The sequence below is a fragment of the Cupriavidus sp. Met-2 genome, assembly GCF_049843575.1.
GTDB classification, from domain to species: domain Bacteria; phylum Pseudomonadota; class Gammaproteobacteria; order Burkholderiales; family Burkholderiaceae; genus Cupriavidus; species Cupriavidus metallidurans.
Genome location: NZ_JBBHZL010000002.1, coordinates 396,691 through 512,033, shown reverse-complemented (window position 1 = coordinate 512,033; position 115,343 = coordinate 396,691). Strand labels below are relative to the sequence as shown.

General features: G+C 63.6%; 89 protein-coding genes, 8 tRNA genes and 1 other RNA gene (2 of these 98 only partly in view). 72 read left to right on the top strand and 26 right to left on the bottom strand.

The window, feature by feature from the left end:
* The 15 genes from WD006_RS07550 to WD006_RS07480 all read left to right on the top strand — a co-directional run.
* Positions 1 to 1,697: the 3' portion of a transglycosylase SLT domain-containing protein gene (locus tag WD006_RS07550; protein WP_029307464.1), read on the top strand. It extends 16 nt beyond the left edge of the window; 1,697 of the gene's 1,713 nt are visible here — the last part of the coding sequence; the start codon falls outside the window, past its left edge; it ends in the stop codon at positions 1,695 to 1,697.
* Between the two features lie 170 nt (positions 1,698 to 1,867).
* Positions 1,868 to 2,827, top strand: a complete 960-nt coding sequence (locus WD006_RS07545) for a glycerophosphodiester phosphodiesterase family protein (protein WP_425648176.1) — start codon at positions 1,868 to 1,870, stop codon at positions 2,825 to 2,827.
* Between the two features lie 82 nt (positions 2,828 to 2,909).
* On the top strand, positions 2,910 to 4,799 hold the full coding sequence (locus WD006_RS07540; protein ID WP_029307466.1) for a propionate--CoA ligase: 1,890 nt from the start codon (positions 2,910 to 2,912) through the stop codon (positions 4,797 to 4,799).
* 148 nt (positions 4,800 to 4,947) lie between these two features.
* Positions 4,948 to 7,323 carry a bifunctional salicylyl-CoA 5-hydroxylase/oxidoreductase gene (locus tag WD006_RS07535; protein ID WP_029307467.1) on the top strand — a complete coding sequence of 792 codons (2,376 nt, stop codon included), beginning with the start codon at positions 4,948 to 4,950 and terminating at the stop codon, positions 7,321 to 7,323.
* A gap of 2 nt (positions 7,324 to 7,325) precedes the next feature.
* Positions 7,326 to 8,120 (top strand): SDR family NAD(P)-dependent oxidoreductase, encoded by a 795-nt coding sequence (locus WD006_RS07530; protein ID WP_035832587.1) that lies wholly within the window; start codon positions 7,326 to 7,328, stop codon positions 8,118 to 8,120.
* 30 nt (positions 8,121 to 8,150) lie between these two features.
* Positions 8,151 to 9,002 (top strand): enoyl-CoA hydratase family protein, encoded by an 852-nt coding sequence (locus WD006_RS07525; RefSeq protein WP_017514508.1) that lies wholly within the window; start codon positions 8,151 to 8,153, stop codon positions 9,000 to 9,002.
* Positions 9,003 to 9,011: 9 nt separating this feature from the next.
* Positions 9,012 to 10,178: an acyl-CoA dehydrogenase family protein gene (locus tag WD006_RS07520; RefSeq protein ID WP_029307469.1), complete on the top strand. Its 1,167-nt coding sequence runs from the start codon at positions 9,012 to 9,014 to the stop codon at positions 10,176 to 10,178.
* 21 nt (positions 10,179 to 10,199) lie between these two features.
* Positions 10,200 to 11,861 (top strand): AMP-binding protein, encoded by a 1,662-nt coding sequence (locus WD006_RS07515; RefSeq protein WP_029307470.1) that lies wholly within the window; start codon positions 10,200 to 10,202, stop codon positions 11,859 to 11,861.
* A gap of 2 nt (positions 11,862 to 11,863) precedes the next feature.
* Positions 11,864 to 12,283: an acyl-CoA thioesterase gene (locus WD006_RS07510; protein WP_029307471.1), complete on the top strand. Its 420-nt coding sequence runs from the start codon at positions 11,864 to 11,866 to the stop codon at positions 12,281 to 12,283.
* Positions 12,284 to 12,318: 35 nt separating this feature from the next.
* Positions 12,319 to 12,732 carry a RidA family protein gene (locus WD006_RS07505; protein ID WP_011516903.1) on the top strand — a complete coding sequence of 138 codons (414 nt, stop codon included), beginning with the start codon at positions 12,319 to 12,321 and terminating at the stop codon, positions 12,730 to 12,732.
* Positions 12,733 to 13,052: 320 nt separating this feature from the next.
* A complete protein-coding gene (gene carA, locus WD006_RS07500; RefSeq protein ID WP_375199028.1) occupies positions 13,053 to 14,201 on the top strand; it encodes a glutamine-hydrolyzing carbamoyl-phosphate synthase small subunit in 1,149 nt (382 codons plus the stop codon).
* A 34-nt stretch (positions 14,202 to 14,235) separates the two neighbouring features.
* Entirely contained in the window at positions 14,236 to 14,907 is a 672-nt protein-coding gene (leuE, locus tag WD006_RS07495; RefSeq protein WP_029307472.1) for a leucine efflux protein LeuE, read from the top strand.
* A 70-nt stretch (positions 14,908 to 14,977) separates the two neighbouring features.
* Entirely contained in the window at positions 14,978 to 18,226 is a 3,249-nt protein-coding gene (gene carB / locus WD006_RS07490) for a carbamoyl-phosphate synthase large subunit (RefSeq protein WP_011516900.1), read from the top strand.
* Positions 18,227 to 18,463: 237 nt separating this feature from the next.
* Positions 18,464 to 18,940 (top strand): transcription elongation factor GreA, encoded by a 477-nt coding sequence (gene greA, locus WD006_RS07485; protein ID WP_029307473.1) that lies wholly within the window; start codon positions 18,464 to 18,466, stop codon positions 18,938 to 18,940.
* A gap of 15 nt (positions 18,941 to 18,955) precedes the next feature.
* Positions 18,956 to 19,447, top strand: coding sequence for a DUF4149 domain-containing protein (locus WD006_RS07480; RefSeq protein WP_017513923.1), 492 nt, complete (start codon positions 18,956 to 18,958; stop codon positions 19,445 to 19,447).
* A gap of 65 nt (positions 19,448 to 19,512) precedes the next feature.
* On the opposite strand, the gene WD006_RS07475 is transcribed toward WD006_RS07480, so the two are convergent.
* Positions 19,513 to 20,022, bottom strand: a complete 510-nt coding sequence (locus WD006_RS07475) for a YhbY family RNA-binding protein (protein WP_011516897.1) — start codon at positions 20,020 to 20,022, stop codon at positions 19,513 to 19,515.
* Between the two features lie 156 nt (positions 20,023 to 20,178).
* Between WD006_RS07475 and WD006_RS07470 the strand changes: the two genes are divergently transcribed.
* The 11 genes from WD006_RS07470 (at position 20,179) to phoR (ending at position 32,396) form a co-directional block, all read left to right on the top strand.
* Positions 20,179 to 20,844: an RlmE family RNA methyltransferase gene (locus WD006_RS07470; RefSeq protein ID WP_011516896.1), complete on the top strand. Its 666-nt coding sequence runs from the start codon at positions 20,179 to 20,181 to the stop codon at positions 20,842 to 20,844.
* Positions 20,845 to 21,045: 201 nt separating this feature from the next.
* The gene (ftsH, locus tag WD006_RS07465; protein ID WP_029307474.1) at positions 21,046 to 22,947 is read left to right on the top strand and encodes an ATP-dependent zinc metalloprotease FtsH; all 1,902 of its coding nucleotides are present in this window, start codon (positions 21,046 to 21,048) and stop codon (positions 22,945 to 22,947) included.
* Between the two features lie 112 nt (positions 22,948 to 23,059).
* Entirely contained in the window at positions 23,060 to 23,929 is an 870-nt protein-coding gene (folP, locus tag WD006_RS07460) for a dihydropteroate synthase (protein WP_011516894.1), read from the top strand.
* Between the two features lie 5 nt (positions 23,930 to 23,934).
* Positions 23,935 to 25,278, top strand: coding sequence for a phosphoglucosamine mutase (gene glmM, locus WD006_RS07455; RefSeq protein WP_011516893.1), 1,344 nt, complete (start codon positions 23,935 to 23,937; stop codon positions 25,276 to 25,278).
* Between the two features lie 303 nt (positions 25,279 to 25,581).
* Positions 25,582 to 26,613, top strand: coding sequence for a phosphate ABC transporter substrate-binding protein PstS (gene pstS, locus WD006_RS07450; RefSeq protein ID WP_029307475.1), 1,032 nt, complete (start codon positions 25,582 to 25,584; stop codon positions 26,611 to 26,613).
* 113 nt (positions 26,614 to 26,726) lie between these two features.
* The gene (gene pstC, locus WD006_RS07445) at positions 26,727 to 27,692 is read left to right on the top strand and encodes a phosphate ABC transporter permease PstC (RefSeq protein ID WP_011516891.1); all 966 of its coding nucleotides are present in this window, start codon (positions 26,727 to 26,729) and stop codon (positions 27,690 to 27,692) included.
* Entirely contained in the window at positions 27,689 to 28,591 is a 903-nt protein-coding gene (gene pstA / locus WD006_RS07440) for a phosphate ABC transporter permease PstA (RefSeq protein ID WP_011516890.1), read from the top strand. Before pstC ends, pstA begins: the two co-directional genes overlap by 4 nt.
* Positions 28,592 to 28,612: 21 nt before the next feature.
* Entirely contained in the window at positions 28,613 to 29,401 is a 789-nt protein-coding gene (pstB, locus tag WD006_RS07435; protein ID WP_008641660.1) for a phosphate ABC transporter ATP-binding protein PstB, read from the top strand.
* A 70-nt stretch (positions 29,402 to 29,471) separates the two neighbouring features.
* Positions 29,472 to 30,176, top strand: a complete 705-nt coding sequence (phoU, locus tag WD006_RS07430; RefSeq protein WP_008641661.1) for a phosphate signaling complex protein PhoU — start codon at positions 29,472 to 29,474, stop codon at positions 30,174 to 30,176.
* Positions 30,177 to 30,212: 36 nt separating this feature from the next.
* Positions 30,213 to 30,920 carry a phosphate regulon transcriptional regulator PhoB gene (phoB, locus tag WD006_RS07425; RefSeq protein WP_008641662.1) on the top strand — a complete coding sequence of 236 codons (708 nt, stop codon included), beginning with the start codon at positions 30,213 to 30,215 and terminating at the stop codon, positions 30,918 to 30,920.
* Positions 30,921 to 31,043: 123 nt separating this feature from the next.
* A complete protein-coding gene (gene phoR, locus WD006_RS07420) occupies positions 31,044 to 32,396 on the top strand; it encodes a phosphate regulon sensor histidine kinase PhoR (protein WP_011516889.1) in 1,353 nt (450 codons plus the stop codon).
* Positions 32,397 to 32,484: 88 nt separating this feature from the next.
* Here the strand turns inward: phoR and ppk1 are convergent, their stop codons facing one another.
* Positions 32,485 to 34,605, bottom strand: a complete 2,121-nt coding sequence (gene ppk1, locus WD006_RS07415; protein WP_080710372.1) for a polyphosphate kinase 1 — start codon at positions 34,603 to 34,605, stop codon at positions 32,485 to 32,487.
* 110 nt (positions 34,606 to 34,715) lie between these two features.
* Here ppk1 and ppx point away from each other — a divergent pair, with 110 nt between their 5' ends.
* Complete coding sequence (gene ppx / locus WD006_RS07410; RefSeq protein ID WP_011516887.1) at positions 34,716 to 36,248, top strand: exopolyphosphatase; 1,533 nt, start codon at positions 34,716 to 34,718, stop codon at positions 36,246 to 36,248.
* A 122-nt stretch (positions 36,249 to 36,370) separates the two neighbouring features.
* Here the strand turns inward: ppx and WD006_RS07405 are convergent, their stop codons facing one another.
* From WD006_RS07405 to WD006_RS07385, 5 genes are all read right to left on the bottom strand, one after another.
* Complete coding sequence (locus tag WD006_RS07405; protein WP_011516886.1) at positions 36,371 to 37,222, bottom strand: GNAT family N-acetyltransferase; 852 nt, start codon at positions 37,220 to 37,222, stop codon at positions 36,371 to 36,373.
* A 246-nt stretch (positions 37,223 to 37,468) separates the two neighbouring features.
* Positions 37,469 to 37,945, bottom strand: a complete 477-nt coding sequence (locus tag WD006_RS07400) for a SixA phosphatase family protein (RefSeq protein ID WP_011516885.1) — start codon at positions 37,943 to 37,945, stop codon at positions 37,469 to 37,471.
* Positions 37,946 to 38,107: 162 nt separating this feature from the next.
* Positions 38,108 to 38,329, bottom strand: a complete 222-nt coding sequence (gene infA, locus WD006_RS07395; RefSeq protein ID WP_008641674.1) for a translation initiation factor IF-1 — start codon at positions 38,327 to 38,329, stop codon at positions 38,108 to 38,110.
* Between the two features lie 429 nt (positions 38,330 to 38,758).
* A complete protein-coding gene (locus WD006_RS07390) occupies positions 38,759 to 38,911 on the bottom strand; it encodes a hypothetical protein (protein WP_011516884.1) in 153 nt (50 codons plus the stop codon).
* 203 nt (positions 38,912 to 39,114) lie between these two features.
* Positions 39,115 to 39,191, bottom strand: a tRNA-Pro gene (locus tag WD006_RS07385).
* A 445-nt stretch (positions 39,192 to 39,636) separates the two neighbouring features.
* Here WD006_RS07385 and WD006_RS07380 point away from each other — a divergent pair.
* A complete protein-coding gene (locus WD006_RS07380) occupies positions 39,637 to 40,887 on the top strand; it encodes a GGDEF domain-containing protein (RefSeq protein ID WP_035832597.1) in 1,251 nt (416 codons plus the stop codon).
* A 74-nt stretch (positions 40,888 to 40,961) separates the two neighbouring features.
* Positions 40,962 to 41,038: transfer RNA gene (locus WD006_RS07375), tRNA-Arg, on the top strand.
* A 235-nt stretch (positions 41,039 to 41,273) separates the two neighbouring features.
* Here the strand turns inward: WD006_RS07375 and WD006_RS07370 are convergent.
* The 7 genes from WD006_RS07370 to WD006_RS07340 all read right to left on the bottom strand — a co-directional run bounded on the left by WD006_RS07370 (position 41,274) and on the right by WD006_RS07340 (position 55,700).
* Complete coding sequence (locus WD006_RS07370; protein WP_035832599.1) at positions 41,274 to 43,460, bottom strand: c-type cytochrome; 2,187 nt, start codon at positions 43,458 to 43,460, stop codon at positions 41,274 to 41,276.
* 293 nt (positions 43,461 to 43,753) lie between these two features.
* The gene (locus tag WD006_RS07365; RefSeq protein ID WP_051723049.1) at positions 43,754 to 46,150 is read right to left on the bottom strand and encodes an ATP-binding protein; all 2,397 of its coding nucleotides are present in this window, start codon (positions 46,148 to 46,150) and stop codon (positions 43,754 to 43,756) included.
* Between the two features lie 69 nt (positions 46,151 to 46,219).
* Positions 46,220 to 46,861 (bottom strand): response regulator transcription factor, encoded by a 642-nt coding sequence (locus WD006_RS07360; protein WP_029307536.1) that lies wholly within the window; start codon positions 46,859 to 46,861, stop codon positions 46,220 to 46,222.
* Between the two features lie 66 nt (positions 46,862 to 46,927).
* Entirely contained in the window at positions 46,928 to 49,150 is a 2,223-nt protein-coding gene (locus WD006_RS07355) for a penicillin-binding protein 1A (RefSeq protein ID WP_063834247.1), read from the bottom strand.
* Positions 49,151 to 49,376: 226 nt separating this feature from the next.
* Positions 49,377 to 51,074, bottom strand: a complete 1,698-nt coding sequence (locus WD006_RS07350; RefSeq protein WP_231108890.1) for a peptidoglycan D,D-transpeptidase FtsI family protein — start codon at positions 51,072 to 51,074, stop codon at positions 49,377 to 49,379.
* 623 nt (positions 51,075 to 51,697) lie between these two features.
* Entirely contained in the window at positions 51,698 to 53,587 is a 1,890-nt protein-coding gene (locus WD006_RS07345) for a flagellin (protein WP_029307539.1), read from the bottom strand.
* A 139-nt stretch (positions 53,588 to 53,726) separates the two neighbouring features.
* Positions 53,727 to 55,700, bottom strand: a complete 1,974-nt coding sequence (locus tag WD006_RS07340) for an alkyl/aryl-sulfatase (RefSeq protein ID WP_011516855.1) — start codon at positions 55,698 to 55,700, stop codon at positions 53,727 to 53,729.
* 104 nt (positions 55,701 to 55,804) lie between these two features.
* Between WD006_RS07340 and WD006_RS07335 the strand changes: the two genes are divergently transcribed.
* Entirely contained in the window at positions 55,805 to 56,695 is an 891-nt protein-coding gene (locus tag WD006_RS07335; RefSeq protein ID WP_017513954.1) for a LysR family transcriptional regulator, read from the top strand.
* Positions 56,696 to 56,756: 61 nt separating this feature from the next.
* Here the strand turns inward: WD006_RS07335 and fabI are convergent, their stop codons facing one another.
* The gene (gene fabI / locus WD006_RS07330; RefSeq protein ID WP_008641690.1) at positions 56,757 to 57,539 is read right to left on the bottom strand and encodes an enoyl-ACP reductase FabI; all 783 of its coding nucleotides are present in this window, start codon (positions 57,537 to 57,539) and stop codon (positions 56,757 to 56,759) included.
* A gap of 209 nt (positions 57,540 to 57,748) precedes the next feature.
* On the opposite strand from fabI, the gene WD006_RS07325 reads away from it, so the two are divergent.
* The 5 genes from WD006_RS07325 to WD006_RS07305 all read left to right on the top strand — a co-directional run bounded on the left by WD006_RS07325 (position 57,749) and on the right by WD006_RS07305 (position 64,514).
* Positions 57,749 to 59,635 carry an extracellular solute-binding protein gene (locus tag WD006_RS07325; protein ID WP_029307540.1) on the top strand — a complete coding sequence of 629 codons (1,887 nt, stop codon included), beginning with the start codon at positions 57,749 to 57,751 and terminating at the stop codon, positions 59,633 to 59,635.
* 18 nt (positions 59,636 to 59,653) lie between these two features.
* Positions 59,654 to 60,703 carry a microcin C ABC transporter permease YejB gene (locus tag WD006_RS07320; protein ID WP_011516852.1) on the top strand — a complete coding sequence of 350 codons (1,050 nt, stop codon included), beginning with the start codon at positions 59,654 to 59,656 and terminating at the stop codon, positions 60,701 to 60,703.
* Entirely contained in the window at positions 60,700 to 61,830 is a 1,131-nt protein-coding gene (locus WD006_RS07315; RefSeq protein ID WP_011516851.1) for an ABC transporter permease, read from the top strand. Before WD006_RS07320 ends, WD006_RS07315 begins: the two co-directional genes overlap by 4 nt.
* Positions 61,827 to 63,476, top strand: coding sequence for an ABC transporter ATP-binding protein (locus tag WD006_RS07310; RefSeq protein WP_011516850.1), 1,650 nt, complete (start codon positions 61,827 to 61,829; stop codon positions 63,474 to 63,476). Before WD006_RS07315 ends, WD006_RS07310 begins: the two co-directional genes overlap by 4 nt.
* Positions 63,477 to 63,833: 357 nt before the next feature.
* Positions 63,834 to 64,514, top strand: a complete 681-nt coding sequence (locus WD006_RS07305) for a C40 family peptidase (RefSeq protein WP_008641698.1) — start codon at positions 63,834 to 63,836, stop codon at positions 64,512 to 64,514.
* 133 nt (positions 64,515 to 64,647) lie between these two features.
* Here the strand turns inward: WD006_RS07305 and WD006_RS07300 are convergent, their stop codons facing one another.
* Entirely contained in the window at positions 64,648 to 65,598 is a 951-nt protein-coding gene (locus WD006_RS07300) for a patatin-like phospholipase family protein (protein ID WP_029307542.1), read from the bottom strand.
* A gap of 195 nt (positions 65,599 to 65,793) precedes the next feature.
* On the opposite strand from WD006_RS07300, the gene gltX reads away from it, so the two are divergent.
* The 7 genes from gltX to WD006_RS07265 all read left to right on the top strand — a co-directional run bounded on the left by gltX (position 65,794) and on the right by WD006_RS07265 (position 68,255).
* Complete coding sequence (gltX, locus tag WD006_RS07295; RefSeq protein WP_029307543.1) at positions 65,794 to 67,191, top strand: glutamate--tRNA ligase; 1,398 nt, start codon at positions 65,794 to 65,796, stop codon at positions 67,189 to 67,191.
* A 208-nt stretch (positions 67,192 to 67,399) separates the two neighbouring features.
* A tRNA-Ala gene (locus WD006_RS07290) sits at positions 67,400 to 67,475 on the top strand.
* A 7-nt stretch (positions 67,476 to 67,482) separates the two neighbouring features.
* A tRNA-Glu gene (locus WD006_RS07285) sits at positions 67,483 to 67,558 on the top strand.
* Positions 67,559 to 67,624: 66 nt separating this feature from the next.
* Positions 67,625 to 67,701: transfer RNA gene (locus WD006_RS07280), tRNA-Asp, on the top strand.
* Between the two features lie 150 nt (positions 67,702 to 67,851).
* A tRNA-Ala gene (locus WD006_RS07275) sits at positions 67,852 to 67,927 on the top strand.
* A gap of 109 nt (positions 67,928 to 68,036) precedes the next feature.
* A tRNA-Glu gene (locus WD006_RS07270) sits at positions 68,037 to 68,112 on the top strand.
* 66 nt (positions 68,113 to 68,178) lie between these two features.
* Positions 68,179 to 68,255 (top strand) — tRNA-Asp (locus WD006_RS07265).
* Between the two features lie 202 nt (positions 68,256 to 68,457).
* Here WD006_RS07265 and WD006_RS07260 read toward each other — a convergent pair.
* The 6 genes from WD006_RS07260 to trxA all read right to left on the bottom strand — a co-directional run bounded on the left by WD006_RS07260 (position 68,458) and on the right by trxA (position 74,990).
* Complete coding sequence (locus tag WD006_RS07260; RefSeq protein WP_029307544.1) at positions 68,458 to 69,807, bottom strand: MATE family efflux transporter; 1,350 nt, start codon at positions 69,805 to 69,807, stop codon at positions 68,458 to 68,460.
* Between the two features lie 75 nt (positions 69,808 to 69,882).
* Positions 69,883 to 71,667, bottom strand: coding sequence for an ArnT family glycosyltransferase (locus WD006_RS07255; protein WP_029307545.1), 1,785 nt, complete (start codon positions 71,665 to 71,667; stop codon positions 69,883 to 69,885).
* 154 nt (positions 71,668 to 71,821) lie between these two features.
* Complete coding sequence (locus WD006_RS07250) at positions 71,822 to 72,082, bottom strand: type B 50S ribosomal protein L31 (protein WP_008647952.1); 261 nt, start codon at positions 72,080 to 72,082, stop codon at positions 71,822 to 71,824.
* Between the two features lie 167 nt (positions 72,083 to 72,249).
* The gene (locus WD006_RS07245) at positions 72,250 to 73,140 is read right to left on the bottom strand and encodes a M90 family metallopeptidase (protein WP_029307546.1); all 891 of its coding nucleotides are present in this window, start codon (positions 73,138 to 73,140) and stop codon (positions 72,250 to 72,252) included.
* 79 nt (positions 73,141 to 73,219) lie between these two features.
* Complete coding sequence (rho, locus tag WD006_RS07240; protein WP_008647942.1) at positions 73,220 to 74,482, bottom strand: transcription termination factor Rho; 1,263 nt, start codon at positions 74,480 to 74,482, stop codon at positions 73,220 to 73,222.
* A 181-nt stretch (positions 74,483 to 74,663) separates the two neighbouring features.
* The gene (gene trxA / locus WD006_RS07235) at positions 74,664 to 74,990 is read right to left on the bottom strand and encodes a thioredoxin TrxA (protein ID WP_008647939.1); all 327 of its coding nucleotides are present in this window, start codon (positions 74,988 to 74,990) and stop codon (positions 74,664 to 74,666) included.
* Positions 74,991 to 75,452: 462 nt separating this feature from the next.
* On the opposite strand from trxA, the gene WD006_RS07230 reads away from it, so the two are divergent.
* From WD006_RS07230 to WD006_RS07220, 3 genes are all read left to right on the top strand, one after another.
* Positions 75,453 to 75,728 carry a hypothetical protein gene (locus WD006_RS07230; protein WP_011516844.1) on the top strand — a complete coding sequence of 92 codons (276 nt, stop codon included), beginning with the start codon at positions 75,453 to 75,455 and terminating at the stop codon, positions 75,726 to 75,728.
* A gap of 66 nt (positions 75,729 to 75,794) precedes the next feature.
* Positions 75,795 to 78,725, top strand: a complete 2,931-nt coding sequence (locus WD006_RS07225; protein WP_029307547.1) for a PD-(D/E)XK nuclease family protein — start codon at positions 75,795 to 75,797, stop codon at positions 78,723 to 78,725.
* On the top strand, positions 78,722 to 82,285 hold the full coding sequence (locus tag WD006_RS07220) for a UvrD-helicase domain-containing protein (protein ID WP_029307548.1): 3,564 nt from the start codon (positions 78,722 to 78,724) through the stop codon (positions 82,283 to 82,285). Before WD006_RS07225 ends, WD006_RS07220 begins: the two co-directional genes overlap by 4 nt.
* Positions 82,286 to 82,412: 127 nt before the next feature.
* Here WD006_RS07220 and ffs read toward each other — a convergent pair.
* Positions 82,413 to 82,511: signal recognition particle sRNA small type (ffs, locus tag WD006_RS07215), an RNA gene on the bottom strand.
* Between the two features lie 164 nt (positions 82,512 to 82,675).
* On the opposite strand from ffs, the gene WD006_RS07210 reads away from it, so the two are divergent.
* The 11 genes from WD006_RS07210 to WD006_RS07160 all read left to right on the top strand — a co-directional run bounded on the left by WD006_RS07210 (position 82,676) and on the right by WD006_RS07160 (position 95,935).
* Entirely contained in the window at positions 82,676 to 85,174 is a 2,499-nt protein-coding gene (locus WD006_RS07210; RefSeq protein WP_011516841.1) for an adenosylcobalamin-dependent ribonucleoside-diphosphate reductase, read from the top strand.
* Positions 85,175 to 85,270: 96 nt separating this feature from the next.
* Positions 85,271 to 87,646 (top strand): DNA polymerase III subunit gamma/tau, encoded by a 2,376-nt coding sequence (locus WD006_RS07205; RefSeq protein WP_029307549.1) that lies wholly within the window; start codon positions 85,271 to 85,273, stop codon positions 87,644 to 87,646.
* 80 nt (positions 87,647 to 87,726) lie between these two features.
* Positions 87,727 to 88,053: a YbaB/EbfC family nucleoid-associated protein gene (locus WD006_RS07200; RefSeq protein ID WP_008647477.1), complete on the top strand. Its 327-nt coding sequence runs from the start codon at positions 87,727 to 87,729 to the stop codon at positions 88,051 to 88,053.
* Positions 88,054 to 88,081: 28 nt separating this feature from the next.
* The gene (gene recR, locus WD006_RS07195; protein WP_008647479.1) at positions 88,082 to 88,696 is read left to right on the top strand and encodes a recombination mediator RecR; all 615 of its coding nucleotides are present in this window, start codon (positions 88,082 to 88,084) and stop codon (positions 88,694 to 88,696) included.
* A gap of 6 nt (positions 88,697 to 88,702) precedes the next feature.
* On the top strand, positions 88,703 to 89,608 hold the full coding sequence (locus tag WD006_RS07190) for a LysR family transcriptional regulator (RefSeq protein WP_029307550.1): 906 nt from the start codon (positions 88,703 to 88,705) through the stop codon (positions 89,606 to 89,608).
* A 165-nt stretch (positions 89,609 to 89,773) separates the two neighbouring features.
* On the top strand, positions 89,774 to 90,970 hold the full coding sequence (locus WD006_RS07185; protein ID WP_029307551.1) for a CaiB/BaiF CoA transferase family protein: 1,197 nt from the start codon (positions 89,774 to 89,776) through the stop codon (positions 90,968 to 90,970).
* An 8-nt stretch (positions 90,971 to 90,978) separates the two neighbouring features.
* Positions 90,979 to 91,947, top strand: a complete 969-nt coding sequence (locus WD006_RS07180; protein ID WP_029307552.1) for a hydroxymethylglutaryl-CoA lyase — start codon at positions 90,979 to 90,981, stop codon at positions 91,945 to 91,947.
* A gap of 58 nt (positions 91,948 to 92,005) precedes the next feature.
* A complete protein-coding gene (locus WD006_RS07175; protein WP_011516836.1) occupies positions 92,006 to 92,986 on the top strand; it encodes a Bug family tripartite tricarboxylate transporter substrate binding protein in 981 nt (326 codons plus the stop codon).
* 171 nt (positions 92,987 to 93,157) lie between these two features.
* Complete coding sequence (locus tag WD006_RS07170; RefSeq protein WP_029307553.1) at positions 93,158 to 94,201, top strand: ABC transporter substrate-binding protein; 1,044 nt, start codon at positions 93,158 to 93,160, stop codon at positions 94,199 to 94,201.
* Positions 94,202 to 94,303: 102 nt separating this feature from the next.
* On the top strand, positions 94,304 to 95,116 hold the full coding sequence (locus WD006_RS07165) for an ABC transporter ATP-binding protein (protein WP_011516834.1): 813 nt from the start codon (positions 94,304 to 94,306) through the stop codon (positions 95,114 to 95,116).
* A 27-nt stretch (positions 95,117 to 95,143) separates the two neighbouring features.
* A complete protein-coding gene (locus WD006_RS07160; RefSeq protein WP_029307554.1) occupies positions 95,144 to 95,935 on the top strand; it encodes an ABC transporter permease in 792 nt (263 codons plus the stop codon).
* A 68-nt stretch (positions 95,936 to 96,003) separates the two neighbouring features.
* Here WD006_RS07160 and WD006_RS07155 read toward each other — a convergent pair whose 3' ends face one another.
* Positions 96,004 to 96,978 carry an NADPH:quinone oxidoreductase family protein gene (locus WD006_RS07155; protein WP_029307555.1) on the bottom strand — a complete coding sequence of 325 codons (975 nt, stop codon included), beginning with the start codon at positions 96,976 to 96,978 and terminating at the stop codon, positions 96,004 to 96,006.
* 178 nt (positions 96,979 to 97,156) lie between these two features.
* On the opposite strand from WD006_RS07155, the gene surE reads away from it, so the two are divergent.
* The 5 genes from surE to WD006_RS07130 all read left to right on the top strand — a co-directional run bounded on the left by surE (position 97,157) and on the right by WD006_RS07130 (position 101,802).
* The gene (surE, locus tag WD006_RS07150; protein ID WP_011516831.1) at positions 97,157 to 97,909 is read left to right on the top strand and encodes a 5'/3'-nucleotidase SurE; all 753 of its coding nucleotides are present in this window, start codon (positions 97,157 to 97,159) and stop codon (positions 97,907 to 97,909) included.
* An 88-nt stretch (positions 97,910 to 97,997) separates the two neighbouring features.
* The gene (locus WD006_RS07145; RefSeq protein ID WP_024570123.1) at positions 97,998 to 98,906 is read left to right on the top strand and encodes a protein-L-isoaspartate(D-aspartate) O-methyltransferase; all 909 of its coding nucleotides are present in this window, start codon (positions 97,998 to 98,000) and stop codon (positions 98,904 to 98,906) included.
* Positions 98,907 to 98,914: 8 nt separating this feature from the next.
* A complete protein-coding gene (locus WD006_RS07140; protein WP_029307556.1) occupies positions 98,915 to 99,802 on the top strand; it encodes a peptidoglycan DD-metalloendopeptidase family protein in 888 nt (295 codons plus the stop codon).
* Between the two features lie 6 nt (positions 99,803 to 99,808).
* Positions 99,809 to 100,969: an RNA polymerase sigma factor RpoS gene (rpoS, locus tag WD006_RS07135; RefSeq protein WP_011516828.1), complete on the top strand. Its 1,161-nt coding sequence runs from the start codon at positions 99,809 to 99,811 to the stop codon at positions 100,967 to 100,969.
* Positions 100,966 to 101,802, top strand: coding sequence for a 3'-5' exonuclease (locus WD006_RS07130; protein ID WP_029307557.1), 837 nt, complete (start codon positions 100,966 to 100,968; stop codon positions 101,800 to 101,802). The genes rpoS and WD006_RS07130 overlap by 4 nt, the downstream gene beginning before the upstream one ends.
* A gap of 1 nt (position 101,803) precedes the next feature.
* Here WD006_RS07130 and WD006_RS07125 read toward each other — a convergent pair whose 3' ends face one another.
* Positions 101,804 to 102,658 carry an endonuclease/exonuclease/phosphatase family protein gene (locus tag WD006_RS07125; protein ID WP_029307558.1) on the bottom strand — a complete coding sequence of 285 codons (855 nt, stop codon included), beginning with the start codon at positions 102,656 to 102,658 and terminating at the stop codon, positions 101,804 to 101,806.
* A 15-nt stretch (positions 102,659 to 102,673) separates the two neighbouring features.
* On the opposite strand from WD006_RS07125, the gene rlmD reads away from it, so the two are divergent.
* Positions 102,674 to 104,149 carry a 23S rRNA (uracil(1939)-C(5))-methyltransferase RlmD gene (rlmD, locus tag WD006_RS07120; RefSeq protein ID WP_080711392.1) on the top strand — a complete coding sequence of 492 codons (1,476 nt, stop codon included), beginning with the start codon at positions 102,674 to 102,676 and terminating at the stop codon, positions 104,147 to 104,149.
* Between the two features lie 65 nt (positions 104,150 to 104,214).
* Here the strand turns inward: rlmD and WD006_RS07115 are convergent, their stop codons facing one another.
* Positions 104,215 to 104,922, bottom strand: coding sequence for a Bax inhibitor-1/YccA family protein (locus WD006_RS07115; protein ID WP_011516824.1), 708 nt, complete (start codon positions 104,920 to 104,922; stop codon positions 104,215 to 104,217).
* 340 nt (positions 104,923 to 105,262) lie between these two features.
* Here WD006_RS07115 and ndk point away from each other — a divergent pair, with 340 nt between their 5' ends.
* From ndk to hfq, 10 genes are all read left to right on the top strand, one after another.
* A complete protein-coding gene (gene ndk / locus WD006_RS07110) occupies positions 105,263 to 105,688 on the top strand; it encodes a nucleoside-diphosphate kinase (protein ID WP_011516823.1) in 426 nt (141 codons plus the stop codon).
* Between the two features lie 49 nt (positions 105,689 to 105,737).
* The gene (gene rlmN, locus WD006_RS07105) at positions 105,738 to 106,892 is read left to right on the top strand and encodes a 23S rRNA (adenine(2503)-C(2))-methyltransferase RlmN (protein ID WP_029307560.1); all 1,155 of its coding nucleotides are present in this window, start codon (positions 105,738 to 105,740) and stop codon (positions 106,890 to 106,892) included.
* A complete protein-coding gene (gene pilW / locus WD006_RS07100; RefSeq protein ID WP_011516821.1) occupies positions 106,889 to 107,665 on the top strand; it encodes a type IV pilus biogenesis/stability protein PilW in 777 nt (258 codons plus the stop codon). Before rlmN ends, pilW begins: the two co-directional genes overlap by 4 nt.
* Positions 107,658 to 108,713: a RodZ domain-containing protein gene (locus WD006_RS07095; RefSeq protein ID WP_029307561.1), complete on the top strand. Its 1,056-nt coding sequence runs from the start codon at positions 107,658 to 107,660 to the stop codon at positions 108,711 to 108,713. Before pilW ends, WD006_RS07095 begins: the two co-directional genes overlap by 8 nt.
* Before the next feature lie 48 nt (positions 108,714 to 108,761).
* Positions 108,762 to 110,054 carry a flavodoxin-dependent (E)-4-hydroxy-3-methylbut-2-enyl-diphosphate synthase gene (gene ispG, locus WD006_RS07090; RefSeq protein ID WP_011516819.1) on the top strand — a complete coding sequence of 431 codons (1,293 nt, stop codon included), beginning with the start codon at positions 108,762 to 108,764 and terminating at the stop codon, positions 110,052 to 110,054.
* Between the two features lie 54 nt (positions 110,055 to 110,108).
* On the top strand, positions 110,109 to 111,452 hold the full coding sequence (hisS, locus tag WD006_RS07085; protein ID WP_011516818.1) for a histidine--tRNA ligase: 1,344 nt from the start codon (positions 110,109 to 110,111) through the stop codon (positions 111,450 to 111,452).
* Between the two features lie 83 nt (positions 111,453 to 111,535).
* A complete protein-coding gene (locus WD006_RS07080) occupies positions 111,536 to 112,168 on the top strand; it encodes a YfgM family protein (protein ID WP_029307562.1) in 633 nt (210 codons plus the stop codon).
* A gap of 33 nt (positions 112,169 to 112,201) precedes the next feature.
* A complete protein-coding gene (gene bamB, locus WD006_RS07075; RefSeq protein ID WP_029307563.1) occupies positions 112,202 to 113,353 on the top strand; it encodes an outer membrane protein assembly factor BamB in 1,152 nt (383 codons plus the stop codon).
* Between the two features lie 231 nt (positions 113,354 to 113,584).
* Complete coding sequence (gene der, locus WD006_RS07070; RefSeq protein WP_011516815.1) at positions 113,585 to 114,928, top strand: ribosome biogenesis GTPase Der; 1,344 nt, start codon at positions 113,585 to 113,587, stop codon at positions 114,926 to 114,928.
* 209 nt (positions 114,929 to 115,137) lie between these two features.
* Positions 115,138 to 115,343, top strand: partial view of an RNA chaperone Hfq gene (hfq, locus tag WD006_RS07065; RefSeq protein ID WP_011516814.1) — the 5' portion only. It continues 34 nt past the right edge of the window; the window shows 206 of its 240 coding nt (coding positions 1–206); it begins with the start codon at positions 115,138 to 115,140; its stop codon lies off the right edge, out of view.

Sequence of the window (115,343 nt, the reverse complement as noted above, 5' to 3'; positions counted from 1 at the left end):
TTCTGGCGGTAGTTGCGTGTGCCACGCTGCTTGCAGCCTGCGCCAGCACACCCACACCGCCCGCCGGCGAATTGTCCGGCACGCCGACCGCCCTGGAATCCGGTCCGAAGAAGGACCCGCTCAATACCCTCAACAGCACCGGCCGCGCCGGCACGTTATCCCGTTCCACCGTCGTGAATGTCGACCAGTCCAGCGTGGACTGGCTGCGCGGGCCGTCCAGCGATATCTGGGACCGCATCCGCAAGGGTTTCGCGATGCCTGACCTGGAAGGCACGCTGGTCGATGATCGCACGCAGTGGTACGCGGCCCGCCCTGACTATATGGAACGGATGGTGGGGCGGTCGAGCCGCTACCTCTACCACATCGTCGAGGAGCTCGAACGGCGCAAGATGCCGACCGAGCTGGCCCTGCTGCCGTTCGTGGAGAGCGCATTCAATCCCCAGGCGGAATCCACGGCCAAGGCGGCCGGCATGTGGCAGTTCATCCCGAGCACGGGCAAGACGTACAACCTCAAGCAGAACATGTTCCGCGACGAGCGGCGCGACGTGCTGGCATCGACCGACGCGGCCCTCGACTATCTGCAGCGGCTCTACGACATGTTCGGCGACTGGCAATTGGCGCTGGCCGCCTACAACTGGGGCGAAGGCGCCGTGTCGCGAGCCATCGCGCGTAATCAGGCCCGGGGGCTGCCCACGGACTACGCCAGCCTGACCATGCCGACCGAGACGCGCTATTACGTGCCGAAGCTCCAGGCGGTGAAGAACATCATCGCCAACCCGGCCGCGTACGGCGTCAGGCTGCCTGAGATCCCCGATCATCCGTACTTCGTGACGGTCACGACCTCGCGGGATATCGATGTGGCGCTGGCGGCCAAGCTGGCCAACATGCCGCTGGACGAGTTCAAGGCGCTCAATCCGTCGTTCAACCGGCCAGTGATCCTGGGTGCGGCCAATCCGCAGATCCTGCTGCCGTTCGAGAACGCCGAGCGCTTCCAGTACAACCTCAATACCTATCGTGGCGGGTTGTCGAGCTGGACGGCGGTGACCGTGGATAGCCGTGAACGTGTGGAGTCGCTGGCCGCGCGGCTCAACGTGGATGTGGACACGCTGCGCGAGATCAACCGGATTCCCAAGGGGATGCGCCTGAAAGCCGGTTCGACCGTCATGATTCCGCGTACCGAGCGCCACGACCAGGACATCAGCGCATCGCTGGTCGATACGGCCATGCTGGCCGTGGAGCCAGACGTGCCTGACGCCAAGCGCGTCGTGGTGCGGGCGGGGCGCAAGGATACGGTGTCCACGGTGGCGCGTCGCTATGGCGTGTCGGTCAAGCAGGTGCAGTCGTGGAACAAGCTCTCCGGCAGCAAGCTTGTTGCCGGCCAGAGTCTGGTGCTGATGCTGCGTCCGAACTCCGCCGCCGCCATGCGGGCGGAGCGCGCCGGGGACGAAGACGACACGCCAGCCAAGGCCGCGCCGCGTGGCAAGTCGGGTGGCAAGACACAGGCCGTGGCAAAGTCGGAGAAATCCGATAAGGTCGAGAAGTCGTCGCGATCGGCCAAGGCCGAACCCCGCAAGCGGGTGGTGGTGGAGGCCTCGCCGCACAGTTCCACGAGCAAGTCGTCGGGCAAGTCCGCCACGCGCGAAAGCAAGTCGTCGCCGACGCCAGCGACCAAATCCAAGTCGAGCCGCGCGCAGTAGCATCTGCGCGCGGCCACCTCCTGACGCCGCGAAATTCTGGCAACCCGGTTCCACGCTAGACGCTGGGCCGGGGACGCGCCGTGCCTCCGTCATGCAAATTGATGGGCATCAAGAACGTAGTCGGCGAAGGGTGGCAAAAGGGCAGTCTGCTCCACCACTGGAACTGCCCGATGTCCTTCCCCAAAACCGTCTGTTGCCTGCCGATTCTCTTGGCGTGCCTTGGCGCGTCATGCGAGCGCGCGCAGGACGATGACGAACCCGATTACCCTCTGCCCAAGCTCGTGGCGCATCGCGGTGGCACGGCGGATCGCCCGGAAAACACGCTTGTGGCGATCGAGTCGGCATTGCGCCAACGTGCCGACATGATCTGGCTGTCGGTGCAAACGAGCCTCGATGGCGTGCCGGTACTGTACCGTCCGAGCGACCTGTCCTCGCTGACCAATGGATCGGGCAAGGTGGCCGATTTCAGCGCCGCCACGCTGGCGACGCTTAATGCCGGATGGTCCTTCGCCGAAACGGGATCGGATGGCGTGAAGCGTTACCCCTATCGCGACAGTCCGGTTGGCATTCCCACGCTGCAGCAGGCATTGCGTGCCATCCCGGCCAACGTGCCGATCATTCTCGACATGAAGTCGATGCCCGCGTCGGCACAGACGGCCGCGGTGGCTGCCGTGCTGGATGCCGAAAGCGCCTGGAGCCGCGTGCTGATCTACTCGACCGAGGCCGATTACCAGAATACGTTCGCAGCCTGGCCACGCGCGCGGCTGGCCGAGGCGCGTGATGTGACCCGGCGTCGACTGGTATCCGCAACGCTTGGCCAGCGCTGCGATGCGCCGTCCGTTTCAGGTGTGTGGGCGGGATTCGAGATGCGACGCAACGTGGACGTGGTTGAGACCTTCACGCTCGGAGAGGGGCATTCGCCGGTCCAGGCGGTGCTCTGGACCAAAGCCTCTGTCCATTGCTACCGGTCGAAAGTCTCGGCCAACCTCGTGGCATTCGGCGTGAATGATCAGGCTGACTATTGCGAGGCAAAGCGTTTGGGGCTGGATGCTGTCATGGTAGATTCTCCAGAAAAGATGGTCGGCATCCGAACGCAAGTGGAAACGAACCCCGCGTCGTGCAACCAGTAGGGCAGTCGGCAGGTTTCCGCCGGTCGAACTGTCCCAGCCACCAACACCGCATTGATCATCCATATAGCGGAGGAGACATACCATGACGGCAAGCCGCGCACTGCACGCGCGCTCCCTTTCCGACCCGGCAGGATTCTGGGCCGAACAAGCCGCACGTATCGATTGGGAGACCCCCTTCGAACGCGTGCTCGACGACAGTCGCCCACCTTTCGCCCGCTGGTTCGTCGGCGGGCGCACCAACATCTGCCATAACGCCATCGACCGGCACTTGGCCGCGCGTGCCGACCAGCGGGCGCTGGTCTATGTCTCGACCGAGATCGATACCGAACGCACCTACACTTACCGCGAGTTGCATGACGAAGTCACGCGCATGGCGGCGACGCTGCAGGGGCTGGGCGTGCAGCGCGGCGACCGGGTGCTGATCTACATGCCGATGATTCCGGAGGCGATGTTCGCGATGCTGGCCTGCATGCGCATCGGCGCCGTGCATTCGGTGGTGTTCGGTGGGTTTGCCTCGGTCAGCCTGGCGGCCCGTATCGACGACGCCAAGCCACGAGTGATCGTGAGCGCCGATGCCGGTTCGCGCGCGGGCAAGGTGGTGCCGTACAAGCCGCTGCTTGATGAGGCGATCCGGCTGGCTGGCCATCATCCCGAAAAGGTGCTGCTGGTGGACCGCAAGCTGGCAGAGATGCCGCTGGTCAGCGGCCGCGACCAGGACTACGCGGCCTGGCGCGACAAGGTGGCCGGACAAGCGGTGCCATGCGTCTGGATGGAATCGAGCGAGCCATCCTACGTGCTCTACACGTCGGGCACCACGGGCAAGCCAAAGGGCGTGCAGCGAGACACCGGTGGCTACGCGGTGGCACTGGCCACGTCGATGGAGAACATCTTCTGTGGCAAGCCGGGCGACACGATGTTCACCGCGTCCGATATCGGATGGGTGGTGGGCCATAGCTACATCGTCTACGGGCCGCTGCTGGCCGGCATGACCACGGTCATGTACGAGGGCACGCCGATTCGTCCTGATGGCGCGATCCTGTGGAAGATCGTCGAGCAGTACGGCGTCAACATCATGTTCAGCGCGCCTACGGCGATCCGTGTACTCAAGAAGCAGGACCCGGCGCTGCTCAAGCGTCACGACCTGTCCAGCCTGCGGCTGTTGTTCCTGGCGGGCGAGCCACTGGACGAACCTACCGCGCGCTGGATTCAGGACGGCATCGGCAAGCCCGTGGTCGACAACTACTGGCAGACCGAATCGGGCTGGCCGATCATCGCGATCCAGCGCGGCGTGGAAGCGCTGCCACCCAAACTGGGATCTCCCGGGGTGCCGGCCTACGGTTACGACCTGCGCATCGTCGATGAGGTCACCGGCGAGGAGTGTCCGCCAAACACCAAGGGCGTGGTGGCGATCGACTATCCGCTGCCACCGGGCTGCATGTCGACGGTCTGGGGCGACGACGACCGCTTCATTCGCACGTACTGGTCGGCGGTGCCGAATCGTCAGTGCTATTCCACATTCGACTGGGGTATCCGCGACGAGGATGGCTACGTCTTCATCCTCGGCCGCACCGACGATGTGATCAACGTGGCAGGCCACCGACTGGGCACCCGAGAGATCGAGGAAAGCCTGTCGTCGCACCCGGGCGTGGCCGAGGTGGCCGTGGTCGGCGTGCAGGATGCGCTGAAGGGCCAGGTCGCCATGGGCTTCTGCATTGCGCGTGACGCCGGGCGCACGGCAACTGAAGCGGACCGTATGGCATTCGAGGGGGAGTTGATGAAGACGGTGGAGCAGCAGCTCGGCGCGGTGGCGCGGCCGGCGCGCGTGTTCTTCGTCAATGCGCTGCCCAAGACACGCTCGGGCAAATTGCTGCGCCGCGCCATTCAGGCGGTGGCGGAAGGCCGTGATCCGGGTGACCTGACCACGATCGAGGACCCGACGGCGCTGGAGCAGGTGAAGGAGTCGCTGGCCTGACGCAGGCATAGAAGGGCAGGGAGCCCGGCACTTGCGGGCTCCCTGAAAAACCCCTTGCCAGATTTCGGCATGCCGCCTAATATTTTAAGCATAAAATATTTAACCCTGATGTAGAGCCGTCGACTGACGGCTTGCAGGAGGCGATCAGATGCGCGTGCTATGTATTGGTGGCGGCCCGGCGGGCTTGTACTTCGGCTTGCTGATGAAGCTGCAGAATCCGTCCCACGAGGTGATCGTGGTCGAACGCAACCGGCCATATGACACCTTCGGCTGGGGGGTGGTGTTCTCTGATGCGACGCTCGAGAACCTGAAGCAGGCCGATCCGGTCAGCGCGGCCGAGATCAACGCGGCATTCAATCACTGGGACGACATCGACATTCATATCGGTGGGCGCACCATCCGATCCGGTGGGCACGGATTCATCGGCATCGGCCGCAAGCGCCTGCTCAACATCCTGCAGGCACGCTGTGAGGCGCTCGGCGTGAAGCTGGTGTTCGAGACCGATGTCAGCGACGACCAGGCGCTGGCGCGGCAGTACAACGCGGATCTCGTGATTGCTTCGGACGGCCTTAACAGCCGCATCCGCACACGCTATGCCGAGAGCTTCCAACCAGATATCGACACGCGCCAGTGCCGCTTTGTCTGGCTCGGCACGCACAAGCTGTTCGACGCTTTCACGTTCGCATTCGAGAAGACCGAGCATGGCTGGTTCCAGGCGCACGCCTATCGCTTCGACGACAACACGTCGACGTTCATCGTTGAGGCGCCTGAGCCGGTCTGGAAGGCCGCCGGCATTGAACAGATGAGCCAGGAGGAGGGCGTGGCCTACTGCGAGAAGCTGTTCGCCAAGTACCTTGACGGCAACAAGCTCATCAGCAACGCCGCGCATCTGCGTGGCTCGGCGATCTGGATTCGCTTCCCGCGGGTGATCTGCCATCACTGGGTGCACTGGAACACCCTGGACGATGGCCGCCGCGTGCCGGTGGTGTTGATGGGGGACGCGGCGCATACCGCGCACTTCTCGATCGGATCGGGGACCAAGCTGGCGCTGGAAGATGCGATAGATCTGGCGGAGGCGATCGGCGAGCATCGCGCCGCCGGTGTCGACGGCTTGCCGGAAGCGCTGGCCCGCTACGAGGCCACGCGCAGCGTGGAAGTGCTCAAGATCCAGAACGCGGCGCGCAATTCGACCGAATGGTTCGAGAACGTCGAGCGCTATGCTGGCATGGCGCCCGAGCAGTTCGCTTATTCGTTGCTGACGCGCTCGCAGCGGATCTCGCACGAGAATCTGCGCGTGCGCGATGCGCAATACGTCGACAACTTCGAGCAATGGCTGGCCGCGCAGGCCGGCGTGCCACAAGAGACGCTGAAGCTGCGCGCGGCTGCGGGCGATGCTGCCTTGCCGCCGATGTTCACGCCATTCACGGTGCGCGGCGTCACCCTGAAGAACCGTGTGGTGGTGAGCCCGATGGCGATGTACTCGTCGGTCGATGGCGTGCCGGGCGATTTCCACTTGGTGCATCTCGGTTCCCGCGCCCTCGGTGGCGCCGGCATGGTTGTGGCCGAGATGACCTGTGTGTCGCCCGACGCGCGCATCACGCCGGGTTGCCCGGGTTTGTGGAACGACGCGCAGCGCGATGCGTGGAAGCGCATCGTCGACTTCGTGCACGCCAACGGCGATACGAAGATCGCCATGCAGCTTGGCCATGCCGGGCGCAAGGGCTCAACCCAGCTTGGCTGGGAGAAGATGGACTACCCGCTGGCGGACGGAAACTGGCCGTTGATCTCAGCGTCGGCGCTGCCGTACATGCCCGGCGTGTCGCAGGTGCCACGCGAAATGACGCAGGAAGACATGGATCGGGTGCGTGACGACTTCGTGGCCAACGCGAAGCGCGCGGCGGAAGCCGGCTTCGACTGGCTTGAGTTGCACTGCGCCCACGGCTATCTGCTTTCGAGTTTCATCTCGCCGTTGACCAACACGCGTACCGACGCGTACGGCGGCTTGCTCGCCAACCGTCTGCGCTATCCGCTGGAAGTGTTTGCAGCCGTGCGGGCCGTGTGGCCGCAGGACAAGCCTATGTCGGTGCGGATCTCGGCGCACGATTGGGTCGAGGGCGGTATCACGGCCGATGATGCGGTCGAGATCGCACGCGCCTTCAAGGCGGCCGGCGCGGACATGATTGACTGTTCATCAGGCCAGGTCAGCCCGGATCAGGCGCCGGTCTACGGCCGGATGTACCAGACACCGTTTGCCGACCGCATCCGCAATGAGGCGGGCATCCCGACCATCGCCGTGGGCGCGATCTTCGAGGCCGATCATGTCGACAGCATCGTCGCGGCTGGCCGGGCCGATCTTTGCGCGATTGCGCGTCCTCATCTGGCCGATCCGGCGTGGACGCTGCACGAGGCGGCCAGGCTGGGCTATCGCGATGTCACGTGGCCGAAGCAGTACGTGTCTGGCAAACGGCAACTGGAAACCAACCTCGCCCGCGCCGCATCGTACGCGCAGCAGCCGGGAAAATGACCATGGGCAATGCATTGCAAGGGCGTCACGCCCTGGTGACTGGCGGTGGGCGTGGCATCGGTGCCGCCATCGCGCGCCGGCTGCTGGCCGATGGCGCCAGCGTCACGCTGCTGGGTCGCGAGCAGGCAGCGCTTGATGCGACCGTTCACGCGCTGCAATCGTGCGTGACCGAAGGGGCGGCGCTGGGCGCGGTCAGCGCGGACATCACGGATGCCGATTGGGTGAGCGGGGCCTTCGCCGGTGCCACTGAAGCACGCGGGCCGATCACGCTGCTGGTCAATAACGCCGGTCAGGCGCACAGCGCGCCCTTTGGCAAGACCGATCTCGCGCTCTGGCAGCGGATGCTGGAGGTCAACCTGACCGGCACCTTTATCTGCACGCAGGCGGCGCTGCCGGCGATGCTCGAGGCGGGCTGGGGGCGCATCGTGAATGTCGCCAGCACGGCCGGCCTGATCGGGTACGGCTACGTCAGCGCCTATTGCGCGGCGAAGCACGGCGTGATCGGCCTGACCCGCTCGCTGGCGCTGGAACTGGCGACCAAGGGCGTGACGGTCAACGCGGTGTGCCCGGGCTATACCGAAACCGACATCGTGCGCGACGCGGTGGCCAATATCGTCGGCAAGACGGGGCGCTCGGAAGAACAGGCGCGCGCGGAACTGGCCGCGCGTAACCCGCAGCGGCGTCTGGTACGGCCCGATGAAGTGGCTGATGCGGTGGCCTGGCTGTGCCAGCCCTCGGCGTCCGCGATCACGGGGCAAGCCGTGCCGGTGGCCGGCGGCGAGGTGATGGCGGGCTGAACGATCAAACAGAGTGGAGTGAGACAACACATGAGCGATATTGCACTGGACATGCGCCACCACAAGCGCGCCTTTGCGGACTATCAACCGAAGCATTTCCTGTGGTCCGTCTCGGCGGACGGCAAGGTCGGCACGATCACGCTGAACCGGCCGGAGCGCAAGAATCCGCTGACGTTCGATTCCTACGCCGAGCTGCGTGATCTGTTCCGTAGTCTGTGCTACGCCACCGACATCAAGACCGTGGTGGTGACCGGCGCGGGCGGGAATTTCTGCTCTGGCGGCGATGTACACGAGATCATTGGCCCGCTGACGCGCATGACCATGCCGGAGCTGCTCGACTTCACGCGCATGACCGGCGACTTGATCAAGGCCATGCGCGCCTGCCCGCAGCCGATCATCAGCGCGATCGACGGCATCTGCGCCGGCGCCGGCGCGATGATCGCGCTGGCCTCCGATATGCGTCTGGGTACCGCGCTGGCGAAGACCGCTTTCCTGTTCGTGCGCGTTGGTCTGGCCGGCGCCGATATGGGCGCATGTTCGCTGCTGCCCCGCGTGATTGGGCAGGGGAGAGCGAGCGAGCTGCTTTACACCGGCCGCTCGATGAGCGCCGAGGAAGGGCTGCAATGGGGCTTCTTCAACGCGCTGCACGCTTCCGAAACGCTGCTGGCCGAGGCGCAGTCGCTGGCCACGCAGATCGCCGCGGGTCCGACTTTCGCGCATGGCGTTACCAAGAAGCTGCTCCATCAGGAGTGGAATATGGGGCTCGACGAAGCGATCGAGGCCGAAGCGGAGGCACAGGCCATCTGCATGCAGACTCGCGACTTCCGGCGAGCCTATGACGCGTTCGTCGCGAAGCAGAAGCCGGTGTTCGAAGGCGATTGAGGGGCTGGCATGAGCGACAAGACCTACCTTGAACTACCGTTCTTCGACGATGCGCACCGTTCGCTCGAGCGCGATCTGGATGCCTGGTGCGGCGAGAACCTGCGCGACGTCGATCACCACGATGCCGACGCGGCGTGCCGCACGCTGGTGCGCCAGCTTGGGCAGGCGGGATGGCTCCGCTACTGCGTGCCGGCGGCGTTCGGCGGCGCGCTGCCCGCGCTCGATTCGCGCGCGCTTTGCCTGCTGCGCGAGACACTGGCGCGCCACGACGGCCTGGCTGATTTTGCCTTTGCGATGCAGGGCCTTGGCTCGGGCGCGATCACGCTGGCGGGTAGCGACGCGGTGCGCGAGCGCTATCTTCCGCGCGTGGCGAAGGGCGAGGCCATTGCGGCATTCGCGCTGTCCGAGCCCGAGGCGGGTTCCGACGTGGCAGCGATGCAATGCAGCGCGAAGCTATCCGATGACGGCACGCACTACGTGCTGAACGGCGCCAAGACGTGGATATCGAACGGCGGCATCGCCGACTTCTATTGCGTGTTCGCACGCACCGGGGAGGCAGCCGGCGCGCGCGGCATCACCGCGTTCGTGGTGGATGCCAATACACCGGGCCTGTCTATCGCGGAGCGCATCGACGTGATCGCGCCCCATCCTCTGGCAACACTACGTTTCGATGACTGCCGCGTACCCGTTGGCAACCGTCTGGGAGAGCCGGGGCAGGGCTTCAAGGTGGCGATGATGACACTCGACATCTTCCGGGCCTCGGTGGCCGCCGCCGCACTTGGCTTCGGTCGCGCGGCGCTGGACGATGCGCTGGCACGCGCCACGTCGCGCCCGATGTTCGGCGGCGTGCTGGCGGATCTGCAACTCACGCAGGCGGCGATCGGTGACATGGCTACGGCCATTGATGCCGCCGCGCTGCTGACTTATCGCGCCGCTTGGCTGCGCGATGTGAGGCAGCAGCGCACGACGCGCGAGGCGGCGATGGCCAAGATGGTCGCCACCGAGAACGCGCAGCAGGTCATCGACCGGGCCGTGCAGATGTTCGGCGGCCTCGGCGTCAAGGTTGGCACGCGTGTGGAAAGCCTCTACCGCGAGATTCGCTCGCTGCGGATCTACGAAGGCGCCACTGAAGTGCAGAAGCTGATCATTGCGCGCGAGACGCTGGCAGCCCGATAGAACACGAGACAGGAGACAAGTATGGCCGCCCCCCAACCAGCCACCGCTCATGTTGATACCTTCGCACGGGACAGGTTGCCGCCGCCGCAGACGTGGCCGGTGTTCCAGTTCAATGACGACACGCGCTACCCCGATCGCCTCAATGCGGCAGTGGAGCTTGTGGACCGACACGTGGCGGCCGGCAACGGTGGCCGCGTGGCGGTGCGCCATGAGCGCGCGGGCCGTATCGAGACCGTGACCTATGCCGAGCTGGCGGCGCTTGTGGATCGCATCGCGCATGTGTTGGTCGAGGACATGGGGCTGGTGCCGGGCAATCGCGTGCTGCTGCGCGGCCCGAACAACCTGATGATGGCGGCGAGCTGGCTTGCCACGCTCAAGGCAGGACTGATCGCCGTGCCGACGATGCCGCTGCTGCGCGCCAAGGAGCTCAAGCAGATCATCGACAAGGCGCAGGTGACGGCTGCACTCTGCGATGCACGTCTGCGCGACGAGCTGGACGCGAACCGGCGTGCCGATGGCGAGTACTTTTGTCCGACGCTCGAACGCGTGCGCTACTTCCACGGCGAGGGTGCCGATGCGCTCGAAACCGCGATGGCGGGCAAGCCCGACAGTTTCACCGCGTGCAACACGGCCGCTGATGACATTTGCCTGATCGCGTTCACGAGTGGCACCACGGGGCAACCCAAGGGCACGATGCACTTCCACCGCGATGTGCTGGCGATGTGCGACCTGTTCCCGCGCCACGTGCTCAAGCCCACGCCGGACGACGTCTTCTGTGGCACGCCGCCAATCGCATTCACATTCGGGCTGGGCGGCATGCTCTGCTTCCCGCTGCGCATTGGCGCCAGTACCGCGCTGTCGGAAAGGCTTACGCCGGAGCTGCTGCTCAAGCTGATCCAGGACCATCGCGCGACGATCGTCTTCACCGCGCCGACGTTCTATCGGCAGATGGCGGCGCTGGTAAAGAACTTCGATCTGTCGAGCCTGAGGAAGAGCGTGTCCGCTGGCGAGGCGCTGCCCGATGCCACGCGGCAGGCCTGGAAGGCGGCCACTGGCATCGAGATGACCGACGGCCTCGGCGGCACGGAGATGATGCATATCTTCGTTTCCAGTGCTGGCGCGGACGTGCGTCCGGGCGCGGTGGGTCGCGTGGTACCGGGGTACGAAGCCTGCATCGTCGACGAAAACATGCAGCCGGTGCCGCCGGGCACGGTGGGCAAGCTCGCGGTGCGCGGGCCCACGGGCTGCCGCTATCTGGACGATCCCCGCCAGGAGGCATATGTGCGCGACGGGTGGAATCTGCCCGGCGACACATTCATGGCCGACGCCGATGGCTACTACTTCTATCAGGCGCGTTCGGACGACATGATCATCTCGGCTGGGTACAACATCGCCGGGCCCGAGGTCGAGGGATCGCTGATGCGGCATGAGTGGGTGGCCGAATGCGGGGTGGTCGGCGCGCCAGACGCGGAGCGTGGCCAGGTCGTGACGGCGTACGTGGTACTGCGTCCCGGCGTGGAGCCCTCCGACGCCACGCGGGCGGCGCTGCAAGACTATGTCAAGCGCGAGATCGCCCCATACAAGTATCCGCGTCGCATCGAGTTCGTGGCGGCGCTGCCGCGTACCGAGACGGGCAAGCTGCAGCGCTTCCGCCTGCGGCAGATGGCGGCAGAGGGCGCATAGCCATGAACGACGTGTTCACCAATCAGGTGCGTGTGCGTTTCAAGCATTGCGATACCGCCGGCATCGTCTTCTACCCGCGCTATTTCGAGATGCTGAACGATTTTATCGAGGACTGGTTCGCCGAGGCGCTCGACTGGCCGTTCGATGCGATGCATCTGACCGGTCATGCGGGGGTGCCGACGGCCGAACTGCAGTGCCGCTTCGAGGCGCCAAGCCGGCTTGGCGAACTGCTCACACGAGAACTGCGCGTGTCCCATATCGGCCGAAGCAGCTTCTCGGTCGAGGTCCGCCTGGCGGGGCCGGATGGCGGCACGCGTATGCACATCTCTCAGCGGCTCGTCTGCGTCGACACACGGACGATGACCGCGCAGGCCCTGCCTGACCCCGTACGACATGCAATGGGACGCTTCCTGGCGACCTGACGGATAACTCTGAACTCTGGATTGGAATCGACATCATGCTGAAGACATTGCAGCCGCCCGACTGGGCACCTCCGAAGGGATACGCCAACGGCATGCTCGCCGAGATGCAGGTGGGCAGCCGCCTGATCTTTGTCGGCGGGCAGATCGGCTGGAACGGCCAGTGCGAGTTCGAAACCGACGATTTCGGGCTGCAGGTGGCGCAGGCATTGCGCAATATTGTCGCCGTGCTGGAACAGGGCGGGGCGCGGCCCGAGCACATCGCGCGCATGACCTGGTATGTGAAGGACAAGGCCGAGTACGTGGGTGCCTACAAGGCGATCGGGCAGCACTATCGCGACATCATCGGCCGCCACTTTCCTGCGATGACCGCGGTAGAGGTGGCGGACCTCGTCGAGCCGCGCGCGAAGGTGGAAATCGAGGTCACCGCCGTGGTACCAGCCACGGCATGAGCGGCGTGCCGGGCGGTCGTGAATGATGGGCCGCCTGGCAGCCATGGCAAACGCAAGTCCTTGAAAACTTGAGAAATTGGGTGCGGCGGGATATAATTCGAAAGTTTCGCTTTCAGAACCCTTCACCCTAGCGCCTACCGTATTCCACCTTCCGCCGCCCCCATATTCGCGAGGGCTTTTCGTGCACCACGCAGACATTGTGCGAAGTGACGAAAGAGCCTCCGCCGGGAGTCTCGCCATGCACATGGCTGAGGGCTCGCCCACGGGGCACGAGGCGTTGAGCAGGTCGGTCACGGGGTGAATCCAGCAGGAGCCTACCCGTGTTACCGTCTTTTCCGTCCGCCATCCTCGCGCTTGCAGACGGCACGGTCTTTCGTGGCTATTCCATCGGCGCTTCCGGCCATACGATCGGCGAAGTGGTGTTCAACACCGCTATCACCGGTTATCAGGAAATCCTCACCGACCCGAGCTATTCCCGGCAGATCGTCACGCTGACGTATCCGCATATCGGCAATTACGGCGTCAACCCTGAGGATGTAGAAGCCACGAAAGTCCATGCCGCCGGCCTGATCATCAAAGATCTGCCGATTCTGGCCTCGAACTTCCGCAAGGAACATACCCTTGCCCACTACCTGAAGCAGGAAAAGGTCGTGGCGATCGCGGGCATCGACACCCGCAAGCTGACCCGTATCCTGCGCGAGAAGGGCGCCCAGAACGGCTGCATCCTGGCTGGCGAGGACAATGTCCAGAAGGCCATCGACCTGGCGCGCTCGTTCCCGGGCCTGGCAGGCATGGACCTGGCCAAGGTCGTCTCCGTCAAGGAGCCGTATGAGTGGACCCAGACCGAGTGGAAGCTCGGCGAAGGCTACAGCAAGCAGGACAAGCCGCAGTTCCACGTGGTCGCTTTCGACTTCGGCGTCAAGTTCAACATCCTGCGCATGCTGGCCGAACGCGGCTGCAAGGTGACCGTGCTGCCGGCGCAAGCCAGCGCGGCAGATGCCCTGGCGCTGAATCCGGACGGTATCTTCCTGTCGAACGGCCCTGGCGACCCGGAGCCGTGCGACTACGCGATCGCCGCCACGCGCGAGTTCATCGCCCGCGGTATCCCGACCTTCGGCATCTGCCTGGGCCACCAGATCATGGCCCTGGCCGTCGGTGCCAAGACGCTCAAGATGAGCACGGGCCACCATGGCGCCAACCATCCGGTCAAGGACCATGATGATGGTCGTGTGGTGATTACGTCGCAGAACCACGGCTTCGCAGTCGATGCATCGACGCTGCCGGCCAACGCCCGCGTCACGCACACGTCTCTGTTCGACGGCACGCTGCAAGGCTTCGCGCTGACGGACAAGCCGGCTTTCTGCTTCCAGGGTCACCCGGAAGCGTCGCCGGGCCCGCACGACATCGCGTACCTGTTCGACCGCTTCACCAAGCTGATGCAGGACGCCCGCGCCAAGGCCGCTGCCTGAGATCGAGAAACGAGAGCCTGAACGGGAAACGCCCATGAACGCCTTCATGCATGCCAACCTCGGCATCACTGATTTCTGGACCTTTGTGCTCGGTACGATCTTCATCGTGCTGCTGCCGGGGCCGAATTCGATGTATGTGCTGTCGGTGGCCGCGCAGCGCGGTGTACGCGCCGGCTACAAGGGGGCATGCGGCGTTTTCCTCGGCGATGCGATCCTGATGGTGCTGTCGGCCGCTGGCGTGGCATCGCTGCTGAAGGCCAGCCCGGGGCTGTTCCACGTGGTCAAGTACGTGGGTGCGGCATACCTGGCCTGGATCGGCTTCCAGATGCTGCGTGGCGCGGTGCGTAACTGGTCGGCGCAAGCCGATGTCGCCACGAACGCGGTTGCGTCGTTGGATCGCGCGTCGAACCCGTTCAGCAAGGCGCTGTTCATCAGCCTGCTGAACCCGAAGGCCATCCTGTTCTTCATCTCGTTCTTCATCCAGTTCGTGGACCCGCAGTTCGCCGTTCCGGCGCTGTCGTTCGTGGCGCTGGGCCTGGTCTGCCAGATCTGCAGCTTCGCCTACCTGACCACGATCATCTTCGTGGGCGCAAGGCTGGCCGATGCGTTCCGCCGCCGCCGACGCCTGTCCGCAGGTATGTCGAGCGGGGTCGGGGCGATGTTCATCGGCTTCGGCGCCAAGCTGGCCACGGCCACACTGGGCTGACGGCCTACAACCTGATTACCGGCCCGGCCCGCGCCCAACCGCGCGAGCCGGCCAACAAAGAGAGCGTGCAATGCCAAAGCGCACAGATATCAAGAGCATCCTAATCATCGGCGCGGGCCCGATCATCATCGGTCAGGCGTGCGAATTCGACTACTCCGGCGCGCAGGCCTGCAAGGCGCTGCGTGAAGAGGGCTTCAAGGTCATCCTGGTCAACTCGAACCCGGCGACCATCATGACGGACCCGAACACGGCCGACGTGACCTACATCGAACCCATCACCTGGGAAGTGGTCGAGCGCATCATCGAGAAGGAGCGCCCGGACGCGATCCTGCCGACCATGGGTGGCCAGACCGCGCTGAACTGCGCGCTGGACCTGCACCGCCATGGCGTGCTGGACAAGTACAAGGTCGAGCTGATCGGCGCGTCGCCGGAAGCCATCGACAAGGCCGAGGACCGCCAGAAGTTCAAGGACGCGATGACCAAGATCGGTCTCGGTTCGGCCAAGTCTGGCATCGCCCACTCGATGGACGAGGCCGTGGCCGTGCAATCGCGCATCGCCCAGGAAACCGGCACCGCCGGCTACCCGATCGTGATCCGCCCGTCGTTCACGCTGGGCGGCACCGGCGGCGGTATCGCCTACAACCGCGAAGAGTTCGAGGAAATCTGCAAGCGTGGCCTGGACCTGTCGCCGACGCGCGAGCTGCTGATCGAAGAATCCCTGCTGGGCTGGAAGGAATACGAGATGGAAGTTGTTCGCGACAAGGCGGACAACTGCATCATCATCTGCTCGATCGAAAACCTGGACCCGATGGGCATCCACACCGGTGACTCGATCACTGTGGCCCCGGCCCAGACGCTGACCGACAAGGAATACCAGATCCTGCGTAACGCCTCGCTGGCCGTGCTGCGCGAGATCGGCGTGGACACCGGCGGTTCGAACGTGCAGTTCTCGATCAATCCGACGGATGGCCGGATGATCGTGATCGAGATGAACCCGCGCGTGTCGCGTTCGTCGGCCCTGGCCTCGAAGGCCACCGGCTTCCCGATTGCGAAGGTTGCCGCCAAGCTGGCCGTCGGCTACACGCTCGACGAACTCAAGAACGAAATCACCGGCGGCCAGACCCCGGCCTCGTTCGAACCGTCGATCGACTACGTGGTCACCAAGGTGCCGCGTTTCGCGTTCGAAAAATTCCCGGCCGCCGACAGCCACCTGACCACCCAGATGAAGTCGGTGGGCGAGGTGATGGCCATGGGCCGTACGTTCCAGGAATCGTTCCAGAAGGCACTGCGTGGTCTGGAAGTGGGCGTGGACGGCCTGGACGAAAAGTCGACCGATCGCGACGAAGTGATCGAGGAAATCGGCGAAGCCGGCCCGGACCGCATCTGGTACGTGGGCGACGCATTCCGCCTCGGCATGTCGCTGGAGGAAGTGCAGAGCGAGACCGATATCGATCCGTGGTTCCTGGCCCAGATCGAAGACATCGTGAAGACCGAAGGCCTGGTGCGTAATCGCACGCTGGAAAGCCTGTCGACCGCCGAACTGCGTCACCTGAAGCAGAAGGGCTTCTCGGATCGCCGCCTGGCCAAGCTGCTGAAGACCGACGCGAAGGCCGTGCGTCTGGCGCGTGTGGCGCAGAATGTGCGCCCGGTCTACAAGCGCGTGGACACCTGCGCGGCCGAGTTCGCCACGAACACCGCGTACATGTACGGCACCTACGAGGCCGAGCATGGCGAGTGCGAGGCCGACCCGACCAGCAACAAGAAGATCATGGTGCTGGGCGGTGGCCCGAACCGGATCGGTCAGGGTATCGAGTTCGACTACTGCTGCGTGCACGCCGCGCTGGCGCTGCGCGAAGACGGGTACGAGACCATCATGGTCAACTGCAACCCCGAAACCGTGTCGACCGACTACGACACCTCTGACCGCCTGTACTTCGAGCCGCTGACACTGGAAGACGTGCTGGAAATCGTCGACAAGGAAAAGCCGGTTGGCGTGATCGTCCAGTACGGCGGCCAGACCCCGCTGAAGCTGGCGCTGGATCTGGAGGCCAACGGCGTACCCATCATCGGTACGAGCCCGGACATGATCGATGCCGCGGAAGACCGCGAGCGTTTCCAGAAGCTGCTGCAGGACCTGGGCCTGCGCCAGCCGCCGAACCGTACCGCGCGCGCTGAAGACGAGGCACTGCGCCTGGCCGAGGAAATCGGTTATCCGCTGGTGGTGCGTCCGTCGTACGTGCTGGGTGGCCGCGCGATGGAAATCGTGCACGAGCCGCGCGACCTCGAGCGCTACATGCGCGAGGCCGTGAAGGTGTCGAACGACTCGCCGGTGCTGCTGGACCGCTTCCTGAACGACGCCATCGAGTGCGACGTCGACGCCCTGTGCGACGGCACTCGCGTGTTCATCGGCGGCGTGATGGAGCACATCGAACAGGCTGGCGTCCACTCGGGCGACTCGGCCTGCTCGCTGCCACCGTACTCGCTGTCGCAGGCAACCGTCGACGAACTGAAGCGCCAGACCGCCGCGATGGCCAAGGCGCTGAACGTGGTGGGTCTGATGAACGTGCAGTTCGCGATCCAGCAGCGGAATGGCGAGGATATCGTCTACGTGCTGGAAGTGAATCCGCGCGCGTCGCGTACGGTGCCGTACGTGTCGAAGGCCACCGGCCTGTCGCTGGCCAAGATCGCCGCGCGTTGCATGGCCGGTCAGTCGCTCGATTCGCAAGGTATCGGCGAAGAGGTGGTGCCGCCGTACTACAGCGTCAAGGAAGCCGTGTTCCCGTTCAACAAGTTCCCGGGCGTGGATCCGGTCCTCGGACCTGAAATGCGTTCGACTGGCGAAGTGATGGGCGTGGGCAAGGTGTTCGGCGAAGCGCTGTTCAAGAGCCAGCTGGCCGCGGGGTCGCGCCTGCCCGAGAAGGGCACCGTGCTGATCACCGTCAAGGACAGCGACAAGCCTCGCGCCGTGACCGTGGCCCGCATGCTGCACGACCTCGGTTACCCGATCGTCGCCACGCGTGGCACGGCATCGGCCATTGAAGCTGCCGGCATCCCGGTCCGGGTTGTCAACAAGGTGAAGGACGGCCGTCCGCACATCGTGGACATGATCAAGAACGGTGAACTGGCGCTGGTCTTCACGACGGTCGACGAAACGCGCACGGCCATCGCCGATTCGCGTTCGATCCGTATCGCCGCGCTGGCCGCCCGCGTGCCGTACTACACCACCATCGCCGGCGCCAACGCCGCGGTGGAAGGCCTCAAGCACATGCAGAACCTGGAGGTCTACGACCTGCAGGGCCTGCACAAGCAGCTGGCCTGATATGCCTGATGCTGCGGTGCGGGGAATGTGATCCCGTACCGCAGTAGTCCGCCCGTCGGGTTGATACCGGCGGCGGTTCTGGCCTACACTACGTCGAATTCGCCGATTGCACCGGCCTTGCTGGCCGCTGTGTGATCCCATCTGAAAGCCGCGGTTGAGCGGAAGTGCTGCCTGGCAGGTGACTGCCGGCGCATGGTTCCAGCTCCGCTGCGGCTCATTTTTTTGTTGAACAAGACAATGAGCACCATTCCGATTACCAAGCGTGGCGCCGAACTCCTGAAGGAAGAGCTGCAGCGCCTCAAGGCCGTCGAGCGTCCTGCGGTGATCAACGCCATTTCCGAGGCGCGTGCCCAGGGCGACCTGTCGGAAAATGCCGAATACGACGCCGCCAAGGAAAAGCAGGCGTTTATCGAAGGCCGCATCCTGGAAGTGGAAGCGAAGCTTTCCGCCGCCCAGGTGATCGATCCCACCCAGCTGGACATGGACGGTCGCATCGTTTTCGGCGCCACCGTGGATCTGGAAGAACTGGAATCCGGTAACCCCGTGAGCTACCAGATCGTCGGTGACGACGAGGCGGATCTCGATACCGGCAAGATCTCCGTGAGCTCGCCGATCGCTCGCGCGCTGATCGGCAAGTTCGAAGGCGACGTAGCAGTCGTGCTGGCCCCGGGCGGCGAGCGCGAGTACGAAGTCATCACGGTTCGCTACATCTGACGGCGCGGGACAGGCGTGTTCTCCTCGTCTTACTCGAATCTGCCGCCATTGCCGCATCGTCTGTTCCTGCTGCTGACCGTGATCTGGGCCGGCAGCCTGTGGACGATCGGCTATCTGGTGGCACCGACGCTGTTCTCGGTGCTGCCGAGCCGCGAAACGGCCGGCATGATCGCCGGGCATCTGTTCCGCTATGAGGCGATCCTCGGCATGACCGTGGGCGTGCTTCAGCTTGTACTCTGCAATGTGCTGATCCGCCGTGGCGCCGAGCGTTATCGCTCGCTGCGCTGGATCGTCCTGGCCATGCTGGTATGCGTGCTGGCCGGCTATTTCGGTGTGCAGCCGTTCATGGAAGGACTCAAGGTCAAGGCTCAGGCGCTAAATCTGGGCGTGTCCGAATCACCGTACAAGGCCGAATTCGGCATGTTGCACGGGGTGTCCAGCGTGATCTATCTGGTTCAGAGTGTGCTGGCACTCGTGCTGGTGTGGCGGGCTAGCGCGCCACGCTGAGCAAAGGTGTGAAAAAAGGCGGCCTCGGCCGCCTTTTTGGTGGAACTGGCCGATTCGGCCACTGGTCAACCCAGTGCTTTCTTCTTCTGGCTGGCCGGGCGGGCGCGGGAACGCTTGACGTTACCACCCTGGGTCACACGTTCGTTGCCCAGTACGGTGACTGCCGTGCTCTTAGGGCGGCGTTGACCGGAGGTGCTCGGCTTGCGGACCACGACGGTACGTGGCGCGGCGCCTGTGCCGGTAGCACGGCGACGCGCTGCGGCGCCCAGTTCCTCCGGCTGGTTCTCCTTCAGGAGGGCAGGGCCCGGACGCCAGATCACGAGCAACTTGCCGATGTGCTGGATCGGCGCGGCGCTGAGTTCGTCACAAATGGCGTCGTAAATGGCGATGCGTGCGTCGCGTTCGTCACCGAGGACGCGAATCTTGATCAGATCGTGAGCCGCCAGGCTCCGGTCGATCTCGGCCAGGACCGCAGGGGTCAGGCCTTCCGCACCGATCATGACCACGGGATTGAGGCTGTGGGCGCGCGAGCGCAGGTCGGAGCGTTGGGCGGAAATCAGTTGTAGGGCTGGCATGAGAGGGCAAATAGCGATTTGGCGCGTATTATCCGCCAAAATATCGCCGGCAGGCGGTAAAGATCTCCAAATCGGGAGAAAAAGCTCCGCACGGTCGTTCGACTTGCGGTGCCAATCCCGCCAAACCGGTAAGTAGCAAGTAGGCAAGTCTCATCAATGGCCAAGAACAAATTCAATCAGTCGTGGCTGCACGACCACATCAACGATCCGTACGTAAAGATGGCCCAGCGCGAGGGCTATCGCGCCCGCGCGGCCTACAAGCTCAAAGAGATCGACGATCAGGACAAGCTGATCCAGCCGGGCCAGGTCATCGTGGATCTGGGCGCCGCGCCGGGCAGCTGGAGCCAGTACGCCCGGAACAAGCTGGCCGCGTCGCCCCGCGCGAAAGACGGCCGGATCGACGGCGCCGTGGTGGCGATCGACATCCTGCCGATGGAGCCGGTGGCCGACGTAACCTTTATCCAGGGCGACTTCCGGGAAGAAGAAGTGTTCCGTCAGCTCGAACAGGTGGTGCTGGATGCGTCTGGCGGCTCCCGAATCGACCTTGTTATCTCCGATATGGCCCCCAACTTGTCTGGCGTGGCCTCGGCCGATGCCGCGCGGATCGAGTATCTGTGCGATCTGGCGCTGGACTTTGCCCAGGCCCACCTGAAGCCGGAAGGTTCCTTGCTGGTCAAGTGCTTTCACGGCTCGGGCTACAGCCAGATCGTGGAAAAGTTCAAGCGGCAGTTCAAGGTCGTCGCGAGCCGCAAGCCCAAGGCGTCGCGCGACAAGTCTTCGGAAACATTTATTCTTGGGCGCTACCTGAAGTCGGTGGACTGACGCGGGCCCAAAACATGCCGCAGGCGCTCCCAGTGCTCCCAAACGGGGGCAGGGTACGCCCGGGCGGCGCGCGACTTGCCCTGAATGGGCCGTATCAGGCACTATCAGGTCCATAGATTCAGATTTCCCTGCGGGGGCGGGGGCTGCATTACAATGCAATGCAGCTACCCGTTGGCAAGGCAATTGGAAAGGAGTTCGGCCTTGAATAACAACCTGTTTCAAAAGGCGGCAATCTGGCTCGTAATCGCGCTGGTATTGTTCACCGTCTTCAAGCAGTTCGACAAACCGCGTGCCCAGGACAGTGTCACCTATTCGCAGTTCATGGATGACGCCAAGAACGGCAAGGTGTCGCGTGTCGACGTGCAGGGCCGCAACCTCGTGGTTTCGCCCAAGGAAGGCTCCAAGTACACGATCATTTCGCCGGGCGATATCTGGATGGTCGGCGACCTGATGAAGTATGGCGTCCAGGTGACCGGCAAGGCTGACGATGAGCCCAACGTGCTGGTCCAGGCGCTGTACTACCTCGGACCGACGCTCCTGATCATCGTTTTCTGGTTCTACATGATGCGGCAGATGCAGGGCGGGGGGAAAGGCGGAGCCTTCTCCTTCGGTAAATCCCGCGCGCGCCTGATCGACGAGAACCAGAACGCCGTTACCTTCGCTGACGTCGCGGGTTGCGACGAGTCGAAGGAGGAAGTGGTCGAACTGGTCGACTTCCTGAAGGACCCGCAGAAATTCCAGAAGCTGGGCGGACGTATTCCGCGCGGCGTGCTGCTGGTCGGGCCTCCGGGTACCGGCAAGACGCTGCTGGCGCGTGCCATCGCCGGTGAGGCCAAGGTGCCGTTCTTCAGCATCTCGGGTTCGGACTTTGTGGAAATGTTCGTCGGCGTGGGTGCGGCTCGTGTGCGCGACATGTTCGAGAACGCCAAGAAGCAGGCCCCCTGCATCGTGTTTATCGACGAAATCGACGCGGTTGGCCGCCATCGTGGCGCCGGCATGGGCGGCGGTAACGACGAGCGCGAGCAGACCCTGAACCAGATGCTGGTCGAGATGGATGGCTTCGAGGCCAACTCTGGCGTGATCGTGATCGCCGCGACCAACCGTGCCGACGTGCTGGACAAGGCACTGCTGCGTCCGGGCCGTTTCGACCGTCAGGTCTATGTGGGCCTGCCGGACATCCGCGGCCGCGAGCAGATCCTGAAGGTCCATATGCGTAAGGTGCCGATCGGCAACGACGTGGACGCATCGATCATCGCTCGTGGTACGCCTGGCTTCTCGGGTGCGGACTTGGCCAACTTGGTCAACGAGGCTGCGCTGTTCGCCGCCCGCCGCAGCAAGCGCGTGGTGGACATGCAGGACTTCGAGGACGCCAAGGACAAGATTTATATGGGTCCGGAGCGCAAGTCGACGGTCATGCGCGAGGAAGAGCGCAAGGCCACGGCTTACCACGAGTCTGGCCATGCCGTGGTTGCCAAGCTGCTGCCGAAGGCCGATCCGGTCCACAAGGTCACGATCATGCCGCGTGGTTGGGCGCTGGGCGTAACCTGGCAGTTGCCGGAGCATGACAAGTACTCAAAGTACAAGGACAACATGCTCGAGGAAATTGCCATCCTGTTCGGCGGCCGCGCTGCCGAAGAGGTGTTCCTCAATGCCATGAGCACCGGTGCTTCGAACGACTTCGAGCGTGCCACCAAGATCGCCCGCGATATGGTGACCCGCTTTGGCATGAGCGATTCGCTCGGCGCGATGGTCTACGTGGACACAGAGCAGGACGGCATGTTCGGCAAGCTGTCGTCGAAGACCGTGTCCGAAGCGACGCAGCAGAAGGTTGACGCAGAGATCCGCCGCATCATTGACGATCAATACGCGCTGGCCAAGCGCTTGCTCGAAGAGAACCGCGATAAGGTCGAAGCGATGACCAACGCGCTGATGGAGTGGGAAACGATCGACGCCGAACAGGTGAACGACATCATGGCGGGCCGTCCGCCGCGTCCGCCGCGTGGCGCGCAGGGTCCGAACAGCGGTGGCAATACGCCTGCTGGCGGCTCCCCGGTGGCACCGACCAATGCACCCGCAACGGCACGTGCCGACGAAACGGTTTGATACGGATGTGACATGAGGTGACACGCAGAGGCCAGCTCGCAAGGGCTGGTTTCTGATAGCCTCTCAGGCCGGTGCCTTGCGCGCCGGCTTTTTTGTTTTCAGGACGCGAATCTTGTCGACTGAGTTCTTCCAGTGCGGGCGCTATCGTTTTTCCCGCCGCCGCCGCCCACTCGTGATGGGTATTCTCAATGTGACCCCTGATTCGTTCTCAGATGGCGGGCAGCACGCCACCCGTGACGCCGCGCTGCGCCATGCGGAGCAATTGATTGCGGAGGGTGTCGACATCATCGATATCGGTGGGGAGTCCAGCCGACCTGGGTCGGCCGCGCTGCCGCTCGATCAGGAACTAGATCGCGTGATGCCGATCGTCGAGTCGCTGGCCGATTGCGGTAAGCCGCTTTCGATCGACACCTACAAGCCGGAGGTTATGCGTGCAGCGCTGGCGGGCGGAGCAGATCTGATCAATGATATCTGGGGCTTCCGAATGCCGGGTGCGGTTGAGGCAGTTGCCGCAGGGCAGTTCGGACTATGTGTCATGCATATGCAGCGTGATCCCCAGACGATGCAGGAAGATCCGCACTACACCGATGTGGTTGCCGAGGTGGCATCTTTCCTGGAAGAACGGGTGTCAACCCTGCGTGCGGCGGGCATCGACACGGCACGTATTTCCCTTGATCCAGGTTTTGGATTTGGCAAGACTCCAGATCATAATCTGAGGTTGCTCGGACAATTACCTAGCCTTGCTGTTGATGGCCTGCCGATCCTGGTGGGCCTGTCGCGCAAATCGACGCTGGGTGCAATCATCGGTGGCAAACCTCCACAGGCGCGCGTAGCTGCCAGTGTGGCGGCAGCCGTGTGCGCAGCCGAGCGCGGCGCATATATCGTCCGGGTACATGATGTTGAACAAACAGTGGACGCCCTCAAGGTGTGGTGGGCCGTCCGCCAAGAATCAGTTGCCCCCGATGGGCAACACGGAGAATGAGAAACATGACACGCAAGTATTTCGGGACAGACGGCGTGCGGGGTCGGGTCGGCGATGCGCCGATCACGCCGGATTTTGTGATGCGACTTGGCCATGCGGCCGGCAAGGTGCTGGCGCTGGGGCAGAAGACTTCGCAGGGCAAGCCCACCGTCCTGATCGGCAAGGACACGCGGATCTCGGGTTATATGCTGGAAGCGGCACTCGAGGCCGGCTTTACAGCGGCGGGCGTCAACGTGCTGCTGACTGGCCCGTTGCCCACGCCGGGCATTGCCTATCTCACGCGAACGCTCCGGTTGGCGGCGGGCGTGGTGATTTCCGCAAGCCACAACCCGTACTACGACAACGGTATCAAATTCTTTTCGGCATCGGGTGACAAGCTGCCCGATGACGTGGAATCGCAGATCGAGGCGATGGTCGAAGAGCCGATGACCTGCGTGCACTCGGATGAACTCGGCCGCGCCCGCCGGATCGACGACGCTGCGGGTCGCTACATCGAGTTCTGCAAGAGCACGTTCCCGTATGAGCATGACCTGCATGGTCTGAAGATCGTAGTCGATTGCGCTAATGGTGCCGCTTATCACATTGCCCCGCATGTGTTCCACGAGTTGGGCGCCGAGGTGATCTCGATCGGCAACCAGCCCAATGGCCGCAACATCAACGCCGGATATGGTGCCACCGCCCCCGAGAAGCTGATCGAAGCAGTGAAGGCTAACGGCGCGGATCTCGGCCTGGCATTCGACGGCGATGCCGACCGCCTGCAGGTGGTGGACGCCGATGGCCGGTTGTACAACGGCGATGAGTTGCTCTATCTGATCGTGCGCGATCGTCAGGCGTCTGGCCAGCGGGTAGAAGGCGCGGTCGGCACGCTGATGACGAACATGGCGGTCGAACTGGCGCTCAAGCGCCTTGGCGTGTCGTTCGTGCGCGCCAAGGTTGGCGACCGTTACGTGCTCGAGGAACTCAATCGGCACCACTGGCAACTCGGTGGCGAGGGCTCCGGGCATCTGCTGTGCCTGGACCGGCATACCACGGGCGATGGCATCGTGTCCGCGCTGCAGGTGCTGGCCGCGCTACGCCGCAGTGGCAAGACTCTGCCGCAACTGCTGGATGGCGTGAGCCTGTTCCCGCAGACGCTTATCAATGTGCGCGTCGAGAAGGGTTTTGACTGGCAGAACCACGCTGGACTCAAGGCTGTCCGGGACCGCGTGGAGCCCGAGCTGGAAGGACGGGGACGGGTGCTGATCCGCGCCTCGGGAACGGAGCCCGTGGTCCGTGTGATGGTGGAGGCCGAGCAGGTGGAAACCGCTGAGCGTGCCGCGCAGGAGCTTGCCGCCGCATTGCGCGCCTGAGCGTTCTTCTGGGCAGCCCAACGCTGTCGGAAGGCCACGGCACTGTGTCGTGGCCTTTTCTTTTTCGCAAATAAAGCAATTAACCGCCATCATCCGCGACCATCGATAGAGAAATTGCTATCAATATCGGGGTGGTGATTGGCGCACAAATGTATGCCGGCGCATTGACAAGCCCTTGAATATCGGGGCCTTCAGGTGGCGTTTGAAGAAGATTTGGCGATGTCATGGAACTGTCATATGGAGAGCATACAGTTCGCCTTGTCAAAAATTTGTCATTCCCAACCCATGTTCTCTGGAGGACATATGAAGCTGGTCAAGACTGCCGTAGCAGGCATCGTGTCGATTGTGGTGGCGGGTACTGCGTTCGCGGCGGAAATTACCGGTGCTGGCGCTTCCTTCCCGGCGCCTGTGTATTCCAAGTGGGCTGATGCCTACCAAAAAGCAACGGGCAACAAGGTCAACTATCAATCTATCGGCTCGTCGGGTGGTATCAAGCAGATTGGCGCCAAGACCGTCGATTTCGGCGCTTCGGACGCTCCGCTGAAGGACGACGAGCTGGCAAAGGGCAACCTGATCCAGTTCCCGACCGTGATCGGTGGCGTGGTGCCGGTGATTAACCTGCAAGGCGTGAAGCCGGGCGAGCTCATCATCACGGGTGACGTGCTGGCCAACATCTACCTGGGCAAGATCAAGAAGTGGGACGATCCCGCGATCAAGGCCCTGAACCCGAAGGCCCACCTGCCGAGCCAGGACATCCTGCCGGTGCGTCGTGCCGACGGCTCGGGCACGACGTTCATCTTTACGAACTACCTCTCGAAGGTCAGTCCTGACTGGAAGAACTCGGTGGGCGAAGGCACCACGGTGAACTGGCCGGGCGGTGGCACGGGCGGCAAGGGTAACGAAGGCGTGGCCGCCTTCGTGCAGCGTCTGAATGGCGCCATCGGCTACGTCGAGTATGCCTATGCCAAGCAGAACAAGATGACGTACCTGACGATGAAGAACTCGGCAGGCGAGATCGTCAAGCCTAGCGACGAAGCCTTCAAGGCGGCCGCTGCCGGCGCTGACTGGAGCAAGTCGTTCTACCAGATCCTGACGAACGAGCCGGGCAAGACTGCATGGCCGATCGCTGGCGCCACCTTCATCCTGCTGCACAAGACGCAGGATAAGGCGGCACAGGGCCAGGAAGTCATGAAGTTCTTCGACTGGGCCTACAAGAGCGGTGGCACGATGGCTGCTGAACTGGATTACGTACCGCTGCCGGAATCGGTCGTGAACCAGATTCGCTCGACCTGGAAGAGCAGCGTCAAGGACGGTTCGGGTAAGGCACTGTACTAATCCCGAAGTCTGTCCGGTCACGTAGTCCGGGGTCGCGCCCCGGCGTTGCGTGACGGGTGCCGCGGCGGCTGATATGCCGCCGCGGCTCCGATTCACCCATCGATCTTTTCATCATGGCGACCTCGTCCGATCTTCCCGTCGTCCGGCCTCCCAGCCGTCTTGGCGACATCCTGTTCGGCGGCCTGACCCGCGGCGCCGCCATCGTGACGCTGTTGCTGCTTGGCGGCATCATCGTGTCTCTGGCCATCAGCGCCTGGCCCTCGATCAGCAAGTTCGGCATTTCGTTCCTCTGGAACTCGGAATGGGATCCGCCCGCCGATGTCTATGGCGCGCTTGTTCCCGTCTATGGCACGATCGTCACGTCGCTGATCGCGCTCATCATCGCCGTGCCGGTCAGCTTCGGCATCGCACTGTTTCTTACCGAGCTGTCGCCCGCCTGGTTGCGCCGGCCGCTCGGCACCGCCATTGAGCTGCTCGCCGCAGTGCCGTCGATCGTCTACGGCATGTGGGGTCTGCTCGTGTTCTCGCCGATCTTCGGCGAGTACTTCCAGAAGCCGCTGGCCAACACCATCGGTCAGGTACCCGTGATCGGCAAGCTGTTCCAGGGCGCTCCGCTCGGCATCGGTCTGCTCTGCGCGGGTGTGATTCTGGCGATCATGATCATCCCGTACATCGCCTCGGTGATGCGCGACGTGTTCGAAGTCACCCCGGTGCTGCTGAAGGAATCGGCCTACGGCATTGGCTGCACTACCTGGGAAGTGATGTGGCGCGTGGTGCTGCCCTATACGCGTGCCGGCGTCATCGGTGGCGTCATGCTTGGCCTGGGCCGCGCGCTGGGCGAAACGATGGCGGTCACGTTCGTGATCGGCAACACCAATATCCTCGACAACGTGTCGCTGTTTTCGCCGGGCAACAGCATTACCTCGGCGCTGGCGAACGAGTTCGCCGAAGCCGGTGCTGGCCTGCATACCGCCGCGCTGATGGAACTGGGCCTGATCCTGTTCTTCATTACGTTCGTGGTGCTCGCACTGTCCAAGCTCCTGCTGCTGCGTCTGGCCAAGAATGAGGGTGGAAAATGAACCAAGCCAGTCAAGCCGTGTCAACTTCGTCCATCCCCGCCGTACGTCCTGACTCGGACGCCGTGCGCACGCGCCTGCAGGGCTCGCGCCGACGCATGAACATGTACGCGCTGACCGCGTCGCTGGCCGCGATGGGTTTCGGCCTGTTCTGGCTGGCATGGATTCTCTGGACCACCATCTCGCTGGGCGTCGGTGGTCTGTCGCTCGACCTGTTCACGCAGATGACGCCGGCCCCGAACACCGCCGGCGGCGGTCTGGCCAACGCCATCTTCGGCAGCTTCGTGCTGGTGGGCATGGCCACGCTGGTCGGCACGCCGCTGGGTATCCTGGCCGGCATCTACCTGGCCGAATATGGCAAGAAGTCGCCGCTGGCCAGTTTGATCCGCTTCATCAACGACATCCTGCTGTCGGCCCCGTCGATCGTGATCGGCCTGTTCGTCTATGCCATCGTGGTGACCCGCATGGGCCATTTCTCGGGCTGGGCCGGTGTCTGCGCGCTGGCACTGCTGCAGGTGCCGATCGTGGTCCGTACCACCGAGAACATGCTGAACCTGGTGCCGAACGCACTGCGTGAAGCAGCCGTTGCGCTTGGCACGCCCAAGTGGAAGATGGTGATGTCGATCACGATCAAGTCGTCGTACGCGGGCATCGTGACCGGCGTGCTGCTGGCCGTGGCCCGTATCGCTGGCGAAACCGCGCCGCTACTGTTCACCGCGCTGTCCAACCAGTTCTGGAGCGCCGACCTGAACAAGCCGATGGCCAACCTGCCGGTGACGATCTTCCGCTTTGCCATGAGCCCGTTCACCGAATGGCAGCAACTGGCATGGGCCGGCGTGTTCCTGATTACGATTGGTGTGCTTGCGCTGAACATCATCGCGCGCATGCTTTTCAAGAAGTAACAATACAAGCGAGACATCAGCATGACCTCTACCGTCATCGATATTCCCGATACCGTGCGCGCCAAGATCGACGTTCGGAACCTGAACTTCTATTACAACCAGTTCCACGCGCTCAAGAACATCAACATGTCGATCCCGGATCGGAAGGTGACCGCCTTCATCGGTCCGTCCGGTTGCGGCAAGTCGACGCTGCTGCGTACGTTCAATAAGATGTACGCGCTGTACCCCGAGCAACGCGCCGAGGGCGAGATCAGCATGGATGGCGAGAATCTGCTGACGAGCAAGCAGGACATTTCGCTGCTGCGCGCCAAGGTCGGCATGGTGTTCCAGAAGCCGACGCCGTTCCCGATGTCGATCTACGACAATATCGCCTTTGGCGTGCGCTTATTCGAGAAGTTATCGCGCTCGGAGATGGATGATCGCGTCGAGTGGGCGCTCTCCAAGGCAGCGCTCTGGAACGAGGCCAAGGACAAGCTGCACCAGTCCGGATATGGCCTGTCCGGTGGCCAGCAGCAACGTCTGTGCATTGCGCGTGGTATTGCGATCCGCCCGGAGGTGCTGCTGCTGGACGAGCCGTGCTCGGCGCTGGACCCGATTTCGACGGGCCGCATCGAAGAACTGATCGCCGAGCTCAAGGACGAGTACACGGTCGTGATCGTGACGCACAACATGCAGCAGGCTGCACGCTGCTCGGACTACACCGCCTACATGTACCTGGGCGAGCTGATCGAGTTCGGCGAGACCGAGAAGATCTTCATCAAGCCGCATCGCAAGGAAACCGAAGACTACATTACCGGCCGCTTCGGTTGATCGAAGCCGGACTGAATTGCAGGACTCGAACATCCACGCTTAGCATACGATTAGCGGCCAGGAGAACACCATGACTGATAAGCACCTGTCGACCCAGTTCGACGCAGACCTCAACGCGATCAACACCAAATTGCTGCAGATGGGTGGTCTGGTCGAGTCCCAGATCGAGCTCGCCATGCGCGCGCTGGCCGACTTCGACGGCGATCTCGCTGATCAGGTCATCACCCGCGAGCAGCAGCTCAACGCGCTCGAAGTCGAGATCGATGCCGATTGCGGCAACATCATCGCGCGCCGCCAGCCCACCGCGCGTGACCTGCGTCTGGTGATGGCGATCTCGAAGACGATCACCAATCTCGAGCGCGCGGGTGACGAGGCCGAGAAGATCGCCAAGCGGACCAAGCACATCATGGAAGATGCCGCGGCCCACACGATCAACTACGCCGAGGTGAAGCTGTCCGGCGAGATGGCCATCACGCTGCTGCGCCAGGCACTGGATGCCTTCGCGCGGCTGGATACCGTGGCCGCCGCGCGCATCGTGAAGGACGACAAGGCCATCGACGAGGAATTCCGGGCCTTCGTGCGCAAGTTGATCACCTACATGATGGAAGACCCGCGCACGATCTCGGTGGCGCTGGATTTCCTGTTCATCGCCAAGGCCGTCGAGCGTATCGGTGACCACGCGAAGAATATTGCAGAGTTCATCATCTACATCGTAAAGGGCACGGACGTGCGTCATGCCTCGCGCGAGGACATGGAGCGCGAAGCGCTAAGCTGATAACGCGCCCGGACTGAGTTTGCGGAGAACAATTACATGCCAAGCAGTATTCTCGTTGTCGAAGACGAACCGGCAATCGCCGAGTTGATTGCCGTCAATCTGCAGCACGCCGGGCACTATCCCATCCGCGCATACAACGCCGAGCAGGCGCTATCGCTGATGAGTGACGTGCTGCCGGATCTCGTGCTGCTGGACTGGATGCTCCCGGGCAAATCGGGTGCCACCTTCGCCAAGGAGCTGCGCAACAACGATCGCACCAAGCAGATCCCGATCATCATGCTCACTGCGCGCAGCGAGGAGCAGGACAAGGTGATGGGCCTGGAAGCTGGCGCGGACGACTATGTGACCAAGCCTTTTTCGCCCAAGGAACTGCTGGCCCGGATCAAGGCGGTATTGCGCCGCCGTGCGCCGCAGCTGACCGACGACGTGGTGGCGATCAACGGCCTGCGTCTTGACCCGGCCACGCACCGCGTTACCGGCCAGGATGATGGTGGTCCGATCAAGCTGGATCTGGGACCGACGGAGTTCCGTTTGCTGCACTTCTTGATGACGCATCCGGAGCGTGTGCATAGTCGTTCACAGTTGCTGGATCAGGTTTGGGGCGACCACGTTTTCGTGGAAGAACGGACCGTGGACGTACACATCAAGCGCCTGCGCGCCGCGCTGACCCCGGGTGGATACAGCAACATGATCGAAACCGTGCGCGGCAGCGGCTATCGCCTGGCGCGATCGCCAAGCCACTGAGCGTAACCGGCCGGCGGCGGTGCGACGAGGGCCCCGTCCGGTCGAACAGGACCATGCCGGCCACGGCTGTTTCGTGGCAAACTCCGTCGCAATGCGACCGCCGCTCGAACTTCCTACCCTCGCATGAATGTCATCTGGGCCCGTTCCGTGGCCATTCTCGTCAGCCTGACGGTCGTCGCCACCGGACTGTACGTCTTTGCCGGCCCTGTCTCCGGTCTGCTGTTCCTCTGCATTGCGCTGTTTCTGCTGCTCGGCTACTACCTGTTCCAGATCAACCGGCTCTGGAAGGTGCTTGATGCGCCCGCATACGGCGAGATTCCCAGCGCACTGGGTCTGTGGGGCGAGGTCTACTATCGCCTGCACCGCCTGGTGAAGCGCTGGCGCACCCAGGTGTTGCAGGTGGAGCAGCAGCACACCCGCTTTATCCAGGCCATCCAGGCATCACCCTATGGCGTGCTGATGCTCGACGACGCCGACCAGATTGAATGGTGCAACGACGTGGCCGAGCAGCATTTCGGCCTTAACGCGAAGCGCGACGTGCGTCAGCGCATCACGCACCTGATTCGGCGCCCGGAGTTCGTGCACTACCTGACGCGCGAACGCTATGACGAGCCCCTGATCATGCGCGATATGGGCGAACACAAACGCAGCAGTACCTCGGTACAGATTCTTCCCTACGGCGAGAATCGCAAGCTCGTGCTGACGCAGGACATCACCAAGGTCGAGAACACCGAGGCGATGCGGCGGGACTTCGTCGCCAATGTCTCCCACGAGTTGAAGACGCCGCTGACCGTGCTGACCGGATTCCTCGAGACCGTTCGCGACCTGCCGGTGTCGGAGGAAGATCGCAAGCGCTACATCGATATGATGCTGGTGCAGTCGATGCGGATGCAGCATATCGTGGAGGATCTTCTGGCGCTGGCCAAGCTGGAATCGGATGTCCAGCCGCCGACGCTCGACCCAGTGGACGTCGGCGGGCTCGCCGCACACCTCGTACATGATGCCGAGGCGTTGTCCCAAGGGCGCCACGACATCCATGCGGAGATCGATACTGCCGTGGTGCTGCGCGGCTCGGAAGGCGAGCTGCTGTCGGCGCTTGGCAATCTGGTGTCGAATGCGGTGCGCTATACCCCGGACGGCGGGCGCATTGCCATCCGTATGACGTACACGGACGGACATTCGGTGTTCTCAGTGAGCGATACGGGGCTGGGGATTGCGCCCGAGCATATCCCGCGCCTGACCGAGCGCTTCTATCGCGTTGATCGCAGCCGCTCACGGGATACCGGCGGCACGGGGCTGGGCTTGGCTATCGTCAAGCACGTCCTGTCGCGTCACCACGCGGATCTGCGAGTGACCAGTGAAGTGGGGCGGGGCAGCACGTTCCGCATCGTGTTCCCGGTGGATCGCAGCGGGTATGAACCTGAATCGGCACAGCCGATGCCGCAACTGGGCGATGCCCCGCGCCACGCCGCCTGACATCAACCGCGCGCTGCTTCAGCGAATCCAATACAAAAAGGCCGCTTCCTATCGGAGAAGCGGCCTTTTTGCTTGCAAGGTGCGCCGTTCAGGTACCGAACCGCGCCAGCAACTCCACCTGGCTTACGCGCTGCTCCTTGGCGCGCGATGGCTTGCGCACATACTCGCCGTCCGATTGCATGATCCACGCCGAGGCGTTGTCGCGCAGATGCACCTGCAGGCCTTCCTTGATCACGCGTGCCTTGAGCGTGCGATCCAGTATCGGGAAGGCCACCTCCACGCGGCGGAACAGGTTGCGGTCCATCCAGTCAGCGCTCGACAGATACAGCACGTCATCACCACCGGCATGGAAGTAGTAGACGCGATGGTGTTCGAGGAAGCGGCCAACAATCGAACGTACCGAAATGTTCTCGGACATCCCTGGCACTCCTGGGCGAAGCGCGCAAACGCCGCGCACGATCAGGTCGATCTTCACGCCGGAACGCGATGCCTTGTACAGCTCTTCGATGATCGTCGGCTCCAGCAGCGCGTTCATCTTCGCGATGATGCGCGCCCGCTTGCCCGCGCGTGCGTTGCGGGCCTCGGCACGGATGTGCTCGACGAGATTGCTGTGCATCGTGAACGGCGACTGCCACAGGTGATTCAGGCGGATCGTACCGGCGGTGCCCGTCAGAAGCTGGAACACGTGATGCGCGTCCTCGCAGATCTTTTCCTCGGCCGTCAGCAGCCCGAAGTCGGTGTACAGCCGGGCCGTGCGCGGATGGTAGTTGCCGGTGCCAAGGTGGACGTAGCGGCGCAGCATGAAGTGCTTCGCTTTGGGCGTGGCCGGCTCGCGGCGCACGATCAGCAGCATCTTGGCATGGCACTTGTGGCCGACCACGCCATACACGACGTGGGCGCCAACCGATTCCAGCCGTTCGGCCCAGTTGATGTTGGTTTCCTCGTCGAACCGCGCCAGCAGTTCCACCACCACCGTCACTTCCTTGCCATTGCGGGCGGCGGTCATGAGCGCTTCCATCACCGCAGATTCGTTTCCGGTCCGGTAGACAGTCTGCTTGATCGCCACGACGTTTGGGTCGTTGGCGGCAAGCTGCAGCAGGTCGAGCACAGACGAGAAGCTCTCGTACGGATGATGCAGCAGCACATCGCGCTGACGGATCACGTCGAACATGTTGGAACCCGCTGGAAGTGCCTTGACCGCTGCCGGGACATGGGGCGGGTACTTGAGGGTAGGGCGGTCCACCATGTCGGGAATCTGCATCAACCGCGCAAGGTTTACCGGACCGCTCACGCGGTACAGATCCTGTTCGGTCAGGCCAGACTCGAGCAGCAGCCGGCGCGTCAGCGCGGGCGGCGTGTCGGACGACACTTCGAGGCGGACCATATCGCCGAAGTGACGTGTCGGCAGTTCGCCCTGGAGGGCTTCGCGCAGATCGGTAATGTCGTCTTCGGACACGAACAGGTCCGAATTACGCGTTACGCGGAACTGATAGCAGCCTTCTACCTCGATTGCGGGGAACAGCTCATGCACAAATGCCTGCATGAACGACGACAGCATCACGAACCCGTACGGGTATCCCGAAAGCTGCTCGGGCATGCGCACCACGCGCGGCAGCGCGCGCGGGGCCTGCACGATGGCGAGATCGGCATCACGTCCGAACGCGTCCTTGCCGGACAGTTCGATCACGAAATTCAAGCTCTTGTTGAGCACGCGCGGGAACGGGTGGGCAGGGTCGAGCGCGATGGGCGTGAGCACCGGGCCCAGCTCGCGCACGAAGAAATCGCGCGCCCAGGCGCGCTGCTGCTCGGTCCAGGTGCTGGTCAGGTGGAAGAACACACCTTCCTGCTCCAGCGCGGGGAAAATCACGTTCTGCAGCATGTCATACTGCGAGGCAACCAGTCGCTGGGTGCGCTCGGTGACAAGCTGGTAGGTTTGCAGGAATGAGAGACCGTCGGGCGTGAGGCCCGATGCGTTTTCCCGCATCTGTTCCTTCAGACCCGCCATCCGGATCTCAAAGAATTCGTCCAGGTTGCTGGATACGATACAGATGAACTTCAGCCTTTCCAGCAGGGGAACATTAGGGTCGGCGGCCTGCGCGAGTACGCGCGCATTGAACTCCAGAATGCCCAACTCGCGATTGAGAAGCGTGCCGGGCGGCGTCGTCGACATGTCTATGACCTTATTTTGGCGATGTGGCGACTTTTTCATAGAATCGTGTCAGTTTAATGACACTTTGATTTTGTCATGATGCGGACATGGCTACGACATAATCTTACGAGTTTGGCTCACCAGAGCCTAGCTCGCGCTTGACAGACGCAATGACACAGACTCCCCGCTTGCTGGCCGCCGTCGACATGGGCTCCAACAGCTTCCGCCTGATGATTGGGCGGGTGGATGAAACCCCCACGGCTTCCGGCCCCGCCAGCCAGATCTTCCAGGTCGACGCACTCCGTGAGCCGGTTCGCCTGGCCGCCGGCCTGACCCCCGACAAGTATCTGGATCAGCCGGCCCGCCGCCGCGGTATCGAGGCCCTGCGACGCTTCGGTGACCGCCTGCGTGACTTCTCTCCCGACCAGGTACGCGCCGTGGCGACGAATACGCTGCGCGTGGCCAAGAATGCCTCTGAATTCCTGATCGAGGCCGAGGCGGCGCTTGGGTTCCCCATCGAAGTCATTGCCGGCCGGGAAGAGGCGCGACTGATCTACCTGGGCGCCTCGCACGACGCACCCGCCTGCCAGGGCAACCGGCTCGTCGTCGATATCGGCGGCGGCTCCACCGAGTTCATCATCGGTAGCGGCTACCAGTCGAAGTTGATGGAAAGTCTCTACATCGGTTGCGTGTCTCACAGCCGCCAGTTCTTTCCAAGCGGCAACGTCGATGAATACGCAATGAAGCAGGCCGAGCTTGCCGCGCGTCGCGAGATCCAGGTGCTGGTCCGCCAGTATCGGGCCGCAGGCTGGCAGCAGGCGGTGGGCTCGTCAGGCACGGCGCGGGCGTTGGCCGAGCTGATCGAGCTGAACGGCATGAACGACAGCGCGTCCGAGCATGGCATCACGCGTGAAGGTCTGGAGCGGCTAAAGCGCGCGCTGGTTAAGGCCGAGAACGCCAACCGCGTGAAGCTCGCCGGCCTCAAGGCAGACCGCATTCCCGTGCTACCTGGCGGATTGTCGATCATGCTTGGCGTGTTCGCGGAGCTCGATCTCGACCGTATGGACGTGACCGATGGCGCGTTGCGGCTCGGTGTGTTGTACGACCTGCTCGGCCGCAGTCATCACGAGGATATGCGCACGGTCACCGTGGATCAGTTCATGCGCCGCTACGGCGTCGATCGCGCGCAGGCGGGCCGGGTAGGGGTGGCCGCACGCGACCTGCTTTCGCAGTTTCCCGATCCGCCCAACGAACGTCGCTCCGATAACCTGGCACTGCTGGGCTGGGCCGCAAGCCTGCACGAGATCGGCATGACGATCTCGCACAGCGGCTATCACAAGCACTCGGCCTACATCGCGACGCATGCTGACATGCCGGGGTTCTCGAAGACCGATCAGGCGCGTCTTGCCACGCTGCTGCTCGGACACGCGAGCAAGCTCAGCAAGCTCTCGGGCAGCGGAAAGTTTCTCGACTGGCGCATGCTGTTCAGCCTTCGACTCGCTTTCGTGTTGTGCCGTCGGCGTGCCGATGTGAAGCTGCCCGAGATTCAGGTTGGCCAGCGCTCCGACGAACTCGACGAAGGGTTTGAAGTACGGTTGCCGAAGTCGTGGATCGACATGAATCCGCTCGTCGAATACAGCCTGGCGCAGGAGGCGGATGAGTGGGAGCGCATCGGCAAGCGGTACAAGGTGGTCTACGTCTAAGGTGCGTCTGACTGGGAGCCATCTCGGGCCTCAGATTGACGTGGCCTGCGATGCAAAACGGCGACTCCAGGGAATCGCCGTTTTGTTTGCCAGGTCAGAGGATCTGCCGATCCGACCTGGGATCAGTCGCGATTCAGGCCCAGGAAATGGCGTGCATAACGCGGATTCATGTCGCGCACGCGCAACAGCGTCAGGAAATCGGCCACGTTGAAATCGGGATCCCAGGCGGGCAGGCCACAGATCTTCGCGCCCAGGCGCAGGTAACCCTTAATCAGCGCTGGCGGTTCGACGTCCAGCGTCTGGTTCAGGTCTTCCACCGGCAGCGGTACCCGCGGGAAGGCGTGGTACTCGATCGGCGCCAGCGATTTTTCCGCGAACAGGCGATAGAGGCTCGCAGCGTAGTGGCCGCCATCGCTCATCGGCACGCTGGCGCAGCCCAGCATGGTTTCGAGGTTGTAGCGTTGCAGGTACTCGCCGAGCCCGCCCCACAGCGCCATGATGACGCTGCCCGAGCGATAGTCGCGGTGCACGCAGGAGCGGCCCAGTTCGAGCATCTTGGGGCGCAGGTGCGAGAGACGAACCAGATCGAACTCCGATTCGGCATACAGGCAGCCGATGCGCTTGGCCTGATGCGGTGGCAGCACGCGATAGGTGCCCACCACCCTCAGCGTCTCCTGATCACGAACGATCAGGTGGTCGCAGTAGGCGTCGAACATGTCGACATCGGTTTCAGTGGCTGACGATTGCAGTCGCGCGCCCATTTCCTCGGCAAAGACCTTGTAGCGTAGGCGCTGGGCTTCGGCTACTTCGTCCTGGTGACGCGCCCACGCCACGCTGAAAGCAGGCGTTGCAACTTGTGCTTCGGTTTGGCGTTGTGCTGGCTGACGAGGAAGACGCCTCCGCGCCGACTGGCCGGTCAGGCCAGTGGGCAAGGAGTCGAAGAGCGGCTGGGTAGGCGTCGGAAGGTCTCGCATCAGGTGTGTCCTTTCGGTGACGAAACGGCTTTGAAACAATGTAGAGATGCCGGGTGACAGCGCCGTGAATTGATGGTGACGCTTCAGTGACGGCCACGCGCCTGCGCGCGGTACATTGATTGCTGAGGCCCCAACCTTAGGTGAGGAGCCGTTTCGCGGCTATCGCCGATATCCGAAATGTGAGCGTCCAGATGGAAGACGTGACAAGCAACTGTTCAGTTGCGGGTGTCGGAATTGGAGTGGGTGCTAGAGGAGATCGGGCGGGATCACCGCGCGCAACACGACCTGCGCTTCGCTTTCGCGGGTGCGGGCAGTCAGCCACCAGATGCCGCTCTTCTTGACGCTCCAGTTGATCTCCTGCCCGGCCAGCAGCAGGCTGGCTAGTTGGCCGATCCAGGGCTGGTGTCCCACGACGACGGTGTATTCGTGCCCCTGGGGCCAATCGATCGCCGCAAGCACGGCGCCGACATCCGCCCCTGGGGCGAGCTCATCGAGGATCTCGGCCTTGCCCGTCAGTGCGGCCGCCGTTTCCCGGGTACGCAGCGCCGGACTGCAGACAACCCGATAGTCGGCCGGCAGACGGGCGCGCAGCCACGCGGCCGATGATTCGGCCTGCTTGCGTCCGCGGCGGGTCAATGGTCGCTGAAGGTCGGCCGAGCGTGAGATGCTCAGTACGTCGGGCAGGTCTTCCGCCTCGGCGTGGCGCCACAGAATCAGGTTCATGTTCGGGGCAGGGGCTTCGTACGAGCCTTGAGTATGGTGAAGCGGGCTGCCGCCATCAAGGTGGAGGTCGCCGAAAACAAAAACGGGCTATCCGGCGGGATTGCCCCCGGATAGCCCGTCAGTGTCCGTAGCGGCCGTGTCAGCCGCGTGACAGGATCGAACTCAGGATTTGTGGCGGAAATTGATGCGGCCCTTGGTCAGGTCGTAGGGCGACATTTCCAGGGTCACGCGGTCGCCTGCCAGGATACGGATGCGGTGCTTCTGCATCTTGCCGGAGGCGTATGCCCAGATTTCCACGCCGTTTTCCAGCGTGACGCGATAACGGTTGTCGGGCAGGGCTTCCGACACCACGCCGCCAAATTCAATGAGTTCTTCCTTAGCCAATCTGTTTTCCTTTGCGGCAGCACCCTAGGCTGCATGAGTTAAAGGGATCGAGGGGACCCTGAGGACGTTCACCCGCGGGCGTGCCACAACGGCGCGACCGTGTGCGTCACGGGGAAAGGCGGGCAATGTGTTTCCGGGTCTGACCGGTCCCAACTCCCCCGATGTGGGGTGTGGAGGCCAAATGTTCCAGTGCGCCTGGCGGCGCCGACCCGGTTACAGGGCATGCTCAGATACCCCAAACTGACGCGGGATTATAGCACGATCGCAGGCGCAGCATCGGACGCGGAGGATCGTACGTCGTCAGCTACCTGGGATCGTGTTGCGGCGCGACATCGGCGTATCAAATGACCGAAGCGCTGCAAGCAGCTGATTGTGCAGTGCAGGTTCCATTTTGAGTCGCTGCTTTTGCGTCTTCTGACGCGCAACGTACTACGGCTTCCGGACCAGCCAGCGTGCCAGCACGACCGCGGCAGCAAAGCCGACCATGATGATGGCCTCCTCGTATTGCGGCAGTTGTCGGGCCAGCAGGCCGACCAGAGCAACGCAGATCAGTACAGAGACGATGGCCTTTACGTAACGCATGGTGCACTTTATTGGGTTGGTTCCTGCGTATGGTACTGCGCGGGCAGGAGCAATGCAGCAGCGTCCGTACGGCGCTGCGCGTGCTCGGACACGACATCAACGATATGGGGAGCCTTATGACAGGCTAGAGACGGGCAAGAAAAAACGGCCTACGCCGTGAGGCGTAAGCCGTTCAATCTTCTGCCTAAAACTGCCTGCAAATATGGTCGGAGCGATAGGATTCGAACCTACGACCCTCTGATCCCAAATCAGATGCGCTACCAGGCTGCGCTACGCTCCGGAGCCGGCGATTCTATCGCGGTGTTGGCCGCCAGGTCAATTGTGCCGTGAAAGATATTCTAACCGGCGCGTCGTCGGTTGCCCGATGTGCCGGTTGATTCTCTGGCCACGCACCCTGCTTCAGGCGGGTTCGGTTTTGGCTTGACTTGGTGCGGCGCGCTGACATAATCCGCACACCGTAACGGTCCGACCTGGCGCTTCGCGCCCGGCATTGCAGTATTCACACGGACCTGGTCCCGACTATCACAACTATGGCGAGACAGCCCCGCAAGCGATGCGATTGGGCTGGGGCACGCCTGAGCCATGCCCGGCCCGGCACGCTGTGCCACGGCACCCGGGCAGCCGGACCTGCGGAAAACAAAATATGACGGCTTGTCGCGGGCCGGAATCAGAAGGTGCGCCATTGCCGTGCGGAGCATGACGACACCTTTGGAACGGGAATTGAGATGTTTCAGTCGCAGGTGGTGGTGCTGATCGCAGGCTTGATAGCGCTGCAGATGGCGATCGTCTGTGCCGTGTTGCGGCGCTCTGCGGGTATGGAGCGTAGCGGGCTCACGTCGTGGGCGCTCGGCGATCTGTTGGTGACCCTGGCCGTGGTCCTTCAGGCCGCGCACGCATACCGGCCAGAGTGGCCGCTGGCGGTGCTCCCTGAGTTCGCCCTGACCGCGGGACTGTCGATGATGGTCTACGGCACACGGCATTTCGCGGGCAAGCGTGGTCGTGGCGTGGTGCTTGGTGTGCTGAACCTCCCCGGGTTGGCCGCGCTGACGATTTATGCGGCCGGCGGGCTTGCCGAAATGGGCCTGGGGCATGTGCCGACCGGCACACTCGCCTGGCTCGGGCTCGCCACGGCGTCGATCCAGACCCTGCTGCTACTGGAAATTGCCCGGATCACGGTTGCCCTGGTGCCGCTCAAGCGCGGCACGGGTCGGCTGGCAGCACTCTCGTTATCTGTCCTGTCCCTTGGTTGCGCAGTACTGGCTGGCGCGGAGGCCTGGCCGATGTTCGCCGCGCTCATGGACGGCCACGTGCAGCCGCTGGTTGATCGTCACGAAAGCATGACTGTCTGGTTCGTGTTCGGCGTGATGGGGCTGGCCGTCAGCTTCGCGCTGATGGCCCATGACCGTCTGCGCCAGATCATCGAACGTCGCGCGCGGCACGACGACCTAACCGATGTGCTATCTCGTGGCGCATTCTGGGAAGAACTCGAACTTGCCTGCAAGCAGGCGGAGCGCTCGCGCAAGCCACTTACCGTGGCGTTCATGGACCTGGACCACTTCAAGGCCATCAACGATCTCTATGGACACCTGGCTGGAGACAGCGTGCTGCGCCATTTCGCGGGACTGCTGCGCAAGGTGGCGGCGCCGGACTCGGTGATCGGCCGTCTCGGCGGCGAGGAATTCGCGATCGTGATGCCTGCCACCGGACTGGAGACGGGCCGCGCCATCAGCGTCCGACTCAGCGCACTGGTGCGGGCGACACCGTGCCCGTCCGAGCCAGACCCAATCGCCTACACGGTTAGCATCGGGATGGCGGAATGGCAGTTGGGCGAAAACGCCGACGCGGTCATGCGTCGTTCGGATCGCGCGCTCTATGACGCCAAACAGATGGGCCGGAACTGCGTTTCCTCGCACGATGCGGAGGAGTTCACCGGAATGCCGCGTCGCCCACGCGTGCGCGAACGCGAACCTTCGTAAAGCAGACGATGTGTCCTGTGCGCGGCATTCGTGCTGCGGTAGAATGCACGCCTTGCCGCAATGGCAAGGCCGCGCCGCCCTTAGCTCAGTTGGATAGAGCACTCGCCTTCTAAGCGAGCGGTCAGAGGTTCGAATCCTCTAGGGCGGGCCAAGAATTCCAGGTTTGGAGACCGTTCGATGGAGAGCGGATCGCCAGCCAAGGCCTGCACTTCTACAGCCTCTCTGGCGTCCCTGGAGCTTCCATGCACCTGATGACACGCCGCGCACGCGATGCTGCGCACTGTGCCGACGTCCTATCCCTCCAGGTAGCGTGTGTTTCCGACATCCGACATTTGGCGTCGGCGGCCCCAACGTTTTGACGTCGGGGCCGCGCCAGCCAAGAAGCGTTAGTAACGTGCGTCGGCCGGCTTCTTGTCGTTGGGCCAATCCTTGACCTTGGCCGCGAAGTCTGGCCGGGGCATGTGGGTGAAGTACTCGGCGACATCCACGGCTTCCTGATCGGTCAACCCGCCCTGGCCCAAGGGGAACCCGTTATGGAAAGCGATGGGCATGTTGCGCTTGACGAAGGCCGCTGCCGTATAGGTTCGCGCCATACCCGCACCGATGTTGAAGGACTCGTCGCCCCACAGCGGCGGATAGACCCACTTGCCGTTGGCATTCTTGATGCCTTCGCCGCCGTCACCGTGGCATAGCGCGCACTGGACTGCGTAGATTTTCTTGCCGTTTTCCACGTTCGGTACCAGGCGGCGGTCGATCTTGCCGACACCGCGGCCTTCGACCTTGTCCTCTGGCTTGGTCTCGCGTTTCATCCAGTCGAAGTAAGCGACCATCGCCTTGAGTTCCTCGGAGTCGAGCGGCAGCGGCTTGCCGTTCATCGATCGCAGGAAGCAACCGTTGATACGGTCTGCCAGCGTGATGACCCGGCCGGCCCGCGGCGCGTAGCTCGGGAAGAACGCGGACACACCAACATACGGCGAGCCATCCGCGACGGTCCCGGCATTCAGGTGGCAACTCGCGCAGTTCAGCGCATTGCCCACATTCCTGGGCAGCATCTCGTGCGTGTTGATGTTCAGCCGGGCACCAAGAACCAGCTGTGTGGCGTTGGACTCCTTCAAGATGTTGGCGATGCGCGGGGTTTCGAACTTGCTGTCGTCAAGCTTACGGACGTCGAGTTGCTTGCGCATACTCCGCACCGTGGCTGCCGCGATCGGCTTGGCTGTGTCGTTGCCCCAGCTTCTGCGGGTGAAGTTCAGGATCTCGGCAATTTCCTGGTCGCTCAGGCGGGCGAATGCCGGCATGCTCAGGACGCGGGCATTGTCGGCAGTCTGGGCGGAACGCCAGCCCGTCAGCGTGATGTGAACGAGCGTCGAGGGGTCGTCGGACATCAGTACCGGGTTGCCCGCAAGCGCCGGGAACACGCCTGACACCCCGGCACCATCCGAGCGATGGCAATCGGTGCAGAACTGCAGGTATCCCAATCCACCGCGCGAGGTATAGAGGTCGACGGGCGCTCCAGATGCGGTGGCCGGTACAACGTCCGGTGCGGCCTTTGACGCGCGCGGCGCGATGGCGGGCGCTGGCCCCTGCGCGACCTGCATCGGCTTGTCATGCCCCGCAGCCGGTAGCGATTTGAGATAGACGCCGATGGCCTTCAGATCGCCATCCGTCATGTACTGGGTACTGTGCTGCACCACGTCGACCATGTTTCCCGACACCGTGCCATGCCGGTTGCGCCCGGTCCTAAGAATTTCGGCGGTGTCTTCAGGCGTCCACAGGCTGCGCAGGCTCAGTGCGCGCCATCCCTCCACGGTCTCTCCCGCGAGGAAAAATTTGCCCGTGCTGCCAGCATCGGACATGGTCTTCTCCTGGAAGCCAATGCCGCGAGGCGTATGGCATGCGCCGCAGTGTCCGAGCCCTTGCACGATATAGGCGCCGCGGTTCCATTCCGCGTTCTGCTTTGCATTGGGCTGGAAGGGCTTTGCGTCCAGGAACAGCCAATTCCAGACTGCCAATCCCCAGCGCTGGTTGAAAGGGAATGACATCCCCAACGGCTGATTGGCTTGGCGGACTGGCTTCACGCCGTGCATCAGGTATGCGTACAGCGCCTGCATGTCCTCCTGCGTGAGCTTGGCATAGGAGGGATACGGCATGGCCGGATACAGGTTGTGGCCGTCGGCGGCCACGCCCTTGCGCATCGCACGGTCGAACTGCGCGAAGCTGTATCGGCCGATCCCGGTTTCGGGGTCGGGTGTGATGTTGGTCGAATGCAGCGTGCCGAATGGCGTCTCCAGCGCAAGCCCGCCTGCCATCGGTCTGGACTTGTCGGTGCCGGTGTGACAGGCGACACAATCGCCTAGCCGCGCTACGTATCGGCCCCGTTCGACTTGCTTCCGAGTCGCTGCATCCAGGCTGGCAGCGTAGTTCGCCGGCAAGTCGTCGATGACCTGGGGATGGGTCGCATTTGGCGAAGGTGCGGGCTCGGTTTGTGCCAGGGCATATGTCGCCCCGATGGCCGTCAGCAAGGCCAATCCGCCTTGCAGGGCCTTTCGAATGGTGATCGCGGGAATTCTCATTATTGTGTGCGGTAGGAACGGAACCCCATGAGGTTCCGCGTGTTTTATGCCCTTGATGTCCAAAGGGTTTTGTCAGTGCATGGTCGCGCCAACACCCCGCACATGGAGTTGACGTAGATCAATCATTTGGTGATGTGGAAGTAACTCTCGGTGCGCTTACCGATCCCATCGGCGGGCAATCGCTCGCAGTCGTTGTCTGTGCGATCTGGATAGTTCGGTGTGCGCAAGCGCGTCGCGCTTGCCGGGTGTCGAGGTGGAGTCCGGAAGAGGGCGATCTGCCGCGCTCGCCAGCATCAAGCGTCATCTGCTGACCGCCTGAGAATCTCGGGTCGAAGGTATTGAAGGCTCAGGACAATGCCATCCCAGTCGACGTCCTTGTCGAGGCTGGCCTCGATGGACGGGATGCTCTCAGCCAGGTTTGTGAGTTGCGAGGACTGGAGTAGTGTCCCTTTTAGACGATGGAGATGATGTCTGGTCATGACAATGTCTCGCGCCCGCGCGGCGGCATCGAGCGCTGCAAGTTCGAGCTGCGCGTATTCCGCCATGGTCTTGGTACGTTCCAAATGGCTGGAATGGCTGGCGTTGAGTGCGTTCAGTGCGTCGGTAGCAGTCGCCCCGATCGCGCCAGTCGCGTGGCAATCCGGAATCCACAGGTGCAATGTTTCCTGCAATCCCTGCAGATTGATCGGTTTGGCTAGAACGCAATCGATGCCCGCATCCAGCGAACGCAATGCCTGTTCCGGCCCGGCTTCGGCCGTCACGGCGATGATTGGTGTGGGTTGCGAATGCGTCGAGTCCTCCCGGGCGCGCATTTGCTTTGCGACTGTGAAGCCGTCGACGTCCGGCAAGTGAAGGTCCAGCAGAATGGCGGCAAACGATCGAGTCGAGAACAGGTCGATGGCCTGGGCGCCGGCTTCCGCAAGCACCGGGTCATACCCAAGCGCGCGCAACTGCTCCATGAGCACCAACTGGTTGGCCGGCGTGTCTTCAACGACCAGAATCGCCCCGGAGACGCTTGCTGCCACCTGTGGCGAGGGGGGCAAGGCGGTCTCGTCGTGTGTGTCGGCAATCGTCGTTTCCAGCGAAAACTCGACCGTCGTACCCTGCCCGAGGGTGCTCCAGATCGAGATGCTTCCCCCCATGGCTTCCACGAGCTTCTTGCAGATGGAGAGGCCAAGGCCACTGCTACCCGTTTGGCGTTGACGGGCGTTCCCCACCTGGCTGAAGGGCTGAAACAGCCTTGGTTGATCCTCTGGCGTAATACCGATGCCCGTGTCGCTCACGCGGATCGCCAGCGTGACGCGTTCCGACGATCGCTCTGACCGGGACAGCCGGACGTCGACCGTGACGGTACCCTGCTCGGTGAACTTGATCGCATTTGCCACGAGATTGCCCAGCACCTGGCGTACGCGATTACCGTCCAGGTTGATGGTGTGACCGCCAGACTGGTCGTTCAGCTGGAGCGCAATGCCCTTGCGATCGGCGATGGCTTCGAAGCCATCGAGCACCGAGCGGACGAGGTCGTTCACATGCAGCGCCGAGGGCTTCACGAGGATCTTCCCGGTACTGATGCTTGAATAGTCCAGGACGTTATTGAGTACCGCGAGCAACGAGTCGGCGCTTTCTCGAGCCCGATGAAGAAGTTCTCGTCTTGGCGTGTTGTTGTCTTCCCGATCGAGTAACTCCAGCGCGCCCACGACCGCACTAATGGGCGTCCGTATCTCATGGCTCATGATGGCCAGGAACTCGGATTTCACCTTCTCGCTCTTCAAGGCATTGGCGCGGGCACGCATCGCCTGGTAGACGGAAACGCCCAGTGATATCAGGACGATCAGGAAAAGCACAATCGTGGCGCCGTAGTAGTGCCAGAGTGCCTTGAGCGATGGCTGAAGGTAATCCGCGCCCTCCAGCCAGTTCTGATAGAGCTGGTCGGTTTCCCCGGCGCTGAGCGATGCCAGCGCCTGATTCATCAGGGAGAGCAGCGGCGCGGAATCCTGGCGGACAGCCATGCGCAGCACCAGCGGCAGCTCGGCGATGGTCCCCGCGATATGAAGCGTCTTGTCGTACTGCAGCCGGATGAGCGGATGAAGTACCGCGCTCGGCCCGACAGCGGCGGCAGCCTTGCCGTCACGAACTGCCGCCAATGCCATGCTGTCGCTCGGCTCCGGGAGTATCCGCGTGCAAGGCAACGGGTGACCTTCGAACCATTGGTGATAGGCGCCGCCTTCCTTGACGGCTACGGTAATGCAGCCCAGGCTCGACAGATCGAAGTAGTTCTTGTCCCGCGCCTTTGCGACAACCAGTGTCGTGCCAACGTAGTAAGGACGTGTCAGCGCAATCCGTGTTCCGGCGGACTTGGGTAACTGGAAGTCGGGCACGGCGGGCAGCACGTCCACCTCGCCGTCCAGAAGCTTGCGCACGGATTCCGACCATGACTTCGTGGGCACCAGTTGCACCGTCAGGCCAAGCCGATCGGCAATGGCATGGACATAGGCGATGCTGAGCCCGTGGGCGGTTCCGTTCTCGACATACTCGAGCGGCTGCCAGTAGGGGTCCACAGCGATACGCAGGACGTGGTGCTCCTTCAGCCATGCTTCCTCCGTCGCTCCCCAGGAACCTTGCGCCATGGCGCGGGCGTACGGAATGAAGCCGGCCAGGACAGCCAGGATCAGGAGCAGTGCCCGTTTCATGATGCGTGGGGATTCGGTGCCGACATCGATATCTTCGTCCTGGGTTGCGGGCAAGTCGCTGGGCGTAGGTCAGATAAGGTGGCGCACCTTGAACAGGTCGTTGTCGGAGCGGATCCCCAGCTTGCGGAGCGCCGACTGCTTGTGGCCGCTCACCGTCTTCTTGCTGCGCGAGAATTTCGCGGCGATTTCGTTGACCGTCATCCCGTCCAGAAAGCACCTGAGCACCTCGCGTTCCTTTTCGGTCAGCGCGGCGGTGAGGCCCCCCGAGCCCGGCGCGCCTTCCCCCTGTTCCTTGCCGAACACGGAAAGCGAGGCAACCTGGGCTGGGATGTGGCTTGACCCCCGGAGTATCTTGGCGATAGCCGCCGTGATGTCGGCAATCGAGCCGTTCTTGATGCAGTACCCATCGGCCCCCGCCTTCATTGCCAGGGCGATGGTGACGGGGCTGTCGTGGGCAGATAGAACGAGGATCTTGATGCCCGGATACTGTCGCCGGATCATCCGGATAACGCCGATGCCGTCCGCATCCGAAGGCTCTAGCGCATAGTCGATGATCACCAGATCGGGCGCCTTGTTCCTGAGCGCCTGCACGAAATCCCTGCTGCGGGTGAATGTCCCGAGAATTGCGAATGCAGAGTTCTGCTGCAGTACCCGGACGATACCCTGATGAACAATTTCGTGGTCATCCAGGACCATGATCGAAATGGGCATTTTGCGGTTTCCAAGACGTATCGCAGGCGCTGAATTATAAGCCTTGCAGCAATCGCGCCCGAGGCGTCACACGTTATCGGCGTCTTGCCGGAACCACTCCAGGACCTGCTCGTGCTCGCGTTGCTGCTCGCGTGTCGGGATGGCCGCGGGCTCGGATGCGCAGCGGTATCCCGTCCGGATGAATGCGTGGGAATCGCTCACGCAGGCGGACGAACGATACTCGCGGTAGATGTAGTCGCCGTTTTCCTCGACAACATCGTCCGGCAACGCTCTGCTGATCGGGGCGCGGTCAGCCGTGGCGTGGCGCATGAAGTCCGTCCAGATCGGCAGTGCAAGCGTCCCACCCGTGACCGCCCCGAGGCTGCGGAACTGGTCATGGCCTACCCATACGGTGGTCGCCAGCCCCGTCGCGTATCCGGCGAACCATGCGTCCCTGGCATCGTTCGAGGTCCCCGTCTTGCCGGCAGCGTCGGCCTTGTCGATATGGGCCGCCGCGCGACCGGTGCCTTTCCGAACCACATCGCGAAGCAGCGAGTCCATGATGAACGCGTTGCGTGGGGAGATGATCTGTTTGCGCTCGATGTCTCCGGCCGATGTGTAGAGCTCCTGGTCACCGCGCTGCACGATCCGGGCGATCAGGCGCGGCTGCACGAGATAGCCGCCGTTGGAGAAGACGGCGTACGCCTGCGTCAATTGCATCGGCGTCACGCTGCCGGCGCCCAGCGCCAGGGGGAAACTGCCGGGATTCAGGTCTGGCGCGAAGCCGAATCGCAGCGCGAAATCCCGCACGTAATCGATACCGGAAGCCTGCGTCAGCCCCACCGTCACCAGGTTCTTGGAGCGGACAAGCCCCTCGCGTGCCGTGATGAAGCCGTCGTAGCGGCCGCCGTAGTTCTTGGGCCGCCAGGGCCGGGCACCGGTGACGGTCGAGTCCAGTACCCGCTGACTGTCGTCCACCATGGTTCCCGGAAAGTAGCCTTTTTCGAGAGAGGCGGAGTAGACAAAGGGTTTGAAGCAGGAGCCCGGCTGGCGCAACGCCTGCACGGCGTGATCAAACTTGCCGCGATGGAAGTCATAGCCACCCACCCACGCCACGACATCGCCGCTGACGGAATCGATGGAAACCAGCGCGCCCTCCATGTCGGGCGCTTGCCCGATCTCCCATTTGCCACCCAGGCTTGCCATGGTGACAACCGTGCCGCGCGTCAGCGGCGTCGCGGCATACGCGGGTGCTTGCGCACGAAGGGTCGTGCCATCGCGCGTCTTGACCGTCAGGCGGCCGCTGCGATCGGCCGTGGCGGTGACGACGGCCGTGGTGAGGCCGTCCCGATCCGGATAGTCGTCAAGCCCCGATGCTGGCGCATTGCCGTCGATGGCCACCCGTCCCAGCGGGATATAGCGTCGTCTTTGCTGGGCGCGAAGCAGGCCGTCATGCAGGGCATCGTAAGCGGCTGCCTGCGTGGCGGTTTGAATGGTTAGCGTCACGTCCAGGCCATCGCGATAGGCGCGTTCACCGTACTGGTCCACGACCAGTTGGCGTGCGCGCTCCACCGGAAAGGCAAATGCCGGGTCGATGGCATAGCTACGTGGCTTCAGCCGAAGCGGTTCATCCAATGCGGATGCGTACTGTTCGTCGCCCAGATATCCAAGCTCGTGCATGCGCGCGAGGATGTACCGCTGGCGTACGCGGGCACGCTCCGGGTTGACCGTCGGGTTGAATGCGGACGGTGCTTTGGGGAGGCCCGCGAGCAGGGCGGCTTCCGCTGGGGTCAACTGGTCGAGTGACTTGTCGAAATAGATGCTCGCCGCGGCAGCAAATCCGTATGCGCGCTCGCCCAGATAGATCTGGTTCATATAGACCTCAAGCAGCCGTTGCTTGCTGAACTGCTGCTCCAGCTTGAAGGCCAGAAGAACTTCGCGCAGCTTCCGGTCGTAAGTCTTCTCGCTGGACAGGTACAGGCGGCGCGCTACCTGCATGGTGATGGTGCTGGCCCCCTGCGCGTGCCGGCCCGATGCGAAGTTGGCCCATGCAGCGCGGAACAATCCCGAGAAGTCCACGCCACCGTGTTCGTAGAACCGCGCATCTTCGATCGCCAGCAGGCTCTGCTGCACGACGATCGGAATTCTGGAAAGCGGGACGATCTCCCGGCGCTCGTCGCCATACTCGGCCAGGAGGATGCCATCCTGAGAATAAATGCGCAGCGGCCTGTCTGGCTTGAACGCGGCAAGGCTATTGACGTCCGGGAGCGACAGCCATGCCTGATAGACGTGCCAGGCACCGAAGGCCATTCCCAGCGCGATAAGGAGACCGGCAAGCGCGCCCAGGCAGGTTGCAATCCGGGCCCGTCCGGGAGTGTTGGTGGTTTCCGGCTTTGACTCTGTTGGCATCGCTGAAGGCTGGGCACGCGTGGATCGCCGCGCGCCGGTATATCCTGAGGGTGGCTGTGACCATCAGTCTGTCGGACGGTTTCCGGACTGCATACAAGACTGGTCTGGAATTGGCCCGAACCGAAACTCAACGTGCGATGTTGGCCTCGGCCGGTGGGGCATCTGGAACCACATGCCGCAATTGCATGGCACGCGAGACGATTTGCGCGAAGATTGGCGCTGCGACTTTGCCGCCGAAGTGGCTGCCTTCGCTGGGATCCTCGACGCTGACCACGACGGCGATCTCGGGCGCGGACAGGGGTGCCACGCCGGCAAACGACGCGCGGTAGCGCTTCTTGTCGTATCCACGCCCCGGGACGTGCAGGTAGGCCGTGCCGGTCTTGCCGCCGACGCGGTACTCGTTCACGCGGGCTTGTCGGCCTGACCCTCCGGCACCGGTCACGCGTTCGAGCATGGCCAGCACGGCCTCCGCGGTTGCTGGCGTCAGGACCTGCGTGCCGCGCGTCTCGCTTCCTGCTGGCCGCCGTTCGAGGGTAAGGGGGATAAGCTGGCCGCGATTGCCGATCGCCGCATATGCCTGCGCGATCTGTAGCGCGGAGGCGGTCAGCCCGTATCCATATGCCATGGTCGCCTGGGTAATCGGCGTCATCCCCCGCGCGCTATGCATGCGACCACTACCCAGGCCGGGAAATGGGAAGGAGTCAGCCTTTCGCCCAAAGCCGAGCGCGTGCATGTGCGTCCACAGTTCGTCCGGCGAGAGGCGGGAGACGATTTTCACCATGCCGATGTTGCTCGATTTCTCGATAACGCCCGCGACCGATAGCTGGCCGAAGTTCCGGACGTCTGTGATCTTCGCGCCGGCAAAATCGAATCTGCCGTTCGTCTCGATCAACGTGTCTGGTGCAACGCGCTTCAGTTCCAGCGCACCCGCGACGATCAGCGGCTTGATGATGCTGCCTGGCTCGAAGGCGTCGATCAGCGCCGCAGCGCGACGTTTGCTGCTATCGGCGTGCCAGCTTGCGGCGGCGAGGATCTCGCCGGTCTTGACGTCAGTGACCACGGCAAGGCTGGATCGAGCCTTCACCGTTTCCGATGCCTGCTGCAATGCCTGGTATGTGGCGGTTTGCAGCCGCTCATCGATCGACAGATGGATATCGCCGCCGTCCTCGGCCTCGGCAATCACCAGCTGGGAGAGGATGTTGCCAAGGCGGTCCTTCTCGACGACGCTCCGCCCGCGCGCGCCTTTCAGCCGGTCATTGAGCGCGAGTTCCAGTCCCTCGATGCCGATGCCGTCAAGATTGACCAGCCCGAGAAGGGCGTCGAAGGGCGGGCCGGATGGATAGACACGCTTGAACTCGCGTACCGTTCCCACGCCTGGCAGCGCAAGCGTCTTGACCAGTTCCAGCGTTGCCGCGTCGGTCTGGCGCCTGAGGTACACAAAGCCCCGGTCCGATGCCGATGCCGCCTCGATCTCTGTCAGCGGCATACCGAGTGCCTCCGCAAGCCCCGTGTATTTTTCACTGGAGACCATCTGACGGGGGCTCAAGTAGATGGCGCCGGCCGGGAGGCTCTGTGCGAGCGTATGGCCGTTGCGATCAAGAATTCGCCCGCGCGTCGGCGGAACATCGAGCTGTCGCCTGACGCGTAAATCGCCTTGCTGCTGGTAGAACGCGTTGCCAGGTCCGGCGATCCAGATGGCGCGGATAGCGAGCCCCAGGAAGCAGAGCGTGATCAGGAACACAAGAAACCGGGAGCGACCGGCGTGAAAACTCCCGATGGTGTTCGCGAAGCTCTGGGAATGGGCAATGTAGCGCTTGCTGGGCATCGTCAGCCTGTTGGCAAAGTTGCGGCGGTTGCAAGCAATCGGGCGCATTGAACGCCGGACACATACGTGCGGCTCGCGCCCACAAATCAGGATCGAACAGGGTACTGATGCGCGGCCGACCGGCGGGCCGGACTAGTCTGGAATTGATGGCTTTTCCGGCTTGCGGTGGTCGCGCGATGAAACGTGGTCAGAAACGTGGCCAGAAACGAGACCAGTCCGGGCAAAGCGGTGGCGTGGGCGGCTTAGCGTTGCAGCTTCAGGCAAACGCCGAGCCGTATGCGGAAGGGATCTGTGAGTAGAAACAACGTCTATGTCGCCATCTACGTCGTAGCGATGGTGGGGCTGTCAGTCTGGGCGGTATGGCGCGACTTCGCGTCTCATCGGCACTATTGGGCGCCTGGCGAGCAGTCGCCGGACAAGCCCGGAAGAATCGTACTGAGCGATCGGGAATCAGTGCTGCTGGAACGGTACTGCGCGATGCATGGGGATTGTGATCGGCCGGGTGAACGGCGGGGGCGCTAGCGCCGGTGGGCTCTCCTTGTTGTCATTGGCCCGACCCGGGATCGATTCGGCGACGTCAGCCAGCGGCGGGGCCTGTGCCATGCCGCTGACGTCGGCCGCAATCAGTTCCGGCCCAGCAGCGAAAGCACCGACTGAGACTGCTGGTTGGCCTGTGCCAGCATGGCTGTGGCGGCCTGGCTGACGATCTGGGCGGCAGTCATCTTCGAGACCTCGGCCGCATAGTCGGCGTCTTCAATCCGTGAACGTGCCGTATCCAGGTTGGTGGCGGTCGTCTGTTGGGCATTGGTGATCGAATCGAGCCGATTCTGCGCCGCACCTAGCAGGCTGCGCTGGGCGTCGACGGCAGCGAGCGCCCGATCAAGCGTTACCAGCGGATCGAGCGGCTGCTTAAGACGGATGCCCTCGCCGGCTTCCACCACATTGAGCACCGTCGTGTTGGTGGAGGCGTCGGTCAGCGCCGTGAACGTCAGTGGGTAGAAGATCAGCACGTCTTCGCTGCCGTTGACGGTGCGGATGTACTGCGAACCGTCCTGCGCGGTCACCAGCGTGCCGGTCTTGGCCGACTGCGGGAGGTTGAACACGTAGTTGCCGCTGGCGTCGAGCCCGAGCACGTTGCCATAGGTCACCCCGTTTCGATCGGTGTAGTTGACCGAGACCTTTGCCGGGTCGATGGTCACCGTCGAATCGCCGCTGACCGACGGCAAGTCCGTGAACGACTGGTAGGTGGTGCTCACCGCCCTGGCTGTCATGGTCCGCGTGGTGCCGTCGTCGCTCATCGTGAGCGCTGCATCGTAATAGCGGAAATTGCCGCCGCCCGTATCCACCTCGATCACATAGGTGCCGTTGTTGCGTTGAAGCAGGCGCGAGGCGGATGCGCTGAGGCTGACGCCGCTGGCGTCCTGGAACGCGACGGTGTCGGCAGCGGGATCCACGGGCGGCGTTTGCGTGACGGTTGCCGGCAGCGTGGAGAAGTCCGCCGCGGTCAGCGGCGACGTCATGTCGGCGGCCTTTGCGGTGACCGTTCCCGAGGTGCCGAAACCTAGGCTGGCCTGATAGTAGTTGCCGGCCTTCAGGATGAAATAGCGGCCATCGTCGGCCTGGACCAGTGAAGCGCCGGCGATCGGCGCATTCGTGTTGTCAAGCAGGCTCGGCACGCCGATGGCGCGCGATGCCACCGCCGCCGGGCTTTGGAACACTGGCGGGCCTGACGGAGAGAGCGCGACGTCGCTGAGTCCCGTTACCGTATCGGTCGTCGGCCGGTACCCCACTTGCTGATAGGTTGGCTTGCCGGCGCCGTCCACGTCCTGCACATAGATGGTGCCGCTGACGTCCCGCACGAGGTTGGGGCTCGTGCTGCCCGCCGGCCAGTGGACGGTGGTGGTCGGGCTGTCGATCATGACGTTGGTACTGCGGCCCTGGAGCACGCCAAGGCCGCTGACGGTGCCGGGCAGCCCAGCGATCGTGAAGTCCTTCAGGCCCAGGGCGTTGACGCCAAAGCCGGAACCACCGAGGTTCACGGACAACTTGTCCGAATCGTTCGCGCCGATCTGCAGGTTGACCATGCCAGCGCTGCCGTCCAGCAGCCGCAAGCCGTTGAACGTGGACTGCTGCGTGAGGCGGTCGATTTCCTTCAGGTTCGCATTGATTTCGGCCTGGACCGCATCCGTATCCGTGAGCGAAAGTGTGCCGTTAAGGCCCTGAACGCTCAGGTCCCGGATGCGCTGCAGGCGTGCGCTCAGGGAGTCAAGGGCGCCGCTGGCAGTCTCCAGCATGGATTGCCCGTCGCCCGCGTTACGTCGGGCCTGGTTCAGCCCACTGACTTGCACCCGCATTCGGCTGGCAATGGCGAGGCCCGCTGCGTCGTCCCGCGCGGAGTTGATCCGCAGCCCGGAAGACAGGCGTCGAATGGTGTCGCCCACTGCGTTGCTCGCTTTCCCCGCCTGCAGGGAAGCGCTGAGCGCCAGGACATTGCTGGCGATGGTAAGGGCCATGACTCGTGCTGGTTATTGTTATGACATTTAGCACGGTTATCGACACATTTGACGTTTGGCTTGAATGTAGCGTTCCCACACCAAAGCGGGGGATGCGAGCCGCCGGCTCGAGCTCGAGCCGGCGTGGCGAACCGCGTGGTTACTTCTGGTATCCGTGCGGCGTGACGATATTGAAGGCCGGGTCGAACGTGTCGAGCATGGCGAACAGGCCCGCCACGGCCTGCGGGTTGCCATCGATGCGGATCGCGCCCGACTGCATGGCCTGCGGCAGGGTGAGCTGCTTCAGGCTGATCTTGTCGAGCGTGGCCTTGGTCAGCGTGACCGTGGCGGTCGGCTGCGCGTGCTGGGCATCGGCCACGTAGGTCAGCGCGCTGTTGCGCAGCGTCATCGCGTAGCGCTGGTTCAGGTCCGTGAACTGCCAGTTCAGCGTCATGGCCTTGCCGGCGGCCTTGTCCGCGTTCAGGCGCACGGCCAGATAGTCGAAGAAGTTCGGCACCGTCAGCGCGCGCACGAGATCGGCCGAGCCGAGCGAGCTGCCCTGCAGCTTGGGCACGCCATCGCGAAGTTCCTGAGCGCCGGTCAGGTAGATGTTGCGCCACGTGGCGTTCTCGCTCTGGTAGCCAAGCTGTTCCAGCGCATCGGCCTGCAGCGCGCGCGCCGCAGCGTTCGATGGATCGGCGAAGACCAGGTCATTGCCGATCTGCGCCACCCAGCGGTAGTCGCCATGTGCATAGGCCTCGCGGGCCTTGGCCAGCACGGCATCGGCGCCGCCCATCCATTCGATGGTCTTCCTGGCCGTTTGCTCGGGCGGCAGCGGGTTCAGGTGGGCCGGGTTGCCATCGTAGAAGCCCAGGTAGCGCTGGTAGACCGCGCGTACGTTATGGCTGACCGATCCGTAGTAGTCCCGTGCATACCACTTGCTGGCCAGCGGCTCGGGCAGCGTCTTGAGCGTGTCTGCGATCTCGAGCGGGGTCAGGCCCTGGTTCAGCAGCCGCAGGGTCTGGTCGTTCAGGTAGGCGTACATGTCGCGCTGGTCGGACAGCATCTCGACGATGCGTGCGTGGCCCCAGGTGGGCCAGTGATGCTGGCCGATCAGCACATCGGTCCGATCGCCGTAGCGCAATAGCGATTGGCTCAGGAAGTAAGACCATGCCTTGGCGTCGCGCACCTGCGCGCCGCGCAGCGTCAGCAGGTTGTGCTGGGTGCGCACCGCGTTTTCGGCGATGCAAAGCGTGCGGAACTGCGGCAGATAGATGTTCATCTCCGCCGGCGCCTCGGTGCCTGGGGTGAGCTGGAATTCGAAGTCGATGCCGTCGATCCGGCGCGTCTCGATCGGCTTGGTGATCGACGACGTGGGCGCCAGCAGCGTGATGGTGCCGCGCGCAGTGGCTTTGCCCAGGCCGGTATCGACCTGGCCCGTGGCGTTCTTCGGCAGGTTGGTGCCGTACATGTACTGCGCCCGTCGGCCCATCGCGCCGCCTGCCAGCACATTTTCGCTGACGGCTTCGTCCATGAAGCCATTCGGCGCCAGGATCTCGACCTTGCCGGATTTCACGTCGTCCTCGCTGACGATGCCACGTACCCCGCCGAAATGATCGGCGTGGCTGTGCGTATAGATCACGGCCAGCACGGGTTTGCGCGGACGGTGCGCGTAATAAAGGTCGAGCGCGGCCCGGGCGGTTTCCGCCGTGAGCAAGGTATCGATGATGATCAGGCCGGTGTCGCCTTCGACGATGTTCATGTTTGCCAGGTCGGCGCCGCGCACCTGATAGACGCGGTCAGCCACCTTGAACAGGCCAGCTTCGTTATTCAGTTGCGCCAGTCGCCAGAGGCTCGGGTTAACGGTGGGCGGGGCGTCCGCCGCCGATTCGAAGGCATACGCGCCGAAGTCCCACGCTGTCTTGCCGTCGGCGCTCTTGATCGTCGGCTCGGGGAAGCGCGCCACGAGCCCGCGCTTGGCATCTTCGAAGTCGGCACGGTCGGCGAACGGCAGCTTGCGCAGCCATGCGGCGTTCGATTGCTCGGTCAGCGGAGTAGCGGGATTCGGGCCGGCGAGTGCGACGGACATCGTCAGCGCGGCGGAAGCAAGGGCGGTCAAGCGGGCAATGCGCATGGGTAGGCTCTACAGGGCTGAGTCGGGAAAAGAGTCATTGGATGCGGTGCGGACCTATAATTCAAGTGCAAATTTCGTATCGCAGCAATGCAATCTACGCATATATGAATCTCAAACGGCTTGAACATCTGGTCGCGGTGGCGGAGGAGGGCTCCCTGGCAGCGGCGGCGCGGCGGGTCCATCTGAGTCAGCCGGCGTTGACGCGAAGCATCCAGACACTGGAAGAGGAAGCCGGCGCGGTGCTGTTCGATCGCGGCACACGCGGCGTGACGCTGACCGCTGTCGGGCGCATGGTCACCGAGCGCGCCCGGCGCATCCTGTTCGAGACGCACTGCCTGACCCGCGACCTGACGCTGGTGCGGCAGCACGAGATCGGCAGCGTCCAGATCGGACTCGGCGCCTTTCCGGCAGCGATGCTGCTGCCGGAGGTGCTTTGCCTGCTGCACCGGGAGTGGCCCGGGCTGCAGATTGCGACCGAGGTCAGTGATCCTCGCGCGCTGCTTGACGCGTTGCGCGCCGAGCGGTTGGATTTCGTCGTGATCGAGCAGAGCACAGTGCCGACCCTGGCCGAGCTGGAAGTGCAGCGGCTGCCGGAGGAGTCGGCTGGCCTGTTCGTGCGGCAGGGGCATCCGCTGGCGGGGCGGCCCGTGTTGCTGCCGGCGCTAAGGGAGGCAGCGCTGGTATCGGTGGTGTTCCCGCCCGAAACGCACGAGCGGCTGCGCAAGGTGTTGCGCTGCAAGCCGGGGGAGGCACTGCCGTTCCAGGTCGAAAGCAACGATTTCCGGGCCCTGACCTATCTCGCCAAACATACCGATGCGGTGTTGCTGGCGCCAGCGCGTGCGGTCCGCGATGAGACGGCGGTGGGGAGTCTGGTGCCGCTCGACGTTCCGGGTCTGCCCGCCATGACGATGCAGTTCGCGGTCGTGCGGCTTGCGCAGCGGACGCTCTCGCCGGCCGCCGGGCGGGCCGTGGCGGCGATCGAGGCGGTGGCCTGAAGAAACAAAAAGGCGCCCCGTGTTGGGGCGCCTGGATCGCAGGGGCGGTGCGAAGCCGGGATCAGTCCTCGACGGCCGTGCCCACGATGTTGTAGCCGCCGTCGACATACGTGATCTCGCCGGTCACGCCGCTGGCCAGATCCGACAGCAGGAAGGCCGCGACGTTGCCGACTTCTTCGATCGTCACGTTGCGACGGATCGGTGCCACGTCTTCGAAATGCTTGAGCAGGCGGCTGAAGTCCTTGATGCCCGAGGCGGCCAGGGTCTTGATCGGACCGGCCGAAATGCCGTTGGCACGCATCCCGCGCGGGCCGACCGCCGACGCCAGGTAGCGCACGCTGGCTTCGAGCGAAGCCTTGGCCAGGCCCATCGTGTTGTAGTTCGGTACCACACGCTCGGCGCCCAGGTAGGTCAGCGTCAGCAGCGATGCCTTGTCATTGAGCAGCGGCATCGCGGCCTTGGCCAGTGCCGGGAAGCTGTAGGCCGAGATATCGTGTGCGATCCGGAAGCCTTCACGCGACAGCCCGTCCAGGAAGTTGCCGGCGATGGCTTCGCGCGGCGCGAAGCCGATCGAGTGCACCAGACCGTCGAATTTTTCCCAGCGCTGCCCCAGTGCGGCAAACGTGGCGTCGATCTGTTCGTCGCTGCCAACGTCGCACTCATAGATCATGTCGGAGCCGAATTCCTTGGCGAAGTCCGTGATGCGGTCCTTGAATCGTTCGCCGACATAAGTGAACGCCAGTTCCGCGCCTTCACGCTTGCACGCTGCTGCAATGCCGTAGGCGATCGAACGGTTCGAAAGCAAACCGGTAATCAGGATCCGCTTACCTGCCAGAAATCCCATAGATTCTCCAAATATGTGTGGGGCGGGCGTATTTTATGCGATGGCCCATGGCCGATGCACAATAAGCAAACTTTCCCGCTTTTGTTGCACCGCGTAGAGGGAATGTCCGGATGGCTGTTGGCCACCCGAACGCATGTAAAATTGTCGCACAACTTCGCCCGGCCACAAGCCGCCGGGCTGTCCTGGGCATTGTGGAGGTCTGCAACCGGATGCTGATTCGTGCACGTTGGCCGCTTCGGGCGGCAGGGCAGTGCTTCTGTCGACGCGCGGTAGTGCAAGGGTGGGCGGCGCTGTCGATCGTGCTGGCTTCGGGTTTTCCCTTATCTGCTTTCGCAGCCCACGGCTTTGCGCTCCACGGCGACCTCAAGTATCCGCCGGACTTCAAGCATTTCGACTACGTCAATGCCGATGCCCCGCAGGGGGGCACGCTGACCCTGGCCAACCCGGACCGCCGCACCAGTTTCGACAAGTTCAACCCGTTCACTCTGAAGGGCACGTCCGCGCCGGGGCTCAACGCCCTGATGTTCGAGTCGCTGCTGATCAGCAGCGCCGACGAGACCGCCAGCTCCTATGGCCTGCTGGCCGACGATGTCACGGTGGCGCCGGACGAGTTGTCGGTGACGTTCCAAATTCGCCGCGAGGCACGCTTTGTCAACGGCGACCCCGTGCTGGCGTCGGACGTCAAGTATTCGTACGACATGCTGATGAGCAAGTTCGCGAGCCCGGGCTATCGCAGCATGTGCACCGATGTGAAAGCCGTGGTGGTGACCGGCGAACGCACGGTGCGATTTGACTTCAAGCAACGCAATCCCGAACTGCCGCTGATTGTCGGCTCGCTCCCGGTGTTCTCGAAGAAGTGGACCGAGAAGGTATCGTTCGACAAGCTGACCTTCGAGGAGCCGATCACCAGCGGACCGTACAAGATCGAACGCTACGACGCCGGGCGTGGCATCGTGTTCGCGCGCGACCCGAAATACTGGGGCAAGGATCTGGCGGTACGCCGCGGCACGTTCAATTTCGGCCGGGTGGTCTACCGTCTCTACAAGGACGAAACGGCCAAACTCGAGGCATTCAAGGCCGGCGAGTTCGATGCGATCGTCGAATATCGGTCAAAAAACTGGGCCAAGAGCTACGTCGGCACGCGTTTCAAGGAAGGGGAGCTGATCAAGACCGAGTTCCCGCACCGCAATGGCGCCGGGATGCAGGGCTTCGTGATGAACATGCGCAAGCCGATGTTCCAGGATGTGCGGGTGCGCCAGGCGCTGATCCTCGCGCTAGATTTCGAGTGGCTGAACCGGCAACTGTTCTACGGGGCCTACAAGCGGCTTGACAGCTGGTTCTCGAACAGCGAACTGGCCGCCAGCACCACCTTCGATGGCAAGCCGGGGCCGGGTGAACTGGCGTTGCTGGAGCCGCTGCGCGCCGAGTTGCCGGCCGAAGTGTTCGGCGCGGATGTCGTGCAGCCCACGACGAACCCGCCGCGCTCCCTGCGCGACAACCTGCGCGATGCGCGCCGGTTGCTGGCGCAGGCGGGGTGGACCTATTCAGATGGTGCGCTGCGCAATGCCAAGGGCGAGCCGATGGTGTTCGAATTCCTGGATGACGGCGGCGCCATGAGTCGGGTTATCACGGCGTACATCCGTAACCTGGAGAAGCTCGGCATCGAGGTGAACCAGCGCACCACGGACTTCGCGCTGTACCAGAAGCGGCTCGAGGATTTCGATTTCGACATGGTGTCGATCCGTTTCCCGGATTCCCAGAGCCCCGGCAACGAACTGCGCGACCGCTTCACGGCTGAAGCGGCGGGCACGCCCGGTTCCGACAACCTGTTCGGCCTGAAATCGCCGGCGGTCGACAAGCTTGTTGACACGTTGCTGCACGCCCGATCGCGCGATGAACTGATTACCGCCGGCCGAGCGCTCGACCGTGTGCTGATGCATGGCTACTACATCGTGCCAAACTGGTACAGTGCGTTCCATCGTGTGGCATATCGCAAGGAGATGGCGTACCCGACGCGTCTGCCGTACTTCTACACGGCGGAAGGCTGGATCCTCTCCAACTGGTGGCGCAATGACCTGGTGCCAAAGACCCAGTAATCCCGAACCCGGACGGCCATGCTTGCCTATCTGTTGAAGCGCATTCTGCTGATGATTCCGACGTTGATCGGCGTCATTACGCTTACGTTCGTCGTGATCCAGTTCGTGCCCGGTGGCCCAGTCGAGCAGATGATGCTTGAGATGAAAGGGCGGGGCGGTGCTGCCGAGGCCAGCGGCGGCGGTGCCGAGTATCGCGGCCGTCGCGGCGTGGACCCGGACAAGATCAAGGAGATCCAGGCGCTGTACGGCTTCGACAAGCCGCCGATCGAGCGCTATTTCCTGATGCTCAAGCGCTTTGCAAAGTTCGACCTCGGCCAGAGCTACTTCCAGCACCGCAGCGTCTGGGAACTGGTGAAGTCGAAGATGCCTGTGTCGATCAGCCTGGGGCTCTGGACATTCTTCCTGACCTATCTGATATCGGTGCCGCTGGGCATCTCCAAGGCAATCCGGGCCGGCAGCCGCTTCGACGTGATCAGCAGCATGATCGTGCTGGTGGGGTATGCGATCCCCGGCTTCGTGCTCGGCGTGCTGCTGCTGGTGCTGTTTGGCGGCGGCACGTTCGTGCAGTGGTTCCCGCTGCGCGGCCTGACCTCCGATGACTGGGACCAGTTGTCGCTCATGGGCAAGGTGATGGATTACCTCTGGCACCTGGTGCTGCCGATCACGGCATCGGTCGTGGGCAGCTTCGCCGTGGTCACCATGCTGACCAAGAATGCGTTCCTGGAGGAAATCCGCAAGCAGTACGTGCTGACCGCGCGGGCCAAGGGCCTGTCCGAGCACCGCGTGCTCTGGAAGCATGTGTTCCGTAACGCGCTGATTCCGCTCGTGACGGGGTTCCCGGCGGCGTTTATCGGCGCGTTCTTCACCGGCTCGCTGCTGATCGAAACACTGTTTTCGCTCGACGGGCTGGGTCTGCTGTCCTATGAGGCGGTGCTGCGTCGTGACTACCCCGTGGTGCTCGGCACGCTGTACCTGTTCACGCTGATCGGTCTGGTGACGCGCCTGATTTCGGACATTTGCTACGTGATGGTCGATCCTCGTATTCACTTCGAGGGGATGCATCGATGAATCCCTTCAAACGCGCCCCAATCCAGAACGGGCTGCCGCACTCGCTGTCTCCGCGTCAGCGCGCCTGGCAACGGTTCCGTCGCAACCGGCTTGGCTACTGGAGCCTGATCCTGTTCGTGGCGCTGTTCGTGCTGAGCCTGTGCGCCGAGGTGCTGTCGAGCGACCGGCCGCTGTTGGTCCGCTACAAGGGCGAGTACTACCTGCCGATCGCCAAGGTCTACCCGGAAACCACGTTCGACGGCGATTTCCCAACGCGCACCGACTATCTTGATCCGTTCATCCTCGAGCGAATTACGACGCATGGCAATTTCGCGATTTTTCCGCTGAACCGCTATTCGTACGATTCGATCAACTACTTCGCCAAGGAGCCGAATCCGGCGCCGCCCTCGGCGGAAAACTGGCTTGGCACCGATGACCGTGGCCGCGATGTGCTGGCTCGCTTGCTATATGGATTCCGCGTATCCGTGCTGTTCGGGCTGGCACTGACCGTCATCGGCGTGCTGGTCGGCACGCTGACGGGCGCGCTGATGGGGTTCTTCGGCGGCCGGTTCGACCTCATGTCGCAACGCGCGATCGAGATATGGGGCTCGATGCCCGAGCTGTACCTGCTGATCATCTTTGCCTCGATCTTCGAGCCGAGTCTGGCGCTGCTGATCATCCTGCTGTCGCTGTTTGGCTGGATGGGGCTGTCCGACTACGTGCGCGCCGAGTTCTACCGCAATCGCTCGCTCGACTACGTCAAGTCGGCCCGCGCGCTGGGTTTGTCGAATGTGCAGATCATGTGGCGGCATATCCTGCCGAACAGCCTGACGCCGGTGATCACGTTCCTGCCGTTCCGGATGAGCGCGGCGATTCTGGCGCTCACGAGTCTGGATTTCCTCGGTCTTGGCGTGCCGCCGACCACGCCTAGCCTGGGCGAGCTGCTGGCGCAGGGCAAGGCAAATCTCGATGCGTGGTGGATTTCCCTGTCGACCTTCGCGGTGCTGGTGCTGACACTGCTGCTGCTGACGTTCATGGGAGACGCGCTGCGCGATGCGTTCGACACGCGCATGGGCCTGGCCCAGATGCGCGGCCGCGTGGCGCCGAAGGTGCCGGCACGTGGCGGGGCAGCGGAGGCCGTCCGATGAGCACGGCCATGACCTTTACCGAACCGGCGGCAGTGCCAGCGCCGGGTACCAAGCTAATGTGCGTGGACCGCCTGTCGGTCACCTTCGGGGAGGGCGAGCACGCCACGCGCGCGGTGCGCGAAGTGAGTTTCGACCTTCGGGCCGGCGAGCGCTACGCGCTGGTCGGCGAATCGGGCTCGGGCAAGACCGTGACCGCGCTGGCGATGCTTCGACTGGTCGAGGATGCGCACTATCAGGGCTCGATCCGTTTCGAGGGCGAAGATCTGCTACAGGTGTCCGATCGCGAGATGCGCCGCATTCGCGGATCGGAGATCGCCATGATCTTCCAGGAGCCCATGACGGCGCTTAATCCGCTCTACACGATTGGTAACCAGATCGTGGAGACGCTGGCGCTGCACGAAGGGCTGGACCGCCGGGCTGCCCGCGATCGCGCGATTGCGCTGCTCGAGCGCACCGGCATCACCGACGCGCCCAACCGTTTCAATAGCTTCCCGCACCAGTTGTCGGGTGGCCAGCGTCAGCGCGCGATGATCGCCATGGCGCTCGCGTGCCGCCCCAAGCTGTTGCTGGCCGACGAGCCGACCACCGCGCTGGACGTGACCATCCGGGCCCAGATCCTGGATCTGTTGCGCGACCTGCAGGCCGAGTTCGGCATGGCGGTGATGCTGATCACGCACGATCTGAACATGGTCAGGGCGTTCGCCCAGCGCGTGGGCGTGATGGAAAAGGGCGTCCTGGTCGAGACGGGCGAGACCGCCGAGGTCTTCTCCAATCCGCACCATCCCTACACACGCAAGCTGATCGACAGTCGGCCCCGGCGCGAGGTGTTGCCGCTGGTGCCGCTGGCCCCGGTGTTGCTGGAGACCGATGCGCTGTGCGTCAACTACATGAAGAAGCGTCCTGGCATGGCGGGCTGGTTCCTCAAGGAAGCATTCCCGGCTGTGAAGGAGGTGAACCTGCAGTTGCGCGAAGGGGAAACGGTCGGGATCGTAGGTGAGTCGGGCTCAGGCAAGACGACGCTGGCTCACGCCGTGCTCGCGCTCCAGCGCAAGAGTAGCGGCTCGATCCAGTTCCTGGGCCGGAGCTTCGATACCTGCACGGGCAAGGAGCGCAGCGCGTTACGCTCACGGATGCAGGTGGTATTCCAGGACCCGTTCGGGTCGCTGTCTCCCCGGATGACGATCGAGCAGATCGTGGAGGAGGGGCTCGCGCTGCACCAGCCGGGCCTGTCGCGCGAGGCAACGCGTGAGCGCGTGATCGAGGCACTGCGCGAAGTGGGGCTCGACCGCACCGCGCTGGGGCGCTACCCGCACGAGTTCTCGGGTGGCCAGCGGCAACGTATCGCCATTGCCCGTGTGCTGATCCTGAAACCGCAGGTGCTGGTGCTGGATGAGCCGACTTCTGCACTTGACGTGTCGATTCAGCAGCAGGTGCTGGCTCTGCTGTCACAGCTCCAGCACAAGTACAACCTCAGCTATCTCTTTATCAGTCACGACTTGGCGGTGATTCGCGCCATGGCGCACCGGGTCGTGGTGATGAAGAACGGCGAGGTTGTGGAGTCGGGCGAGACCGAAACGGTGCTCGGCGCACCGCAACATTCGTATACACGCAAGCTGATGGCGGCGGCCCAGCTAGGTTCGGCTTGATTTGATGTGCGTCGCATCATGCATTGACACGCCGGCGTAACATGCGCTGTTTATGCGAAAACCAAGAAACTGGATGCGTTTTTTGCGCTAGTTCGTTGATTTGCAGGCGATTTGAGGGAAATTTGTAACCATCTTTGACATGTCAAGGGCGGCTACTTTAAGATCGCCCGATAAGTTTTTTGGGGGTGGTTCGTCCGCCGCGTGAGGTCTTGGGGAAGACCAGCAGTGCACGCGGTTGGTGCGAGACGGGAGCTTTTCTACTGGCGTACTTCTTGCGTCCGATCCGCCCTGATGTTTTCACGCTGTCCGGTGTTGTCTTACTCACCGGTCAGATTTGTCCGATCATCAGGAGAACCAATGCAGCGAACGGTACTTCATTCCCTGGCGCGCGCCGCCGTTGGAATTGCCATTGTCTGCGGTGCGACTGTGTCGAATGGAGTGCTGGCGGATACGGTGTTCAAGGATACCGACGCCCGGATCGATGCCCGTGCGGATGTCACGGACGCGCATCCGGAAGGCAAGCGTGGCTTGCTGTCGTCGATGATGAACTCCACCAGCAATGTCGCCACGAAAGCTGGCGACCTGGTCATGAACGCGCTGGGTCTGATCGGTGTTCGTTATCGCTTCGGCGGTAACAGCCCCGAGTCGGGTCTGGACTGCAGCGGCTTCGTCCGCTACGTGTTCAACGACACCTTCGGCTTCATGTTGCCCCGTCGCTCCGTCGAAATGAGCCAGGTTGGCGCCACGGTTGCGGCGAACGATCTGCGGCCCGGCGATCTGGTGTTCTTCAACACCATGCGCCACACGTTCTCGCACGTCGGCATCTATATTGGCGACAACAAGTTCGTGCACGCGCCGTCCACCGGCAGCAAGATCCGTGTCGATGACATGCGTGCCGCCTACTGGGTGACGCGCTACAACGGTGCCCGCCGTATCGACGATTCGGCGCGTGGCTCGGTCGAGAACACCAGCAACATGATCGAGACGCTCAAGCGTTACGATCCGAATGCCCAGGGCCGCTCGCTTTACGGTGGCTAAGTACGGTGCCTAGGATTTGCGGCTGCTGAAGCGGCAAATCCCGAAGGCAAAACAAAAAAGGACTGCTCAGGCAGTCCTTTTTTGTTGTGTGTTGTTTGGGGGAGAGCGATGTTCGGGCGCGGCGTGTCGCTGCTTATTGTGTCGCGACGGTTCCGCCCGTCGCCGGACGATTGCGCGCGGCGGCCAGCTTTTCACGCAATGCCGCTAGTACCGCAGATGTGGCCTGCTCGCCAGCCAGGATCGCCCGATTGCGCGACGTAAAATCGCTGCCGCCCATATCCGGCAGGTCGGGCCGGATCACAACGTCGGCGCGCGCCAGCGCCATCTTGTTGATCGACTGCCCCATGATGGCCGTCGTCTGCAGCAGGACACCACTCTGCCCGCCATTTTTCTGACTCGCCGGATCGGCAGAGATATTCACCGCGATCACGAAATCGGCGCCCATCTCGCGGGCGGCATCCACTGGTACCGGCTCCACCAGGCCACCATCGACGTAGTCGTGGCCGCCGATCGCCACCGGCTGGAATACGCCCGGGACGCTGCTCGATGCGCGTACGGCCTGGCCGGTATTGCCACGCCGGAACAGAATCCGCTCGCCGGTCTTGAGATCCGTGGCAACGATGCCGAGCGGCAGCTTCATCGACTCGATCGGACGATTCTTGACCAGGCGGTTGACGTAGTTCTGCAGCGCCTCGCCCTTGAGCCAGCCGCCGAAGCGTGTGCCGAAGGGCAGGGCCCAGTCGGCGATGGTCGCTTCGTCCATCGTTAGCGCGAGCTTGTTCAACGTAAAGCCATCCATGCCCGACGCGTAGAGTGCCGCTACCACTGAGCCCGCGCTGGTGCCCGTGACGATATCCGGGCGAATTCCCTGGGCTTCGAGCGCCTTGATCACGCCAATGTGCGCGAAGCCACGCGCCGCTCCGCCGCCGAGCGCCAGACCGATGCGGATTGGCCGGGGCGGGTTGGTCGCCACGGGTGGTACGGTGGCGGTGGTGCCGGGGTTTGTCGCGTCCGGCTTGGGGCCGAAGGAGCAGGCTGCCAGCAGCATCGCTGCCGAAGCGCCCAGGAAGTTTCGTCGTTGCATCGAGGGAAGGAGATCTTGCTGGATGTGATGCTGGAGGCCCCGTGGGGCCTCGCATCGCGTATGGCCGAATGTCAGACTGGCGGCAGCATAAATGATTCCAGGGCGGAGATCGTGTCGGGCAGCGCGTATAATGCAGCATTCCCTGACATCCGGCCTGCGCGCATCCGTGCGCGGGCCTTTTTGTTTCCCCGAACCATGACACAACGCGTCCGCACCCGCTTCGCACCGAGTCCGACCGGCTTCATTCACCTCGGCAATATTCGCTCCGCGTTTTATCCGTGGGCGTTTGCCCGCCGCATGAAGGGCGACTTCATCCTGCGTATCGAGGATACCGACGTCGAGCGTTCGACCGATGTCGCCGTCGACGTCATCCTGGAAAGCATGGCCTGGCTCGATCTGGACATCGACGAAGGCCCCTTCTATCAGATGCAGCGGATGGACCGGTATCGCGAGGTGGTACAGCAGATGCTCGACAACGAGCTGGCTTACCACTGCTATATGAGTACCGAGGAGCTTGACGCCTTGCGCGAAGCGCAGCGTGCTGCTGGCGAAAAGCCGCGGTACAACGGTTTCTGGCGTCCGGAGCCGGGCAAGGTGCTGCCCGAGCCGCCGGCTGGCGTGCAGCCCGTGGTGCGCTTCAAAAACCCGATCGGCGGTAGCGTGGTGTGGGACGACGCCGTGAAGGGCCGCATCGAGATCTCGAATGATGAACTCGACGATCTCGTCATTGCCCGCCCCGATGGCACGCCGACCTACAACTTCTGCGTGGTGGTGGATGACCTCGACATGAAGATCACCCACGTGATCCGGGGCGATGACCACGTCAATAACACGCCGCGGCAGATCAACATCATCCGCGCCCTGGGTGGCGAGGTGCCGGTCTACGCCCACCTGCCCACCGTGCTCAACGAGCAGGGTGAGAAGATGAGTAAGCGTCATGGCGCGTTGCCCGTCACGGGATATCGGGATGAGGGCTATCTGCCGGAGGCCGTCCTGAACTATCTGGCGCGACTGGGCTGGGCGCATGGCGATGCCGAGATCTTCTCGCGCGAACAGTTCGTCGAATGGTTCGATCTGGAGCACTTGGGCAAGTCCCCGGCGCAATACAACCCGGAAAAGCTGGCGTGGCTCAACAGCCATTACATCAAGGTTGGTGACAACACGCGCCTGGCAGACCTGACGCGTCCGTTCATCGAGGCGCTCGGCGGCAAGGTCGAAGGCGCGAACCTGGTGGACGTGATCGCGCTGGTCAAGGATCGCGCGAACACGCTGAAGGAAGTGGCGCAGACCGCGATGCTGTTTTATCGCGGCGAGCCGCAGGCCGATGCGGCGCTGAAGGCCGAACACCTGACGGACGAGATTCGCCCCGCACTGCAGGCGCTGGCCACGCAACTCGCGGCGCTGCCGGAGTGGAAGCGCGAAGCGATCAGTGCCGCGTTCAAGGCAGTGCTGGCGGAGTTCGGTCTGAAGATGCCGAAGCTGGCGATGCCGGTGCGCCTGCTGGTGGCGGGACAGTTGCAGACGCCGAGCATCGACGCGGTGCTTGAACTGTTCGGTCGCGACACGGTGCTGCGCCGTTTGGCTGCAGCGTAAAAAACTGCTGAAAAAGTCTCGGCTGGGGCTTGCGCTCTGGTCGAGACTTCAGCATAATCTCGTTCTCCCTGCTGCACGACGCGAGTCAAGCAGAGCGGTTGAAAAACCGAACGGGGCTTGCAAAACGGTGAGAATGCTTTATAATCGCCGCTTCGCCAGAAACGCAGTAAATCTGGTGAGCAAGATTGCAGTAAATGGCAGTAACTATGGGGCTATAGCTCAGCTGGGAGAGCGCTTGCATGGCATGCAAGAGGTCAGCGGTTCGATCCCGCTTAGCTCCACCAAGTTTCTGTCCCCTTCGTCTAGAGGCCTAGGACATCACCCTTTCACGGTGAGTACAGGGGTTCGAATCCCCTAGGGGACGCCAGATGTTGGACGTAATCAAACGTCCAGTTGGCTGTCCGGAGCGAAGCTTCGGATAGCAACCGACAAAGGAGCGGTAGTTCAGTCGGTTAGAATACCGGCCTGTCACGCCGGGGGTCGCGGGTTCGAGTCCCGTCCGCTCCGCCAGACTGAGCCCGCTTGGGTGAAACCAAGCGGGTTTTTATTTGGGTGAGAGGTGATTATCTGATAATCACCTTTTGATTTACCCGAGGCAAATTTTCAGCCTCAAAAAATCAAAGATGATCGTGCTGCAGTAATGGGCTGCGATTATAATTTGGGGCTATAGCTCAGCTGGGAGAGCGCTTGCATGGCATGCAAGAGGTCAGCGGTTCGATCCCGCTTAGCTCCACCAGAATTTCCGAGGCACGGATGCAGTAAAAAAGTGCCTCAGATTGCGAAATCTCTGCTAGAATGGCGGACTTCGCAGCAGTAGACGGAAACATTGCTTGCAAATAGTTTCTGTCCCCTTCGTCTAGAGGCCTAGGACATCACCCTTTCACGGTGAGTACAGGGGTTCGAATCCCCTAGGGGACGCCAGATGTTGGACGTAATCAAACGTCCAGTTGGCTGTTCGGAGCGAAGCTTCGGATAGCAACCGAAAAAGGAGCGGTAGTTCAGTTGGTTAGAATACCGGCCTGTCACGCCGGGGGTCGCGGGTTCGAGTCCCGTCCGCTCCGCCAAATTAGAAATGCCCGCGCAAGCGGGCATTTTTTTCGTCTGTACGGAACGGAGCGAGCCATCTGCGCGGCTCCTGGCCGGACTCGCAGAGATTCGCTTGCAAGCGAATCCGCAGCCTGTGGGATGTAGCCGAGTCCCGTCCGCTTCGCCAAATTAGAAATACCCGCGTACGCGGGCATTTTTTCTGTGCGCCATTGATTCAGGTTATCCAACGCGACTCACGCGCATGAAGTATCGAACCAGCAGCGTTCCGGCAATTGCCAGGCTGATGCTGTTGGCCAACCAGAAGCCCGATGCGCCGCGCGTGAAGGCGGGCAACGCATCGATCAGGCCGAAACCCATCACATAGCCGCCACCGAGCCCCACGCCCCAGAGTGAGCCGGCGTAGATCAGCGTCGGGATCAGCGCGATCTTGTACGCGCGCAGGATGAATGCGCTCATGACCTGTACAGCATCAAAGGCTTGATAGAACGCGACAAACAGCATTAGCGGCAATGCTTTGGCAATCACGGCCGGGTCGCTGACATAGGCATGCAGCAGCGGCTCGCGTAGCAGCCAGAGCAGCGTGCCGGTCAGTAGCGCGAGTCCGGCGCCCAAGCGAATGCCACGCCAGCCGATACGCCGTGCGGCAGCCATATCGCGTGCGCCTATGGACTGCGCGACGAGCGTCGAGGTCGCGATGGATAGCGAGAGCGGCATCATGTACGCCACGGCGCTGAGGTTGGCGATGATCTGATGCCCCGCAAGGGTATCGGTGCCCATGCGTGTGATGAAGATCGACATTAGGGTGAATGACGTGATCTCGATCAGGTAGGTGAGTCCCATCGGCAGCCCCAGGCGCAGAAGAGGCTGAATCCGGTCCCAGCGTGGCCACTCCCAACGCGTGAAGATCTCCAGGGACCGGTAGGCCGTACCGCGCAGCAGGATCGCAAGTCCGGACAGAAACCATATCCAGCTGATCAGCGTGGATGCCAGCGCGCAGCCGGGCCCGCCCATCGGGGCGAGGCCATAACCGCCTTCGATGAACCAGGCATTGAGTGGAATCTTGAGTGCCAGGCCAGCAATCTGCAGCACCGTCACCATGACGGGGCGAGATAGCGCATTGTTCAGCGCCATGTAGATGCGAAAACCCAGCGCTGCGGGTAGGCCGTATGCACCGATATGCAGATAGTGCGATGCTTTTTCGACCAACTCGGGTGGTGCTTTGGCGAATTCCAGCAACGGTGCGGGAAACAGCAGCAACAGCATGCCGGGGATAGCCAGCGCCACACCGAGCCATGCTGCCTGCCGTACCTCGGCGCCGATCTCCGCGGATCGGTTGGCGCCGTACAACTGTCCCGCGACAGGCGCGAGCGCTTGCAGCACGCCCATCAGGCTGACGTAGACCGTGACATAGATCGATCCGCCCAAGCCAACAGCGGCAAGGTCGGTGGCCGAGGCGCGGCCGGACATGATGGTGTCGATGACACCGAAGGCGATGACCGCCAGTTGTCCAACCAGCACGGGGGCGGCCAGATGGGTAATGCGACGAATATCCTGCAGCGCGCTGCTCATCGTTCTTCTAGGGTAGGGGCCGGCTGCGTGCCAGCGGGTGGCAACGCCGTCCGGACGCTACCGGGCGGCGGATGCTCAGGGCTGACGCGGCAGCCGGCGCTGAATTGTCGGCCGTGGCGGGGCGGTGTGCGACAGATCGACGAGCCGGTACATGCGGAAGCGCTCGTCACGGTCGGCGGGTCGGCGACCTTCCCAGATCAGGCGCCATTCGAAATGGGAGATGCTGCTCGGGGCGCCGTAGTCCACGGCATCATGCCGCAGCAGTATGTCGCAGCCGTCATCGGGACCGCCGAAACGGATATGACCGAAATAGGCAAACGAGGCAAGCTGCGCATCGCCCATGCGGATGGGCTGCACGCAGGTATAGGTGGACGGCAGCGCCAGTTGGGCGGCCTGTGCCACGTCTCGATAGGTCTTGCCGTAGTTGATGGAAGGCAGCCACAGCGTCATCGCCATGACCCACATCAGCGTCGTGCCGGCGGCAGAAATGACCACAGGTCGCCAGATCTGTTTCGGCGCGCGCGACAGGCGCCAGCGCACGATCAGCACCCATGCCACCGTCACCGCCAGCGCGATGATGACGGCGCTGATCGTGAACGTATGCTGGAATCCGGGCAACTGACGGAATACGTTGCTGGCGATGCGTGGCGGCCAACCTGTCGTCTTCGCGACCCAGAGGAACCAGATCGTGCCGCCCAGAATCGTGAAGAACAGTAGCGAGAACCAGTCGATCGCGTTGATCGCCGCGCGCGGCAGCGTCGGAAGCGCGAAGGCAGCCAGAACGGCCATCGGCGGCAGCAGCAGGATGAACTGCACGTCCCCCGGACTGCGCAGCAGCACCAGCAGCACGAACAGCACGGCCAGGAACGACAGTGGCAGCGTCACATGGGGTGCCCGGCGCATGCCGCGCCACGACAGCCATGCAAAGGCGGCAATCGGCCAGACCGGCCACGAGAAGAGGAAGAAGTTGCGTGCGATGAAGCCGGCGGCTGCCAGCGAAGGCGGGCCGTAGGTGTGGCGGTCGTAGCGAGCCCACTCGCGAATATAGGTTACGGCATCGTCCGTGACGGTGGCGCCGAAATATACCGTGGCCATCCATACTGCGATGATGAGAACGCCTAGCGGCGCCCCGATCGTCAGCAGCCGCATCAGCGGCAGCGGTCGGCAGATCAGTCCGGCGATGAGTGTCGCGGCAAGCAATACCAGCGGCAGGATCGGCCCGCTGGCCAGGCACAGGGCACCAAGCCCGACGCCGAACCAGAGGCTGCCCTGTACCGGCTTGTCAAGGCTGCGCACGAGGCCGTACAAGGTGAAGGCGATGAAGCAGACCTGGCCGACCTGCGCGGTGGTTTCGTGGCCGCGCAACGCCAGGCCAACGCAGGCCAGGAAGATCAGCAGGGCCCCATCGGCGAGCGCGCGTCCGTAGGACCGCGCGTCAGGCTGACCGCCGAAGGCAAAGGCGAAGGGCTGAACCTCGTCGCGGCGGCCCAGCAGGTAGGTCGAGTACCAGATCAGCGCGCAGGTGGCGAAGTAGAACAGCGCGGTGGCGAGTCTTGCCGCATCCGGCGCGCCGAGCCAGCCGCCAAGCAGGCGGATCATGCCGCCGCCGATCCAGAATACGAGTGGGCCGTCGTCGCTGTAGGGGCGGCCGACGATGTTCGGCATGAGCCAGTCCTGCAGGCCGCCGCTGCCGAGTTGCCACATCACGCCGAATCCGGCGGCATCCTCGTTTTTCCAGGGGTCGCGGCCGAACAGGCCAGCCAGTCCATAGATGATGCAGATCGCCAGCAGCAGTGCACGCGGGAGGGCACCGGTAGCAGCGGCAGTCAGATGGACGGGAGAAGTCTTGGCTTGGCTCATCGGCAGATGGTAAGGCATGTGACCCCGGCGCATGAAAATCGTCTTGTGGGGGCACAAATGCAAAGAGGCAGCCGATGCTGCCTCTTTGTCAGGTCGCGCGCCGCGGGAGCATCTGTCCTCTGGGCGCGGCGCTTGCTCGCATAAAGCGGGGCAATTACTTCTTGGCGGCGCCCAGCTTGCTGCCGAACTTCTGGCGGAACTTCTCGACGCGGCCGGCCGTGTCCATGATCTTTTGCGTGCCGGTGTAGAACGGGTGCGATTCCGACGACACTTCGATCTTGGCCAGCGGGTAGGTCTTGCCTTCGTGTTCGATCGTGTCCTTGGTCTGGATCGTCGAGCGGGTCACGAACTTGAAGTCGTTCGACACGTCGTGGAACAGGACTTCACGGTAATTCGGGTGAATGCCTTCTTTCATGGTGCTTCCTTTCAGGTTGGGTAGCCAGTCCGCTCGTCGTGCCGCAGGTCAGAAAGCTTGCGGCGAGCGAACCACTTGCCGATAACGGGCAAACCGGGATTATGGCAGAAAATCAAGTGCAGGTGCAACAAACGAAATGGCGTCGTAGCTGGGCAACTGGCGATGTCTTAAGTGTCGCTTGCCGCATTCCCGGCTGGATTCTGCCGATAAAACTGAGCCAAGGCGTCATAAAGAGTAGGCCACAGCCGTCGCAAACCAACAGGTTCTACAAAAAATGCTTCGGACGCCACTGCAAAGAACTCGCTCGGCGCCTCACAGCCATACGGATCGATCACCTGCAGGCGGGGAGGGAGTCGATTGGGGTCGTCCCAGATATGGTCGGGCAAGGCGTCACAGGCCTCTGCGAACGTATCGTATTCGCTCAGGAAGGTCTCCGCCCACTGCTCGGCGTCGACACCCGGGTGTAGAACGCGCGAGAACGGCGGCACACCGTCGGCCTCGCCATTGAGCATGTCGAGCTTGTGGGCGAATTCGTGGATGACGACGTTGTACGTGTCTACCGGTAGTTCGTGTTCGCCGTGGTGGGCGTCCAGCACGGCGCCGGGCGAGGCCACATCCGGCCAGGACAGGATCACCGGGCCGTGTTCCCATGCCTCGCCACTGGCCTCTTCCTCGACGCCATGTACGAGACCGATGTCCTCGAAGCCGACGTCCTCCTGGATGGTCTTGCGGATCACGAACTCGCCCGGGTAGAGCACGATGCCGTGCCAGCCGCGATACCACTCGATGCCGAGCTTGAGGATGGGCACGCAAGCCTGCGCCGCCACGCTGACCACCATTTCATCGGTCAGCTCCATGTCGTGCGCGGTCGAGTATTCCTTGTTGGCGATGAACAGTGTGGCCAGCTCGCGCAATGCGGTCAGGTCAGCTTCGTCGTAGCGCTGCACGAAGGGCAGGGCAGCCACGGTTTGCGCCCAGAGATCGTCGGGAATCGCGTAATGGGCGAGCTTGCGCGCTTTCGAGCGGGCGCGCAGGAAACTGGTCAGCTTTCCGAGCATGGTTCTCGCGAGGGGGGCGAAAGAAAAAAGGCGCACCCAAGGGTACGCCTTTTTATCAGGATGGACTACCAGCGTGGCATCAGCCGCCGCGGCGCATCAGGTCGAAGAATTCCGCGTTGTTCTTCGTCGGCTTCATCTTGTCCAGGATGAATTCCATCGCCTGCACTTCGTCCATGTCGGAGATGAACTTGCGCAGGATCCAGATCTTCTGGAGGATGTCCGGCTTGATCAGCAGTTCCTCGCGGCGCGTGCCCGACTTGTTCAGGTTGATGGCTGGGTAGACGCGCTTCTCGGCCAGGCGGCGCTCGAGGTGCACTTCCATGTTGCCGGTGCCCTTGAACTCTTCGTAGATCACGTCGTCCATGCGGCTGCCGGTTTCGATCAGCGCCGTGGCGATAATGGTCAGCGAACCGCCTTCCTCCAGGTTACGCGCGGCGCCGAAGAAACGCTTCGGACGCTGCAGCGCGTTGGCATCCACACCACCGGTCAGTACCTTGCCCGATGCCGGCACCACGGTGTTGTAGGCGCGGGCCAGACGCGTGATCGAGTCCAGCAGGATCACCACGTCGCGCTTCAGTTCCACCAGGCGCTTGGCTTTCTCGATGACCATTTCGGCCACCTGCACGTGACGGATCGCAGGTTCGTCGAACGTCGACGCCACCACTTCGCCGCGCACCGAGCGCTGCATTTCGGTCACTTCTTCCGGGCGCTCATCGATTAGCAGCACGAACAGGTCGGCTTCCGGATGGTTGTTCGCAATCGCGTGGGCGATGTGCTGCAGCATCACGGTCTTGCCGGACTTCGGCGATGCCACCAGCAGCGCGCGCTGGCCGCGGCCGATCGGCGCGATGATGTCGACGATGCGGCCGGTGATGTTTTCCTCGGCGCGGATATCGCGTTCGAGCGTGAGCGGCCGGTTCGGATGCAGCGGCGTCAGGTTCTCGAACATGATGCGGTTCTTCACCGCTTCGGGAGGCTGCCCGTTGACCTTGTCCACCTTCACCAGCGCGAAATAGCGCTCGCCGTCCTTCGGCGTACGCACTTCGCCTTCGATCGAGTCACCGGTGTGCAGGTTGAAACGGCGGATCTGCGAGGGGCTGATGTAGATGTCGTCCGTGCTGGCCAGGTACGAAGTTTCCGGCGAGCGCAGGAAACCGAAGCCATCGGGCAGAACTTCCAGCGTGCCGTCTCCGTAGATGGTTTCGCCCATCTTGGCGCGCTTCTTGAGGATCGCAAACATCAGTTCCTGTTTGCGCATCCGCTGTGCATTGTCGATCTCGAGCGTTGCCGCCATTTCGAGAAGCGCAGACACGTGAAGCGATTTGAGTTCTGTCAGGTGCATAGACGAGGGGTACAGAAGTGCCCGGACGGGCAAGAACAAGGAGAAGGGGGAAAAGAATGAGCGAACGCTCGGGGAAGTTGTTGGGTGGCATCATAGCACAATCCGGCCGGTGCGCCAGAGCTGACGCACGCATGACCGGGTAGTGCATTCCCGGAGCCGTTCGGCCCCGGGCGGGTACAGATTACAGCTGGCTGTCCAGGAACGCGGTCAGCTGCGACTTCGACAGCGCGCCAACCTTCTGCGCGGCCACTTGGCCGTTCTTGAACAGGATCAGCGTCGGGATGCCGCGAATGCCGAACTTGGCCGGCACTTGCTGGTTTTCATCCACGTTGATCTTGGCGACCTGCACCTTGTCGCCGTAGTCCTTCGCGACTTCGTCCAGGATCGGGGCGATCATCTTGCAAGGACCGCACCATTCGGCCCAGAAGTCGAGCAGCACGGGCTTGTCGGACTTGAGCACGTCGGCATCGAACGAAGCGTCGCTCACATATTTGATTTGTTCGCTCATGGCGGGGAACCTCAGGTATCGCTCAGTTTATGTTGAAGGCGGACAACGGCTGTCGGCGCGATCCGCTACCTTACACGACATTGCGCGGACTCGCAGCGCGACGGCGCGCGGCAGTATGCGCCGCTGATGCCGATATGTTACCAGCTTGGCGAAAATCAAGTCCTCGCCAGAATCGGGATTTAGCCGGGGGCGGCAACAGTGGATATTGTGCCGTGTTGTGAATCGTTTTGCCGATGATAGTGTCAATCGCCGCAAGAGTTTCCTGCTATTGGCATCCCTTATTTGAGTTAATCTGCCGCGCCTTCGCGGAGGCGCCATGCGAGGCCTGCTCGTCGGCATGATCTAGAATGCACTTCGCGTATCCGCGCAATCCACGCGTAATCCATTCAGACAGACGTGACGCCCGAGTAGAATGGAATCGTGCGCATGTGACGCACAAACCGATTCACAACGCTATTGATCATGACGCCAGACTCCCGCAAGCCCACTCCGTCCGATGAAAGCCAGGCGGACCACCTGAGCGATGCGCTGCAGCATCTCAGCAGCGCCGTCGAGTCCGAGAGCATCGCCACCGGCGCCGCCAAGGGGCTGGTCTACAGTGTGATGGAAACGCTCGGCACGCTGATCGGCGACCCCGATTTGCCCGAGCACGCCCGCTCGGGCTATGAAGGCCTGCTGGAGACGGCGCGCGAACTGCGCGCCCGTCTGGAGGGCGGCAGCGCAGGCGACGACAACTAATCAAGACAAGATGTCTGTTCCGAGGGTCACGGGTTGCCCTCGGCCTCGACTCCGTCCCCGCTATCCATGACCCGACTCTCGTTCCCTCCCGGGCCGTCCTTTCTCGATCAGGCTGCCACGGCGACTTGGTATTTCCTGGATCACTGCGGCCCGGTGGCCGCTGGCGCGCATATCGTCGTGCCGACGGCCGCGCAGATTCCTGGCGTGCGCCAGGCGCTGGATGCCGCTGCGCGCGCCGCCGGGCAGCCCCGTTTGCTACCGCGTGTGCTGACGCTCGGGCACTGGCTGCTGGACCTTCCCCCCGACCTTGCTACCGACCCGACCCCCACGCGTGGCCATGCCGCGCGCCTGCTGGCGGTGCAACAGGCGATTCGCTCGCAGGATTGGCTGCGGATTGCCTTTGGCGCCCAGACAGAGGGGGCGGCATGGGGACTGGCGCAGACGCTGCTATCGATCAGCGACGAACTGAGTGCGCGCTGGCTGGAGGACGCGGCGATCCGCGGAGACGATGATCTCGAGGGCGACGATAGCGACGAGCGGGCGGCGCTCCTGCAAGGCGCGCTGCAACGTACTTATGCGCACCTGTCCGAGCGCTTTCTCGGGCAGGAGGCGCAGATCGTGCTTGCCTTCTGGCAAATGCTGTCGGGGCCGGACGACCCGCTTCCGGCACGACGCCGGGCGCTACAGCGCATGGCGCAGCAGGTTGCAGGGCCGGTGGTCTGGATTGGCCCGACACCGCCGGAACCGGTTGAAGCCAGATTCCTCGAGCAGGCCGGCGAACTCGTGCCGACGCTCGAGGTCGGCTACGACTGGACCGGCGCATCGGAAGCGGGGGGCGAGCCCGACTGGTATCGGACGCTGCTTGCGCTGTGGCCCGAGGCCCGGCGCGACGGGGACAGTAGTGCCGACAGCGAACCGTTCGCGGCACCGCCGGCCTTGCCCGCTGCGTTGTCGGCCGAATTGCCGACCGAACGTCCGCGCGTCCGCGTTATCGGCAGCGCGCGCTTCGAGGATGAAGCCGCCGCAGCAGCGGACCAGCTCGTGCAATGGCTCAACGAAGGCCGCAGGCATGTGGCGCTCGTGGCCCACGACCGCGTGGTGGCCCGCCGCGCCCGCGCGTTGCTGGCGCGTGCCGGAGCGCCTGTCCGCGATGAAACCGGCTGGAAGTTGTCGACCACGCGCGCAGCCGCCGCGCTGATGCGCTGGTTTGACGTGCTGGCGCGCGATGGCGATAGCGCGGCACTGCTCGACCTGCTCAAGAGCCCGTTTTGCCTGCCTGCATTCGAGCATCGCGGCGCGGCGATCGCGCTGATGGAGCGCCGCATCCGTCGCGCTGTAGTTACCGGAGGCTGGACCAGACTGGCGCATCTGTTTGCAGAGCGTGAGCGAGCGGCAGGCGCGCTGGTCGACGCGGAGACGATGGAGGCCAGCGATGCCGAACTGCAGATTCGCGCTGCGGCTCGCACGCTGATTGCCACGCTGGCCGACGAGGCCGCGCAGTGGCCACGGGGCCTCGCGCAACAGCCGCTCCATGTCTGGCTGGGCCGCCTCGACGCCATGCTTGACACGCTCGATATGCGTGTCGCGCTGGCTGCCGACGATGCCGGGCGGCAACTGCTGGATGCGCTGGCGAAGCTGGGCGACTTGCCCGACGACGAGACCGGCAGCCACGCCACGCTGAACCAACAGGAGTTTCGCGCGATGCTGTCGGCATTGCTCGAATCGGTGGCTTACAAGGAGCCCTCGGCGCAGAGCCAGTCGCGCATCACGATCCTGCCGCTCAACGGCGCCCGGATGCGACGGTTCGACGGCGTGGTGGTAGTCGGTTGCGATGACGCGCAGTTGCCGTCCAGCGCGGCTGAGTTGATGTTCTTCTCGAACCAGATGCGACGCGAGCTTGGGCTCGAAGACCGCGAGGCCCGCTTTGCCCAGCAGGCCCGGGATCTGGCCGAAGTGCTGCTCAACAACAGTGATGTCGTGCTGACGTGGCAACGCTTCGGCAGCCGGGGCGAGCCGCATCATGTCTCCGGCTGGATCGAGCGGTTATCCGCATGTTGCGCGCGAGCGGGCACGCCGATCGAAGCCAGCGCCACGCCCGCTCTGCACGATACCTTCGCGCAGCCCGCCGGAATGCCTGCGCCGGTGGCGCCCGAGCGCGTGCCAGAGCGCTGGAGCGCGCAGGCGTACAACACGTTGCGCCGTTGCCCCTATCAGTTCTTCGCCAGCCGGATGCTGGGCCTTTCCGGGCTCGACACGCTCAGCGACGACCTCGAGAAGCGCGATATCGGCAACCTGCTGCATCGCGTGCTGCTGCAATACCACGAGGAGATCCATGCCTCTGGCGAGCGTGACAGCGACCGGCGTCTGGCGCGTCTGCGGGAAATCTCGGATACCTCGTTCGGCAAGCAGATTGCCGAGGACGGCAATGCCATCAGCTATTACCGCCGCTGGATGGAAGTCCTGCCGTCGTACGTGGCATGGCAGGCTGAGCGTGAGGAAGCGGGCTGGCACTGGCGCGGTGGCGAATTCGATGCCGGCGTGGATGTGGCGATGCCCGATGGCGTACCGCTGCGGCTGGCCGGCCGGATCGACCGGCTCGACAAGGGACCGGATGGCGCTCATGCGGTGCTCGATTACAAGACCCAGCCAGCCAGCCGCCTGCGGCGCAAGGCCGGTGATGCCGAGGAAGACTGCCAGTTGGCGTTCTACGGTCTGCTTCGGGCCGATGCCGTGGCGGGAAGCTGGGTGGCGCTGGAAGGTGTGAAGCAGGGCGGCCGCGATAGTTCGCCCGGTGCCCAGCGGGAAGTCGATCTGCCGGAATTTCAGGCGGCGGTGACTTGGCTCGAGCGCCAGTTGCGGCATGACGTCGTGCGTTTGCGGCAAGGCGCGAAGCTGCCCGCGATCGGCGATGCCGCCGCCTGTACTTATTGCGATGCCCGCGGCCTGTGCCGCAAGGGCTTCTGGGAGTCCACCGCGTTGCCGGATCTGCAGTCATGACCGAAGTTCACGCCTATTTGCGCGATGGCCAATCCGTGGGCGAGGCCGATTTTACGCGCGCCGCCTGCGACCCCGGCCGCTCCGTGGTGGTGGAGGCCTGCGCGGGCAGCGGCAAGACGTGGCTGCTGGTGGCGCGTCTGGTCCGTCTGCTGCTGGCCGGCGCCGCGCCGCATGAGATCCTGGCTATCACCTTTACGCGCAAGGCCGCCGAGGAAATGCGCGAGCGCCTGCTCGAAGTGCTGTCGCAGCTTGCCGGCGGAACTGATGAGGCGGTGTTGACGCAGCTGGAAATGCGCGGGCTGTCTCCAGACGCCGCGCGCGCGGCATTGCCCCGCGCGCGGACGCTACATGCACAAGTGCTGGCGTCACCGGGCCGCATGGCGATCGACACGTTCCACGGCTGGTTCGGCACGTTGTTGCGCGGGGCGCCGCTGTCGTCGGGCATCGTGCCCGGCGCGTCGCTCCGCGAGGATGCCTTGCGCATGAAGCGCGAGGCCTGGGCGCCGTTCTGGCGCGCGCTGGCGCAGCCGCAATACGCTGATCTGCGCGAAGCCTATGAAGCGCTGGTCGATGCGATCGGTGACTTCCAGGCACGGGGTCTGCTTGACCGGATGTTCCACGCACGCAACGAGTGGTTTGCGTTCAAGGAGTCGGGCGATCCCGCCACGAAGCTGGCGCAGGATCTTGGTGACGATGCCACCTCCGACATTTTGGTGGACGCGCTCTGCGACGACGACTGGCTCGAGGAATGCGCGCAGATGGCACTGCTGCTCGGTCGTGGCGGGAAGACCGAGCAGGGGCACGCGTCGAAGATCATCGACGGACTGCGCGCGATCCGCGCATGGCGCGACGCGGGCGCCGCGCCGGGCGAGGCCGCCGCCAACGCATTCCAGTTGCTGCGTGCCGCGTTTTTCACCGATGCGGGCAAGCCGCGCTCGCTGCGTCGTACCACGGCATTGGCCAAGGTGTGCGGTAGCGAAGGTGCCGTTGACGAATTGCTGGATCAGCACGCAGAGCACTGCGCACGACTGGACGAGATCGCGGCGCGCCGCTGCGAGGCCATGGTGCTCGCGATCAACCTGGCGCTGTACCGTCTGGGCGATGCACTGCTCGAACGTTATCAGCGCCACAAGGGCGACCAGCGTGCGATGGACTTCGCGGACCTCGAATGGCTGGCGGCGAAGCTGATGGCCGACGAGGAAACCGCCACGTACCTGCAGGTGCGTCTCGACGCGCGATATCGTCACCTGCTGCTTGACGAGTTCCAGGACACGAACCCGCTCCAATGGCGCATCCTGCAGGGCTGGCTGGCCGGCTATCAGGGGCTGGGAGAGAAGCCCACCGTGTTTCTGGTTGGCGATCCCAAACAGTCGATCTACCGTTTCCGTCGCGCGGACGCGCGCCTGTTCGATGCCGCGCGGGTCATGCTTCAGGACGGATTCGGCGCCACCGTGCTGCGTACCAACCGCACGCGCCGCAATCGCCCCGAGGTGCTCGACTGGGTCAACGCCGTGTTCGATCACGCACGCGCGGAAGGGCGCTATCCGCTCTACGAAACGCAAACCACGGCGCTCGGCGGTCCGGCCGGACCGGTCTGGCTGCTGCCGCTCGTCGAGCCAGAGGAAGCAGAGGATGACGAAGCATCCGAGGGCGATGGCCATCGCGATACGCTGACCCAGCCACGCACGCAGAAAGGCGACTCCCTGCGTTACGAGGAAGGTCGCCGCGTGGCAGCCTGGCTGCACTATCTGCGCGACCAGGTGCCCGTGAGGGAAGGCGATGGCACTCGCCCGGCGGGCTGGCGCGACATGCATCTGCTGGTGCGACGCAAGACCTTTCTGGCCGATTACGAACGAGCGATGCGCGAGGCCGGCATCCCGTGCCTGAGCCCGCGCCGTGGCGGCTTGCTGACGACGCTGGAAGCGCTCGATCTCTCGGCGCTCCTGGCGTTCCTGATGACACCGGAATCGGATCTCGACCTCGCGCATGTTCTCAAGAGCCCGCTCGTGGGCGCGACTGACGACGATCTGGTGCTGCTGGCCATGATGGAGGGCGAGGGTGGATGGTGGGCACGCATCGAGGCGCTGGGACTGCCCGAGCGCGTTTCCGATTCGCTGCGAACGGGTGTCGCGCGCTTGCGCGGCTGGCTGGCGCTCGCGCCACACAAGCCCGTGCATGATCTGGTCGACCAGATCTATCACCAGGGAGAGGTGCGTCGCCGTTATGCCGAGGCCGCGCCTGCCGCCATTCGCGAACAGGTGCTGGCCAATCTCGATGCCTTCCTGAAGCTGTCGCTCGACCTTGATGGCGGACGCTATCCGAGCCTGCCCAAGTTCATCGATGAGCTGCAGGAAATTCGGCGTGGTGACGAGGATGAAAGCCCCGATGAGGGCGGCATGGGCGAAGGTGTCGAGGATACCGAGGCGGAGCCAGACGACGCCGCAGACAATCAGCTCGATGCCGTTCATATTCTGACGGTGCACGCGGCAAAGGGCCTCGAGGCGCCGTTCGTGATTCTGCTCGATGCGAATCACAGCGATCCGGCGGCGGATCGTGGTGGCATTCTGGTCGACTGGCCGCCGACATCGGCGGTGCCACGGCATTTTTCCGCCTACGGCAAGCGTGACGAGCGCGGCATGGCTCGCGCGCCGCTGTTCGACGCCGAAGCGGCGCTGGCCGATCGCGAAAACTGGAATCTGCTCTACGTGGCAATGACGCGCGCGCAGCAAGGCCTGCTGGTTAGCGGCATCAAGGGGCGCGCGAGCAAGGCGGAGAAGGAAGATGCGCCAGGGGCGGAGATCGCCGGAAGCTGGTACGTGCGTCTGGCTGCGGCGGGTGTCGGTGACGAGATCACGGCTTATCCCGAGACCGACGTCGCGGCAGTCGATACCCTGACCGCCGCCAGCGAGCGCATCCGCTATACCGATTTCCGGCTGCGCTATCGCGATGCGGCTGACGACCGCTTGCCGATCGACGATGCGGACGACGAGGCCGAGGGCATCGTGTTCGATGCCGATGCCGCTGCACATGGCGAACTGGTGCACGCGCTGCTCGAACGTGTCTCGCGCTATCCCGATGCGCATGGCAGCTTGCCCGACGTGGAAACGGTCTTGCGCTGGTTCCCGCTGACTGGCGCGGGTGCGCCGAACGCGCGTGAGCGCTGGCGGCAGCAGGCCGAGGCGGCCGTCGCGGACCTGCGCGCAATGCTTGAGGCCCCGGCACTGCGCGAACTGATGTTCCCGGTGGATGCCGTGTCGGCACGCAATGAGGTGGAGCTTTATGACGGCCGCGGGCGGTTGCTGCGAATCGACCGGCTGGTGGAATTCGACGAGCGGGTCGTCATCATCGACTACAAGCTCAGGCTGTTGCCGCAGGAACATGCGGGCTATCGCGCGCAGCTCTTGCGCTACGCAGCGGCGGTGGCGCCGATGTTTCCGGGCAAGCGGATCGAGGCTGGCGTGGCCACGGCGGCCGGAGAGTGGATCGATGTGGAGCTTCTGCGTGCCTCGGCGTCACAGGCGGTACCTATCGCCACGACGCAGCAGGGGTCATTGTTCTGAGCGCACCCGGCCTGTGCCCGATTCGCAAAACAGGCGCACAATAGGATGTTTCTGGCGCGCGAAAACGGGCGGGCGCCAGAGATTAATCAGGGAATTGCCGGGAGATAAAAGCAGAAAGGGGAATTAGGGGGACGAGCCTGACCCTCGGCACTGGTGGAAAACGGCTGTGGCTGCTTCGTTCCCGACCTGACCAGGTTGACCGCGCCGCCATGCGAGGAGGCCCGTCCGACCGGCATTGTAACGCAACCTTGAGAGGCTTTCCAATTTTGTATTCTTGCCAAGGGCTTTGGCTGGTTGTTTGATCTGAAGCGGGGTTGGCGTCCTGCCGTGCTGGCAGCATGGCGGACGGCAAATTCGGGCCGGAAAGCTCTCAACTGACAGGCTGGGGACATGAACGCAAACGACCAGATCCTCCGCGGCGCGCTTGCGCCGCAAGACATCTCCATCGAAGTACTCCAGGAAAAATACGCCAAGGGCGAGGAGCAGACCATTGACGATGTGCGCCGCCGTGTGGCGCGCGCGCTCGCGGAGGTGGAACCCGCCGACAAACGCGAGGCCTGGGCCTCGCGCTTTCTTTGGGCGCTGGAAGGCGGCTTCGTGCCGGCCGGGCGTATCAACTCGGCGGCTGGCACAGGCATTCAAGCTACGCTGATCAACTGCTTCGTCCAGCCTGTGGGCGACTCGGTTTCCCAGGTGCGTGGCGGTAAGCCGAGCATCTATACCGCCGTGGCCCAGGCCGCCGAGACGATGCGGCGCGGCGGCGGTGTCGGCTATGACTTTTCCTCGATCAGGCCGGGTGGCGCGCTGGTGCGTGCCACGCACTCGCGCGCATCGGGGCCGGTGTCGTTCATGAAGGTGTTCGATGCATCGTGTGCCACCGTGGAATCGGCCGGCGCACGGCGCGGCGCGCAGATGGGCGTGCTGCGCTGCGACCACCCCGATATCGAGAGCTTTATCCACGCCAAGGACCGTGGCGACCTGACCAACTTCAATATCTCGATTGGCGTCACCGACGAGTTCATGCAAGCGGTGGCGGCTGATGGGGAAATCGAACTGATCCACGAGGCCGAGCCTGGCGCGGACGGTATCGCGGCGGGCGCCTATCGCCGCGACGACGGCCAGTGGGTGTATCGGCGTGTGCCGGCCCGTCGGCTGTGGGACCAGGTCATGCAGGCCACCTATGACCACGCAGAGCCTGGCATCCTGTTCCTGTCGCGCATCAACGCCGACAACAATCTCTATTACTGCGAGACGATCGAGGCCACCAACCCGTGCGCCGAGCAGCCGTTGCCGTCGTATGGCTGCTGCTGCCTGGGCTCGATCAACCTGACGCGCTTCGTACGCCGCCCGTTTACCGATCAGGCCAGCTTCGATTTCGAGGCGTTTGCCGAGGTCGTGCGCGTTTCGACGCGGATGCTCGACAACGTGCTCGACATCACCTACTGGCCGTTGCCCGAGCAGCAGGCCGAGGCGCAAGCCAAGCGTCGTATCGGCCTGGGGTTCCTGGGGCTTGGTAGCGCACTGGTGATGCTGGGTCATCGCTATGACACCGATGCGGCGCGCGCGCTTGCGGGGCGGATCTCCGAGACCATGCGCGATCACGCCTATCTGGCATCGGTCGAACTCGCCGAGGAGAAGGGCCGCTTCCCGTTGTTCGATGCCGACGCCTATCTGAGTGGCGGCTTCGTGAGCCGCCTGCCCGAGCCCATCCGCGATGCCATCCGCGAACACGGCCTGCGCAACTCGCACCTGCTTTCGATCGCGCCAACTGGCACGATCACGCTTGCCTTTGCCGATAACGCGTCAAATGGGATCGAGCCGGCCTTCTCGTGGACCTACAACCGGCGCAAGCGGATGCCCGACGACAGCTATCGCACGTTCGAGGTGGCCGACCATGCATGGCGGCTCTATCGCCATATGGGCGGCGACGTCGAGCAGTTGCCGGAGAGCTTCGTCACGGCGCTCCAGATGTCTGCCATTGACCATATGCGGATGCTGGAGGCGGTCCAGCCCTATATCGACACGAGCATCAGCAAGACTGTGAACGTGCCGGAGGACTATCCGTACGAAGCCTTCCGCAATCTCTACCTCGAAGCGTGGAAGGCCGGGCTCAAGGGGCTCGCCACGTATCGGCCGAACCAGGTGCTTGGCGCGGTGCTGTCGGTCACCCCGGCCGCCACGGCCACCACGGCGCCGGCGCCCGCCACGCCGAGCGAGGACGATCCGCTGACGCGGCCGTTCGGTAGCCGGCCACTCGGCGATCTGGAAGGCGTGACGTCGAAGGTCGAGTATTTGACCTATGAGGGTCACAAGACGGTCTACCTGACCGTCAACTTCATGCAGGTGTCCGGCACGATCGGTGGCCAGCCGGTGACGATCGAGCGGCCAATCGAGTTCTTCATGCCCGCGGGGCAGCGTTCCGAGGGCCAGCAGTGGATCACGTCGACGATGCGGCTATTGTCGATGGTGGCCCGCTCGGGCGGACCGATCGCCAAGGCGCTGGCCGATATGCGGAACGTGGTCTGGGACAAGGGCACGGTCCGCTACGGCTCCCTGGCCCGCCAGGACGGCACCGAGGTGCCGCGCTTCCATGATTCGGAGGTGGCGGCGCTGAGTTACGCGATTCAACGCATCCTGATCAAGCGTGGTTTCCTGGACGAGGAGGGCAGCCAGGTACCGGTGGTGGCGCTGGCTGCCCGTCTGGCCCGGCGCGAAGGCGGCGAGGCGGCTGTGGCGCTGGCTTCGCCGGCCGAAGCGGCGCCCGCCGCCAAACTGGCTGCCGGGATTGGCACCGGCAAGCCGTGCCCCGAGTGTGGCGCTCACGCCCTGCACAAGGTGGACGGCTGCGCCAAGTGCGCCAATTGCGGTTATGTGGGCGAGTGTGGCTAGCCGGCGACCCTTCACGGATGGCGGCGGCGTGCGATAGCATCTGGCAACTCCAAATCCAGGTCTGACCCAGGTCCGCCTTTTGCTACAATCGCCGCCATGAGTTATCAAGTTCTAGCGCGCAAATGGCGCCCCAGGGATTTCACCACGCTGGTCGGCCAGGAGCACGTGGTCCGCGCGCTCACGCACGCGCTGGAACAGCAGCGGCTGCATCACGCCTACCTGTTCACCGGCACGCGCGGCGTCGGCAAGACCACGCTGTCCCGGATTCTGGCCAAGGCCCTCAATTGCACCGGCCCTGACGGCAACGGCGGCATCACCGCCCAGCCTTGCGGCCAGTGCAAGGCCTGCACGGAAATCGACAGCGGGCGTTTCGTCGACTACATCGAGATGGACGCGGCGTCGAACCGCGGCGTCGACGAGATGGCGCAGCTGCTCGACAAGGCGATCTACGCCCCGACGGCCGGCCGCTTCAAGGTCTACATGATCGACGAAGTGCACATGCTGACCAACCACGCCTTCAACGCCATGCTGAAGACGCTGGAGGAGCCGCCCGAGCACGTCAAGTTCATCTTGGCCACGACCGATCCGCAGAAGATTCCGGTCACCGTGCTGTCACGCTGCCTGCAGTTCAATCTGAAGCAGATGCCGCCGGGCCACATCGTCTCGCACCTCGACCACATCCTGGCCCAGGAAGGGATCAGCCATGACGGTAGCGCGCTGCGCCTGCTGGCGCAGGCCGCCCACGGGTCGATGCGCGATGCGCTGTCGCTGACCGATCAGGCCATTGCCTACAGTGCCGGCCAGGTGTCGGAAGAGGCAGTGCGCGGCATGTTGGGGGCAATCGACCAGAGCTACCTCGTGCAACTGCTCGATGCGCTGGCTGCCGAAGACGGCGCCACGATGCTAGGCATCGCCGATTCGATGGCCGACCGCAGCCTGTCGTTTGCCGGGGCGTTGCAGGATCTTGGCTCGCTGCTGCACAAGGTCGCGCTGGCGCAGGCCGTGCCGGCTTCCGTGCAGGACGAATGGCCCGAAGCCGAGGACGTGCGCCGCCTGGCCGGGCAGTTCGACGCGCAGGAAACCCAGCTTTTCTACCAGATTGCCAACCTTGGCCGCAGCGAACTGGCGCTGGCGCCGGACGAATACGCCGGCTTCACGATGACGTTGCTGCGAATGCTGGCGTTCCGGCCGTCCACTGCTCCCGCTTCGTCGGTCGGCGGACAGGGCGGTGGCGGACAGCAGGTGGTACGCCCGCGCCCGGCTGGCACGACGAGCGCCGCACCGTCGCCTCGGGCCATGGCATCGGCTGTTGCCGAGCCTGTGGCGGCCGAGCCGGTCAAGGTCGCGCCAGTGGTCGCGCCGGCAGCGCCGACAGCGCCGATTACGGCCGCTGCTCCGGCCGCATCCGCAGCACCCGCCATGCCCGCTGTGCCAGCGAAGTCAGCCGAACCCGCGCCGCCCCAGGCTGACGTGGATACGTCGATGTCGCCAGCCCGTGCGGCGTTGGCCGCCGCGCGTCAAGCTTCCGCCGGTCGTGCTGGCCGACCGATGTCGGCTGCGCCAAACGCAGGTGCCGCCGCCGCGGCCAGTTCGCGCCCGGCTGCGCAGCCGCTGCGTCCGCCTTCCGCCTCACGGCCGGCTACCACTGCCGCGCCGGCTCCGGCTCCGGCAGTTGCGCCTGCCGCTGCGCCGGTAGTGACGCAGGCTGTCGCTCCGAGCAAGGCTGCTGCCGCCCCTGTCGCGGCCGCGCGCCCGGCACCGGTCGCCAAGCCTGCGCCGCAACCCGAAGCCAAGTCCGTCCCGCCGTGGGAAGCCGCGGGTGCAAGTGACGTGCCGCCGTGGGAAGAGATGCCGCCCGATCTGCCTGTGATCGGTCCGTACGACAGCGATCCGGGCTATGACCCGAGCTTCGGTGGTTTCGACAACGGCTTTGATTCCGACAGCGCCGATCGCGCGCCGCGCGCGGCTCGTAAGCCCGCGCCGACGCAATCGGCAGCCAAGCCGGTCAGCAAGCCCGAGCCGGAACCGGCAGCGCAACTGGCACCTGCCGTCCCGCAAGTGGCGCCAAGCGCAGGCGAGGATGGCACGCCGCCGGTTTTCACAGGCGACTGGCCCGAGTTCGCCGCCACCCTGCCGCTCAAGGGGCTGGCCCAGCAGCTTGCCCATCAAAGCGAGTTGCATCGCGTGGTCGGCCGCACGCTGCATCTGCGCGTGCCGGTTGCGGCGATTGCCGAGGCTAACGTCGCGGAGCGGCTTCAGGCAGCGCTGGTCGAGCATTTCCGCGTCGATGTGCGTGTGCAATGCGTCGTTGGTGGCGTGACGCATACCGCGGCGGCTGTCGATGCCGCGGCGCGTGCCGAACGCCAGCGCGAAGCCGAAGCCGAGATCGACCGCGACCCGTTTGTACAAGGTCTGTTGCGGGAGTTCGGCGGCCAGATCGTGCCAGGGTCGATCCAGCCGCGCGCAGCCTGAATTTCAAGTTTCAAGTGGCGGCCGCCTGACCAACGGTCGCGCCGCCCGCCCCCATCCACACGTATTCAAGGAGTGATCCCATGATGAAAGGTCAACTGGCCGGGCTGATGAAGCAAGCCCAGCAGATGCAGGAAAACATGAAGAAGATGCAGGAGCAGCTTGCCCAGATCGAGGTCGAGGGCCAGTCCGGCGCCGGCCTTGTGAAGGTGGTGATGACCTGCAAGAACGACGTCAAGCGCGTCACGATCGATCCGAGCCTGCTGGCCGATGACAAGGACCTGCTGGAAGACCTGGTAGCCGCCGCGTTCAACGACGCCGTGCGCAAGGCCGAGGCCACCACGCAAGAAAAGATGGGTTCGATGACGTCGGGTCTGCCGCTGCCTCCGGGCTTCAAGCTGCCATTCTGATGACACGTTCCGACCAGGCGGCTCTGTCATGAGAGCGGCGCCGCCCACCTCGCTGCAGGCGCTGATCGAGGCGCTCAAGGTGCTGCCCGGCGTTGGACCGAAGTCGGCCCAACGCATGGCGTATCACCTGCTGCAGCACGACCGCGAAGGCGCGCGCAAGCTTGGTGACGCGCTGCGCGGGGCCGTCGATGGCATCCGCCATTGCACGCGCTGCAACACCTTCACCGAACTCGAAATCTGCGGAACCTGCAGCGATCCAGAGCGTGACGCGACGCTGCTCTGCGTGGTCGAAACGCCGGCCGATCAGGTCATGATCGAGCAGACGCTGACCTATCGCGGCCAGTATTTCGTGCTGATGGGGCGGCTCTCGCCGCTCGACGGCATCGGTCCGAAGGAGATTCATCTCGACCGCCTGCTGGCACGTGCTACTGACCCCGAACTCGGCGGCCCGGCCAGCGAGGTGATCGTCGCCACCAACTTCACCAGTGAGGGCGAGGCCACCGCGCACTACATCGGCGAAATGCTGAAGGCGCGCGGGCTGAAGGTCTCGCGTCTGGCGCGAGGCGTGCCGGTGGGTGGCGAACTGGAATACGTGGATGCGGGCACCATCGCCCGCGCCGTGATGGACCGTCGCACCCTGTAACGGACCATGAATCTGGCGCGCTTCGATCTCGTCACGCTGGGGCTGTTTGTGGCCGTGGCACGGCAGGGCAGTATCTCGGCCGGCGCGCGGCAATCGCATCTGGCCGTGGCGGCTGCCAGCAAGCGAATCTCCGACCTGGAGACCGCGGTCGGGGCGCCGCTGTTTTTCCGCCATGCCGCTGGCGTGCAGCTTACCGAGGCGGGGCAGGCCTGCTTCCACCACGCGCTGACCATCCTGCAGGACGTGGAGCGCATGGCCGGGGTGATGTCCGACTACGCCTCGGGTGTGCGCGGGCAGGTGCGCGTCTGTGCCAATACCTCGGCCATCACGCAATTTCTTCCCGATGATCTGGCGCAGTTCATGCGCCAGCATCCCACCATCCGCATCGAACTCGAAGAACACAACAGCAGCGACATCGTTGCCGCTGTCATGGAAAACCGGGCCGATGTGGGCATTTTCGCCGACCGCACGCCGTGCGCGGGACTGGTGACGGTCGAGTATCGGCAGGACGAACTCGTCATCATCACGCCGCCGGGGCATCCATTGGCGCAAAACGGCCCGGTTCACTATGCCGATGCGCTCGAATATGACTTCGTCAGCTTGCCGCAGGTGACCTCGCTGGCGGCGCGGCTGTTGGAAGAAAGTAGTCGGCTCGAGCGGCAGTTTCGGCTGCGCATCCAGGTGCGGAGCTTCGACGCGATGTGTCGCATGGTCATGGCCGGTCTGGGCGTGGGGGTGCTGCCGCGGATCGCCGCGGAGCCGCACGTCAAGTCGATGGGGCTCTCGCTGGTCGGTCTGCGGGACGCCTGGGCGCGCCGATCGCTGCTGATCGGCATGCGAGACCCGGCCGGGCTCACGGTCTCGGCGCGGCTGCTGATCAGCCATCTCTGCGGCGACCGCGCGCCATTCTGAGTCCCCGAGCCCGCTTCTGAACCCTCTAGGGTTCTCCCTGATCTTTCGCATTCCGAGAAAGCCCGCTTTCCGGAATGCCGATTCCGCATCACCCCGCCGCTGGGGCACACTCCGTCGAAACTACGCCAATCCACCCCAATCGGGGTCAGTTTCTCGGAGACACTCATGGCGCGACAGATTCTCGACGGCATCCGCGTTCTCGAACTGGGCCAGCTGATTGCAGGCCCCTTTGCCGCCAAGACACTTGCCGATTTCGGCGCACACGTGGTCAAGGTGGAGCCGCCCGGGCAGGGCGATCCGCTGCGAAAGTGGCGCATGTTGCACGAAGATACCTCGGTCTGGTGGGAAGCCCAGTCGCGCAACAAGCAGTCGATTGCCATCGACCTGCGCCAGCCGGAGGGGCAGGCTCTGGTACGCAAGCTGGCCAGCGAGGCCGACGTCCTGATCGAGAACTTCCGCCCGGGAACCATGGAGAAATGGGGGCTCGGCTGGGATGTGCTTCATGCCGACAATCCAAAGCTGATCATGGTGCGGGTCTCGGGCTACGGCCAGAGCGGCCCGAAGCGGGATGAGCCCGGCTTTGCGGCGGTGGCCGAAGCGATGAGCGGGCTGCGCTACCTGACCGGCGAACCTGGACGCCCGCCCGTGCGCGCGGGCTTGTCGCTGGGTGACACGATCGCCGGCCTGCATGGCGCGCTTGGCGTGCTGCTGGCGCTGTACGAACGCGATGCGCGCGGTGGCGAAGGCCAGGTCATCGACGTGGCGCTGTATGAGTCGCTGTTCAATCTGAGCGAAAGCCTGTTGCCCGAGTACTCCGCGTTCGGCGCTGTGCGCCAGCCGGCCGGGGGTGCCTTGCCGGGAATCGCGCCGTCGAATGCCTACCTGTGCGGCTGCGGCGAGTATGTGCTGATCGCCGCCAACGGCGACGCGATCTTCCGCCGCCTGATGGCCGCGATGGGTCGCAACGACCTGGGCGAAGACCCGGCGCTGGCACGCAATGATGGCCGCGTGAAGCGTGTCGACGAGATCGACGCCGCGATTACCGCCTGGACGAAGACACAAACCGTGGCCTCCGCGCTGGAAGTGCTGCGCACCGCCGACGTGCCGTCTGGCCGCATCTACACCGTCAAGGACATTGCCGAAGACCCGCACTACCGGGCGCGCGGCGTAATCGAGACGGTGACATCCGCGAAGGGCCTGCAGGTGGAGGTGCCAGGCATCATGCCGAAGCTGTCGGGCAATCCCGGCGGCATCCACGATCGCGCGCCGACGCTGGGCGAGCATACCGATTCCGTGCTGGCCGATGCCGGCTTCGACGTAGCGGCCATTGCCGACCTGCGTACGCGTGGAGTGATTGCATGAGTGCCAAGATGAGTGCTGCTACGTATCCGCTGTCAGGCCCGGCGAAGGTCGAGATCAACGAAGTCGCCCCGCGCGACGGGCTGCAGATCGAACCGTTCATCGTTCCCACCGAGGGCAAGGTCGCTTTCGTCAATGCGCTGGCCCGCTGCGGTTTCGCGCGTATCGAAGCTACGTCGTTCACGTCGGCCCGCGCCATTCCCGCGCTGGCAGATGCGGAGGCCGTGATGCATCAGGTCGAGCGCGTCCCCGGTGTTGGGCTGACCGTGTTGGTGCCGAACCTGCGCGGGCTGGAGCGCGCGCTGTCGTGCCGCCCCGACGAAGTCAATCTGGTGATGTCGTCCAGCGAGACGCACAATCGCGCCAATCTGCGCATGACGCGCGATCAGTCGCAGACCCAGTTGCTGGCGATGATCGCGGAAGCGGGCAAGGCCGGCGTGCCTGTCAACGTGTCGCTGTCGACCGTGTTCGGCTGCCCGTTCGAGGGCGACGTCAGCGAAGCCGAGGTCATGCGCCTGGCGAAGGCGTTTGCCGATGCCGGCGCGGCGGGTATCACCCTGTGCGATACCACGGGCATGGCCTATCCCAACCAGGTGGCCGCGCTCTGCGAGACGTTCCAGCGCGCCTTGCCGAAGACTGGCCTGACGATTCACCTGCACAACACCCGAGGCATGGGCCTGGCGAACGCGATCGCCGCGTGGCAGACCGGCGTGACGCGGTTCGACGCCGCGGCCGGTGGGTTGGGTGGGTGCCCCTACGCGCCCGGCGCGAGCGGCAACGTCAGCACCGAGGAACTTGTGCACATGTTCGCGTCGATGGGCGTGGATACGGGTGTCGAACTGGGCGCGCTGCTCGACGTGGTCGCTGGCGTCTCCGATCTGGTGCAGCGCGACGTGTCCAGCCAACTCCTGCGCGCCGGCCCGCGCCTGCGCACGCATCAGCCGCCTGCGTGGATGGAAGAGTTTTTCGCCAAGGCTTGATGGCAGGCATCAACCGACAGATTTTTTGAGTCCCCCAATAAAACATACGGAGACAACCATGAAACGCACACTGATTGGTGCCGGCACACTGCTGGCTGCCGCCGGTCTGGCCATGTCCGCCACCGCGCACGCCCAGGAAGGCACGTACCCCAATCGCCCGATCATGCTCGTGGTGTCGGCCGCTGCCGGTGGCACGACCGATCTGGCCGCCCGCATGATTTCAGAGCCGCTGTCGAAGGCGCTCGGACAATCGGTGGTGGTGGACAACAAGCCGGGCGGCAATGGCACGATTGCCGCGCAGGCTGTGCAACGGGCCAAGCCGGATGGCTACACGCTGCTGGTGCAGTACTCGGGCTATCACGTGATCACGCCGTTGCTGACCAAGACTTCGTGGGACCCGGTCAGGGACTTCGCGCCGGTGGCCAACCTGCTGTCGGCGCCGCAGGTGTTGGTGGTGCGTTCCAGCCTGCCGGTGAAGTCGCTGAAGGAGCTGGTGGCCTACGCCAAGGCCAATCCGAACAAGCTCAACTACGCATCGTCGGGCAATGGGTCGCTGCAGCACGTCTCGACCGAATTGCTCAACGAGATGGCGGGTATCCAGATCACGCACGTGCCCTATAAGGGCACGGGTCCAGCGATGACCGACCTGCTCGGCGGCAATGTCGACATGACGATCACCACGCCGCCGCCGCTGATGGGCCATATCGCCGCCGGCAAGCTGCGCCCGCTCGTGGTCACGAGCAAGACCCGGCTGCCCAGCCTGAAGGACGTGCCATCGGCGCCAGAGGCCGGTTATCCCGATCTCGACGTTTCGTCCTGGTTTGCGATGTACGCGCCCGTGGGCACGCCCAAGCCTGTAATCGACCGGCTGACCACCGAGATCGAGAAGATCATGAAGTCGGAGGCGTTCCGCAAGAAGGCCGAGGAGCTTGGCGCGGAGGCGCGCTACATGAATCCGCAACAGCTCGACCAGTACCAGCGCGCCGAGTTGCAGCGCTGGACCAAGGTGATCAAGGCCGCCGATATCCACGCGGAATGACGGGTTGGCAAGCTGCCTGAAAGGGGCGGCGTGTAGCATGGCCGCCGCTGCGTCTGCCGGGATTAGGTATTGATCCCGATGCGCATGGCGCTTGCGTCCGCTAGCATCGCAGCAAGCCGCCATGCGGCGCGCCCCTCGATCAAACAGAAATAGAAAAGGCAGGAGAGCCATATGTACAACAAGAAGTTCTGGAAACAGGTGCTGATCGCGCTGGCGCTGTTCCTGGCTGGCTGGTTCACATTCGGCAGCGCGCAGGCGCAGGGCAAGCCGGAGAAGAGCAAGGTCACCATCGCCGTGGGGGGCAAGAACCTGTTCTACTACCTGCCGCTGACGATCGCCGAGCGCCTGGGCTACTTCAAGGAAGAAGGGCTCGATGTCGAGATTGTCGACTTTGCCGGGGGCGCCAAGGCGCTGCAGGCCGTGGTCGGCGGCAGTGCCGACGTGGTGTCGGGCGCGTACGAACACACGATCAACCTGCAGGCCAAGGGCCAGCAGTACCAGGAGTTCGTGCTCCAGGGCCGCGCGCCGCAGATCGTGCTGGTGGTGTCGAACAAGACCATGCCGAACTTCAAGTCGATCGCCGACCTGAAGGGCAAGAAGATCGGTGTGACCGCGCCGGGTTCGTCGACCAACATGATGGCTAACTTCGTGCTGGCCAAGGCCGGGCTGAAGCCGTCCGACGTGTCGTTCATCGGTGTGGGCGCCAGCGCCGGCGCGGTGGCCGCGATGCGTTCGGGCCAGATCGACGCCATGGCCAACCTCGATCCGGTGATCTCGATGCTGACGCAAAAGAACGAGGTCAAGATCGCCTCGGACACGCGCACGATCAAGGAAACGCAGACCGTGTTCGGCGGCAATATGCCGTCGGGATGCCTCTATGCGTCGGTGTCGTTCATCCAGCAGAACCCGAATACCACCCAGGCAATGGCCAACGCCATGGTGCGCGCGCTGAAGTGGCTGCAGAAGGCTGGCCCGTCGGACATCGTCAAGACCGTGCCGGAAAGCTACCTGCTGGGCGACCGCGCGCTGTACCTGGCCGCGTGGGACAAGGTCAAGGAAGCGATTTCGCCGGACGGCATGATGCCGGCCGATGGCCCGCACACGGCACTGAACACGCTGCAGCAGTTCGATCCGGAGCTCAAGGGCAAGGCGATCAAGCTCGAGAACACGTTCACGAACAACTTCGTGCAGAAGGCCAACGCCAAGTACAAGTAAGACAAGCCAGTATCCGATCCGGCTCCCTCAAGGAGCCGTCTCCCAGTCGCCCGCCGCGCGCCAGCCGTCCGGCGGGCGAAAGCTTCCCAGAGTCATGCCGTCATGAGCACGCCTGCACTTTCCCTCGAAAACGTGACCTGTACCTTCGTCTCGCGCGAAGACCGCGCGCAGCGCTATACCGCTGTGCGCGACGTCACGCTATCCATCCAGCCCGGCGAGTTTGTCTCTGTCGTGGGCCCCACCGGCTGCGGCAAATCAACGCTGCTGAATGTATCGGCCGGCCTGCTCGAACCCTCGACCGGGACCGTGCGCGTCTTTGGCGAGCCGCTCAAGGGCATCAACGCGCGTGCCGGCTACATGTTCCAGGCCGAAGCGCTGATGCCGTGGCGCAGCGCGCTCGACAACGTGATCGCCGGCCTGGAGTTCCGCGGAGTGCCGCGCGATGAAGCGGTGAAGCAGGGCGAGGAATGGCTGCGGCGCGTGGGGCTGGGCGGGTTTGGCGATCGCTATCCGCACCAGCTATCTGGCGGCATGCGCAAGCGCGTGAGCCTGGCGCAGACGCTGGTGATGGACCCGGACATCATCCTGATGGACGAGCCGTTCTCGGCGCTGGACATCCAGACGCGTCAGCTCATGGAGAACGAGGTGCTTGACCTGTGGGCGGCCAAACGCAAGGCCGTGCTGTTCATTACGCACGACCTTGACGAGGCCATCGCGATGAGTGACCGCGTGGTGGTGCTGTCCGCTGGGCCGGGCACGCACCCGATCGGCGAGTTCTCCATCGACCTGCCGCGGCCGCGCGATGTGGCCGAGATCCGCAACCATCCGCGCTTCGTGGAGCTGCACGCCGCCATCTGGGACGTGCTGCGCGAAGAAGTGCTCAAGGGCTACGCGCAGCAGCGCAAGGCGGCCTGAGTTTTCCCGATCGGACAACAATCGAACATGGCTTTTCGTCCCGACTCAAAAGGTATGCTGCGCGTCTGGCAGCTTCTGCTTCTTGCGGTGGTACTGATCGTGTGGCACATGGCCACGCGTTCCCAGCAAGTGGCGTTCTTCTTTGGTGAACCGCTGATGGTGGCGCAGCGCATCTGGAGCTGGTTCATCGTCGAGCGTGATATCTACCTGCACCTGGGCGTCACGCTGCTCGAAACGGTGCTGGCATTCGGCATTGGTACCGTGTCCGGGCTGGGCGTGGGCCTGTGGCTGGCGCTGAGCCCGTTCACTTCGGCGGTGCTCGATCCCTACGTCAAGGCTGCCAACTCGATGCCACGCGTGATCCTGGCGCCGATTTTCGCGGTCTGGTTCGGTCTCGGCATCTGGTCGAAGGTGGCGCTGGCGGTGACGTTGGTGTTCTTCATCGTCTTTTTCAACGTCTATCAGGGTGTCAAGGAAGTGAGCCCGGTGGTACTGGCCAACGCGCGCATGCTCGGCGCCAACAAGCGGCAACTGCTGCGCCATGTCTATCTGCCGAGTGCCACGAGTTGGGTGTTCTCCTCGCTGCATACCTCGGTGGGCCTGGCGTTTGTCGGGGCGGTGGTGGGCGAATACCTGGGGTCGGCGCGTGGCGTTGGCTACCTGATCCTGCAGGCTGAAGGCACCTTCGACATCAACACGGTGTTCGCGGGCATCGTGGTGCTGACCGCGTTCGCGCTGGTGCTCGACTGGATGGTGACGGTGGGAGAGAAGCGCCTGATGCGGTGGCAGCCGAAGTCGGGGGAGACGGAGAAGCTCTGACGCTTGAAGCTGCGGTCTGATTTCGCCCCTCTCCCGCTCGCGGGAGAGGGGGCAAACAAAAGTCCGACTCAAGGCGTGATGACGATCTTCCCGGTCACCTTGCGGGCTTCCATGTCCTTGAGCGCCTGCGGCGCCTGCTCCAGCGGATACCGCGCCGAGATATGCGGGCGGATCTTGCCTTCCTTCATCCAGCCGAGCATCTGGGCCATGTTGGCCTGGTTGGCCTTCGGTTCGCGGCGCGCGAACTCACCCCAGAACACGCCCACCAGCGACGCGCCCTTGAGCAGCGCCAGGTTCAGCGGTATCTTGGGGATTTCGCCGTTGGCGAAACCCACCACCAGATAGCGGCCGCGCCAGGCGATCGAGCGGAACGCCGGTTCTGCATAGACGCCGCCCACCGGGTCATAGATGACATCCGGGCCCTTGCCGTCGGTCAGCGCCTTGACGCGCTCGCGCAGGTCCTCGGTGCTGTAGTTGATCAGCGCATCCGCGCCGTGTTCCTTGCAGACTGCCAGCTTTTCATCGGTGGAAGCCGCGGCGATCACACGCGCGCCGATGGCCTTGCCGATCTCGATGGCTGCCAGGCCCACGCCACCGGCCGCGCCCAGCACCAGCATCGTTTCACCGGCCTTGAGCTCACCACGGTCCACCACGGCATGGTGGGATGTGCCGTAGGTCAGCGTGAACGCCGCCGCCACGTCGAAGTCGATGCCCGGAGGCATCGGCACCACGGCCTTGGCGGGCGCCTTGGCCTGGCTGGCGAACGCGCCGTTGCCGAGGTAGGCGATGACCTTGTCGCCGGGCTTGACGTGCGTGACCCCCGCGCCAACGGCATTGACCACGCCGGCCAGCTCGGAGCCCGGCGAGAACGGCAGCTCCGGCTTGGCCTGGTACTTGTTCTGAATGATCAGGACATCGGGAAAGTTGACGCCGGCTGCCTTGACGTCGATGACGACCTCGCCGTCGCCCGGCACGAGATCGGGCAGCGTTTCCAGGGTCAGGGAGTCGGGCGGGCCCCAGGCTTTGCACAGTACGGCTTTCATTGTGTCTCCAGTTGGAATGGGGCATGCGCGGGGGTACGCATGCGCTGCGGGCAAGTGTAGCGCAGGAAAAGCACGGTCGTTCTGTTCGAAAAATCGCTGCATGACGTCCATTCGGGCGCCGCATGTCCGGGCGCACGATGACGCTCCCGCGCCGCTTTGCTCGGGTACAATCGCGGCCATGCATATCCTCCTCGCCAACGATGACGGCTACCTCGCGCCGGGACTCGCCGTCCTCCACGCCGCGCTCGCCCCCTTGGCGCGCGTGACCGTGATCGCACCCGAACAGAACCATAGCGGGGCATCGAATTCGCTGACGTTGCAGCGGCCACTGTCTGTCTACGAAGCGCGGGAGGGCGTGCAGAAGGGTTTTCGCTTCATCAATGGCACGCCGACCGATTGCGTGCACGTGGCGCTGACTGGCCTGCTCGATGATATGCCCGATCTGGTGGTCTCCGGGATCAACCAGGGGCAGAACATGGGCGAGGACGTCCTGTACTCGGGCACGGTGGCCGCAGCCATCGAGGGCTATCTGTTCGGGATTCCGTCGATCGCGTTCTCGCAGGTCAATCACGGCTGGGAGCATCTGGACGCCGCGGCGCGCGTGGCGCGCGAGATCGTCGAGCATGTGATAGCCCGCCCGCCGACGGAGCCGCTGCTGCTCAACGTCAATATCCCGAACCTGCCGTACGAACATATCCGCGGGCACCGCGCCACGCGTCTCGGCAAGCGGCATCCGTCACAACCGGTGGTGGTGCAGGTGAATCCGCGCGGGGAAACCAATTACTGGATCGGGCCGGCTGGCGACGCGCGCGACGCGAGCGAAGGCACCGATTTTCACGCGACCGCCAATGGCTACGTCTCGCTGACTCCGTTGCAGCTGGACCTGACTCATCGCGGCCAGCTCGAAAAAATCGAACAGTGGCTGGGGTGAGCGTGTCATCGCCACGCTGCCTTCAGTCGTTCACACCGAATCCCCGCGCCTGCCCGCGCGTATCCGTCAGATTGCCGTACCAGTTCAAATGAGTTCCACGCCGCGCCGATCCCGCTTTCCACTTCCGCTCGATGCGGTGGTTGAGCGCAAGCCCGCGCCAGCAAGAACCGCCGGAATGCCTGCGGTCGGCAAGCGCGCGGCATCCCCGGCGCCGGCACCGACGGCCGTCAAGCCGCGCAAGCCGGCGGCTCCACCGGTTGCACCGCCGCCGCCGGGCAGTGCCGTGGAAGCTCGGGCGTCCGCAGCGGTGGCTGGCGGGGGTGGGATGGCATCGGATCGGGCTCGGGCGGCATTGGCAGCCCGCCTGCGCGCCGGCGGCATTCGCGACGAGCGGGTGCTTGGCGCCATTGCCACGGTGCCGCGCCACCTGTTCATGGAGCCGGGCCTGGCTTCCCAGGCGTACGAAGACGCCGCGTTGCCGATTGGACATCAGCAAACCATTTCGAAGCCGTCCGTGGTGGCGCGCATGATTGAGTTGCTGCGCGAAGGGATGTCATCCGATCACGCGCTGGCGCGCGTGCTGGAGATCGGCACCGGCTGCGGTTATCAGGCGGCCGTGCTGAGTCTGGTGGCGCAGGAAGTGTTCTCCATAGAGCGGATTCGTCCGCTGCACGAACAAGCCAAGGCGAACCTGCGGCCGTTACGCGTGCCAAACATCCGGTTGCATTACGGCGACGGGATGCTTGGCCTGCCGCAGGCCGCGCCGTTTTCGTCGATCATCCTGGCCGCCGCTGGCATGGAGGTTCCGCAGGCGTTGCTGGAACAACTGGCCATCGGCGGGCGGCTGATCGCCCCGGTGGTCGCGCCCAGCTCTGGCGCGCCCGGGCAGACCGTGACGCAGCAGTTGCTGCTGATCGAGCGCCTCAACCGGCATCGTTTTCACAGAACTGCGCTTGAAGCGGTTTTCTTTGTGCCCTTAAAATCGGGCACCATCTGAGTCGAACTATGCACAACATCGTGAAATCGGATTCTTTCGCGCGAGTCGGACAACGTTTAAGCGTCGTGGCGATCGCGGCCGTCCTGGCCGCCTGCGCCAACTCCCCCATGCCCGCCCCTGTGGTGGATCGCACCTCCACGGCCGGCGCCCAGCAGGCAGCCTCCACCGAGCCGGCGCCGCCCGGATACTATCGGGTCAAGCGAGGCGATACGCTTTACCGTATCGCGCTCGAAAATGGCCAGTCGTATCGGGATGTGGCGAGCTGGAACAATATGGCCAATGCGAACCAGATAGAGGTTGGCCAACTGTTGCGCGTGGTGCCGCCGGGTGCCGACGTGAACGCCGCGCCTGGCGTGGCAACCGCCCCGGTGGCGTCGGGTGTCGTCCAGTCCCAGCCGATCGATTCATCCCGTCCGGTAGGCGCGCCTGTCGGCGCGACGACCAGCACGCCAGCCGCTGTAGCGGCGGCGCCTGCATCGGCCGCGGCAGCCCCGGCAGCAACGCCTTCGGCATCGGCTTCCGCGCCGGCGTCCGATATTCGCCTGGGCTGGCCGGCCAGCGGCCAATTGATCGGTAAATTTGACGAGAAGAGCAACAAAGGCATTGATATTGCGGGTAAAAAGGGCGATGCAGTCCTGGCCGCCGATGAGGGGCGAGTGATTCACGTTGGCCCCTTGCGCGGCTACGGGAATCTTGTCATCATCAAACACAATGACACGTACTTGACGGCCTACGGGCACAACGACAAGGTGCTGGTCACAGAGCAATCTACGGTCCGCAAGGGCCAAAAGATTGCCGAAATGGGTAACAGTGATTCTGACAGGGTCAAGCTGCACTTCGAGGTCCGCAAAAACGGGAAACCGGTCGATCCGATGCGGTATCTGCCGCCACAGTGAGGTTTCATGCCACGCCAGAAAACTGTCTCATCCGGAGTTGTCAGCAGGACCCGTCGTCCCAAGCAGCCGGAAGGAAAGGCTGGAGTGGCAAGACCTGACGGCGGGATCGACACGGAAATGTTCGGCGACGATCCGGCCGCCGAACTGGTACCCGTCGCCGACGAACCGATCGCGCCAGTTTCGCGCGTCGGCCTGCGCAACACGGACTTGAATGCGGACGACGCCGATCACGATGACGGCGACGAGGAAGAATCCGAAGAGGATGAGGAAGAGGGCAGCAGTGAGACCACTGCCGAGCCCGATGACTTCCGTACCGTGTTGCACACGGAACTCGCCGCCGACACGGTCCAGCATTATCTCAATCGCATCAGCATCAAGCCGCTGCTCTCCGCGCCGGAGGAACTCCATTTCTCCACGCTGGCCAAGGGCGGTGACTTTTCCGCGCGTCAGGTGATGATCGAGCGCAATCTGCGTCTCGTGGTCAGCATCGCCAAGGGCTATCTGAATCGGGGCGTGCCGCTGCTCGACTTGATCGAGGAAGGCAACCTGGGCCTGATGCACGCGATCGAGAAATTCGATCCTTCGCGCGGATTCCGCTTTTCGACGTATGCGACCTGGTGGATTCGCCAGAGCATCGAGCGCGCGATCATGAACCAGGCACGCACCGTGCGCTTGCCTGTGCACGTGATTCGCGAACTCAACCAGGTACTGCGCGCCAAGCGCCATCTTGAAAAAGGTGGCACCGATGGCCGCGACGCCAGCCTCGAGGACATCGCTCACCTGCTCGGCAAGACGCCGGACGAGGTGCAGGACGTGCTGGCACTCAATGAACATACCACCTCGCTCGACACGCCGTTCGACCTCGACCCGGGCTCCAGCCTGCTCGATTTCCTTTCCGACGAGCATAACGCCGCACCCGATCAGGAAGTGGCCCACCGCGAGCTGGAAAACCTGATGAAACTCTGGCTGGCGCGCCTGTCGGAGAAGCATCGCTATGTGGTGGAGCGCCGTTTCGGCCTCAATCACATCGAGCCGGCCACGCTCGAGGAGCTGGCCGAGGAAATGGGTCTCACGCGCGAGCGCGTGCGTCAGATCCAGCAGGAAGCGCTGGTCAAGCTCAAACGGCATTTCGCTTCGCAAGGTGTACGCAAGGACGCCGTTCTATGACCCCTGTGCTGGTATTCGACATCGAGACAATTCCCGATGTCGACGGCCTGCGCCGTTTGCATGACCATCCCGCATCGATGAGCGACGCCGAAGTCGCCGAGCATGCGTTTGCCGCCCGCCGGGAGAAGACCGGTTCCGACTTCCTGCCGCACTACCTGCAACGCGTGGCCGCCATTTCGTGCGTGCTGCGCCGGACGCAACGCGACGGATCGGCGGTGTTTCATGTCGGCTCGCTGGGCACGCTCGAGGATGGCGAGGCAACGCTGATCCAGAAGTTCTACGAATTGATTGCGCGCTATAGCCCGCAACTCGTGTCCTGGAATGGTGGCGGCTTCGATCTGCCCGTGCTGCACTACCGTGGCTTGGTTCACGGCGTCTCTGCGCCGCGCTACTGGGAAATGGGCGAGGGCCGCGACGACGATAGCCGCGACTTCAAGTGGAACAACTACATTAGCCGCTATCACATGCGGCACCTCGACCTGATGGACCTGCTGGCGATGTACCAGCCGCGCGCGAGCGCGCCACTCGACGATCTGGCGAAGCTGTGTGGATTCCCCGGGAAGATGGGGATGGACGGCAGCAAGGTCTGGGAAGCCTATCAGGCGGGGAAGCTGAAAGAGATCCGCGACTACTGCGAGACCGATGTCGTCAACACGTACCTGATGTACTGCCGCTTTCAACTCATGCGCGGTGGCCTGACGCCGCGCGAGTTCGATATGGAGGTGGCACTGACCCAGGAGACGCTGGCAGAGCTTCCCGGGGAACAGTGGATGGAATACCTGCGGGCGTTCCGACTCCAGCCGATGAGCCCGGAGAGCGAGGACGACGACTGACCTACAGATCCATCGTCAGGTGGATCGGCTGATGGTCCGATGCATCGGTGCGGTCGTTGACCTCGCACCGGCGCACATTCCCGAGCAGATCGTCCGTCACGAATACGAAGTCACAGGCGAAGGGTGGCTCCGGCCATTGTTCCTTGTCGAACAGCGCGCAGGTGGGCGCGTGCGGTTGCCCAGGATGCATATGGATCCATGCGTCGTGCCAATCCGGCGTGACGCCGCCATAGGTTTCGACCATGCGCAGATAGGCCCCATCTTCCGGTCGGCTGTTGAAGTCGCCGCACAGGATCGCCTCGCTCGGCCGGGGTTCCGGTGTGAACGGGCCCGGCCGGTTTTCCGATCGACCCGGGTGGCGCGCGTGGTCGCAAGCCTGCACATGCCAGTCGCGTAACGCTTCGGTCTGCGCCGCGCGCTGCGATGTCGAGTAATACTCCAGGTGCGTGCAGATGATGCGCAGCAGTCGACTGCCGGCCTGCACCGTGACTTCCAGTGCCACGCGGGGCATCGACGCGACATCGGGATCGGCGGGCCAGGGCAAGGCATGGCGGAAGATCTCGCGCACAGGCAGGCGAGTGGCGATTGCGTTACCGAACTGGCGCGGGCTGCCGTCACGGTGGGTGCGGTCGACGCCGGGGGCGAAGATTACCTGGTAGTCCGGCAGCAGGGCGGAGAGTTCGGCCACCTGATCGGGGCCGGGGTGGCCGGCAAGGTCGCTGAAGCCGCGCGTGATTTCCTGCAGGCAGAGCACGTCGGCATCGGCCATTCCACGCAGGGTGTCGACAATGCGGGCGAGATCGACCTTGCCGTCGGCCCCGCGGCCCCACTGGATATTCCACGAAATCAGTTCCATAGCCTGCCCCCTTCGATGTCGGGCGCCGCGACTGGACTACAATCGCGCTTCTGCAAAACAATACGACAGGTCCCACTGGTGTCTCAAGCCGTGTCTTCCCAGCCCAATCCGACAAGCCACCCGGAAGCGGCATCTGCCGCTTCCGCCGCTTCCAATGATCCCGTCGTCAAGATCGACAGCCTCGACATGGAGGCGCGTGGCGTCGGCCGTCTGGAGAACGAGGACGGCACGCCAGGCAAGGTGATTTTCGTCGAGGGTGCGCTGCCCGGCGAGACGGTTGCGTATCGCAGCTATCGCCGCAAGCCTAGCTACGAACAGGCCCAACTCGTCGAGGTGAAGCAGGCCTCCGTCATGCGGGTGAAGCCGGGTTGCCAGCATTTTGGCGTGTGCGGCGGCTGCTCGATGCAGCACCTGGACTCGCGCGCGCAACTGGCAATCAAGCAGCGTGTGCTCGAAGACAATCTCTGGCACCTGTCGAAGGTGAAGCCCGACGTCGTGTTCCGCCCGATCGCGGGCCCGGATTGGGGCTATCGCTACCGCGCCCGTCTGACGGTGCGGCACGTTGTCAAGAAGGGTGGAGTGCTGGTGGGCTTCCACGAGCGCAAGAGCAGCTATGTGGCGGACATGACGCACTGCGAGATCCTGCCGCCGCATGTGTCGGCAATGCTGGTGCCGCTGCGCGAATTGGTGGGCGGCCTGTCGATCCATGATCGGATGCCGCAGATCGAACTGGCCGTTGGTGCGGAGGTGACCGCACTTGTGTTGCGCGTCCTGGAGCCGCTCAACGACGCCGACAAGGACTTGCTGCGGGCCTTCGCCGATCAGCATCAGGTGCAGTTCTGGCTCCAGCCGAAGGGGCCGGACACGGTCTATCCGTTTTATCCGGCCGAGCAGGAGCTGGCCTATACACTGCCCGAGTTCGGCATCCGGATGCCGTTCAAGCCGACCGACTTCACGCAGGTCAATCACCAGATCAATCGCGTGCTGATTGGTCGCGCGCTACGTCTGCTGGATGCGAAGCCGACTGACCGCCTGCTCGACCTGTTCTGCGGCATCGGCAATTTCACGCTGCCGCTGGCGACGCAGGGTGCATCTGTCATGGGGATCGAGGGAAGCGAGGTGCTGACCACGCGTGCGCTGGCCAATGCCGAGTACAACGGGCTGGCAGCCAAGACGTCCTTCGCCTGCCGCAATCTGTTCGAGGTGACCGCCGAGGACATCGCAGCGCTGGGCCGCTTCGACCGCTGGCTGGTAGACCCGCCGCGCGAGGGTGCGCTGGCTGTCTGCAAGGCGCTTGCTGAACTGAGTCAGGCCGGTAGCGACGTGCTGCCGAAGCGTATCGTCTATGTGTCGTGCAGTCCGGCGACGCTGGCGCGTGACGCGGGCTTGCTGGTGCACGAGGCCGGCTACCGCCTGGCCGGCGCGGGCGTGGTCAATATGTTCCCGCATACGTCGCACGTGGAGTCGATCGCGGTGTTCGAGCGCGACTGAATCCACATGGCGCACCCATGAAAAAAACCGCCCGAGGGCGGCTTTTTTTCGTTGGCAGATGCAGGTCAGTCGCGGCTGCCGCCTGCGATGCCGAGCAGGGCCAGCAGGTTCACGAACACGTTGTACACGTCCAGGTAGATCGCGAGCGTGGCGGTCACGTAGTTGGTTTCGCCGCCATTCACCACGCGCTGCACGTCCACCAGGATGAACGCCGAGAAGATGCCGATGGCGATCACCGACAGCGTGATCATCAGCGCCGGCAGTTGCAGCCAGATGTTGGCCAGGCTGGCCAGGATCAGCAGGATCACGCCGACGAACAGGAACTTGGCCAAGCCGGAGAAATCACGCTTGCTCACGCTGGCAATGGTGGCCATCACGCCGAAAACCGCTGCGGTACCGCCAAAGGCGTACATGATCAGCGCGGGGCCGTTCGAGAACGACAGCGTGAAGCTGAGGATGCGTGCCAGCATCAGACCCATGAAGAAGGTGAAGGCCAGCAGCAGGACCACGCCCATGCCGCTGTTCTTGGTCTTCTCGATGGCGAACATGAAGCCGAAGGCGACCGCGAGGAACAGCACGGCCGACATCATCGGGCTGCCAGCGATCATCGCGGTGAAACCAGTGACCACGCCGATCCAGGCGCCGATCACGGTTGGAATCATCGAAATGGCCAGCAGCCAGTAAGTATTACGAAGGACCCGGTTGCGGACGGCTACATCAGTGACGCTCGCAGCACTATTGCCGAACCCATAGGTATTCAGCTTGTTGTTCATGGTGACTCCTGTCATCAGATATCAGTGAGGCGCCGGGGCAACCCGGCCAGCACAGCGCCAATGTGGCATCGCGCCCGCGGATTTGCAAGGGGGCTTTGTATGGACAATATCCCCGTTCAATAGTTGTTTTCCGAAAACGCAAACATTTGACGGGGTCCGCGCGCTTCCGTTCCCGTGATTCCTGGGCAATAAGTTATCTATAGATATCTTTTTGCTTGACGGTCTGCGGCGTTGGGCGCGCCCGGAAATGCATTGGCAGGCATGTTCGAAACCGTCATGCGGTCGTGCTAGAATTGCACGTTTAATCCATTTGTAACCCCTTCATTTTTCGGAGTTTTTCATGGCGATCGAACGCACCCTGTCGATTATCAAGCCGGATGCCGTGGCCAAGAACGTTATCGGCCAGATCTACGCCCGTTTCGAGGCCGCTGGCCTGAAAGTCGTTGCAGCCAAGATGGTTCACCTGTCGCGCGGTGAAGCCGAGCAGTTCTACGCTGTTCACAAGGCGCGCCCGTTCTTCAAGGACCTGGTGGACTTCATGGTTTCGGGCCCGGTCATGATCCAGGCTCTGGAAGGCGAAAGCGCTATCGCCAAGAACCGCGACCTGATGGGCGCCACCGACCCGAAGAAGGCTGAAAAGGGCACGATCCGCGCCGATTTCGCCGACAGCATCGACGCTAACGCCGTGCACGGTTCGGACGCTCCGGAAACGGCTGCCGTGGAAGTGGCTTTCTTCTTCCCGGGTATGAACGTTTACAGCCGCTGATTGTCTCTGACATCACGACTGAACCTGTAGTCAAGTTGGAACTGCCGTCATGAATAATCTCGTCAACCTGCTCGATCTCGACGCGGACGCGCTCACTGCCTATTGCGGCGAGCTCGGCGAGAAGCCATTCCGTGCGCGGCAGTTGCAGCGCTGGATCCACCAGTTTGGAGCCAGCCACTTCGACGCCATGACGGATCTCGCCAAGTCGCTGCGCGAAAAGCTCGCGACGCGTGCCGAGATCCGCTCGCCCGCTGCCATTTCGGACAATACGTCGTCCGATGGCACGCGCAAATGGCTGCTCGATGTGGGGGACGGCAACGCGGTGGAGACGGTGTACATCCCCGAGGACACGCGCGGCACGCTGTGTGTGTCGTCGCAGGCGGGGTGCGCCGTCAATTGCCGATTCTGTTCGACCGGCAAGCAAGGTTTTTCGCGCAATCTCTCCACCGGCGAGATTATCGGCCAGCTCTGGATGGCCGAGTTCGCGATGCGTGCCCAGCTGGGTCGCGGCCCCAAGGACGAGCGTGTCATCTCCAATGTGGTGATGATGGGCATGGGCGAGCCGCTGCTCAACTATGACGCGGTCGTGCCGGCCATGCGGCTGATGCTCGATGATAATGCGTACGGCCTGTCGCGTCGGCGCGTGACGTTGTCCACGTCCGGCGTAGTGCCGATGATGGACCGTCTGTCGAAGGACTTGCCCGTGGCGCTGGCGGTTTCGCTGCACGCCTCGAACGATGCGCTGCGCGACGTGCTCGTGCCGCTCAACCGCAAGTACCCGCTGGCGGAGCTGATGGCGGCTTGTCGCCGCTACCTGGAATTCGCGCCGCGCGATTTCATTACTTTCGAATACTGCATGCTCGATGGCGTCAACGATGGCGTCGAACATGCGCGGGAACTGCTGAAGCTTGTGGCCGACGTGCCTTGCAAGTTCAACCTGATTCCGTTCAACCCGTTCCCGGAATCGGGGCTGAAGCGCTCGAACAACGAGCAGATTCGCCGCTTCGCCCAGGTATTGATGGATGCGGGGATTGTCACGACGATCCGCAAAACACGTGGCGACGACATCGACGCCGCGTGTGGCCAGCTTGCTGGCGAAGTCATGGATCGTACCCGTCTGGCCGAGCGCGGCAAGTTCGGCAAGATCACGCCACTGGTGCCGGTGGCTGACGCCGGCGCCCCCCGGGAGGCCCGTCCTGCATGACCCGTCTGATCGTTGCTGCCCTGTTCGGGCTGATGCTGTCCGCCTGTTCGTTGCCGCCTGCACCCGCCCAGGACATCAAGACCGCTTCCGATCAGACTCCGGCCGACAAGCGCGCCAGTATCAGGCTGCGCCTGGCCACGCAGTACCTCGAGGCGCGCCAGTATTCGGTGGCGCTTGACGAGGTCAAGCAGGCCATCAATATCGATCCGACGCTGGTCGACGCCTATCACGTTCGGGCGCTGGTCTACATGGGCATGAACGAGACCGCCCTGGCCGAAGACAGTTTCCGCACCGCGCTGAGCATGCGTGACAGCGACCCGGACGTGTTGAACAACTACGGCTGGTTCCTGTGCCAGAACAACCGCTACGCAGAGGCGAAGGCCATGCTGCAGCGCGCGGTGCAGGCGCCGTCCATGAACGGCCCCGTCAAGCCGCTGACGAACTTGGGCGCCTGCGAGATGCGCAATGGCGACCTGATTTCGGCGCAGAAGAGTCTCCAGACGGCCTATGGCTACGACCGCAATGATCCGGCGTTGCTGACGAACCTCGCGCAGCTCAGTTTCCAACGCGGGGAGATGCCGCAGGCCAAGGACTACGTTGGCCGCGTCAACAGCAGCCGCTTTGCCAGCGCGCAATCCCTCTGGCTGGGTGCGCGCATCGCCCGCCGACAGGGCGATACCGAAACACAGAACGCACTCACGGCACAACTGCGCAGCCGGTTCCCCGACTCGCGCGAGTTGACCGCATACGAGAGAGGAGCTTGGGATGAGTGAACAAGAGCGCGCCGACAGCCAGGCCGCGACGACGGGTCACGTCGGCGGTGGCGCGACAGACTCTGACCGCGAGGCTGTTGCCCGCGAGATCGGGGCGAAATTGAAAGACGCTCGCGAGGCGCAGCGGCTTTCTCTGGAAGATGTCAGTGCACGACTGAAGGTGGCAGCGTCGAAGCTCGTCGCCATTGAGTCGGGCAATGTATCGAGCCTGCCCGATGTGACGTTCGCGAAGGGTGTGATGCGTGCTTACGCGCGGACGCTCCAGGTGAATATCGACGGGTTGCTGGGGCGCTATCACGCGCAGGCTCAGGCCACGCCAGTTACCGGGATCACGCAGCGTCATGAGGGCGCACTCAATCAGGCTTTCGACGATCGCAAGCGCTTCGGTTCGAAGGGTACTGGCGGTGGTGCCGGTGGGCGCTGGGTCTGGCTGGTTTGCGTGCTGGCCTTGATCGGCGTTGGCGGATATTTCGGCTTTGATCATGCCAAGGCGTGGGTCGAGGCCCGCAGCAAGGCCGCGGCCGAGGCGCCCAAACCGGCTGTTGCCGAGGAGCGGGCCCAGGAGCAGAGCAATAACGATGGCACGGTGAGCGCAGCGTTGCCGCCGGTGATGACCGGCAACGACTCGCCAGCACCGTCCGAGACTGCGTCGGCATCGGCCGCGCAGTCCGTGGCCGTCACGCCGGCCCCGGCTACCACGTCGGCGGGTTTGCCGATGGTCACGGGTGGAGAGGCTCCCGCCGAGGCGGCAAAGACGCCAGCCGCTACGCCGCCTGCCACGGTTCCCGCTGCGCAGGGCGACAGTGCGGGTGCTGTGCAGATCCGTTTCTCGGCCGATAGCTGGTATGAAGTACGAGACCGCACCGGCAAGGTCATTCTTGGCGGTACCGCCAAGGCTGGCGATACCGTGTCGGGCGGTGGCGCGGGCGGGCCCTACAAGGTCATTCTCGGGAATGTGAAGGGCGTTGAGTCGCTGACGCACAATGGTGCCGCAGTGAACTTTCAGGCGTCCAACCGGAATAATGTGGCCCGCATGACCCTGCAGTAATGCGCTGCGGGTGGCGCGGCCAGCCATGCAAGAAAAGGTGGTAATGCAATGAACCAGAACGCTTTCCAGCCCGTGATCCCGGGCCCGCTGCCGCGTCGCGTTTCGCGCCAGGCCAGTGTTGTGTGGGGCGACAACATCGTGACGATCGGCGGCGGCGCGCCAGTGCGCGTGCAGTCGATGACCAACACCGATACGGTGGATGCCATCGGCACCGCAATCCAGATCAAGGAACTGGCACGCGCCGGTTCGGAGATTGTCCGTATCACGGTGAATACGCCGGAAGCCGCCGCGGCCGTGCCGGCGATTCGCGAACAACTCGACCGTATGGGCGTGGATGTGCCGCTGGTGGGCGACTTCCACTACAACGGCCATACGCTGCTGCATGACTACCCCGAGTGCGCGCAGGCGCTCTCGAAGTACCGGATCAACCCCGGCAATGTCGGCAAGGGTGCCAAGCGCGACAAGCAGTTCGCCGAGATGATCGAGATGGCGTGCCGCTACAACAAACCGGTGCGTATCGGCGTGAACTGGGGCAGCCTGGATCAGGATTTGCTGGCACGCATCATGGACGAAAACGCCCAGCGCGCCGAGCCGTGGCCCGCGCAAAGCGTGATGGTAGAGGCGCTGATTACGTCGGCGATCGAGTCGGCCCAGAAGGCTGAAGAGATCGGTTTGCCGGCCAATCAGATCATTCTGTCGTGCAAGGTATCGCAGGTGCAGGAACTGGTCGCGGTATACCGCGAGCTGGCGCGCCGCTGCGACTATGCGCTGCATCTGGGTCTGACTGAAGCCGGCATGGGCAGCAAGGGTATCGTTGCGTCGACGGCTGCGCTATCGGTGCTGCTGCAGGAAGGTATCGGCGACACGATCCGGATCTCGCTGACGCCGGAACCCGGCGCGCCGCGCGAGAAGGAAGTCTACGTCGGCCAGGAAATCCTGCAGACGATGGGGCTGCGCAACTTCACGCCGATGGTGATCGCGTGCCCGGGATGCGGTCGCACCACCAGCACAACGTTCCAGGAGCTGGCAGCAAGCATCCAGTCGTATCTGCGCGAGCAGATGCCGGTCTGGAAGACGGCCTACCCGGGCGTGGAAGAAATGGATGTGGCAGTGATGGGCTGCATCGTCAACGGCCCTGGCGAAAGCAAGCACGCCAACATCGGTATTTCGCTGCCGGGTTCGGGCGAATCGCCTGCGGCGCCGGTGTTCGTGGACGGCGTCAAGGTGAAGACCCTGCGCGGCGAGAACATCGCGCAGGAGTTCCAGGCGATCGTCGACGAGTATGTACGTTCGCACTACGGTCCGGACGCGAAACAGGCTTCACAAGAAGCGGTGGCCTGATCGATTCGGCGCCATCGCGCAAGGATCGGGCATCACCGTAACAACAAATCAGACATGAGCGAAGACAAGACGAAGGCCGTCAAGGCACTGCAGGGCGTGAAGGGCATGAACGACATGCTGCCCACTGACGCCCCGCTGTGGGATATGTTCGAAAGCGCGGCGCGCAGCATGTTGCGCGCCTATGGCTACCAGCAGATCCGCACGCCGATCGTCGAGCATACCCAGCTGTTCGTGCGCGGTATCGGCGAGGTCACCGACATCGTCGAGAAGGAGATGTACTCCTTCACCGATTCCCTGAACGGCGAGAATCTGACGCTGCGTCCGGAGGGCACTGCTGCGGCCGTGCGTTCGACGATCGAGCATAACCTGCTGTATGACGGCCCCAAGCGCCTCTGGTACATCGGCCCGATGTTCCGTCACGAACGCCCGCAGCGTGGTCGCTATCGTCAGTTCCACCAGCTCGGCGCGGAAGCGCTCGGCTTTGCCGGCCCGGACGTCGACGCGGAAATCATCCTGATGTGCCAGCGCCTGTGGGACGACCTCGGGCTGACCAACGTCCGTCTCGAACTGAACTCGCTGGGCCAGGCGCATGAGCGCGCCGCGCATCGCGAGCAGCTCATCAAGTACCTGGAAGGCTTCCAGGACATCCTCGATGAGGACAGCAAGCGTCGTCTGTACACGAACCCGCTGCGGGTGCTGGACACGAAGAATCCGGCGCTGCAGGAGATGGCCGCCAATGCACCGAAGCTGATCGACTTCCTCGGGGAGGAGTCGCTCGCTCACTTCGAGGGCGTTCAGAGGATCCTGCTGGCCAACAATATTCCGTTCAAGATCAACCCGCGTCTGGTGCGCGGCCTGGACTACTACAACCTGACCGTGTTCGAGTGGATCACGGACAAGCTGGGTGCCCAGGGCACGATCGCCGGCGGTGGCCGTTATGACCCGCTGATCCAGCAGATGGGTGGCAAGCCTGCGCCGGCCTGCGGCTGGGCAATGGGCATCGAGCGGATCATCGAACTGATCCGCGAAGAGAACCTGGTGCCGGATACGCAGGGCTGTGACGTCTACATGGTTCACCAGGGTGAATTGGCGAACCAGCAGGCAATGATCGCCGCCGAACGCCTGCGTGACGCCGGGCTGGACGTGGTCCTCCATGCCACGCCGGACGGCAAGAGCGGGAGCTTCAAGTCGCAGATGAAGCGTGCCGATGCAAGTGGCGCATCCTTTGCAGTTATCATTGGCGACGACGAAATCGCCGCGGGCACGGTGCAGGTCAAGCAACTGCGCGGCGGCAATGTGGCCGAAGGTGGCCAGCAAACCACTGTGCCGGCCGAGCAGGTTGTCGAATTCATCATCGACGCGATGGTCGATGAGATCGAAGGCGACGACGAGCAATAATCTGCCGTTCCCTATCGCAGCACCCGGTCGTTGTCCCTGACGGCGGCCGGTTATATTCAACCTAAGCAGATAACTGCCTCGACATGGCTTACGATCTAGAAGAACAGGAACAGCTTGAGAGTCTCAAGGCCTGGTGGAAACAGTATGGCAACGCTGTCACCTGGGCGTTGATTGTCATCTTGCTCGGGTTGGCTGCCTGGAGTGGTTGGGGTTACTGGCAGCGCGTGCAGGCGCGCGATGCGTCGCTGCTGTATGAGCAGGTCACCAAGGCTGCGGAAAGCCGCGACGCCGACCGCGTGAAGCGCGCCGCTACCGACCTCGAAGAGAAGTTTGGTCGTACCGCCTATGGACCGATGAGCGCGTTGGTCGCGGCCAAGGTGCTGTACGAAGCCGGTGATCTGGCTGGCGCCAAGACCCAGCTCCAGTGGGCGATCGACCATGGCGGTGACGACTACGCGCCGCTGGCCCGTGTGCGCATGGCTGGCGTGCTGCTGGACGAGAAGGCCTATGACCAGGGTCTGGCGCTGCTCAAGGACGAGCCGGCCGCACCTTACGCTGCGCTGTTCGCAGACCGTCGTGGCGATCTGCTGGCCGCCCAGGACAAGCGCGAGGAAGCGCGTACCGCCTATCGCAGCGCGCTCGACAAGCTCGGCAGCGGTGAGGCGTCCATGCGCCAGATCATCCAGTTCAAACTCGATGCGCTGGGCGCGGCCTGAGCGGCCCCAGTTCCTCACTAAGGATTGCACCGTATGACGTCATTGCTTCGCGTAGCCGCCACCCGCACGATCGTTGCCGGCACCTGTCTCGGCCTGCTGGCAGGCTGCTCGTTGTTCAGCAAGGAAAACAAGCATCCGCCCACGGAGCTGAAGCCGATTGCGGCGACGCTGTCGGTCAAGCAGGCCTGGAAGGCCGACGTGGGCAAGGGTGGTCCGTACGTGATGTCGCCGGTGGCGTCGGGCAATACGGTTTATGTGTCGTCGAACGGCGGCACCGTGCTCGCGCTCGATGGCGCAACCGGCCAGACGCGCTGGAAGGCGAAGACCGATCTGGACTTGACGTCCGGCCCCGGCACCGACGGTACGGTGACGGCCGTGGCGGGTGAAAAGGGCGCGATCTACGCGTTCGACACCAGCGGCAAGCAGATCTGGAAGAAACAGGTCAATGGTGAGGTGCTGTCGGCCCCGCTGGTTGGCAACGGTCTCGTGATCGTTCGTACCACCGATACGCGCCTGATCGGCATGGATGCCATGACGGGCGAGCGACGCTGGATCTATCAGCGCACGCAGACCCCGCTGAACCTGCGTGCGGCCATGGGCATGGTGTTTGCCGGCGACGGCATCGTCACCGGCTTCCCGGGCGGCAAGCTCGGCGTGCTCGCCCCGGGCAATGGCGCGCTGCGGTGGGAAAGCACCGTGTCGTACCCGAAGGGCGTCTCGGAGATCGAGCGTCTGAACGATGTGACCGGCGTGCCGGCCGTCAATGGCCGCCAGGTGTGCGCGACGACGTTCCAGGGGCGCGTGTCGTGCCTGGAGCTCGCCAACGGCCAGCCGCAATGGGGCAAGGATTTCTCGTCGCCAAGCGGGCTGGCACAGGACGATACTTCGCTGTATGCCAGCGACGAGACGTCGGCGGTGTACGCGTTCGATCGCCAGAACGGCAATGAACGCTGGAAGAACACTGAACTGCGGTACCGTAGTCTCGGTGCGCCCGTGGCCGTGGGCCGCTCGGTGGTGGTGGGCGACTTCGAGGGCTTCGTCCACTTCCTGTCGCGCGAAGACGGCAAGATCCTGGCCCGTATGAAGACCGACGGCAGCGCGGTTACCGCGGCGCCGGTTATGGCCGGTCAGACCTTGGTGGTTCAGACCCGCGATGGCGATATTTACGGCTTCGTGCCGGACTGATCGCCAGCGCACGTAACGCACCCAACGCCGCCCGTGCCCCTGTCGCACGGGGGGCGCCAATCCGGTAGCATGATCCCTGGTCGTGCCAAAAACTGCGGAATCGGGCCCTGGGCTCGGGTTCCGCCGACAGGAAAAGCGGCCAGACGTGCATAGGCACGATGGTTGTCGGATCAACATGACTCCGGAATAGCTGGGGGACGGCGCGAGCCGCCCCCTGTTTCCGTTTATTGAATGAAACCAGTTATCGCACTCGTCGGTCGTCCCAATGTAGGGAAGTCGACGCTATTCAATCGCATGACCCGCTCGCGCGACGCGCTCGTCGCCGATTTGCCGGGCCTGACACGGGACCGCCATTACGGCGAGGGCCGTATCGGCGATCGCCCCTTCATCGTGATCGATACCGGGGGCTTCGAGCCGGTGGCCAAGGAAGGCATCGTGGCCGAAATGGCCAAGCAGACGCGCCAGGCCGTGGTGGAAGCGGATGTCGTCATCTTTCTCGTCGATGGTCGCCTGGGGCTGGCGCCGCAGGACCGTGTCATCGCGGACTACCTCCGCAAGACAGGTCGCCGCGTGATGCTGGCGATCAACAAGGCCGAGGGCATGAAGTACACCTCGGTGGCCGCGGATTTCTATGAACTGGGCATGGGTGATCCGTACGCGATCTCGTCGACGCATGGCGACGGCGTGCGCGAACTGGTCGATGAAGCCCTCGACCTGGCCGTTCAGGAGCGTCCGGAACTGGCAGATCAGGAAGATGCCGGCCAGCACGGCGTCAAGATCGCCATCGTTGGTCGCCCGAACGTCGGCAAGTCCACGCTCGTGAACACCTTGATCGGCGAAGAGCGCGTGATTGCCTTCGACATGCCGGGTACCACGCGCGACGCTATCTATGTGGAGTTCGAGCGTGGCGGCAAGCCTTACACGCTGATTGACACGGCTGGCCTGCGCAAGCGCGGCAAGGTGTTCGAAGCGATTGAGAAGTTCTCGGTGGTCAAGACGCTGCAGTCGATCGCGGACGCCAATGTGGTGGTGCTGCTGCTCGATGCACAGCAGGATATCTCCGAGCAGGACGCGCATATCGCCGGGTTCATCGTGGAGTCGGGCAGGGCGTTGGTGGTAGGCGTGAACAAGTGGGACGGCCTGGACGGCCATCAGCGCGACCGGGTCAAGCACGACCTGGAGCGCAAGTTGCAGTTCCTGAGTTTCGCGAACATCCACTTCGTATCCGCCCGCGAGCGCACCGGCATTGGCGCGCTTTTGCGCTCGGTGGACGACGCGTACGCCGCTGCGATGATCAAGCTTCCGACGCCGCAGATCACGCGGGTGCTCCAGGAAGCGGTGGAGTTCCAGCAGCCGAAGCGCGTGGGCGTGTCCCGCCCGAAACTGCGCTACGCGCACCAGGGTGGATCGAATCCGCCGATCATCGTTGTGCACGGGAACGCGCTGTCCGGCGTGACCGACGCGTACCGGCGCTACCTCGAGAACCGCTTCCGCACGGCGTTCAAACTCAAGGGAACACCGCTTCGGATCGAATTTCGTACGAACAAAAACCCGTACGCCGAATCGAAGGATTGACCAGGAAAAGGGACAGGTTTTGCCGCCAAGTTTCGTTTGCGTTCGTTTGGAACTGCGGCTAAATTCACGGTAGCGGGGAAACCCTGCTCGTAGATGCCAGCCTGGTACCGTTTTTTGATCTTTTTTTGGCGCATCTTGCGCCAACTGGCTTGAACCGGGGATTTTCGTCCCCATGATCCATCACTAAATCTATAAATTTGGAGTGTGCCATGAGCAACAAAGGGCAATTGCTACAAGACCCGTTTCTGAATGCGCTGCGCAAAGAGCACGTGCCAGTTTCCATCTACCTCGTCAATGGCATCAAGCTGCAAGGCAATATCGAGTCGTTCGACCAGTACGTCGTCCTGCTGCGCAACACTGTGACGCAGATGGTTTACAAGCATGCGATTTCCACTGTCGTGCCGGCGCGCGCCGT

What these genes read in the sequence shown, in the direction of transcription:
- WD006_RS07545 (WP_425648176.1), top strand. Translation starts at nt 1,868, where the DNA reads ATGTCCTTCCCCAAAACCGTCTGTTGCCTGCCGATTCTCTTGGCGTGC.
- WD006_RS07540 (WP_029307466.1), top strand. Translation starts at nt 2,910, where the DNA reads ATGACGGCAAGCCGCGCACTGCACGCGCGCTCCCTTTCCGACCCGGCA.
- WD006_RS07535 (WP_029307467.1), top strand. Translation starts at nt 4,948, where the DNA reads ATGCGCGTGCTATGTATTGGTGGCGGCCCGGCGGGCTTGTACTTCGGC.
- WD006_RS07530 (WP_035832587.1), top strand. Translation starts at nt 7,326, where the DNA reads ATGGGCAATGCATTGCAAGGGCGTCACGCCCTGGTGACTGGCGGTGGG.
- WD006_RS07525 (WP_017514508.1), top strand. Translation starts at nt 8,151, where the DNA reads ATGAGCGATATTGCACTGGACATGCGCCACCACAAGCGCGCCTTTGCG.
- WD006_RS07520 (WP_029307469.1), top strand. Translation starts at nt 9,012, where the DNA reads ATGAGCGACAAGACCTACCTTGAACTACCGTTCTTCGACGATGCGCAC.
- WD006_RS07515 (WP_029307470.1), top strand. Translation starts at nt 10,200, where the DNA reads ATGGCCGCCCCCCAACCAGCCACCGCTCATGTTGATACCTTCGCACGG.
- WD006_RS07510 (WP_029307471.1), top strand. Translation starts at nt 11,864, where the DNA reads ATGAACGACGTGTTCACCAATCAGGTGCGTGTGCGTTTCAAGCATTGC.
- WD006_RS07505 (WP_011516903.1), top strand. Translation starts at nt 12,319, where the DNA reads ATGCTGAAGACATTGCAGCCGCCCGACTGGGCACCTCCGAAGGGATAC.
- leuE (WP_029307472.1), top strand. Translation starts at nt 14,236, where the DNA reads ATGAACGCCTTCATGCATGCCAACCTCGGCATCACTGATTTCTGGACC.
- carB (WP_011516900.1), top strand. Translation starts at nt 14,978, where the DNA reads ATGCCAAAGCGCACAGATATCAAGAGCATCCTAATCATCGGCGCGGGC.
- greA (WP_029307473.1), top strand. Translation starts at nt 18,464, where the DNA reads ATGAGCACCATTCCGATTACCAAGCGTGGCGCCGAACTCCTGAAGGAA.
- WD006_RS07475 (WP_011516897.1), bottom strand. Translation starts at nt 20,022, where the DNA reads ATGCCAGCCCTACAACTGATTTCCGCCCAACGCTCCGACCTGCGCTCG.
- WD006_RS07470 (WP_011516896.1), top strand. Translation starts at nt 20,179, where the DNA reads ATGGCCAAGAACAAATTCAATCAGTCGTGGCTGCACGACCACATCAAC.
- glmM (WP_011516893.1), top strand. Translation starts at nt 23,935, where the DNA reads ATGACACGCAAGTATTTCGGGACAGACGGCGTGCGGGGTCGGGTCGGC.
- pstS (WP_029307475.1), top strand. Translation starts at nt 25,582, where the DNA reads ATGAAGCTGGTCAAGACTGCCGTAGCAGGCATCGTGTCGATTGTGGTG.
- pstC (WP_011516891.1), top strand. Translation starts at nt 26,727, where the DNA reads ATGGCGACCTCGTCCGATCTTCCCGTCGTCCGGCCTCCCAGCCGTCTT.
- pstA (WP_011516890.1), top strand. Translation starts at nt 27,689, where the DNA reads ATGAACCAAGCCAGTCAAGCCGTGTCAACTTCGTCCATCCCCGCCGTA.
- pstB (WP_008641660.1), top strand. Translation starts at nt 28,613, where the DNA reads ATGACCTCTACCGTCATCGATATTCCCGATACCGTGCGCGCCAAGATC.
- phoU (WP_008641661.1), top strand. Translation starts at nt 29,472, where the DNA reads ATGACTGATAAGCACCTGTCGACCCAGTTCGACGCAGACCTCAACGCG.
- phoB (WP_008641662.1), top strand. Translation starts at nt 30,213, where the DNA reads ATGCCAAGCAGTATTCTCGTTGTCGAAGACGAACCGGCAATCGCCGAG.
- phoR (WP_011516889.1), top strand. Translation starts at nt 31,044, where the DNA reads ATGAATGTCATCTGGGCCCGTTCCGTGGCCATTCTCGTCAGCCTGACG.
- ppk1 (WP_080710372.1), bottom strand. Translation starts at nt 34,605, where the DNA reads ATGAAAAAGTCGCCACATCGCCAAAATAAGGTCATAGACATGTCGACG.
- ppx (WP_011516887.1), top strand. Translation starts at nt 34,716, where the DNA reads ATGACACAGACTCCCCGCTTGCTGGCCGCCGTCGACATGGGCTCCAAC.
- WD006_RS07405 (WP_011516886.1), bottom strand. Translation starts at nt 37,222, where the DNA reads ATGCGAGACCTTCCGACGCCTACCCAGCCGCTCTTCGACTCCTTGCCC.
- WD006_RS07400 (WP_011516885.1), bottom strand. Translation starts at nt 37,945, where the DNA reads ATGAACCTGATTCTGTGGCGCCACGCCGAGGCGGAAGACCTGCCCGAC.
- WD006_RS07390 (WP_011516884.1), bottom strand. Translation starts at nt 38,911, where the DNA reads ATGCGTTACGTAAAGGCCATCGTCTCTGTACTGATCTGCGTTGCTCTG.
- WD006_RS07380 (WP_035832597.1), top strand. Translation starts at nt 39,637, where the DNA reads ATGTTTCAGTCGCAGGTGGTGGTGCTGATCGCAGGCTTGATAGCGCTG.
- WD006_RS07370 (WP_035832599.1), bottom strand. Translation starts at nt 43,460, where the DNA reads ATGAGAATTCCCGCGATCACCATTCGAAAGGCCCTGCAAGGCGGATTG.
- WD006_RS07365 (WP_051723049.1), bottom strand. Translation starts at nt 46,150, where the DNA reads ATGAAACGGGCACTGCTCCTGATCCTGGCTGTCCTGGCCGGCTTCATT.
- WD006_RS07360 (WP_029307536.1), bottom strand. Translation starts at nt 46,861, where the DNA reads ATGCCCATTTCGATCATGGTCCTGGATGACCACGAAATTGTTCATCAG.
- WD006_RS07355 (WP_063834247.1), bottom strand. Translation starts at nt 49,150, where the DNA reads ATGGCCTTCGGTGCCTGGCACGTCTATCAGGCATGGCTGTCGCTCCCG.
- WD006_RS07350 (WP_231108890.1), bottom strand. Translation starts at nt 51,074, where the DNA reads ATGCCCAGCAAGCGCTACATTGCCCATTCCCAGAGCTTCGCGAACACC.
- WD006_RS07345 (WP_029307539.1), bottom strand. Translation starts at nt 53,587, where the DNA reads ATGGCCCTTACCATCGCCAGCAATGTCCTGGCGCTCAGCGCTTCCCTG.
- WD006_RS07340 (WP_011516855.1), bottom strand. Translation starts at nt 55,700, where the DNA reads ATGCGCATTGCCCGCTTGACCGCCCTTGCTTCCGCCGCGCTGACGATG.
- WD006_RS07335 (WP_017513954.1), top strand. Translation starts at nt 55,805, where the DNA reads ATGAATCTCAAACGGCTTGAACATCTGGTCGCGGTGGCGGAGGAGGGC.
- fabI (WP_008641690.1), bottom strand. Translation starts at nt 57,539, where the DNA reads ATGGGATTTCTGGCAGGTAAGCGGATCCTGATTACCGGTTTGCTTTCG.
- WD006_RS07325 (WP_029307540.1), top strand. Translation starts at nt 57,749, where the DNA reads ATGCTGATTCGTGCACGTTGGCCGCTTCGGGCGGCAGGGCAGTGCTTC.
- WD006_RS07320 (WP_011516852.1), top strand. Translation starts at nt 59,654, where the DNA reads ATGCTTGCCTATCTGTTGAAGCGCATTCTGCTGATGATTCCGACGTTG.
- WD006_RS07315 (WP_011516851.1), top strand. Translation starts at nt 60,700, where the DNA reads ATGAATCCCTTCAAACGCGCCCCAATCCAGAACGGGCTGCCGCACTCG.
- WD006_RS07310 (WP_011516850.1), top strand. Translation starts at nt 61,827, where the DNA reads ATGAGCACGGCCATGACCTTTACCGAACCGGCGGCAGTGCCAGCGCCG.
- WD006_RS07305 (WP_008641698.1), top strand. Translation starts at nt 63,834, where the DNA reads ATGCAGCGAACGGTACTTCATTCCCTGGCGCGCGCCGCCGTTGGAATT.
- WD006_RS07300 (WP_029307542.1), bottom strand. Translation starts at nt 65,598, where the DNA reads ATGCAACGACGAAACTTCCTGGGCGCTTCGGCAGCGATGCTGCTGGCA.
- gltX (WP_029307543.1), top strand. Translation starts at nt 65,794, where the DNA reads ATGACACAACGCGTCCGCACCCGCTTCGCACCGAGTCCGACCGGCTTC.
- WD006_RS07260 (WP_029307544.1), bottom strand. Translation starts at nt 69,807, where the DNA reads ATGAGCAGCGCGCTGCAGGATATTCGTCGCATTACCCATCTGGCCGCC.
- WD006_RS07255 (WP_029307545.1), bottom strand. Translation starts at nt 71,667, where the DNA reads ATGAGCCAAGCCAAGACTTCTCCCGTCCATCTGACTGCCGCTGCTACC.
- WD006_RS07250 (WP_008647952.1), bottom strand. Translation starts at nt 72,082, where the DNA reads ATGAAAGAAGGCATTCACCCGAATTACCGTGAAGTCCTGTTCCACGAC.
- WD006_RS07245 (WP_029307546.1), bottom strand. Translation starts at nt 73,140, where the DNA reads ATGCTCGGAAAGCTGACCAGTTTCCTGCGCGCCCGCTCGAAAGCGCGC.
- rho (WP_008647942.1), bottom strand. Translation starts at nt 74,482, where the DNA reads ATGCACCTGACAGAACTCAAATCGCTTCACGTGTCTGCGCTTCTCGAA.
- trxA (WP_008647939.1), bottom strand. Translation starts at nt 74,990, where the DNA reads ATGAGCGAACAAATCAAATATGTGAGCGACGCTTCGTTCGATGCCGAC.
- WD006_RS07230 (WP_011516844.1), top strand. Translation starts at nt 75,453, where the DNA reads ATGACGCCAGACTCCCGCAAGCCCACTCCGTCCGATGAAAGCCAGGCG.
- WD006_RS07225 (WP_029307547.1), top strand. Translation starts at nt 75,795, where the DNA reads ATGACCCGACTCTCGTTCCCTCCCGGGCCGTCCTTTCTCGATCAGGCT.
- WD006_RS07220 (WP_029307548.1), top strand. Translation starts at nt 78,722, where the DNA reads ATGACCGAAGTTCACGCCTATTTGCGCGATGGCCAATCCGTGGGCGAG.
- WD006_RS07210 (WP_011516841.1), top strand. Translation starts at nt 82,676, where the DNA reads ATGAACGCAAACGACCAGATCCTCCGCGGCGCGCTTGCGCCGCAAGAC.
- WD006_RS07205 (WP_029307549.1), top strand. Translation starts at nt 85,271, where the DNA reads ATGAGTTATCAAGTTCTAGCGCGCAAATGGCGCCCCAGGGATTTCACC.
- WD006_RS07200 (WP_008647477.1), top strand. Translation starts at nt 87,727, where the DNA reads ATGATGAAAGGTCAACTGGCCGGGCTGATGAAGCAAGCCCAGCAGATG.
- recR (WP_008647479.1), top strand. Translation starts at nt 88,082, where the DNA reads ATGAGAGCGGCGCCGCCCACCTCGCTGCAGGCGCTGATCGAGGCGCTC.
- WD006_RS07190 (WP_029307550.1), top strand. Translation starts at nt 88,703, where the DNA reads ATGAATCTGGCGCGCTTCGATCTCGTCACGCTGGGGCTGTTTGTGGCC.
- WD006_RS07185 (WP_029307551.1), top strand. Translation starts at nt 89,774, where the DNA reads ATGGCGCGACAGATTCTCGACGGCATCCGCGTTCTCGAACTGGGCCAG.
- WD006_RS07180 (WP_029307552.1), top strand. Translation starts at nt 90,979, where the DNA reads ATGAGTGCTGCTACGTATCCGCTGTCAGGCCCGGCGAAGGTCGAGATC.
- WD006_RS07175 (WP_011516836.1), top strand. Translation starts at nt 92,006, where the DNA reads ATGAAACGCACACTGATTGGTGCCGGCACACTGCTGGCTGCCGCCGGT.
- WD006_RS07170 (WP_029307553.1), top strand. Translation starts at nt 93,158, where the DNA reads ATGTACAACAAGAAGTTCTGGAAACAGGTGCTGATCGCGCTGGCGCTG.
- WD006_RS07165 (WP_011516834.1), top strand. Translation starts at nt 94,304, where the DNA reads ATGAGCACGCCTGCACTTTCCCTCGAAAACGTGACCTGTACCTTCGTC.
- WD006_RS07160 (WP_029307554.1), top strand. Translation starts at nt 95,144, where the DNA reads ATGGCTTTTCGTCCCGACTCAAAAGGTATGCTGCGCGTCTGGCAGCTT.
- WD006_RS07155 (WP_029307555.1), bottom strand. Translation starts at nt 96,978, where the DNA reads ATGAAAGCCGTACTGTGCAAAGCCTGGGGCCCGCCCGACTCCCTGACC.
- surE (WP_011516831.1), top strand. Translation starts at nt 97,157, where the DNA reads ATGCATATCCTCCTCGCCAACGATGACGGCTACCTCGCGCCGGGACTC.
- WD006_RS07145 (WP_024570123.1), top strand. Translation starts at nt 97,998, where the DNA reads ATGAGTTCCACGCCGCGCCGATCCCGCTTTCCACTTCCGCTCGATGCG.
- WD006_RS07140 (WP_029307556.1), top strand. Translation starts at nt 98,915, where the DNA reads ATGCACAACATCGTGAAATCGGATTCTTTCGCGCGAGTCGGACAACGT.
- rpoS (WP_011516828.1), top strand. Translation starts at nt 99,809, where the DNA reads ATGCCACGCCAGAAAACTGTCTCATCCGGAGTTGTCAGCAGGACCCGT.
- WD006_RS07130 (WP_029307557.1), top strand. Translation starts at nt 100,966, where the DNA reads ATGACCCCTGTGCTGGTATTCGACATCGAGACAATTCCCGATGTCGAC.
- WD006_RS07125 (WP_029307558.1), bottom strand. Translation starts at nt 102,658, where the DNA reads ATGGAACTGATTTCGTGGAATATCCAGTGGGGCCGCGGGGCCGACGGC.
- rlmD (WP_080711392.1), top strand. Translation starts at nt 102,674, where the DNA reads ATGTCGGGCGCCGCGACTGGACTACAATCGCGCTTCTGCAAAACAATA.
- WD006_RS07115 (WP_011516824.1), bottom strand. Translation starts at nt 104,922, where the DNA reads ATGAACAACAAGCTGAATACCTATGGGTTCGGCAATAGTGCTGCGAGC.
- ndk (WP_011516823.1), top strand. Translation starts at nt 105,263, where the DNA reads ATGGCGATCGAACGCACCCTGTCGATTATCAAGCCGGATGCCGTGGCC.
- rlmN (WP_029307560.1), top strand. Translation starts at nt 105,738, where the DNA reads ATGAATAATCTCGTCAACCTGCTCGATCTCGACGCGGACGCGCTCACT.
- pilW (WP_011516821.1), top strand. Translation starts at nt 106,889, where the DNA reads ATGACCCGTCTGATCGTTGCTGCCCTGTTCGGGCTGATGCTGTCCGCC.
- WD006_RS07095 (WP_029307561.1), top strand. Translation starts at nt 107,658, where the DNA reads ATGAGTGAACAAGAGCGCGCCGACAGCCAGGCCGCGACGACGGGTCAC.
- ispG (WP_011516819.1), top strand. Translation starts at nt 108,762, where the DNA reads ATGAACCAGAACGCTTTCCAGCCCGTGATCCCGGGCCCGCTGCCGCGT.
- hisS (WP_011516818.1), top strand. Translation starts at nt 110,109, where the DNA reads ATGAGCGAAGACAAGACGAAGGCCGTCAAGGCACTGCAGGGCGTGAAG.
- WD006_RS07080 (WP_029307562.1), top strand. Translation starts at nt 111,536, where the DNA reads ATGGCTTACGATCTAGAAGAACAGGAACAGCTTGAGAGTCTCAAGGCC.
- bamB (WP_029307563.1), top strand. Translation starts at nt 112,202, where the DNA reads ATGACGTCATTGCTTCGCGTAGCCGCCACCCGCACGATCGTTGCCGGC.
- der (WP_011516815.1), top strand. Translation starts at nt 113,585, where the DNA reads ATGAAACCAGTTATCGCACTCGTCGGTCGTCCCAATGTAGGGAAGTCG.